This is a genomic window from Nitrospira sp., assembly GCA_029194675.1.
In the GTDB taxonomy this organism is placed as follows: Bacteria; Nitrospirota; Nitrospiria; order Nitrospirales; family Nitrospiraceae; genus Nitrospira_D.
In genome coordinates this window covers 1439723-1551955 of the sequence record JARFXP010000001.1, presented here as the reverse complement: position 1 = coordinate 1551955, position 112233 = coordinate 1439723, and the positions used below count along the sequence as shown (strand labels likewise).

At 55.7% G+C, this 112233-nt stretch carries 122 protein-coding genes and 1 pseudogene (2 of these 123 only partly in view); 68 read left to right on the top strand and 55 right to left on the bottom strand.

The window, feature by feature from the left end:
* The 3 genes from P0120_07510 to P0120_07500 all read right to left on the bottom strand — a co-directional run.
* Positions 1-379, bottom strand: partial view of a CYTH and CHAD domain-containing protein gene (locus P0120_07510; protein MDF0674176.1) — the 5' portion only. It extends 1109 nt beyond the left edge of the window; the window shows 379 of its 1488 coding nt (coding positions 1-379); the start codon lies at positions 377-379; its stop codon lies off the left edge, out of view.
* Positions 380-558: 179 nt separating this feature from the next.
* Positions 559-942, bottom strand: a complete 384-nt coding sequence (locus P0120_07505; GenBank protein ID MDF0674175.1) for a CBS domain-containing protein — start codon at positions 940-942, stop codon at positions 559-561.
* Between the two features lie 205 nt (positions 943-1147).
* Positions 1148-2251 (bottom strand): hypothetical protein, encoded by a 1104-nt coding sequence (locus tag P0120_07500; GenBank protein ID MDF0674174.1) that lies wholly within the window; start codon positions 2249-2251, stop codon positions 1148-1150.
* 367 nt (positions 2252-2618) lie between these two features.
* Between P0120_07500 and P0120_07495 the strand changes: the two genes are divergently transcribed.
* Positions 2619-3932, top strand: a complete 1314-nt coding sequence (locus P0120_07495) for an outer membrane beta-barrel protein (GenBank protein MDF0674173.1) — start codon at positions 2619-2621, stop codon at positions 3930-3932.
* A gap of 467 nt (positions 3933-4399) precedes the next feature.
* Here P0120_07495 and P0120_07490 read toward each other — a convergent pair whose 3' ends face one another.
* Together P0120_07490 and P0120_07485 are read right to left on the bottom strand one after the other, a co-directional pair.
* Positions 4400-4594: a hypothetical protein gene (locus P0120_07490; protein ID MDF0674172.1), complete on the bottom strand. Its 195-nt coding sequence runs from the start codon at positions 4592-4594 to the stop codon at positions 4400-4402.
* A gap of 17 nt (positions 4595-4611) precedes the next feature.
* Positions 4612-5109, bottom strand: coding sequence for a phosphate-starvation-inducible PsiE family protein (locus P0120_07485; GenBank protein ID MDF0674171.1), 498 nt, complete (start codon positions 5107-5109; stop codon positions 4612-4614).
* 130 nt (positions 5110-5239) lie between these two features.
* Here P0120_07485 and P0120_07480 point away from each other — a divergent pair, with 130 nt between their 5' ends.
* A complete protein-coding gene (locus P0120_07480; GenBank protein MDF0674170.1) occupies positions 5240-5596 on the top strand; it encodes a phosphoglycerate mutase family protein in 357 nt (118 codons plus the stop codon).
* 39 nt (positions 5597-5635) lie between these two features.
* On the opposite strand, the gene P0120_07475 is transcribed toward P0120_07480, so the two are convergent.
* Positions 5636-6277, bottom strand: coding sequence for a CYTH domain-containing protein (locus tag P0120_07475; protein ID MDF0674169.1), 642 nt, complete (start codon positions 6275-6277; stop codon positions 5636-5638).
* Positions 6278-6453: 176 nt separating this feature from the next.
* A complete protein-coding gene (locus P0120_07470; protein ID MDF0674168.1) occupies positions 6454-6837 on the bottom strand; it encodes a CBS domain-containing protein in 384 nt (127 codons plus the stop codon).
* Positions 6838-7057: 220 nt separating this feature from the next.
* On the opposite strand from P0120_07470, the gene P0120_07465 reads away from it, so the two are divergent.
* Positions 7058-7240 carry a hypothetical protein gene (locus P0120_07465; protein ID MDF0674167.1) on the top strand — a complete coding sequence of 61 codons (183 nt, stop codon included), beginning with the start codon at positions 7058-7060 and terminating at the stop codon, positions 7238-7240.
* A 1028-nt stretch (positions 7241-8268) separates the two neighbouring features.
* Here P0120_07465 and P0120_07460 read toward each other — a convergent pair.
* Complete coding sequence (locus P0120_07460; protein ID MDF0674166.1) at positions 8269-8964, bottom strand: hypothetical protein; 696 nt, start codon at positions 8962-8964, stop codon at positions 8269-8271.
* Positions 8965-9034: 70 nt separating this feature from the next.
* On the bottom strand, positions 9035-9502 hold the full coding sequence (locus tag P0120_07455) for a hypothetical protein (protein MDF0674165.1): 468 nt from the start codon (positions 9500-9502) through the stop codon (positions 9035-9037).
* A gap of 479 nt (positions 9503-9981) precedes the next feature.
* Here P0120_07455 and P0120_07450 point away from each other — a divergent pair, with 479 nt between their 5' ends.
* From P0120_07450 to P0120_07430, 5 genes are all read left to right on the top strand, one after another.
* On the top strand, positions 9982-11760 hold the full coding sequence (locus tag P0120_07450; protein MDF0674164.1) for a PhoX family phosphatase: 1779 nt from the start codon (positions 9982-9984) through the stop codon (positions 11758-11760).
* A 316-nt stretch (positions 11761-12076) separates the two neighbouring features.
* Complete coding sequence (locus P0120_07445) at positions 12077-13222, top strand: glycerophosphodiester phosphodiesterase (protein ID MDF0674163.1); 1146 nt, start codon at positions 12077-12079, stop codon at positions 13220-13222.
* 560 nt (positions 13223-13782) lie between these two features.
* Positions 13783-14079 carry a DUF5132 domain-containing protein gene (locus tag P0120_07440; GenBank protein MDF0674162.1) on the top strand — a complete coding sequence of 99 codons (297 nt, stop codon included), beginning with the start codon at positions 13783-13785 and terminating at the stop codon, positions 14077-14079.
* Between the two features lie 14 nt (positions 14080-14093).
* The gene (locus P0120_07435; protein ID MDF0674161.1) at positions 14094-14603 is read left to right on the top strand and encodes a hypothetical protein; all 510 of its coding nucleotides are present in this window, start codon (positions 14094-14096) and stop codon (positions 14601-14603) included.
* A 110-nt stretch (positions 14604-14713) separates the two neighbouring features.
* Complete coding sequence (locus tag P0120_07430) at positions 14714-17032, top strand: heavy metal translocating P-type ATPase (GenBank protein MDF0674160.1); 2319 nt, start codon at positions 14714-14716, stop codon at positions 17030-17032.
* Here the strand turns inward: P0120_07430 and P0120_07425 are convergent.
* Positions 17029-17367 (bottom strand): hypothetical protein, encoded by a 339-nt coding sequence (locus P0120_07425; GenBank protein ID MDF0674159.1) that lies wholly within the window; start codon positions 17365-17367, stop codon positions 17029-17031. The genes P0120_07430 and P0120_07425 overlap by 4 nt on opposite strands.
* Positions 17368-17590: 223 nt before the next feature.
* On the opposite strand from P0120_07425, the gene corA reads away from it, so the two are divergent.
* On the top strand, positions 17591-18556 hold the full coding sequence (gene corA, locus P0120_07420) for a magnesium/cobalt transporter CorA (GenBank protein ID MDF0674158.1): 966 nt from the start codon (positions 17591-17593) through the stop codon (positions 18554-18556).
* Positions 18557-20701 carry a polyphosphate kinase 1 gene (ppk1, locus tag P0120_07415; GenBank protein MDF0674157.1) on the top strand — a complete coding sequence of 715 codons (2145 nt, stop codon included), beginning with the start codon at positions 18557-18559 and terminating at the stop codon, positions 20699-20701.
* On the opposite strand, the gene P0120_07410 is transcribed toward ppk1, so the two are convergent.
* Positions 20676-21017, bottom strand: a complete 342-nt coding sequence (locus tag P0120_07410) for a hypothetical protein (protein ID MDF0674156.1) — start codon at positions 21015-21017, stop codon at positions 20676-20678. The two genes, ppk1 and P0120_07410, sit on opposite strands and share 26 nt — an antisense overlap.
* A 146-nt stretch (positions 21018-21163) precedes the next feature.
* On the opposite strand from P0120_07410, the gene P0120_07405 reads away from it, so the two are divergent.
* A complete protein-coding gene (locus P0120_07405) occupies positions 21164-21391 on the top strand; it encodes a hypothetical protein (protein ID MDF0674155.1) in 228 nt (75 codons plus the stop codon).
* A gap of 297 nt (positions 21392-21688) precedes the next feature.
* Here P0120_07405 and P0120_07400 read toward each other — a convergent pair whose 3' ends face one another.
* Complete coding sequence (locus P0120_07400) at positions 21689-22027, bottom strand: TraR/DksA C4-type zinc finger protein (protein ID MDF0674154.1); 339 nt, start codon at positions 22025-22027, stop codon at positions 21689-21691.
* 255 nt (positions 22028-22282) lie between these two features.
* Here P0120_07400 and P0120_07395 point away from each other — a divergent pair, with 255 nt between their 5' ends.
* The 3 genes from P0120_07395 (at position 22283) to P0120_07385 (ending at position 24248) form a co-directional block, all read left to right on the top strand.
* On the top strand, positions 22283-22585 hold the full coding sequence (locus P0120_07395; GenBank protein ID MDF0674153.1) for a metalloregulator ArsR/SmtB family transcription factor: 303 nt from the start codon (positions 22283-22285) through the stop codon (positions 22583-22585).
* Between the two features lie 104 nt (positions 22586-22689).
* On the top strand, positions 22690-23775 hold the full coding sequence (gene arsB / locus P0120_07390; protein MDF0674152.1) for an ACR3 family arsenite efflux transporter: 1086 nt from the start codon (positions 22690-22692) through the stop codon (positions 23773-23775).
* Positions 23772-24248 carry an arsenate reductase ArsC gene (locus tag P0120_07385; protein MDF0674151.1) on the top strand — a complete coding sequence of 159 codons (477 nt, stop codon included), beginning with the start codon at positions 23772-23774 and terminating at the stop codon, positions 24246-24248. The genes arsB and P0120_07385 overlap by 4 nt, the downstream gene beginning before the upstream one ends.
* 66 nt (positions 24249-24314) lie before the next feature.
* Here P0120_07385 and P0120_07380 read toward each other — a convergent pair whose 3' ends face one another.
* The 4 genes from P0120_07380 to P0120_07365 form a co-directional block, all read right to left on the bottom strand.
* A complete protein-coding gene (locus tag P0120_07380) occupies positions 24315-25025 on the bottom strand; it encodes a response regulator transcription factor (protein ID MDF0674150.1) in 711 nt (236 codons plus the stop codon).
* 122 nt (positions 25026-25147) lie between these two features.
* Positions 25148-26878, bottom strand: coding sequence for an ABC transporter ATP-binding protein (locus P0120_07375; protein ID MDF0674149.1), 1731 nt, complete (start codon positions 26876-26878; stop codon positions 25148-25150).
* Positions 26879-26967: 89 nt separating this feature from the next.
* On the bottom strand, positions 26968-27186 hold the full coding sequence (locus P0120_07370) for a hypothetical protein (GenBank protein MDF0674148.1): 219 nt from the start codon (positions 27184-27186) through the stop codon (positions 26968-26970).
* 30 nt (positions 27187-27216) lie between these two features.
* On the bottom strand, positions 27217-27312 hold the full coding sequence (locus P0120_07365) for an AURKAIP1/COX24 domain-containing protein (GenBank protein ID MDF0674147.1): 96 nt from the start codon (positions 27310-27312) through the stop codon (positions 27217-27219).
* A gap of 94 nt (positions 27313-27406) precedes the next feature.
* Here P0120_07365 and P0120_07360 point away from each other — a divergent pair, with 94 nt between their 5' ends.
* Both P0120_07360 and nadB read left to right on the top strand, forming a co-directional pair.
* Positions 27407-27922 carry a hypothetical protein gene (locus P0120_07360; protein MDF0674146.1) on the top strand — a complete coding sequence of 172 codons (516 nt, stop codon included), beginning with the start codon at positions 27407-27409 and terminating at the stop codon, positions 27920-27922.
* Positions 27923-27924: 2 nt separating this feature from the next.
* Positions 27925-29559, top strand: coding sequence for an L-aspartate oxidase (gene nadB, locus P0120_07355; GenBank protein ID MDF0674145.1), 1635 nt, complete (start codon positions 27925-27927; stop codon positions 29557-29559).
* Here nadB and P0120_07350 read toward each other — a convergent pair.
* The 3 genes from P0120_07350 to P0120_07340 form a co-directional block, all read right to left on the bottom strand.
* A complete protein-coding gene (locus P0120_07350) occupies positions 29492-30142 on the bottom strand; it encodes a transglycosylase SLT domain-containing protein (GenBank protein MDF0674144.1) in 651 nt (216 codons plus the stop codon). The two genes, nadB and P0120_07350, sit on opposite strands and share 68 nt — an antisense overlap.
* 146 nt (positions 30143-30288) lie before the next feature.
* Positions 30289-31131 (bottom strand): aminotransferase class IV, encoded by an 843-nt coding sequence (locus tag P0120_07345; protein ID MDF0674143.1) that lies wholly within the window; start codon positions 31129-31131, stop codon positions 30289-30291.
* Between the two features lie 48 nt (positions 31132-31179).
* Positions 31180-32658 carry an anthranilate synthase component I family protein gene (locus P0120_07340; protein ID MDF0674142.1) on the bottom strand — a complete coding sequence of 493 codons (1479 nt, stop codon included), beginning with the start codon at positions 32656-32658 and terminating at the stop codon, positions 31180-31182.
* Between the two features lie 206 nt (positions 32659-32864).
* On the opposite strand from P0120_07340, the gene P0120_07335 reads away from it, so the two are divergent.
* From P0120_07335 to atpF, 4 genes are all read left to right on the top strand, one after another.
* Positions 32865-33104, top strand: a complete 240-nt coding sequence (locus tag P0120_07335) for an AtpZ/AtpI family protein (GenBank protein ID MDF0674141.1) — start codon at positions 32865-32867, stop codon at positions 33102-33104.
* A gap of 8 nt (positions 33105-33112) precedes the next feature.
* On the top strand, positions 33113-33865 hold the full coding sequence (locus tag P0120_07330; protein ID MDF0674140.1) for a F0F1 ATP synthase subunit A: 753 nt from the start codon (positions 33113-33115) through the stop codon (positions 33863-33865).
* Positions 33866-33901: 36 nt separating this feature from the next.
* On the top strand, positions 33902-34132 hold the full coding sequence (gene atpE, locus P0120_07325) for an ATP synthase F0 subunit C (protein ID MDF0674139.1): 231 nt from the start codon (positions 33902-33904) through the stop codon (positions 34130-34132).
* Between the two features lie 77 nt (positions 34133-34209).
* Positions 34210-34716 (top strand): F0F1 ATP synthase subunit B, encoded by a 507-nt coding sequence (atpF, locus tag P0120_07320; protein MDF0674138.1) that lies wholly within the window; start codon positions 34210-34212, stop codon positions 34714-34716.
* 22 nt (positions 34717-34738) lie between these two features.
* On the opposite strand, the gene larE is transcribed toward atpF, so the two are convergent.
* From larE to rlmN, 4 genes are read right to left on the bottom strand one after another with little or no spacing between them, the layout of a single operon-like run.
* A complete protein-coding gene (gene larE, locus P0120_07315) occupies positions 34739-35548 on the bottom strand; it encodes an ATP-dependent sacrificial sulfur transferase LarE (protein MDF0674137.1) in 810 nt (269 codons plus the stop codon).
* 20 nt (positions 35549-35568) lie between these two features.
* A complete protein-coding gene (locus tag P0120_07310; GenBank protein MDF0674136.1) occupies positions 35569-36957 on the bottom strand; it encodes a pitrilysin family protein in 1389 nt (462 codons plus the stop codon).
* A gap of 4 nt (positions 36958-36961) precedes the next feature.
* Positions 36962-38362 carry a pitrilysin family protein gene (locus P0120_07305; protein ID MDF0674135.1) on the bottom strand — a complete coding sequence of 467 codons (1401 nt, stop codon included), beginning with the start codon at positions 38360-38362 and terminating at the stop codon, positions 36962-36964.
* 1 nt (position 38363) lies between these two features.
* Positions 38364-39551, bottom strand: a complete 1188-nt coding sequence (rlmN, locus tag P0120_07300; protein MDF0674134.1) for a 23S rRNA (adenine(2503)-C(2))-methyltransferase RlmN — start codon at positions 39549-39551, stop codon at positions 38364-38366.
* A 50-nt stretch (positions 39552-39601) separates the two neighbouring features.
* On the opposite strand from rlmN, the gene P0120_07295 reads away from it, so the two are divergent.
* The 9 genes from P0120_07295 (at position 39602) to P0120_07255 (ending at position 48955) form a co-directional block, all read left to right on the top strand.
* Positions 39602-41905, top strand: a complete 2304-nt coding sequence (locus P0120_07295) for a transglycosylase SLT domain-containing protein (GenBank protein MDF0674133.1) — start codon at positions 39602-39604, stop codon at positions 41903-41905.
* A gap of 65 nt (positions 41906-41970) precedes the next feature.
* Positions 41971-42225, top strand: coding sequence for a hypothetical protein (locus P0120_07290; protein MDF0674132.1), 255 nt, complete (start codon positions 41971-41973; stop codon positions 42223-42225).
* Positions 42218-42514, top strand: coding sequence for a cell division protein ZapA (locus tag P0120_07285; protein ID MDF0674131.1), 297 nt, complete (start codon positions 42218-42220; stop codon positions 42512-42514). Before P0120_07290 ends, P0120_07285 begins: the two co-directional genes overlap by 8 nt.
* A gap of 511 nt (positions 42515-43025) precedes the next feature.
* Positions 43026-44606, top strand: coding sequence for a ribonuclease Y (gene rny, locus P0120_07280; protein ID MDF0674130.1), 1581 nt, complete (start codon positions 43026-43028; stop codon positions 44604-44606).
* Complete coding sequence (locus P0120_07275) at positions 44603-45382, top strand: TIGR00282 family metallophosphoesterase (GenBank protein ID MDF0674129.1); 780 nt, start codon at positions 44603-44605, stop codon at positions 45380-45382. The genes rny and P0120_07275 overlap by 4 nt, the downstream gene beginning before the upstream one ends.
* Positions 45383-45450: 68 nt before the next feature.
* Positions 45451-46851, top strand: coding sequence for an exodeoxyribonuclease VII large subunit (xseA, locus tag P0120_07270; GenBank protein MDF0674128.1), 1401 nt, complete (start codon positions 45451-45453; stop codon positions 46849-46851).
* A gap of 58 nt (positions 46852-46909) precedes the next feature.
* Positions 46910-47167 carry an exodeoxyribonuclease VII small subunit gene (gene xseB, locus P0120_07265; protein MDF0674127.1) on the top strand — a complete coding sequence of 86 codons (258 nt, stop codon included), beginning with the start codon at positions 46910-46912 and terminating at the stop codon, positions 47165-47167.
* Positions 47168-47222: 55 nt separating this feature from the next.
* Positions 47223-47993, top strand: a complete 771-nt coding sequence (locus tag P0120_07260; GenBank protein ID MDF0674126.1) for a TlyA family RNA methyltransferase — start codon at positions 47223-47225, stop codon at positions 47991-47993.
* A gap of 38 nt (positions 47994-48031) precedes the next feature.
* Positions 48032-48955: an SDR family oxidoreductase gene (locus P0120_07255; GenBank protein MDF0674125.1), complete on the top strand. Its 924-nt coding sequence runs from the start codon at positions 48032-48034 to the stop codon at positions 48953-48955.
* A 90-nt stretch (positions 48956-49045) separates the two neighbouring features.
* Here the strand turns inward: P0120_07255 and P0120_07250 are convergent, their stop codons facing one another.
* The 6 genes from P0120_07250 to P0120_07225 all read right to left on the bottom strand — a co-directional run bounded on the left by P0120_07250 (position 49046) and on the right by P0120_07225 (position 53029).
* Positions 49046-49366: a rhodanese-like domain-containing protein gene (locus P0120_07250; protein MDF0674124.1), complete on the bottom strand. Its 321-nt coding sequence runs from the start codon at positions 49364-49366 to the stop codon at positions 49046-49048.
* A gap of 138 nt (positions 49367-49504) precedes the next feature.
* On the bottom strand, positions 49505-50473 hold the full coding sequence (locus P0120_07245; protein MDF0674123.1) for a site-specific DNA-methyltransferase: 969 nt from the start codon (positions 50471-50473) through the stop codon (positions 49505-49507).
* Positions 50474-50479: 6 nt separating this feature from the next.
* Positions 50480-51028 (bottom strand): hypothetical protein, encoded by a 549-nt coding sequence (locus P0120_07240; protein MDF0674122.1) that lies wholly within the window; start codon positions 51026-51028, stop codon positions 50480-50482.
* Complete coding sequence (locus P0120_07235; protein ID MDF0674121.1) at positions 51028-51249, bottom strand: helix-turn-helix transcriptional regulator; 222 nt, start codon at positions 51247-51249, stop codon at positions 51028-51030. Before P0120_07235 ends, P0120_07240 begins: the two co-directional genes overlap by 1 nt.
* Positions 51250-51590: 341 nt before the next feature.
* A complete protein-coding gene (gene aat, locus P0120_07230; GenBank protein ID MDF0674120.1) occupies positions 51591-52280 on the bottom strand; it encodes a leucyl/phenylalanyl-tRNA--protein transferase in 690 nt (229 codons plus the stop codon).
* Positions 52281-52771: 491 nt separating this feature from the next.
* On the bottom strand, positions 52772-53029 hold the full coding sequence (locus P0120_07225; GenBank protein MDF0674119.1) for a hypothetical protein: 258 nt from the start codon (positions 53027-53029) through the stop codon (positions 52772-52774).
* Between the two features lie 602 nt (positions 53030-53631).
* Here P0120_07225 and P0120_07220 point away from each other — a divergent pair.
* Positions 53632-54582, top strand: a complete 951-nt coding sequence (locus P0120_07220) for a hypothetical protein (GenBank protein ID MDF0674118.1) — start codon at positions 53632-53634, stop codon at positions 54580-54582.
* A gap of 324 nt (positions 54583-54906) precedes the next feature.
* A complete protein-coding gene (locus P0120_07215) occupies positions 54907-55611 on the top strand; it encodes a DsbA family protein (GenBank protein ID MDF0674117.1) in 705 nt (234 codons plus the stop codon).
* Positions 55612-55761: 150 nt separating this feature from the next.
* Here the strand turns inward: P0120_07215 and P0120_07210 are convergent, their stop codons facing one another.
* The 5 genes from P0120_07210 to tdh all read right to left on the bottom strand — a co-directional run bounded on the left by P0120_07210 (position 55762) and on the right by tdh (position 61249).
* A complete protein-coding gene (locus P0120_07210) occupies positions 55762-57468 on the bottom strand; it encodes a hypothetical protein (GenBank protein ID MDF0674116.1) in 1707 nt (568 codons plus the stop codon).
* Between the two features lie 338 nt (positions 57469-57806).
* A complete protein-coding gene (locus P0120_07205; protein MDF0674115.1) occupies positions 57807-58442 on the bottom strand; it encodes a sigma-70 family RNA polymerase sigma factor in 636 nt (211 codons plus the stop codon).
* A complete protein-coding gene (locus P0120_07200; protein ID MDF0674114.1) occupies positions 58393-58806 on the bottom strand; it encodes a hypothetical protein in 414 nt (137 codons plus the stop codon). Before P0120_07200 ends, P0120_07205 begins: the two co-directional genes overlap by 50 nt.
* 135 nt (positions 58807-58941) lie before the next feature.
* The gene (locus P0120_07195; protein MDF0674113.1) at positions 58942-60132 is read right to left on the bottom strand and encodes a glycine C-acetyltransferase; all 1191 of its coding nucleotides are present in this window, start codon (positions 60130-60132) and stop codon (positions 58942-58944) included.
* Positions 60133-60214: 82 nt separating this feature from the next.
* The gene (tdh, locus tag P0120_07190) at positions 60215-61249 is read right to left on the bottom strand and encodes an L-threonine 3-dehydrogenase (protein ID MDF0674112.1); all 1035 of its coding nucleotides are present in this window, start codon (positions 61247-61249) and stop codon (positions 60215-60217) included.
* A gap of 342 nt (positions 61250-61591) precedes the next feature.
* On the opposite strand from tdh, the gene P0120_07185 reads away from it, so the two are divergent.
* Together P0120_07185 and P0120_07180 are read left to right on the top strand one after the other, a co-directional pair.
* Positions 61592-62203, top strand: a complete 612-nt coding sequence (locus tag P0120_07185) for a YceI family protein (GenBank protein ID MDF0674111.1) — start codon at positions 61592-61594, stop codon at positions 62201-62203.
* Positions 62204-62273: 70 nt separating this feature from the next.
* Positions 62274-63263 carry a zinc-dependent alcohol dehydrogenase family protein gene (locus tag P0120_07180; GenBank protein MDF0674110.1) on the top strand — a complete coding sequence of 330 codons (990 nt, stop codon included), beginning with the start codon at positions 62274-62276 and terminating at the stop codon, positions 63261-63263.
* A gap of 170 nt (positions 63264-63433) precedes the next feature.
* Here the strand turns inward: P0120_07180 and P0120_07175 are convergent, their stop codons facing one another.
* Complete coding sequence (locus tag P0120_07175; protein MDF0674109.1) at positions 63434-63655, bottom strand: hypothetical protein; 222 nt, start codon at positions 63653-63655, stop codon at positions 63434-63436.
* A gap of 207 nt (positions 63656-63862) precedes the next feature.
* Between P0120_07175 and P0120_07170 the strand changes: the two genes are divergently transcribed.
* Positions 63863-64681, top strand: coding sequence for a hypothetical protein (locus P0120_07170; protein ID MDF0674108.1), 819 nt, complete (start codon positions 63863-63865; stop codon positions 64679-64681).
* 50 nt (positions 64682-64731) lie between these two features.
* On the opposite strand, the gene P0120_07165 is transcribed toward P0120_07170, so the two are convergent.
* On the bottom strand, positions 64732-66018 hold the full coding sequence (locus tag P0120_07165) for an NAD(P)/FAD-dependent oxidoreductase (protein ID MDF0674107.1): 1287 nt from the start codon (positions 66016-66018) through the stop codon (positions 64732-64734).
* Between the two features lie 307 nt (positions 66019-66325).
* Here P0120_07165 and P0120_07160 point away from each other — a divergent pair, with 307 nt between their 5' ends.
* A complete protein-coding gene (locus P0120_07160; protein ID MDF0674106.1) occupies positions 66326-66481 on the top strand; it encodes a hypothetical protein in 156 nt (51 codons plus the stop codon).
* A gap of 70 nt (positions 66482-66551) precedes the next feature.
* Here P0120_07160 and xth read toward each other — a convergent pair whose 3' ends face one another.
* Together xth and P0120_07150 are read right to left on the bottom strand one after the other, a co-directional pair.
* Complete coding sequence (gene xth / locus P0120_07155; protein ID MDF0674105.1) at positions 66552-67325, bottom strand: exodeoxyribonuclease III; 774 nt, start codon at positions 67323-67325, stop codon at positions 66552-66554.
* Between the two features lie 84 nt (positions 67326-67409).
* Positions 67410-68330, bottom strand: coding sequence for a LysR substrate-binding domain-containing protein (locus P0120_07150; GenBank protein MDF0674104.1), 921 nt, complete (start codon positions 68328-68330; stop codon positions 67410-67412).
* Between the two features lie 122 nt (positions 68331-68452).
* Between P0120_07150 and P0120_07145 the strand changes: the two genes are divergently transcribed.
* The 3 genes from P0120_07145 (at position 68453) to P0120_07135 (ending at position 71754) form a co-directional block, all read left to right on the top strand.
* A complete protein-coding gene (locus P0120_07145; protein ID MDF0674103.1) occupies positions 68453-68695 on the top strand; it encodes a hypothetical protein in 243 nt (80 codons plus the stop codon).
* A 201-nt stretch (positions 68696-68896) separates the two neighbouring features.
* Positions 68897-70354: a catalase gene (locus P0120_07140; GenBank protein ID MDF0674102.1), complete on the top strand. Its 1458-nt coding sequence runs from the start codon at positions 68897-68899 to the stop codon at positions 70352-70354.
* A 347-nt stretch (positions 70355-70701) separates the two neighbouring features.
* On the top strand, positions 70702-71754 hold the full coding sequence (locus P0120_07135; GenBank protein ID MDF0674101.1) for a cytochrome c peroxidase: 1053 nt from the start codon (positions 70702-70704) through the stop codon (positions 71752-71754).
* 93 nt (positions 71755-71847) lie between these two features.
* Here P0120_07135 and P0120_07130 read toward each other — a convergent pair whose 3' ends face one another.
* Positions 71848-72681, bottom strand: coding sequence for a mechanosensitive ion channel (locus P0120_07130; GenBank protein ID MDF0674100.1), 834 nt, complete (start codon positions 72679-72681; stop codon positions 71848-71850).
* A 9-nt stretch (positions 72682-72690) separates the two neighbouring features.
* Positions 72691-73137: a hypothetical protein gene (locus P0120_07125; protein ID MDF0674099.1), complete on the bottom strand. Its 447-nt coding sequence runs from the start codon at positions 73135-73137 to the stop codon at positions 72691-72693.
* Between the two features lie 166 nt (positions 73138-73303).
* On the opposite strand from P0120_07125, the gene P0120_07120 reads away from it, so the two are divergent.
* Complete coding sequence (locus P0120_07120) at positions 73304-74284, top strand: formylglycine-generating enzyme family protein (protein ID MDF0674098.1); 981 nt, start codon at positions 73304-73306, stop codon at positions 74282-74284.
* Between the two features lie 555 nt (positions 74285-74839).
* Here P0120_07120 and P0120_07115 read toward each other — a convergent pair.
* Entirely contained in the window at positions 74840-75529 is a 690-nt protein-coding gene (locus P0120_07115; protein MDF0674097.1) for a glycerophosphodiester phosphodiesterase family protein, read from the bottom strand.
* Between P0120_07115 and P0120_07110 the strand changes: the two genes are divergently transcribed.
* The 4 genes from P0120_07110 to P0120_07095 all read left to right on the top strand — a co-directional run bounded on the left by P0120_07110 (position 75528) and on the right by P0120_07095 (position 80947).
* On the top strand, positions 75528-76550 hold the full coding sequence (locus tag P0120_07110; GenBank protein MDF0674096.1) for a hypothetical protein: 1023 nt from the start codon (positions 75528-75530) through the stop codon (positions 76548-76550). The genes P0120_07115 and P0120_07110 overlap by 2 nt on opposite strands.
* 417 nt (positions 76551-76967) lie before the next feature.
* Positions 76968-77714, top strand: coding sequence for a hypothetical protein (locus P0120_07105; protein MDF0674095.1), 747 nt, complete (start codon positions 76968-76970; stop codon positions 77712-77714).
* A gap of 231 nt (positions 77715-77945) precedes the next feature.
* A complete protein-coding gene (locus P0120_07100) occupies positions 77946-79574 on the top strand; it encodes a toll/interleukin-1 receptor domain-containing protein (protein ID MDF0674094.1) in 1629 nt (542 codons plus the stop codon).
* 8 nt (positions 79575-79582) lie between these two features.
* Positions 79583-80947 (top strand): SUMF1/EgtB/PvdO family nonheme iron enzyme, encoded by a 1365-nt coding sequence (locus P0120_07095; GenBank protein ID MDF0674093.1) that lies wholly within the window; start codon positions 79583-79585, stop codon positions 80945-80947.
* Between the two features lie 190 nt (positions 80948-81137).
* Here the strand turns inward: P0120_07095 and P0120_07090 are convergent, their stop codons facing one another.
* Complete coding sequence (locus P0120_07090; GenBank protein ID MDF0674092.1) at positions 81138-81521, bottom strand: HEPN domain-containing protein; 384 nt, start codon at positions 81519-81521, stop codon at positions 81138-81140.
* Entirely contained in the window at positions 81505-81858 is a 354-nt protein-coding gene (locus P0120_07085; protein ID MDF0674091.1) for a nucleotidyltransferase domain-containing protein, read from the bottom strand. Before P0120_07085 ends, P0120_07090 begins: the two co-directional genes overlap by 17 nt.
* A gap of 48 nt (positions 81859-81906) precedes the next feature.
* Between P0120_07085 and P0120_07080 the strand changes: the two genes are divergently transcribed.
* From P0120_07080 to P0120_07065, 4 genes are all read left to right on the top strand, one after another.
* Positions 81907-82977, top strand: coding sequence for a serine protease (locus P0120_07080; GenBank protein ID MDF0674090.1), 1071 nt, complete (start codon positions 81907-81909; stop codon positions 82975-82977).
* Between the two features lie 4 nt (positions 82978-82981).
* On the top strand, positions 82982-84277 hold the full coding sequence (locus P0120_07075; protein ID MDF0674089.1) for an SUMF1/EgtB/PvdO family nonheme iron enzyme: 1296 nt from the start codon (positions 82982-82984) through the stop codon (positions 84275-84277).
* A 74-nt stretch (positions 84278-84351) separates the two neighbouring features.
* The gene (locus P0120_07070) at positions 84352-84702 is read left to right on the top strand and encodes a 4a-hydroxytetrahydrobiopterin dehydratase (protein ID MDF0674088.1); all 351 of its coding nucleotides are present in this window, start codon (positions 84352-84354) and stop codon (positions 84700-84702) included.
* A gap of 21 nt (positions 84703-84723) precedes the next feature.
* Positions 84724-85806, top strand: coding sequence for an SUMF1/EgtB/PvdO family nonheme iron enzyme (locus P0120_07065; protein ID MDF0674087.1), 1083 nt, complete (start codon positions 84724-84726; stop codon positions 85804-85806).
* Positions 85807-85997: 191 nt separating this feature from the next.
* On the opposite strand, the gene P0120_07060 is transcribed toward P0120_07065, so the two are convergent.
* Genes P0120_07060 through P0120_07050 form a run of 3 tightly spaced genes read right to left on the bottom strand, consistent with a single transcriptional unit; the run spans position 85998 to position 87570 of the window.
* Positions 85998-86330, bottom strand: a complete 333-nt coding sequence (locus P0120_07060) for an arsenosugar biosynthesis-associated peroxidase-like protein (protein ID MDF0674086.1) — start codon at positions 86328-86330, stop codon at positions 85998-86000.
* Positions 86331-86389: 59 nt separating this feature from the next.
* The gene (locus tag P0120_07055) at positions 86390-86671 is read right to left on the bottom strand and encodes a hypothetical protein (GenBank protein ID MDF0674085.1); all 282 of its coding nucleotides are present in this window, start codon (positions 86669-86671) and stop codon (positions 86390-86392) included.
* 59 nt (positions 86672-86730) lie between these two features.
* On the bottom strand, positions 86731-87570 hold the full coding sequence (locus P0120_07050; protein ID MDF0674084.1) for an inositol monophosphatase family protein: 840 nt from the start codon (positions 87568-87570) through the stop codon (positions 86731-86733).
* A gap of 172 nt (positions 87571-87742) precedes the next feature.
* Between P0120_07050 and P0120_07045 the strand changes: the two genes are divergently transcribed.
* The gene (locus P0120_07045; GenBank protein ID MDF0674083.1) at positions 87743-88258 is read left to right on the top strand and encodes a winged helix-turn-helix domain-containing protein; all 516 of its coding nucleotides are present in this window, start codon (positions 87743-87745) and stop codon (positions 88256-88258) included.
* A gap of 215 nt (positions 88259-88473) precedes the next feature.
* Here P0120_07045 and lpxC read toward each other — a convergent pair whose 3' ends face one another.
* Positions 88474-89403, bottom strand: a complete 930-nt coding sequence (gene lpxC, locus P0120_07040; GenBank protein MDF0674082.1) for a UDP-3-O-acyl-N-acetylglucosamine deacetylase — start codon at positions 89401-89403, stop codon at positions 88474-88476.
* Between the two features lie 420 nt (positions 89404-89823).
* Between lpxC and P0120_07035 the strand changes: the two genes are divergently transcribed.
* The 6 genes and pseudogenes from P0120_07035 (at position 89824) to P0120_07010 (ending at position 93444) form a co-directional block, all read left to right on the top strand.
* The gene (locus tag P0120_07035) at positions 89824-90453 is read left to right on the top strand and encodes a succinate dehydrogenase cytochrome b subunit (protein ID MDF0674081.1); all 630 of its coding nucleotides are present in this window, start codon (positions 89824-89826) and stop codon (positions 90451-90453) included.
* Positions 90450-90743 (top strand): hypothetical protein, encoded by a 294-nt coding sequence (locus tag P0120_07030; GenBank protein MDF0674080.1) that lies wholly within the window; start codon positions 90450-90452, stop codon positions 90741-90743. The genes P0120_07035 and P0120_07030 overlap by 4 nt, the downstream gene beginning before the upstream one ends.
* Positions 90744-90785: 42 nt before the next feature.
* Positions 90786-91958: pseudogene (gene sdhA / locus P0120_07025) on the top strand (succinate dehydrogenase (quinone) flavoprotein subunit).
* A gap of 15 nt (positions 91959-91973) precedes the next feature.
* On the top strand, positions 91974-92216 hold the full coding sequence (locus P0120_07020) for a 2Fe-2S iron-sulfur cluster-binding protein (protein ID MDF0674079.1): 243 nt from the start codon (positions 91974-91976) through the stop codon (positions 92214-92216).
* Positions 92213-92713 carry a 4Fe-4S dicluster domain-containing protein gene (locus P0120_07015; protein MDF0674078.1) on the top strand — a complete coding sequence of 167 codons (501 nt, stop codon included), beginning with the start codon at positions 92213-92215 and terminating at the stop codon, positions 92711-92713. The genes P0120_07020 and P0120_07015 overlap by 4 nt, the downstream gene beginning before the upstream one ends.
* 218 nt (positions 92714-92931) lie before the next feature.
* A complete protein-coding gene (locus P0120_07010; protein MDF0674077.1) occupies positions 92932-93444 on the top strand; it encodes a PilZ domain-containing protein in 513 nt (170 codons plus the stop codon).
* A 15-nt stretch (positions 93445-93459) separates the two neighbouring features.
* Here the strand turns inward: P0120_07010 and P0120_07005 are convergent, their stop codons facing one another.
* Complete coding sequence (locus P0120_07005; protein ID MDF0674076.1) at positions 93460-93765, bottom strand: hypothetical protein; 306 nt, start codon at positions 93763-93765, stop codon at positions 93460-93462.
* 100 nt (positions 93766-93865) lie between these two features.
* On the opposite strand from P0120_07005, the gene P0120_07000 reads away from it, so the two are divergent.
* The 4 genes from P0120_07000 to P0120_06985 all read left to right on the top strand — a co-directional run bounded on the left by P0120_07000 (position 93866) and on the right by P0120_06985 (position 96680).
* Positions 93866-94468, top strand: coding sequence for a LemA family protein (locus tag P0120_07000; GenBank protein MDF0674075.1), 603 nt, complete (start codon positions 93866-93868; stop codon positions 94466-94468).
* Positions 94469-94487: 19 nt separating this feature from the next.
* Complete coding sequence (locus tag P0120_06995; GenBank protein ID MDF0674074.1) at positions 94488-95372, top strand: TPM domain-containing protein; 885 nt, start codon at positions 94488-94490, stop codon at positions 95370-95372.
* Complete coding sequence (locus P0120_06990) at positions 95359-96021, top strand: hypothetical protein (GenBank protein MDF0674073.1); 663 nt, start codon at positions 95359-95361, stop codon at positions 96019-96021. Before P0120_06995 ends, P0120_06990 begins: the two co-directional genes overlap by 14 nt.
* A gap of 131 nt (positions 96022-96152) precedes the next feature.
* On the top strand, positions 96153-96680 hold the full coding sequence (locus tag P0120_06985) for a polymer-forming cytoskeletal protein (protein MDF0674072.1): 528 nt from the start codon (positions 96153-96155) through the stop codon (positions 96678-96680).
* Between the two features lie 193 nt (positions 96681-96873).
* Here P0120_06985 and P0120_06980 read toward each other — a convergent pair whose 3' ends face one another.
* Together P0120_06980 and P0120_06975 are read right to left on the bottom strand one after the other, a co-directional pair.
* Entirely contained in the window at positions 96874-97632 is a 759-nt protein-coding gene (locus P0120_06980) for a hypothetical protein (GenBank protein MDF0674071.1), read from the bottom strand.
* Positions 97633-97695: 63 nt separating this feature from the next.
* Positions 97696-97968: a hypothetical protein gene (locus P0120_06975; protein MDF0674070.1), complete on the bottom strand. Its 273-nt coding sequence runs from the start codon at positions 97966-97968 to the stop codon at positions 97696-97698.
* Positions 97969-98094: 126 nt separating this feature from the next.
* Here P0120_06975 and P0120_06970 point away from each other — a divergent pair, with 126 nt between their 5' ends.
* The 8 genes from P0120_06970 to P0120_06935 all read left to right on the top strand — a co-directional run bounded on the left by P0120_06970 (position 98095) and on the right by P0120_06935 (position 103429).
* Positions 98095-98331, top strand: coding sequence for a hypothetical protein (locus P0120_06970; protein ID MDF0674069.1), 237 nt, complete (start codon positions 98095-98097; stop codon positions 98329-98331).
* The gene (locus tag P0120_06965) at positions 98324-98686 is read left to right on the top strand and encodes a type II toxin-antitoxin system PemK/MazF family toxin (protein ID MDF0674068.1); all 363 of its coding nucleotides are present in this window, start codon (positions 98324-98326) and stop codon (positions 98684-98686) included. The genes P0120_06970 and P0120_06965 overlap by 8 nt, the downstream gene beginning before the upstream one ends.
* Positions 98687-98825: 139 nt before the next feature.
* Positions 98826-100439, top strand: a complete 1614-nt coding sequence (gene murJ, locus P0120_06960) for a murein biosynthesis integral membrane protein MurJ (protein MDF0674067.1) — start codon at positions 98826-98828, stop codon at positions 100437-100439.
* 13 nt (positions 100440-100452) lie between these two features.
* Positions 100453-100971, top strand: a complete 519-nt coding sequence (locus P0120_06955; protein ID MDF0674066.1) for a methylated-DNA--[protein]-cysteine S-methyltransferase — start codon at positions 100453-100455, stop codon at positions 100969-100971.
* 8 nt (positions 100972-100979) lie between these two features.
* Positions 100980-101429: a D-aminoacyl-tRNA deacylase gene (dtd, locus tag P0120_06950; GenBank protein ID MDF0674065.1), complete on the top strand. Its 450-nt coding sequence runs from the start codon at positions 100980-100982 to the stop codon at positions 101427-101429.
* A 118-nt stretch (positions 101430-101547) separates the two neighbouring features.
* A complete protein-coding gene (locus tag P0120_06945) occupies positions 101548-102114 on the top strand; it encodes a hypothetical protein (GenBank protein MDF0674064.1) in 567 nt (188 codons plus the stop codon).
* On the top strand, positions 102111-102995 hold the full coding sequence (locus tag P0120_06940; GenBank protein MDF0674063.1) for an isoaspartyl peptidase/L-asparaginase family protein: 885 nt from the start codon (positions 102111-102113) through the stop codon (positions 102993-102995). The genes P0120_06945 and P0120_06940 overlap by 4 nt, the downstream gene beginning before the upstream one ends.
* Positions 102992-103429 carry a VOC family protein gene (locus P0120_06935; GenBank protein ID MDF0674062.1) on the top strand — a complete coding sequence of 146 codons (438 nt, stop codon included), beginning with the start codon at positions 102992-102994 and terminating at the stop codon, positions 103427-103429. Before P0120_06940 ends, P0120_06935 begins: the two co-directional genes overlap by 4 nt.
* A 7-nt stretch (positions 103430-103436) precedes the next feature.
* On the opposite strand, the gene mtgA is transcribed toward P0120_06935, so the two are convergent.
* Positions 103437-104243, bottom strand: coding sequence for a monofunctional biosynthetic peptidoglycan transglycosylase (gene mtgA / locus P0120_06930; protein ID MDF0674061.1), 807 nt, complete (start codon positions 104241-104243; stop codon positions 103437-103439).
* Between the two features lie 16 nt (positions 104244-104259).
* On the opposite strand from mtgA, the gene yihA reads away from it, so the two are divergent.
* Positions 104260-104880 (top strand): ribosome biogenesis GTP-binding protein YihA/YsxC, encoded by a 621-nt coding sequence (yihA, locus tag P0120_06925; GenBank protein MDF0674060.1) that lies wholly within the window; start codon positions 104260-104262, stop codon positions 104878-104880.
* Positions 104881-104887: 7 nt separating this feature from the next.
* On the opposite strand, the gene P0120_06920 is transcribed toward yihA, so the two are convergent.
* The 4 genes from P0120_06920 to rfaE2 all read right to left on the bottom strand — a co-directional run bounded on the left by P0120_06920 (position 104888) and on the right by rfaE2 (position 110843).
* Entirely contained in the window at positions 104888-105892 is a 1005-nt protein-coding gene (locus P0120_06920; GenBank protein ID MDF0674059.1) for a peptidylprolyl isomerase, read from the bottom strand.
* A 72-nt stretch (positions 105893-105964) separates the two neighbouring features.
* On the bottom strand, positions 105965-106873 hold the full coding sequence (locus P0120_06915; protein ID MDF0674058.1) for a peptidylprolyl isomerase: 909 nt from the start codon (positions 106871-106873) through the stop codon (positions 105965-105967).
* Between the two features lie 13 nt (positions 106874-106886).
* Positions 106887-110150, bottom strand: coding sequence for a transcription-repair coupling factor (gene mfd / locus P0120_06910; protein ID MDF0674057.1), 3264 nt, complete (start codon positions 110148-110150; stop codon positions 106887-106889).
* A 210-nt stretch (positions 110151-110360) separates the two neighbouring features.
* Entirely contained in the window at positions 110361-110843 is a 483-nt protein-coding gene (gene rfaE2 / locus P0120_06905) for a D-glycero-beta-D-manno-heptose 1-phosphate adenylyltransferase (protein MDF0674056.1), read from the bottom strand.
* 213 nt (positions 110844-111056) lie between these two features.
* On the opposite strand from rfaE2, the gene P0120_06900 reads away from it, so the two are divergent.
* On the top strand, positions 111057-112233 hold the 5' end (the start) of the coding sequence (locus P0120_06900; GenBank protein ID MDF0674055.1) for a response regulator. It continues 1592 nt past the right edge of the window; the window shows 1177 of its 2769 coding nt (coding positions 1-1177); the start codon lies at positions 111057-111059; its stop codon lies beyond the right edge, outside the window.

Below are 112233 nucleotides of genomic sequence, written 5' to 3'. Positions count from 1 at the left end.
TCCACACGCGCATCGTCACGACTGGCATCAGTTTCCGATGTCCGAGATGGAGAATCAGTAAGTCGCGGAGCGAGGCCGGTGGATCGGCCTCGCCGTCGATCACTTCTATCTCCTGCCGATCATCGCCCAACGGAATTTTCAGCTGCCAAGACTTTTTCCCCCGTTCGATTCGGTGGCGAAGAGTAATCCACGCATGGGCCAAGTCGTAGGCGGCCGTGTCGTAATAGGTGGATATCAACTGCCGCCGGGGGAGCGGTGTGCCGGGAAGCCGAGGCATGCGAAAGCCGGGAGCAACGGCCAGCTTGAGTTCATGCTCGGTCTGCGACGAAATCGAACCTGAGCGGTAAAGAGGCGCGAGATGGGTGTCCGACCGAGTCATCGTGGAATCCTCATGGCAGAGCCGACCTACCCTATAAGTGTCAACGCAGCGGAGAGGGAAATGCAAGTCAGGGGGTGGGCAGGGAATAGGAGGGCAGTTCGCCCATGCAACTGGCGACATGGAGGCGAAGGTAAGGGCTGCCTAGCTCGTAGGCGGCGGGCTCAAGAAAGGCAGGGTCGTTAGAAGTCGTCGAGCGACACCGGTCGGAGAAAATCCCGAACCGACACGAGGCCGATGAGCGCACCTCCTTTGGTCACGCCGAGGTGGAGCGTGCGATGCTTGTCCATGAGATCGGCGGCTTCCGTCAACGGTCGTCGCTCTTCGATGCCGGGCACAGGACTGCTCATGATATCCTCCACCGGCACGAAGTAGGACGCTTTCTCGACTCCCACGAATTTTCTGACAACATCCGATTCCGTTACGATGCCGATGATCTGCGCTTGGCGGCTTACCAACACACTTTCGACGTTGCAGGCTTTCATTAGTTTCGCCGCTTCGACGACCGACGTGCCTGCATCTACCGTCACCGGTTCCTTCTTCATCAAGTTGCCGACTGTGACCATACTGCTCCTCCTTTTTGTTATTTGTGATTTGACATCAAGCCTATCGCGGATATATTGCGTCGGGGTTAGGATGGCGTTACAAACCGGTAAAATCCGAATGGAAGAAGACTATCTTACCCAGATTTGGGGAGCAAACAGGGAAATCGCTTTGTACCGGTTCCTCAATCGTGTACAAGATGCCGCGTGATGAGAGGACACGGAACGCTCAGTGACCGACCCCTATCGGGAGAAACGGAAGGGCGATGGAAAGCGTGATCAAAATGATGATAATCCACTCAAGCACCTCCATCCGTCTGGTGCCGGCTCGGTCCGACATCTTGCCGTAAATGCTTTCCAACGTCTGAAGTTTGCGCAGGATGCTCGCGTCCCAGGCCTCCAAGTGAAAGCGCTGCGAGACCAGCCGATAGACCCGCGCAAGATACTGGTCGCCCAGCAGCTTCAAGGTGTTGGTGACGCGTTCAAAAATCAACGCGCTGTCGACCTGAAGCTGCGCAATGTGCGTCATGTCCTTTTCATGAGAGCCCGGCAGAGACAGGAAGCGCGGTTTTCGAGACAAGGCTTCGTAGCCTTCGTCCAGTGCACGATCGAGTTGTTCGTCGAGTATTCGCATCTCCAGCAACTCGACGTTGGCGAATTCTAGCACCGCCCGGACGTCGTCCATCTCCTTGCCGAACAATACCGCTGAATGCCAGTCGATGATCGCAGCATCCTGTTGACCGAACGAGATCCGGCAGGAGACCGCGTCGGCCACTTCTTGCTCGGAAAACGGCGTTCGTTCTGCGCGCAAGAGATGAGCTAAGTCAGGTTCGTTGCTCGTCCACAACGGAGGCTTCTCCGGTACAGAGGACTCAATCAAGAAAATAATGTAATCTTCCACCTCCTGCGCAATGGACGGCCGCTCGACTGCGGGGCCCAACACTTGGAGCAGCTGTTCCACGCGAGCGCGCGATTCGGTCAGAAGTTGTTCATGCTCGTAGAGCGACTCGCTCAGATCCAGTAACCGATCGAACGGTCCGTCGATCGGGAAGCGATAGGTGATGGTCACAGCCCCGAAGTCATACACCATCGCTTCGACCGTCGGACTGGTCTGATACTGACTGACGTCGAACACGCTTCCTTCCTGAACGAGTCGCAGGGGAGCCGGTCGATACTCGAAATACTGAGGGGCTCTGGTCTTATGGCGCAGTCGCCCTCGCTCCGTCCCGGCGATAATCCGTCGCTCCGCATCAGTCAGGTTGATGGAGAGGCCGACATCGTAGGCGAAAAGGGCGAAACAGGTCCCTTTGGTGATGATCACATGTTCCGGCATGGCGATTCCGCGCACGCGATCATTTTAACAGTTTCACATCAGGGGAGATTGTCCGGAACACGTCTTAATTCTATGGCAGGCCGTATGATGGCCTGACATAGGGGGTTCGCTGGGGGACGCAACGCTTCTTGTGCCGTCCAGCATGTCGCGACCGAAGTTGTGAATCACTGCGGAACTCCTGAAAGGGCGTAGAATTTAAATTCGCATGATAAGGACTGCGGTACTATCACGTGATGGTGTTATACATGACATGCTCGGACCGACATGAAGTCCATCGTTGCCAAGGGCAGTCCTTGACGACATGGTTGATCATCTTGGCATGTCTGACGCGACGGACAGGTACCGGCTGAAACAGGCACGGTAGGTTATGCACGATACAATTCCTGACTCGGTTGTCTATTTTCGGTTGTCTATTTTACGTCGCTGTCCAGCTGTCATCCTCATAACCCTGCTCCTCATGTGGGGGATTGCGTTTGTTGAGGCGCGGGCCGATACACCAGACAGCAAGGGGGATGAAACGCTGGAACACGTCGCCCTCCGACACAAGGGCACGCCGAAAGGGGTAATGAAGCGCCTGCTCTCGGAAGACTGGGGGTTGCGGTTGTATGGATATCTCGAGGGCTCTTACACCCAAAATTTCAATAATCCGTCCAATAACATCAATGAGCTTCGTATCTTCGACGTAAATTCGAACCAGTTTCGGCCGAATCTCGCGCAGTTCGTGTTGGAGAAGGAAGCCAAAGCCGATGGAAATTGGAAAGATCGCGCTGGGTTTCGCGTGAAGTTCAATGCCGGCCGTGATTCTGATTTCATCGGTGGCGTCGGGCTCAGCACCTGGGCCGACTTCCAGGAATTCTATGTGCAGTATGTCGCGCCGGTTGGGAATGGACTCCACATACAACTCGGTCAGTTCAATACCTTGATCGGCTACGAAGTCGTGGAAAGCCCGCACAATCCCAATTATTCAAGATCGTGGCTCTTCGGCCTCGGGCAGCCGTTTACGACTCGAGGAGGGCGGGTGTCATATGACATTACGGAACGGGTCTCGCTGTCGGTCGGAGCGATCGGCTACATCAACTCGGCGCGAGCAGACAGTCAACATGACCCATTGGTGGAATCAGCGCTGACCATCACTCCGTCTGAACGGGTCAAACTCACCTTGTACGGCTTGGCCGGGCCTCGGCCTGGAGCGAGCGGGACGCCCGGCGGGGACCTCCTATTGGTCGGGGGGTTTGCCAGCTTCCACGCGACAGACCAGACTTCGCTCGTCCTTGAGTCTTACTATGCGAATCAGGCGAACAGCAGCAGGATCAGCCAGGCAGGCAATGCGCGGTGGAACGGAGTGGCGGGCTATGTGATCCATGATTTCACCAAACAATGGGGGGTACGGCTTCGCGGGGAACTGTTTGAGGATGCCGGCGGATTTGTAACCTGCGAAGGAACGACGGCTTACCAGCCGAGAGCCAACGTCTGCTTCGGGGCCACCTCGACGACACCCGCACCGCCCGTCGCGCAAACCCTGTGGGAAGTCACCTCGACATTACAATACAAACCGTTCAAATCCCTCATCACCCGGCTGGAATATCGGTACGACAAGTCCAACCAGAACGTGTTTCAAGTCGGCTCACGCGCGACCAGCTATCAATCGACGCTGTCCTTGGAGGCCATCTATCTGTTCTGAACAGACCGATATCGCTGAAGATTCTCCTCCGGCGTCGCCGCATCGGCCGGCGCCACAGGAATCAGCGAAGGGAAGCCGAATTGAGGTCGGGAGAGATCGTGAGTCTTTTCTCACGAGCTCTTCGGTCGGCCCAGCGGCCTGAGCGCGGGCTCTAAGCCTAACTGCCTGGCCGACCGTGCGATCCAGGTCACTAAATGACTCCCCACCCCTTTGTTGTCTCTAACCGTTGGGCCTTCCGCACGATCCATGTCACAGAATGACTCCCGATCCTTGTTCTGTCTTCCGGGTGGGCGTGAGGGGCTGAGCTCTCGATGCCCAACCCAGACCGGAAGAAAGAACTAGCCTCACGAATCAATGAGAGGAGGTCTACTTCGAGGCTCATGATACCTACCCCGGAGCGTCCTGTTTCGTCTTCCGCAGTTCCTCTCTGCTGAGGCATCTTCAAGGAGCGAGCGTGCCGCTGCGAATCATGAAAGCGCGCGTAATTCGTATTCAAAGCCACGTCGCTCCAAACAGATCAATGTTTGACGGCTGAGCTCATCCACGAGCGAGAACACCTGACTCCAGGTGAGCTCGGGAAAGCAGAGTAGGAGTTCATCAAGCAGAATACATTGCCTCTCTTGAACGATTGCCAGTAGTTTAGTCGCAAGTTGTTGAGTCATTGAGCACCTCTCAAGTGTTAGAGATCAAAGCGCATGGCATCATGAAGCCCTGTTCTTAGTGTCGGACTCCATCGAACAGCCATGACACGAACAACGCTGAGAACAAACAGAATCCCTAAGAGGGCCGTCAGTGCTTGCCAGTCTCCTCCTTTGAACCATTGGGAGATCACCTCGGTCAGCATGACGACCAGGATCGTATCTACGATGAATGTCACCTTGACGCGTCCCTCCCGGAAGTAGGTGACGGTGGTCTTGAAGACCTCGACGAGCGCCAGCAACATGAGCGTGTTGACGATGACCTGGCGCAGGACAACCTCGGCTGAATGATCGATGAGGAGTCGAATCTCCCAAAGCGTCTTCAGCGCGCCGCCGGTGAGGGCGGTGAGGATCATCAACATCACCAAACTGAGGACCCCTTTTATGGCTCTGGTCCAGACCTCTAAGAGATCGAGATGAGAGAGCCGACGCCATAGGATCGCACCGTCAAACAGACGAATCGTGTCCAGCGCTGACATGGCTTCCTTTCTTTCTGTTCCGGTCAAACATGAGGGTAACGGACTATCGTTCCGAAGCGATCACGAACAGGTAAAACTTGTGTTAACTGCATTGTCCCTCTGCGGTTGGCTCGTTTCGGCTATGTCGAGGATGGTTAAGGACTGTATTCTGGTTCGTCATGGCATCGCTGTGGAACCTGATGGATGGGAAGGGGCGGAGGAGAATCGCCCTCTCACGGAGAAAGGGAAAAGGCGTGCTCGACAGGCTGCCGAAGGGTTGGCCGCACTTGGCTGTGAGCCGACCCACCTGTTTACGAGCCCGTATGTGCGAGCCTACGATACGGCAAGGCTGTTACGGGCGGTCATCCGTCCGACTCTCAAAGTCGAGACGCGGGAAGAATTGGCTGTCGGAGCGAAGCCAGAACGACTCGTTACGCTTCTCCGCACGCTTTCGTCTAACGCAGTGGTAGTCTGTGTGGGCATGAACCTCAGCTTGGTGAAGTTGTGAGTCTGTTGCTCTGTGGAAAAGCCCTTCGTAACTTTTCACTCAAAACGGCTGGGGCTGCGCGGGGGGTATGGAAGCTGCGAGGGAGAGGGTACGAAAGAACTTTGGCTGTCCATCATGACCAGACGCACCGGCTTCGCGCATGTGCCGTTCGAGGGAACGAAGCGCGGCCTCATCGCCCTGCCGTTGTTCGATTTCCAACTCACGGAACCGCTGGATCACGGAGCCATTCTTCACCACGGTCACATTATCGAGGGTCACTTCAGCGACAGGATGACGATGTTGTTGTACCAGGATGCCCGACCGTCTGACTCGCAGGCTCACGACCGGCAACAGTTTCCGATGCCCTAAATGGAGCATCACCAGATGGCGGAGAGAAGCCGGTGGATCTCCCTGATCGTCAGGCACTTCCACTTCCTGCCGATCATTGCCCAAGAGAATTTTCAACTGCCAAGACTTTTTCCCCCGTTCGATTCGATGGCGAAGAGTAATCTTCGCATGGGCCAAGTCATAGGCAACGGTGTCGTAATAGGTGGAGATCAGCTGTCGTCGGGGGAGCGGCGTTCCGGGAAGTCGAGGGATGCGGAAATTAGGATCGACGGCTAGTTTCAGTTCGCGTTCTGGTTGTAATGAGATTGGGGAGGAGCGATCACCAGTAGCGAGATGTTTGTCCAATCGGATCATCGCGGAATCCTCATGGCAAAGCCGGCACCCTTCAGTGTTACGCAGAGGAGAGGGGAATGCAGCTCAGGGGGTGGTCAGAGAATACCAGGGAAGGTCGCCCATGCGACTGGCGACATGGAAGAGCAGGTAAGGGCTGCCTCGCCACGTAGGCAGCGGGCTCAAGAAAGGTAGGGTCGTTAAAACTCGTCGATGGAGACGGGTCGGAGAAAGTCCCGAACCGACACCAGGCCGATGAGCGCACCGCCTTTGGTCACGCCGAGGTGGCGTGTGCGATGTTTGTCCATGAGGTCGGCGGCTTCTGTCAATGGTCGTCGCTCTTCGATGCCGAGTACCGGACTGCTCATGATGTCCTCCACCGGCACGAAGTAGGATACTTTCTCGGCCCCCACGAACTTCTTGACGACGTCCGATTCCGTTAGGATGCCGATGATCCGCGCTTGGCGGGCCACCAGCACACTTTCGACGTTATAGGCTTTCATCAGTTTCGCCGCCTCGATGACAGAGGTGCCTACGTCCACCGTTACTGGTTCCTTCTGCATTAAGTTACCGACTGTGACCATGCTGATCCTCCTTTGTATTATTTTTGTATTAGCTCTAACCTATCACTGTGCTGTTGCGTCGGCGTTAGATGGGCATTACAGGCCGGTAAAATGCTGGGGAAAGAAGGAGAGGAGGCAGTTCACACGAGATTAACGATTCGGCAATGAGGCGGTGACGCACAAGGAGCATGATGGCCCTGGTGGCGGCACAGGTTTTCCTAAGTAAAGGAGGAGGGACATCATGATCGCCGAACTCCGCGCCGGCTTTCTGCTCTTTGTGTCACTGGCGTTCTTCTTACTCATTATTGCCATTTTCGTCCTCAGCATGGTCATGAAACCAGACCGGTGGAGTGAGCGCGCCCGTCTCGCGAGTGAGCGACGATCGACCGTGGACAATAGGTTATCGGCGTCGGTAGGACGCTAGGTTGATTGGTGTTGGTTGGTGGGTGATCACAGGTGGAATTGGCTGCGAAACAGAACGTGAAAATCTACGTCGATGCCAATTCAGAGCACAACATCGAGGCGAAAGCAGAGGTCGGGGTGACGGAGGTGAATCTTGTCTGATTGCTGAAGACGAATCATTTTTCCTGACGAGAGTCGGTGGGGCGAGCATGCCCCATTCCGACTCTCGTCTGACCGTTTCCGTTCACAATTGCGTCTCCTTTTCTCGCGAGAAGTTTCCCTTACTCGCGACCCGCATGAAACGCCTTAAACAGCACGCCCAAAAGGCTGCCCAGCACGAACGTTCCTACGATCACGACCGATGACGTCATCATAGATCCTCACCCCCTTTCCTGTTGGGATAGCTACATGGGAGTTCGTCGCAGTTCCGCCTCTGATGAACACGATGCAAGCCTATCGGATGGCTGTTTCACCCTCGTTACGATCGTGCCAATTCTGTGTGAAGAATGATGCGCTGGTCGTGAGGACAGGAGACTAGGTAGCAATTAACAGCTGTTAGACATCATTTCCTACAGGAATACAGCGTTCGGTTGGGCAGGTCGGAGTCATTAGAGCCCTGCTTTGCTGTATGGAGATGAGCCGTGAGTATAGCTGCCCCTCCAACCCGGCGGTTTGTCACTTGCGGGTTTAAGAGTTGGCCGCGAAAATCATTGATGCCGAGCAGCCGCATAACGGCGAACACAGCAAACCTTTTCAGGATGCCATCGAAACCCATAGGGAAACTCCTTTCGTCCCGAACGTGGTTGAGAGGCTACACGTCATGCTGTTCGACACGGCTTACCAGTCAAGTATCGAGGCAGTCGACGCTAGGGTCTTAAATCAAGTGTGTGACTGCTGTGTTACAAACTGGTCGCGGAGCAGTAAATTCTGGATTAAAACCTTAGGAAGGGCCTGCCGAGTAGTGCCAATGCTTGCGTGTTCAGGAGCTCCTACTTGGAAACCTGACAAATCAACTGCCTTGAGTATCTGGTGAAAAAGTAGGGACATCGATTACTCGAATTCCTCCCATCCACTCAAGCGGCTGCCGAAGACCAGTGTGCGCCTGGTGGTGGAAACGAGGATGAGGCCGTTTTCGTTATCCACACCCACGATTCGCTCATGTACATCCAATGGCTTCGAGGCGAATCCGCCGAGCAAGGGGGTGAACCCGATTAATCGCTCATTGGTGATGAAGACCACTCCATAGTCGTTGCTGTGGAAGCGAGTCACTTTTTCCCGCACACCTAACGCTTCTTCGAGCCACAGGCCATTAGCACCGCGAAATCCGTACAGATGCCGATCCGTCCTGATGAGGCTGAAGGTTGGGAGGATCTTCCGTTCGAGGACTTTTTCGTTCACATCCAGCTCTTTCTTAGCCCAGGTCAGGGCACGGCTTGAAAACCCTAAGAGCCGACGAGACGTCACGACAATGCCATTGATCCCGTTCGTGCCGGAACTGATCACAACTTCCTGAGCGCCGAGAGGGATTTCCCTCCGGCCGCTCAGCGGACTGGTCGCAACGGCCATACCTGATTCATGCCACACAGTCACTTCAGACTGGAGATCTGCTCGGGTCACGTCTTGCGACAGGATGCACGTCAGAGCAAAACTGATCACGAAGCACGAGCAGATCAGACGAGAAGCGCTGTTTGTCGCTCGCAGTGCCGACTGAGCAGATTGAAACTGTTGCTTGCGGACTTTCTGCACGATACCTTATCCCCGGATAGACGTGTTCAATCTGCGAACGACCGATTCTAGCCGAGAGAACAGGATCCACTTAGCGCACGCCGCTGATCGGGAAAAAAGGCAGGGCGATGGAAAGCGTGATTAAAATGATGATGATCCACTCAAGCACCTCCATCCGTCTGGTGCCGGCTCGATCAGACATCTTGCCATAGATACTGTCCAGCGTTTGCAATTTCCGCAGAATGCTGGCATCCCAGGCCTCTAAGTGGAAACGTTGCGAGACGAGCCGGTACACACGCGCAAGATACTGATCGCCCAGCAGCTTCAGGGTGTTGGTGACACGTTCAAAAATCAAAGCGCTGTCGACCTGAAGTTGGGCAATGTGAGTCATGTCTTTTTCATGAGAGCCGGGTAATGATAAGAGACGTGGGTCTCGGGACAACGCCTCGTACCCTTCATCCAGCGCCCGATCGAGTTGTTCGTCGAGCATCCGGGTTGATGGAGAGACCGACATTGTAGGCGAAAAGGGCGAAGCAGGTCCCTTTCGTGATGGTGACATGGTCCGGCATGGTAATTCCTCGCACGCCAACAGTTTCACCTCTTGCTCTCTGATAAGCATGCCTGATTGCCTGAGACGAATGCATTCTTTCTTATTGTGCCTGAATCGATAACTTTTTACGGGGTCGTTACCAGTTGTTGACCATTGTGTAATGGTCCGATGCGAGAGTCATCAGGGTCGCAGAACCGTCGAGGTCGTGATGCCAACGATACGTTCATCCGAACTCAGGTAGGAGGAAGTTCCATGTCGATCATCGATGACGAGGGCGTGAGTAATCCTTCCGGCAACGAACACTTCCAAGACATTGTGCAGGCTTGCTTGTCACGGCGCAGCTTCTTGACGGGCGGTTTTACGGCGGCAGCAGCCGTGTCGCTTGGAGGCGTCGAAGCGCTGTTGAAGGCCGTGCCCGCCGTGGCACAGGAGACGGAGGAAGCCGAAGACACAGATGCGGGGGTAGGAAGCCATGGGGCCGGCGTCCGGTGGTCGCGTTCGAAAGTGTGCCGGTTTCTTCTGCCGACGAGATTGTGGTGCCGAAAGGGTACACGGCGGAGGTCCTTATCGCCTGGGGCGATCCCGTCTCAAACGGCCCGGCCTTCAAGCAAGACGCAAGCAACACCGCCGATGATCAGGCACGTCAGTGGGGCATGCACAACGACGGGGTCGTCTATTTTCCGATCTCTGGATCACGACGTGGATTGATCGTCCAAAACAATGAATATACCGACGACGGTTTGCTGTTTCCGGACGGGGTGAACAATTGGACGCAGGAAAAAACCAACAAGTCGCTCAACGCTCATGGTGTATCGATTATTGAAGTGTCAAGGCGAACCGGCTTTTCCTTTGACGTACGGCGTCGCCGAGGCAAGTGGGATGTCGTGCGGCCTTCTCACTTTGCTCGCCGTATCACAGGCATGACCCCGATCGACATCGGAGGGCCGGCAGCGGGCGATCCGCGCTTGGTGACGAGTGAAGACCTGACCGGCAAACAAGTGTTGGGCACGCTGAACACCTGTGCCATGGGCTACACGCCCTGGGGAACCTATCTGGTCTGCGAAGAGAATTTCAATGGTTACTTCCGCAAAAACGGCCCGCAGACGAACCTTGAGAAGCGGTACGGCATCAGTGCCACCGGATTCGGCTATCTCTGGCATACGACCGATAAGCGGTTTCGGGTCGACGAGGAACCCAACGAGCCGAATCGGTTTGGTTGGGTGGTAGAGATCGACCCGTACCGACCGCATTCGACGCCGGTGAAGCGCACTGCGCTTGGCCGACTCAAGCATGAAGGGGCCTGCGTACAAGAGGCGCAGAACGGCAAAGTCGTCGTGTACATGGGCGACGATGAGCGCAACGAGTACATCTATCGCTACGTATCCAACCTTCCTTGGCAACAAGCGCTCCAGCAAGGTATCAATCCTCTTGACGACGGCATCCTGTACGTTGCGAAATTCCATGCGGACGGTACGGGAGAGTGGCTCCCGCTGACGTCGGACAATCCGCGCCTGGCCGGATGGACCCTGAACGATATTCTCATCAATACGCGTGGCGCTGCGGATGCTGCTGGAGCGACGATGATGGATCGCCCAGAGTGGATCGATACGTTCCCTCGAACTCTGACGGCGGTCGCGATTCTGACCAATAACAACCGGCGCGGCACGAATCCACCGTCGGTGAACAATCCTGATGGGACGACCGCGGCCGGCTCTGCCCGTCCTCCGGTGGATGCAGTCAATCTTCGCGTTGCGAATAACTATGGGCACATCATCCGTTGGTACTATCGTCAGGATTGGACCGAGCCGACCTTCGGCTGGGATATCTTCGCCCTCTGCGGCGATCCAGCGAACCCGGCTCACGGCTCCACGATCTTCGGCGATAAATACGGCTCGCCGGACGGTATTTATGTGGATCCCAGCGGCTTGCTCTGGATCCAGACCGATGTGTCGACCTCCACGATCAACGCGGGCGCCTATGTCGGTTTCGGCAACAATCAGATGCTGGCCGCGCATCCTGAAACCAGGGAGACCCGCCGCTTTCTGCTCGGACCGAGTCAGTGTGAAATTACCGGTGTTTTCATGACCCCGGACCGGCGCAACCTGTTTGTGGGAATTCAGCATCCGGGCGAGCGGCCGGATGACCAACCTGGCGATCCGCTGAATCCGAAACAGTTCAGCTCCTGGCCTGACGGTCCGAGTGGTGGTCGCCCTCGCTCGGCGTTGATCGTCATTACCAAAGATGACGGAGGGAAGATCGGCAGCTGAAAAGAACTGGAGATGTTGCGGGCCTTGCGCTGGCGCGGAAGCGCCTCGCCCCATAGTCTCTGGATGGGGTGGTGGAGGTCAGTCGCTCATGAGGGAAACAAGCGGGAGGGAGCACCCCCGCTCTTCAGGAGCACAACCACCATCCCGAATCTCATGGGTCAGGGCATGGACGACATTCATACCCTGACCATATTTTCTCAGGACGCTCGGACTGCTACTGATGTCGGCGCACCGAACATGTCCGGATCGGTCTCGGGCTTCGCTTTCGATAACCTGTCTCGGAATATCCGAACGTTTATTACCAAAGGAGGCCAACATGCTTCGTGTCGCAAGAAGCAAGATGCTACCCGCAGTGACATCGCTTGTCTGTCTGACGGCGGTGGGGGTGAGCGCCGATGAGGCAGAACGATGGGAACCGGCTTCATATGACCAGGACAGATACGACCAGGACAGGCCCATTGTGATCGCACACCGGGGGGCGAGCGGATATGTGCCCGAGCACACGCTGGCCGCCTTTGCGATGGCGATTCTTCAGGGAGCCGATTTTATTGAGCCGGATCTCGTCATCACGAAGGACGGCCATCTGATTGCTCGCCATGATAATGTCCTGGATCTGACGACAGACGTGTCGAGCAGGCCTGAGTTTGCCGGACGCAAGACCACCAAGACCGTCGATGGTGCCGCGGTCACAGGCTGGTTCAGCGAGGATTTCACGCTGGAGGAAATCAAGACGCTACGGGCCATCGAGCGTATCTCGGATGTCCGGCCCGTCAATACAAGGTTTGACGGTCAATTCGAGGTTCCGACGCTACAAGAAGTCATCGATCTCGCACAGGCCTATGAAAAGTTCCTCGGACACAGAATCGGGCTCTACCCCGAAACCAAACATCCGACATATTTCGACCGTCTGGGGCTCCCGCTTGAAGAACCCCTGGTGAACGTGCTGCACCGGAACGGTTACGAGGGGCGCAACGCTCGGGTCTTCATCCAGTCATTTGAGATCAATAATCTGCGCAAGCTGAAGAGCATGACGAGAATTCCTCTGGTTCAACTTCTCTGGATCGAGGGTAAGCCGTTTGATGTGGAAGCAGGAGGTGGTTCGCTCACCTATGAGCAAATGGCGACTCCGGCGGGATTGGCCCAGATCGTTTCGTACGCCAAGGGAGTTGGTCCTGAGAAGCGCTTCATCATCCCCCTCGACTCTGCAGGGAACCTAGACCCCTCCCGCGCCACACAGTTTGTCCAGGATGCCCATGCAGTGGGGCTCCAGGTGCATCCGTACACCTTTTGCTCCGAGAACGTCTTTCTGCCGACCAATTTCAGATCGTCCAGCGATCCCAACGCGCTGGGCGATGGCGTCGGGGAGATCAAGACTTTTTTGAGGACCGGGATCGATGGCTTCTTCACCGATCAGACCGATCGCGGCATCGTGGCCCGCGATGCCTTCTTGAAGATTCATTGACAGAGTGCACGAACTCTATTTCAGCGTTGGACGACGTGATGCGGGGTGGGCCTTTTTCAACTTGTATCCCAGACCCCACACGGTCTGGATGACCGGTACAGAATCGGGAGCCATCTTGAGGCGCTGTAGCTTTCTGCGGATGTGGGCAATATGCGCGTCAATGGTTCGCATGCTGACAGCGGTATCTGAACCCCAAACACTGTGTCGCAAATCTTGTCTCGTCAGCAAACGTCCCGGTTGAGACGCAAGCAGCGATAAGAACGCTAGTTCTGTTTTCGTGAGCGAGACTGCATTGTGTCGGTAGCGAAGCTCACGGCGCCGGCTGTTACATATGACTAAGCCGATCTTCAGCTGGGATTGCAAGCAGTCAGCACATCGCTGATGGACCTTGCGGAGATCAAGAGTTGGCGCATTCCTGGGACTGCTTCTTTGCAAATCTTCACACTTATTTAACTTGCCTACAGTCAATGGTTGGCGTAACAAGTGCGTGAACGATTGGTTAATTTCCTGTTAACACTTGGTCACCGACCGAGGAACCACAGACTCGAAAGGAGGCAGCCATGTCACTGTTCGAGGATATATTCAAAGGTTCATGGGGAACGGCATTGGTGGGAGTCGGGGTCGCGCTGGTTGCCCCAACGGTATTGCCGGCGGTCGGCGCGGCTCTTCGTCCATTAGCAAAGGGCGTCATCAGGGGTGGCGTACTGTTGTACGACACGGTCAAAGAAACTATTGCGGAGGCCGGCGAGCAGGTGACCGACATGGTGGAGGAAGTCCGGGCCGAAGTCGAGGAAGAGAGCGGAGACACGGAAGCGACGCCCAAACGGAGAGCCCGATCCCGGAAAGAATCGGAATAGAAGACTCTGAGGGGATGCCATTGAAGCTAAAAAACATTCGCCTTGTCCACTCCCTTCGAGGGAGGATTCGCTTCAAGCTGGACAACATCAAAGGAAATCGTAAGCGAGCGCGGGATATCGAGACGCGCCTCGCCGCTGTTCGCGGTATGCATCATGTCGAGGCCAGGTCGCTGACGGGAAGTGTCGTGGCGACGTTCGACCCGACGCTTCTGGAAGCGCTGGACATTCACTTCGCTGTCGCGAAGGCGTTGGGCATCTCTCCCTCCGATCTGAATCCGGAGTACCTGGCGAAATGGCAGGCGAACGAATCAAATGGGACACTCGTGCCGACTCAGAACCTCGGCGAGAATTGGCGCCTGTTGGTCCCGTTCGGGCTGTTCGCTCTCGGCGTCCGAGGTCTGTTGGCCGCCGAAACGTTGGTCGTCCCTCAGTGGTATGACTATCTCTGGTTTGCGTTCGGGACCTATCACGCGTTGAATCCGTCCGAGACATCTCCCTCCCGGGTAATCGAACAGGCCTCGTGAAGATGTCCGATGCGGATGGGGGAAGGGGGTCGTGTTGTCTTTTATAGAGTATAAATATTGAGCATAAATACTTACGTATATAATCTGACATTGGTGAGGAGGGGATGACCGTGAAGCAAACGGAAGCTGCCTTCCAACGAAGGCAGAACGCGAGAGGAGATTCTAAACGAGTGAACATCGTTCGGCTCTCCAGCGGCAATCATCAGCTCACCGCGACCGGCCGAAAGATTCAAAAACCCTCCAGGAGCCGAGGGCGTTTCGCGAGAAGCATCCGGAAGGCCTCGTCTCACCCCGATTGGGCCGTCACCGAGATTCTCCATTCGATGAAGGGACGCGTCAGACTCAAGGTCCCGGCTCTTAAGCGCCATCCTGCGCTGGCCCAGCCGTTGGAAACCTTTTTGTCCGCCTTGCCCGGAATTCTTGGCGTATGGGCCAATCAGAATTGCGCGAGTCTGACCATCACATTCGATCCGAAGGTCTGGTCGGCGGGGGCACTGAGCGTCCGGTTGAATCGACTCTCTTCCGATACGCTTCGTACCGTCTCCAAGGCCGCCGGTTCGGGCATGGATCGAGCCTCACAGCAATCAGGAGAAACCGGCTTCGAGCTGGTCTTGTCCACCGCAGGTCTTGCCTGCGTGGCTGCGGAGTTCCTCGCAGCTCCTCTCATTCCTTTTTTCTTATTGGGCAGCGCGCTGCCCATGTTCGCCCGCGCCTTCGATGCCTTTGGCCGTCGTGATGCCTTGACGGTCGATGTTCTGGATGCTTCGGCAATTACGCTGCTCGCCTGTCAGGGACAGTTACCGATGGCATTGTTCATGGTCTGGTTGGTCAATCTGGGAGATTACATTCGGGATGTCACGGTGATGCAGGCGCAGGATGCCGTCACAGAGGTGTTGGCCTATCGACGTACACCGGCGTGGGTCGTTCGTGAGGGTAAGACTGTGCAAATCGAAGTCGACAAGGTACAGATTGGAGAGACCGTGGTTGTGTACCCTGGGGAACGAATTCCCATTGACGGCACAGTACTGAAGGGCAGAGCCACGGTGGATCAGCAGGCCCTGACCGGTGAATCATTGCCGGTTGAAAAAACCGCCGGGCATGTCGCGCATGCAGCAACCGTGGTGCAGGAGGGGAAACTCTATGTGCGCGTCGAACGCGTCGGAAACGATACGGAGGCTGCGAGAATCGTGCGTATGGTGCAGGATGCTCCGGCGCATGAGACGCGTATCCAAAACTACGCCGAACGGTGGGCTAACGAACTCGTTCCGTACAGTTTTGCCTTCGCCGGGGCAAGCGGCGTCCTCTCGCAAAACCTCTCGTCCTGCGCATCGGTGCTCATCATCGACTATGGAACCGGTATCCGCATCGCCGCGCCGACTGCTGTCTTGGCCTCGATGACCAAAGCCGTCCGGCATGGAATCCTCATCAAAGGCGGCCGGTATATGGAACAGTTGGCAGGGGTCGACGCCATTGTCTTTGATAAAACGGGAACGTTGACTTCCGGCTCACCGCAGGTGACGGAGATCTATACCTACAACGGAATCAACAAAACGGATGTCCTGGGGTTTGCAGCAGCTTGCGAGCAACGGTTGACGCATCCGGTGGCGAAGGCCATCGTCCTGGCCGCCGAAAGTCAAGGCATTGCCATTCCCGAACGGAGCAACTCGCATTACACGATCGGGCTTGGCGTGGAAGCTGATGTCGGCGGGCAAGCGGTTCTTGTCGGGTGCGAGCGGTTCATGACGGCAAAGTCCATTCATGTCACAACAGAGGTTCAGCGACATTTGTACGAGCTCGGCCGAGAAGCCATGTCGCCGGTCTGTGTAGCGATAAATGGCGAACTGGTAGGAACCTTGGCCTACGCCGACCCGATACGCCCGGAATCGGCCGATGTCGTTGAGCAGCTCCGAGGAAAAGGAATTCGTCACATTGCGATGCTGACGGGCGACCATTCGCACGTGGCGAGCAGGGTGGCACAGGCGGTGGGCATTTCCGACCTCATCGCCGATGCCTTGCCGCGTGACAAGGTCACCTACGTCAAAGACTTGCAACAGCAGGGCTATCGAGTGGCCGTCATCGGCGATGGCATTAACGATTCTCCGGCCCTCGCCCATGCCGATGTGGGCATCGCCGTCAGCGGCGGCGCAGATGTGGCGGAAGCGACGGCCCATGTCGTACTGTTGAATGGCGGGCTCTGGAAGGTACCGCTGGCTTTGGACATCAGCAGAAAGGCGTTGGACTTGATCGAGCAAAACTGGAGAATCATATCGATACCGAATACGGTGGCATTGGGCTTGGCTGTCTTTGGTGCGATTGGTGCGGGAGCGGCCACCTTGCTAAGCAACGGGTCGGCTATTCTCGCGACAGCGAACGCGCTGAGGCCGCTGATGGCACGCGGACCTCTTGTCAAGAGTGGAGGAGAGAATTAAATGAGGGCAAGAATGGCGCGTTCGATCACCGCTTGGGCAAGCGGGCCTACCACGACTTCCGACCAGCGTGCGGAATGGCGACGCGAAGGCGCCTGCTTTTCATTCAGGCAACCCAGGTCTTTCAGTGTTCCGATGATATGGTAATGGTTGGTCAATTCCGGATCGAACAGCACCAAGACGTTGCCCGTCAGTTCATTGGTTGTGATATGTGAAACGCCCTTCAATTGAGAAACAGCGGATTCTACTTCCACTGCTTTCTCTGGAGATCCTTTGATTTCGGATGCCTTGATACGCAGGCGTCCTTCCAACATATGAACATAGCTGGTTCCCTGCATACATCCCCTCCTTGTTGATGGCTCTCTTAATTTAAACATTGAGATACCAAGAAGCCTTGCTGGTGAGCATACCGCTGGACAGTTACAATCCGGCAAAGCGTATGTTACTGCGGTGTAAACTTTTGCAGGCGGGCTCGATGATCATAGGCAGAGCACAGCCTGAATTCTATAATGATGCAAACGGTTCAACCCCGATGTCACATGGGATGATTGGGAGTGGCTTGTGCTCAGTGCGTTTGTATTGACCGACGGGAAGCTCATGCAGGTCCAGGTCGGCGTCGAAGAGGATCTGTCCTGCAAGGAGATCATCTGGATTGATCTGGCCTATCCGACGGAAGAAGAACGCGAGTTGGTGCAGTCGGTCTTTCGACTGGAGCTGCCGGAAGACGAGGAATTGCAGGACTTGCAGGCGAGTGCGCGGCACTACCAGGACGAACACGGGGTCCATATTCGCTCGACCTTCATCCAGAACAGCGATGAGACTCCTTCAAATGTTACGATGTCGTTCACGCTGCATGAAGGCCGACTCCTTACGGTGCATGACGATGATCTCGCCATCCTGCGTCTGTTCCGGATGAGAGCACGTGCGGGGCCTGGGATGGTGGGTGATGCGGTGGACATCCTCCTTGGCTGTTACGAGCTTGCCGTGGAGCAGGATGCCGATGTGTTGGAAGAGATGTACATAACCCTGGACCAAGTCGCTGCTCTCGTCCTGAACAGGGGCAAGGAGATCGCCGGTCATGTCATGCGCGACAACATAGAACGGATTGCCGCCCAAGAGGACCTCAATGGGAAAGTCCGCTTGGATTTGATGGACAACCGGCGTGCCCTGTCGTTCCTGTTGAGGAGCCGCGTTCTGTCACGCGAGCATACGCAAGAGGTCAAGGGTATCCTGCGTGATATTGAATCGTTGAACGGCCATACGGGCTTCATTGCCGATAAGATTAATTTTCTCATGGATGCCTTACTCGGAATGATTAACCTGGAACAAAACAAGGTGATCAAAATCTTTTCGATTGCGGCGGTCGTGTTTCTTCCCCCCACCCTTGTCGCCAGCATTTACGGCATGAATTTCGACATCATGCCGGAGCTTCGGTGGCCGTGGGGCTACCCGCTGGCGCTCCTGCTGATGATTGTGGCCGGCGCCGCTCCGTACCTGTATTTCAAACGGAAAGGATGGCTGGATTAAATGGCGTCGACGGAACCTTCGGCTGAGAATTCGCATCAGGTCACGGAACCACAGGCGGACCTCGAGAATCCCGGCCTGTTCTTGAACCGTGAGCTTAGTTGGCTGCAATTCAACCTGCGGGTCTTGGAGGAAGCGGAAGATGTGCGACGTCCGCTGCTGGAACGAGTGAAGTTTCTGGCGATCTTCGCCACCAACCTCGACGAATTCTTCATGATCAGGATCTCAGGCCTGCGACGCCAGGTTGCCGGCGGAGCGGGAGAAACCCCACCCGATGCCATGACGCCATCCGAACAAATGCTGGCGATATGCCGGGAGGTGACGATCCATCTCGAGCGGCATCGGACTTGTTGGCAGGAGGATCTGTTGCCAAAACTGCGTGAGGCCGGTATTTATGCGCTCTCGTATGGTGACCTCGAGCAGGCCGAACGGGACGCTCTTCGTCAGTACTTCGTGCGTGAAATTTTTCCAACGCTCACCCCGTTGGCCATTGATCCAACTCATCCCTTTCCGCATATTTCAAATCTGAGCTTCAACCTGGCCGTGGTGATCAAGGATCCTGAGCGGGGTGACTGCTTCGCGCGCGTCAAGTTGCCTGATTCCTTTCGGCGCTTGGTTCCGGTTCCCGCTCAAGAAGGATCCACCCCGCAGGAGAAAGACCTCGGAGGAATCGGGAAAGTTCAACGTTTTGCTTGGTTGGAAGAGATCGTGGCGGATAATCTGGATCTCCTGTTTCCCGGCTTGGAGATTGTATCGTCCTATCCGTTCCGTGTTACGCGGGACGCCGATGTGACGATCGAGGCCGATGAAGCACCCGATCTGATCACGGCGGTGGAAGAGCAGCTCGATTTGAGGGATTTTAATTCCGTGGTGCGTTTGGAACTGGATGCGACCACGCCGGACCATATTGTAGATATTCTGATCCGCAATCTACAGATCCCATCTTACCTCGTTTACACGGAACATGATCCGATCGGCATGGCGGGGCTTATGGAACTCACCGCACTCGAACGTCCCGATCTCAAAGACGCGCCTTTTCAGCCCGCCATGCCCGCGCTGCTGAGCAAACCGGGTGGTGTGTTGGATGCTATCAGGCAAGATGATCTCTTGCTGTACCATCCTTACGATAGTTTCACGCCGGTCGTCGAATTTGTGCGTGAAGCGGCCCACGATGCGAATGTCCTGGCAATCAAGCAGACGTTGTATCGCGTGAACCCGAAATCCCCCATTATCGATGCGTTGATGGAAGCTCGGGTCAATGGGAAGCAGGTGGCCGTGCTAGTAGAGCTCAAGGCTCGTTTCGATGAAGAAAATAACATCGAATGGGCCCGAAAGCTCGAAGATGAAGGAGTACATGTCGTCTACGGAGTGCGCGGCCTCAAGACCCATGCGAAGGTGTGTCTCGTCGTTCGGCGCGAACCGGAGGGGATCCGACGGTACGTCCATCTCGGAACCGGCAACTATAATGTGCTGTCGAGTCGAGTCTATACCGATCTGAGTTACTTCACATGCGATCCTACGATCGGCAGCGATGTGTCCGACTTGTTCAATGCGCTGACCGGCTACTCCCGGAAGGATGGCTACGCCAAATTGCTGGTCGCGCCGGCGGCATTGCGGCGGGAGCTGGTCGATCGGATCGATCGCGAGATTCACTGTCACCGGAAAAACGGCGATGGACATCTCGCATTCAAGATGAACGCATTGGTCGATAAGGCACTCATTCAGGCACTGTACCGTGCCGCACAGGCCGGTGTGAAGATTGAATTACAAGTACGCGGTATCTGTTGTTTACGGCCCGGTGTCCCCGGCGTGAGCGAGCGGATTACAGTGACGTCCGTGGTCGGACGATTTCTCGAACATGCCCGGATCTATTATTTTCATAATGGGGGACAGGATGAAGTGTTTCTTGGAAGCGCTGACCTCATGCCGCGCAATCTGGATCGCCGTGTGGAAATCCTCTTTCCGGTGGTTCACCCCCGCTGGCGGGAGGTCATCGTGCATGACATTCTCGCCGTCGCGCTTCGCGATAATGTCCAAGCCAGGCGGTTGCGTTCAGACGGGACCTACGAGCGTCTTATGCCATTGGTCGGGGAACCAAGCGTCAATTCGCAGGACTGGTTTCTCAATCGCTGGAAAGCCAGATCATGAGCTGAAGGTCCTTGATTGCTTGTTGTGGAATGTCCGGATGATCCTGATGAGAAGGGTGTGCGAGGATTGGTTGAAAATTGACGAAGTGGCCGCCTTTGTGGTGCTGTGCGGTGACGTGGATTAAACAACCAACACCAGCGAAAGAAGCCGATTCATGACAGAAAATAAGGTGCGAACGATCCATTGGAAGGCGGCGGACGCTGGTCTGTACCGCAAGATCCTGGACGGCCTGAGCAGCCGCCTGTATGAAGCCTGTGCGGAACCGGGTCCCGGCGGCGTTCGGGCTGAGTGCCTCCATCGCCGCGCGGCGCTTCATTCGGGCCAGCGCTCAGCAGTGAGGGAAACTGAGCGAACGCCGCTTAGAGGAGGACGAGGTGGTCATGCTCCCATTCGACGGCACGACCTTCGCTGAGGATAGCATGGTGCGCGCTGACGCTTGATCCGATCGGACCAAGATCCTGAATGAAGAACCCGAGACCCTTCAGGCTTCACAGGTCGGTCGCGGATCTGACCAGCCGGGCTGGCGAATCGCGGATTCGCTGCTGCGACGAGCCTTCGACGGGCGGGCTTGCCGCTCGCGACCTCGACGTACTGTTTCAAGTACGCCTCGGCCTCTCGGGGCTCCACGCGCCCGTCTCGCCTGGCGTCTTGGCGGTTTCGTCACGAATCGTCATGAATAATGTGGGCTAGGGCGTGCATACCGGCGGCGTTGGCGGTTCATCGTGATGACGCTATCGATCACGTCACCACAGTGAACGCAACGCATCGCTAATGCTCTGGTGCTTCCCTCAGCGATGATTTCGGATACTCTCATGCCGGTACAGCGCGTGCATTGCATGGCAGTCTCCTTAATCTAAGGTCTCAATTGGAATGTCGAGTAACTCGCGCTTGCCCCTTCTCCTGAAAGAAGGGACAAGCGTGGGGGAGCCAGGGGCTGAGCTGGGAGGGTAGCTCCCTCGGGACGTGGCGCGATCCGACATAATTGCGCTACCTTCTGCTCTCCATGGGTGCAAGACAAGAAACGCAAAAGAGCGCATCCGGTTGAATCGCCAGTCGAGCATAGGGAATCGCCTCGCGACATTGCCGACACCAGCCATAGCCCTTGGTCTGCACCAACCGCAAAGCGTGCTCGATCCGTTTGAGCCTTGCGATCATCCTTGTCCTTACCTGTATGGCTAGATCTTGATCGAAATCGCTCGATGCCTGATCTGCAGGATCAGCATAGAGTGCTCGCTCGGACGGCGGAGCAAGCGAGAGGTTCCAGTCGGTCAGCAGAGCGGTTCGTTGCCGACTGAGCTCCTTTCTCAATCGTAAGCGCTCGGTCATATGATGCACTCCCCGCGAGTGTGGTGGTCTGTTGTTCGGCTCACGAGGCTGATATTTTGCTTGTGCAGTGGTTGCCATACCACTGATCTCCTGCGATCAGTGATACAGCATGAATGGCAACAGGTGGTTACGGAGGGCTTACACCTGTGTAAAAATCTCGCCGCGATTTGCAGTTTGATGTAGGCAGCTTTGAGGTTGACTAATCAATAATACTTGATGTATAGAAGAACCATGACAGCAACCCGGACAAAAACCATGAAGAAGGCGGCCCGTCTCTTTCATGCGCTCTCGGATGAGACGCGCGTGGGAATCCTGGACCGACTTAGGGACGGGGAGCAATGTGTGTGCGATCTTACGGAAGCGTTCAACACAGGCCAATCACGGCTCTCTTTTCATCTTCGTGTCCTGAAGGACGCCGGCCTGGTCATCGATCGTCCGGAAGGTCGATGGATCTATTATTCGGTCAACCAGGATGCGATTCAGGAACTAGATGACTTCATCACCTGGCTCAAGGAATCTCGGCCGATGGCGTCAAAACCGGCCGTGCCCTGTGCGTGACGCTATTTTTTTGATTTGAATCATCAAGAAATGTTGATGGCATAGCACTACCGCTCCGTCATCATCATGTAGTCAATGGAAAGAAATTCAGGATGGACATAGCCATGACATCGGGTCCACCGACTCAGTCTCTCGAGAAGCGGCTGAATCTGTTCGAACGGTATCTCACCATATGGGTGGCGCTGTGCATGATCGCGGGGGTGCTGCTCGGTCGATCGGTTCCCGGTCTCATTCAATGGTTGCGCACGTGGGAATTCGGGGAGGGCAGCCATGTGAATGCCTCCATTGCCCTGCTCATCTGGCTCATGATCATCCCCATGATGATGAAAATCGACGTGGCCTCCGTCCGCCATGTGGGGAAGAGGCCGACGGGATTGCTAGTGACCCTCTTCGTAAATTGGATCGTCAAGCCGTTTTCAATGGCGTTCTTCGCATGGGTATTTTTTCGACTGGTGTTCTCCGCCTGGATAACTCCGAGCGAGGCGGATCAATACATTGCCGGAACCATTATTTTGGCTGCAGCGCCTTGTACTGCGATGGTGTTTGTCTGGAGCTATTTGACCGACGGCGATCCAGCGTACACGCTCGTCCAAGTCTCCGTGAACGATCTTATTATGCTGGTGCTCTTCGCCCCCATCGTCGGTTTCTTGGTCACCGGTGCTTCCGCTTTAACGGTTCCGCTCCCGGTCCTATTCTATTCAGTCTTGGCGTTTATCGTCATTCCGCTCATCATCGGCGTGGCATTGCGGCACTGGTTCATTTCGCAACAGGGTCAAGCATGGTTCGAGGACCGATTACTTCCGCGGTTCGCCCCAATCACCATCCTCGCGCTGCTTGCCATGGTGGTGTTGCTGTTCGCATTCCAAGCCGACAACATTACCGGCAAGACATGGCATGTGGCGCTCATAGCTGTCCCCATTCTCATCCAGGTCTACTTTAATGCCTCCGTGGCCTATACACTGATGAAGTGGCTCAATGTGCCTCACTCCGTGGCAGCGCCGGGGGCGCTGATTGGCGCGAGCAACTTCTTCGAATTGGCGGTCGCCACTGCAATCGCCTTGTTTGGGCCGGAGTCGGGCGCTGCGCTGGCAACCGTCGTGGGAGTGCTTGTGGAGGTGCCGGTCATGCTCTCCGTCTGTGCCTTCTGTAATCAGACGCGGACTTGGTTTCCAGCGGAGCAGTCGGCGTGAAACCAGCCGTCCTCTTCTTATGTACGGGCAACTCCTGCCGCAGTCAGATGGCGGAGGGATGGTTACGCCACTTGGCCGGAAGTCGGTTCGAGGCCGTGAGTGCGGGGACCAACCCGGTTGGGGTGAATCCGCGAGCCGTTGAAGTGATGGGGGAGGTGGGAATCGATCTCTCTCGTCACCGCTCAAAGCACGTTGCCGAGTTTCAAGGTCAACATCTCCACTATGTCATTACGGTCTGTGATCACGCCCACGCCTCATGTCCGGCGGATCCCAGAGGCGATGCCCAGTTGCATTGGAGTTTTGACGATCCCGCTGATGCACAAGGTTCCAATGCTGATCGCTTGCAAGTCTTTCGCCGAGTACGTGATGAGATTGCTGAGCGGATCCGAAGGTGGCTGAATACAACAGCACCATCATCGGAATCTGATTCAAAGTCTTTGCCCGAGGTTAAGGACCGGAGGAGACGGCGATAGAGTGGAGAGGATGAGCGAGGTTCGTTCCTTCGCAATGTTATTGATATTGCAAAAGTGCGGGGACAGTTAGGATACCCGAGGCTGGTCCAATAGTTTGTATCCAAGTGTCTTGACCGAGACGATCGAGTCATTGAGAAGCGGCACTTTCAGTTTCAATCGCCGAACATGGACATCGACGGTTCGCGTGGTCCCATAATAGTCGTAGCCCCAAACTTCATTGAGGAGCACCTCCCGCGTCAAGACCCGCCCGGGTTGACGGAGCAAACGCTCAAGCAGTCCGAACTCCTTCGCCGTGAGCAGCACCTCTTTACCTTTCACCGTCACTTCATGTCGCGTCAGGTCCATTTGGAGGGAACCGTACACTAAGGACATTGGTTTTTGATTGTTTGTCCGCTCTAGCCTACGGAAAAGGGATTTGATCCGAGCCATCAATGTCTTGGGGCTAAAGGGTTTGGTCACGTAATCATCGGCTCCGAGCTCAAGTCCGACGACGGTATCAGATTCTTCTTTCTTCGCCGTCAACATGATGATAGGCAGCAGCGCCGTTTCAGGCTTCTGGCGGAGGGCTTTACACACCTCCAATCCATCCATCTCAGGCAGCATGAGGTCAAGAATAACTAAATCAGGATGTTCAGATACCGCGAGGTTGAGTGCTTCAAGCCCGGTTTTGGCGATGTTCGGATGAAATCCTTCCTTCTCAAGATAATGCATGACCAACTGCGCGATGTCCTGTTCGTCTTCGACGATCAGAATTTTCTTGGGACGTTGCGAAATCATGAGATTTCCCTCCCGTCGTATGCATGGAGACCCGTAGAATCATACGCGCTTCGTGTTACAGGCCTGTTAAATGCCTTGGAATATCGGAAGGTGAGGTGGGCCTTGTCACTGAGTGACCGATCTTACGTGATCGGCTCATTCAAACGAATGGTATAGAGGTAGTGGTACAGCCCGTTGCGGGCCATCAATTGGGTGTGGGCGCCTTCTTCCACCAACTTCCCCTTGTCCAAGACCAGAATTCGGTCGGCACCTTGGATGGTCGACAGTCGGTGGGCGACGACGAAGGTCGTGCGACCTTCCATGAGGCGTTGAAGGGCTTCCTGAACCAGCCGTTCCGATTCGGTATCCAGCGATGAGGTCGCTTCGTCCAGCAACAAAATGCGAGGATTCTTCAAGATCGCCCGAGCGATCGCAATTCGTTGACGTTGTCCGCCTGAGAGGTTGACGCCCTTCTCGCCCACCAGAGTTTGATACCCGTCCGGCAAGCTCGTGATGAAGTCATGCGCATGGGCAGCTTGGCTCGCCTCCAATACTGCGGCTTCATTCGCTGCCATATTGCCGTAGCGAATGTTGTCGAGAATGGTGCCCCCAAATAGGATCGTTTCTTGTGGGACGAGAGCAATCTGTCGGTACCAACTCTCAACGGTCACATGGCGCAAGTCTTTGCCGTCGATCGTGATGCGCCCTTCCGTCGGATCGTAGAAGCGGTGAAGCAGGTTGATCACGGTGGTCTTGCCAGCGCCCGTCGGTCCGACTAACGCGACTAGTTCGCCCGGCTTGGCTTCGAACGACAGGTTGGACAATACTGGATGACGAGTATCGTAGCTGAAGTTGACGTTTTCCACCCGCACGTGGCCCTCGACGGTTTCCAGCGTCTGGGCGTCGGGTCGATCGCAAATGTCCGGCTGAGCATCCAGAATTTCGAAGACCCGTTGCGTCGCTCCTTGGGCTTCCTTGACCTGCGCAAACACTCGTGCTGCCGAGCTGAAGGGACCGATCAAGATGCCGGCGAACAAGACGAAGGCGAACAGATCTCCAGGTGTGACGACCCCATCGATGACCTGTCTGCCTCCGTACCACAGCACCGCCGTTGCCGATGAGAACGTCAGGAGGCTGATTACCGGAATGAAGACGGCCATGATGGCGGCTCGGCGGAGTGTGAGATGAAGCGTGTGATCGACCTGATCCGCGAAGCGATCCTTTTCCCGTTGCGTCTGGACGAAGGATTTGACGATGCGAATGCCGGAAATCACTTCTTCGACGAGGGTGCTGAGCACGGCTGTCTGGTCTTGAATCGAGGTGGAAAGGGATTTCAACCGGCGACCGAATACCTTGGCGACCAGGACCAGTAATGGGAGCAGGATGAGGATCAGGAGGCAGAGCCGCCAATTCATCATGAGCAGGAATGTGATGCCCCCGACGAATGTCACGAGTTGTTTGACGCCGTCGATGGGGGCTTCTGTCACGATGGATTGGATCACCGTCACATCGGTCATCAATCGGGAGAGCAGTTCTCCCGTACGGCGCCGAGCAAAAAAGCTGACCGTCAGCGTCTGCAGGTGGCTGAAGAGGTGCTTGCGAAAGTCGGCGACGACTTCTTGAGAGACCCATGCAGTCAGATAACTATGACCCATCGAGCAGAACCCCTGTAGGATCACCAGGACCAGGAACAGGCCGATCGACCGCGTCATCTTATCGGCATCGTGCTGAACGGTGATGATATCCCAGAGGGTGCCGGCCAACCGAACCAAAGCGAGATTAATGAGTGCAACCCCGCTCACCAAGAGCCCGGCCAGTATCAAACGCGCCACATAAGGGCGCACGAACGGGAGAAATCTTTTGAAGATCGACATCGTGGTCAGGCGGTGTGATCGGACAGGAGATCGTGTTCCGTTTTACGGCTACGGTGAAACAAGACGCTGACGGGGGTGAGATGAATCGACTAGAGTTGAGCGATCGACTCGATCAGATTCTTATTGACCGCCACGAAGTCCGACCGGTCTTTATCGTTGATCACGACGTCGGTCAGACTGATGAAGAGACGTGCTTCTTCGTTGATCGCATCGGAGACGCGATTCCGCATCGGAGGCACCAGAAAGTCTCCCACATAGGTACAATTGACCGTTCGTACGCGGATGCGGACTTTCTTCCCCTCGGCCACGGTTCCCTCCTCCCGCCACGCCGGCTGAGCTTAGCTTTTGCGGCGAAGAAATTTCTGACGCTGGCGCAACTTCTTGTACTTGTGCTTCCGCATCTTCTTTCGTCGCTTTTTCAGGACGCTTGACATGTTCTATATCTCCTAAGGAGGGCCGAGTCTAAGTGCTTTCCGCCGAAAATGCAAGCTCACGGCGTTCTTTTGCCCTGTGCTATACTGCACTCCCATGTTCGTCCGAAAATGTGACCCTTCACCGTCTACATTCATCTTGTGGCTCATACTACTCCCTCTTGTGTTGGGCGGATGTCCATCGAAGACCGTCCAATACCCAGCGGAACATGAGCGCCTCCTCCGCATCGATCAAGCGTTGGAATCCTTACGGCGCGCCTATCAACAAAAGGATCGAGCCGGTTTTCAAGCCATGCTGTTGCCGCTGAATCAACTGGATGAACTGAAACGGCAGGTCGACATGGATTTCGAAACCTTTTCCACTATCACCCTGGAATTCAAGATTGAACGGGTGGTGATCGAGAAAGACGATATCGATGTCTTCATCCACTGGCAAGGGACGTGGAAAAGAGATGCCAGTGACATGGGTATCCGGCAACGAGGGTACGCACGATTACAATGGGCTGGTACGCACACGATTCTCTTGCGCAGCGCGCAGGGAGATTTGCCCTTCGGAATGAAGACGAAACAGATGTTGTCGGAACCTCTCTCGCCGCCGACTCAACCACAATAACGATGTCGCGGAGTACGTTGGGAGCAGATTTTCTCGTCATCGGCAGCGGAGTCGCCGGACTTCGCGCCGCCCTGGACCTCTGCCGAGTAGGGCGGGTGATCGTTCTCACCAAGGGACATCCCTTACAGAGCAATTCCATCTTTGCACAAGGCGGGGTGGCCGTGGCCTTGAGTGAGGAGGATGATGTCGCCATCCATTTGACGGATACTGTGAAGGCAGGACACGGCCTGTGTCGTCGTGAGGCCGTGCGGGTGTTGGTTGAGGAAGGACCGGATCGGATTCAAGAGCTCATCCGCTGGGGCGCGAAATTCGACAAAGCCGGTGGAAAGTTTGCTTTTGCACGCGAAGCGGCTCATAGCCGCAGCAGAATCCTCCGTGCGAGAGGCGATGCGACAGGAAACGAGATGGTGCGGGTATTGATGGCGCAGGCCGCGCGGCAAAAGCGGATCGTCCGGCTGGATTACCACTTCACCGTCGATCTTGTGGTTGAGGAAGGCCGCTGTTGCGGAGCGGTCGTGCTTGATGAACATTCAGAGGAACGCCTCATCATTCCTGCAAAAGCCGTGGTCCTGTCGACGGGGGGTGCGGGACAGATTTTTGCGCGTACCACAAATCCACCCAATGCGACCGGCGACGGCATGGCGATGGCATTTCGTGCAGGAGCGGAACTCCAGGACATGGAATTCGTCCAGTTTCACCCGACATCGCTGTACCTGCCGTCGAGTCCGCCTTTCTTGTTGTCGGAAGCCATGCGAGGCGAGGGCGGTCAGCTGCGCAACAATAGAGGAGAGCCGTTTATGCAGCGGTATCACCCGCTCGGCGTCTTGGCTCCGCGGGATATCGTCGCGCGGGCGATCTGGGCAGAAATGGCGGCCACGCGGGCGCGGCATGTCTACCTTGATGTGACTCACTTGGGATCGAGTTTTGTCAAACGACGATTTCCGACGATCTATGCGACCTGTCTACGTCATGATATCGATATCACGGAAGAATGGATCCCGGTCTCTCCGAGCGCCCATTACATGATGGGGGGAGTTGCGACCGATATCAATGGAGCCACGACATTGCCGGGTCTTTTTGCGGCGGGCGAGGTGGCTTGTAGCGGTGTGCACGGCGCCAACCGACTGGCCAGCAATTCATTGCTGGAGGGATTGGTATTCGGAATGCGGGCCGGCGTTGCCGCTGTAGGCTGGGCCTCTCGCAGTTCGATGCCCGATTTGACTCACCACGTGGAGCGCTTGAAGCGCGTTCGATTGGAACGATTGGAAGATGCCGAAAAGGTACGGAGCTCCCTTCGACGGACCATGTGGGGGCAAGTGGGGCTCGTCCGTTCTCGGGAATCGCTCGTTCGCGCCACGGCCCAGCTTGCCCGCTGGGAACGGATGGTATCCAGGTCCTTTGCGGGGAGAGCCGACCTGGAGGTCAAGAACATGGTTCAAGTGGCCCATTGCGTGGCGGAAGCTGCGCTCTGGAGAGAAAACAGTGTCGGCGCCCATTACCGGTCCGATTTCCCAGGATCCAAACGGCCGGGCTGGAAACAGCATAGTCAAGCGTATTCGGGGGTCCGAGCTACTGGCCGGACTGAATCGAGGATACAGGGGCGGGTCGTGGTATTGCGTGCTCCGAAGACGGGATGACGTGCCCGGTCGCGGCAAGGTCACGGGCGAGGAAGAGCCGATAATACCGCAAGACCTTGCGGACGTATTGGCGGGTTTCGTCGATCGGCGGAAGAGTTCGGTAACGATCGACGACATGCTCGCCAGCGTTATAGGCGGCGAGCGCGAGCGGAAGGTTGCCGCGAAATCGGTCGAGCAATTGGCGTAGGTATTTCGTCCCTCCTCCGATATTGTCTTCTGGATCGTAGAGGTCCCGGACATCCAGCCTCACGGCCGTTTGCGGCATCAATTGCATCAATCCGACGGCTCCAGCTCGTGATACCGCGCGAGGGTCGAAATCCGATTCGGCCTTAATGATGGCGCGGATAAGGGCAGGGTGCAGTTGATGCTGCCGTGAGAATCGACTAATCATCGGCTTCAACTCTTCTTCCGAAAGAACAGGATGCAGACGATTCGGGTGGAGGTCGATCCGGTGGTATCGGGCATCAGAGGGAACGTTGGTGAGCGATATCGTTCCTTTGGCATCGACATATTGATAAAGCTCTGCCTGACTATCACTTGGAACAGTTAACAGGACGCCGCTCAATGCGGCGAGGACGGCCATGCCAGGCCGGCTGATTGAGGAGCGATGTGTTTTATTCGGATTCAGCATGGTCAAACGATAGCAGTCTGTCACTGTCTGTCAAGGAAAGGCAGGTCCGGTGCCTTGGAGATCTGAAGAATTCCGAGAAAAAACGGGAAGATGAGGTTTTATCGACGGGGAGGACCGTCCGAGAATCGGCCTCGCACCGCCACGAACTGTTTTCTTAGCCTCTGGGTGAGCGGACCCGGTTTCCCGCCGCCGACAGGCCTACGGTCGACGGAAGTCACGGGCATGATTTCCATGCTGGTGTTGGTCAGAAAGCATTCATCGGCCCGGTACAACTGGTCGACGGTATAGCGACCTTCTTCGACGTGGATGTTGAGTTCCTCGGCCATCCGAAGCACGACCATTCGAGTGATGCCGTCGAGTAAGCCGCATTCCAGAGCAGGCGTTTTCAGCTTGCCGTCCATCACAAGAAACACATTGCTGACGGTGCATTCGGTCAGATGCTGTTCCCAATTGAGTAGGATGCTGTCGAGTGCGCCTGCTGCGATCGCTTCGCGTTTGGCTTGTATATTGTTCAGGAAGTTCGTGGTCTTGATCTGTGGCGACAAGGCACTCGGCAGATTTCGCTTCGTGGAAGCAACGATCACGTCGACGCCCGCTTCATAGAGCTGAGGCGACGGAGGCACGAGCGGCTTGGCCATCACGACGACGGTCGGCGATGAACAGAGTGCCGGGTCCAGTCCGATGTCTCCGGCTCCTCGGGTAACCGTGATCCTCAGATAGGCGTCCTGCCGATCAGTCCCGACCTCGTTGCGGGCCATGGCTTCATGCAGAATGCCTGGCCAATTTTCCAGTGGAATCGGGATCGTCAGACCGATCGTCTCGGCGGACCGGAGCAATCGAGACAGATGTTCATCCAGCATGAAGATGTGGGAGCCGTACGAACGAATCGTTTCATAGACCCCATCGCCGTAGAGAAATCCATGGTCGAAGACGGAGACCACGGCCTCCTCGTCTGTGACGAACTTGTTATTCAGGTATATCCACATCGGCTATAACAAGGCGCTGAAGAAAGCCTGGGCCTTATGGATCGTTTCCTCATATTCGCGCGTCGGTTCCGAATCTGCCACAATTCCCGCCCCGACTTGGAGGTAGCCCACGGCATGCCTCATAACCAGCGTGCGTATCAGGATATTGAAGTCGAGATCTCCGCTCCAGCTGACATAACCCATCGAGCCGGTGTACGGGCCTCGCCGCACGGGCTCCAACTTCTCGATGATCTCCATGCAGCGGATCTTTGGAACGCCGGTAACCGTTCCGCCCGGGAACATGGCTTTCAGCAGGTCGAAACCCGTCGCATGATCCCTGAGGGTGCCGGCCACATGCGAGACCAGGTGGTTGACATGAGAATATTGCTCGACCGTCATCAATTCATTCACATGGACGGTTCCGAAACGACAGACTCGACCGAGGTCGTTCCGCTCAAGATCGACCAACATGACATGTTCCGCACGCTCCTTTTCGTTCGCAAGTAATTCCTCGATCAGCCGTCGATCGTCGTAGACGGTTCTCCCGCGGGGTCTGGTGCCCGCGATCGGCCTCGTATCGGCTCGACGTCCTTCCAGCCGAACGAGCCGTTCAGGTGAGGAACTGATGAGACGAACTGCATCCAACCGTAGTAATCCTGAGAAGGGTGAAGGGTTCAATGTGCGCAACCGACCATAGACAGCCAGATCGGCTTCTAGGTCCTCAAGAGAGGAGAATGCTTCACCGGTCACATTGAAACGGTGGGAGAGGTTCACCTGATAGACATCACCGGCTGCGATGTATTCCTGGCAACGGCTTACGTTCTGACTATAGGCCGCCTGCTCCTGCTCCGGTGTAAACGTGAGGCGACCGAGATTGCGCCAGTTCGCATCGGCCCTGTCGGGCCTGGTCAATCGGGCTTCGAATTCTGCCAGGCGATCCCTCCCCTCGCGAAACAGCTTTTCCCGGGGCTCACCCAAAAATCGTTCGAGCGGTGGACAGAACATGAGCACCAGACGGTTCAACTCATGGTCGATTGCCGCAATCAGATCGAAAAACGCGAACTCCAGATCAGGACCGACAAGGTCATCGAGAGCCAAGGACGGCAGCCTCTCGAATTGGCGCGCGAGATCATAGCTCAAGTAGCCGATCACACCGCCGAAAAATGGCGGGACATCGGGAGGACGGGCGATCCGCTGACGGTTCAGGAGGTGGGCCAATTCTTGAAACGGAGATGCGTGTGAGTCTATGCGGCCTTGAATCGATCGGCGCACAAACGTATGCCCTTTCCCGTGCAATGTTTGATAGGGATCGACGCCGAAGTACGAATACCGTCCCATGGCGCCCTCACCGTTACCGCTCTCAAAGAGAAACGAGGGGTGTCGAGCTGAGGCGATCTTCGCGTACAATTTAAACGGACTTGCCGAGGGAGAGGGGCCGGTCAGGATGAGAGGTGAAGGAGAACCGTGCAAAAATGGAATCGACGAGGGTAAGGTTCTCGGCATAGTAGGCTCGTTTCCAACACGAAAGAGAGATCACCGCCTATGCAGGAAGCCACTGCCGTGGAGCCGTGGGGCTTCACTATACCGCAGCGATTTCTGCGCGCATAGGCCTCCAACGGCTTGACATTCAAAGCACGGGTTTGCTTAAATTGCGCACCCCATGAGGGGTAGAGTTCTGCTCACGTGCTCTCGCCGTCCGTGGGTTTGGGATGCCCCCTCAACAAGATCCCTTATACGCGGGGCTCGGTCAGGCCGTTCGAATCGGAACGGAACTGCTGGCTGCGTTGATCGTCGGAGGTGGGCTTGGGTGGGTCGTCGATACGTATCTCTTAGGGACAACCCCGTGGGGGCTCGTCATTGGGTTGGTTTTCGGTGCGGCAGCCGGAATGAGGAACGCCTATCGATCCGCACAGCGATGGCAAGGCCCGTCGAACAACGCACATAAGTAGGAATAGTCATGGAAGAAAGTCCGCTTCATCAATTCGAACTTCATCACTGGATTCCACTCTCGATCGGCGGTGTGGACATTTCCATCAATAAAGCTGTGATCTTTATGTGGATTGTCATCGCCGTAGCGGCGGTCCTCATGATCATGGCAGGATCGTCTCGCAAACTGGTGCCCGGCAAGTTGCAGAGCCTGGCGGAGATGATGGTGGAGTTCATTCGGAACATGATCCTGGATACGATGGGGAAGGATGGGATGCGATTTTTCCCGTTTGTCGCCACGCTCTTCTTATTTATTCTTTTTTCCAATTATATCGGGTTGATTCCCGGCACCTATACGGTGACGAGCCAAATTGTTGTGACCTCCGTCTTCTCCTGCATTGTGTACGGGTTGAGTTTGGTTTTAGGATTCTGGTTGCATGGTGCAAAGTTTCTAGGGATCCTTATCCCGCCTGGAACTCCTGGATGGCTGGTGCCGTTGATGATCCCGATCGAGATCATCAGTCAGTTGGCGCGGCCTGTTTCACTGGCTGTTCGGCTCTTTGCGAATATGACGGCGGGCCATGTGATGCTCGCGGTTCTATTCAGCCTCACGATCAGCGGCGGATTGTTGATCGGGTGGTTGCCCTTAGCGATTTCGCTTCTCGTGTATGGGTTGGAATTCGTTCTCATCGCAGGCATTCAAGCCTATATTTTTACCATCTTGACCTGTGTCTACTTGGGGGACGCGTTTCATTTGCATGGCCATGATGAGCACGCGCATTAGCGCGTGCCTGTTTAGACAAGAGAGGAGTAGGACATAATGGATTCAGCAGCAGCAGGGTTGATCGGTATGGGATGTGCCGCGGCAGGGTTTGCCGGGGCCGGTGTGGGGATCGGCTACATCTTCGGGAAGATGATTGAAGTGGTGGCGCGCCAGCCTGAAGCAGAAGCTCGCGTCACGAAGTATATGTGGATCGGGTTCGCGCTGGTAGAAGCCATTGCGCTGTATGGCCTGGTCATCGCCTTCATCATCATGGGCTTCCGCAAATAACAGTGCTGAGCGGTGAGTGCTGAGAGAGGCACTCGGTGCTCAGGACTCAGTACACAGAACTTAACTTAGGTCAAATCATGCCACAGTTTGAATCTGACTTTTTTTCTTCGTTGATTTTCTGGGAGATCGTTTCATTTGGGATTCTCTTGTTCCTGCTCTATAAGTATGCATTTCCCGGCATCTTGAGTGTTTTGGAAGAGCGAGAAAAGAAGATTAAAGACAGCCTCGATCAGGCTGAGCAGCACCGGTTCGAGGCCGAGCGACGGCTCAGAGAATATGAGGCCAAGCTTCACGCGGCGGGGAAGGAAGCTGAGGCTATTCTCGCCGCGGCAAAGGAACGTGCTCAACGGTTGCTCGATGAAAACGAACAACGGTTGACCGCGGAGGCGGAACGTATCAAGGGCGATGCGACGCGCGAGATCGAGCAAGAGCGTCGTAAAGCGCTACAAGATATTCGAACCCAGACGACTGAACTTGCGCTTATGGTGGCGGAAAAAGTGGTTCAGCGGAGTCTGACGGAGGCTGATCAGAAAAAGTTTGCAGACGAGGCGCTCGAAGCTCTTTCGAAGTCACAGCCACGCTGAGGTGCCGTGAGCTGCGGTGGAGTCAGCTCAGGGTGACTCCACCCGGCCGATATCCTTCCAAATCAACCGTCACGAATTTAAACCCCAGCGCTTTCAGTCTTGAGCTGATCTCTACACACCGATCTGCTTTCATGAGCCGAGGAAGTTCGTCCTGTGCCAATTCAATCCGGGCAATCTCACCGTGATTTCGCACCCGAAAATGACGGAATCCCTCATGATGCAGGATAGCCTCGGCTTTTTCAACACGGTGTAAGTTTTCCAGCGTGATCATGTTCCCACGTGGAATCCGTGACGAGAGACAAGCCGCAGCCGGCTTATCCCAATTCGAAAGTCCCAGATCCTTGGCAAGGATACGGATGTCGGCCTTCGATAGTTGGGCCTCCACGAGCGGGCTGCGTACACCCCATTCCCGCGCGGCTTTGATGCCGGGGCGATCCTCTCCCAGGTCGTCCAGATTGGTTCCGTCCACGACGTACGCGACAGCCTTTGATTGCCGCACATTTCCAAGAAGTTGGTACAGGTCGGTCTTACAGTGAAAACAACGATTCGCGTCATTCCTCACAAAGTCATCAATGGCCAGCTGATCCGTCTGAACGGTTTCATGGCGGGCGCCGATCTCCTGAGCGACCAGTTCGGCAGCTTCCAACTCAAGAGATGGAAACGTCGGTGAGACGGCCGTGATGCCGACCGCCTGCTCGTGGAGTTGGTCGTGCGCGACTTTAAGCACGAACGTGCTGTCGATTCCGCCGGAATAGGCCACCACGACCGAGCCCATCTCCGTCAGGAGCGTTCGGAGACGATCGAGCTTCTGTTGGAGAAGGGACGGTTGCATAAGGTGCGCTGTCTGCGAGTCTAGTGGCGAACTTTTGCCTTCGCGATATTACCGACCACGACGAGCGCGTAGTGTTGAGGATCCAGGTACTGTTTCGCCACGCGCTGCACATCCTCTTTAGTTACTCGTTCGATCCATTTTGGGTACTGACTAAAATAGTCGAACCCCAGTCCAAAAAACTCCACTTGGGCCAGGACTTTCGCCAGCTTCGCCGTGGAATCCAGTCGTAAGGGGAAGCTGCCCATCAGAAATGCTTTGGCATCCGCCAACTCCTGATCGCTGACCGGGGCCTCTCGGATCGTTCTCATCTCAGCCAAAACGCCGTTGATGGCCTGGTTAGTGGTTTCGGTACGGGTCTGGAGGTTGATCCAGAAAGAGCCCGGCATCAATCGGGCATCGTAATGACTGGTAATGCCATAGGCAAGCCCCTGCTTGTCTCGAATGGTATCCATGAGTCGGGACGAGAACCCTCCGGCCCCTAACACATGATTCATGACGGTGACGGCATAAAAGTCCGGGTTGGTCCGACTGATTCCAGGGTGACCTATCACAATAGTCGATTGGGTGAGATCCTTTTCGATGAGCTGCACGACTTTCTTGTCGATAACAGAGGGCTTCTTGACCGTTCTGGGTGGCACCATCCCTTTCTTCCAGGACCCGAAATGTGCCTGAACGAGCGTCGTCGCTTGTTCTACCGTGACGTCACCGACGATGGTGAGGATGACCTGATTGGGAAGATACTCTTTGGCGTAGAAGGTCTGCACATCCGCCAAGGTGATCTTGCCCAACGTGTCCTCCGTCCCGTTCACCGGCCAACGATAGGGATGATTCTGAAAGACCAACTGATTGAAGGCCTTCATGGCGACATGGCCAGGATCGTCATTATCACTGGTGATTTCTCCAAGGATCTGCACTCGGACTCGTTCGAACTCTTGTTTGGGGAAAGCGGGGCGCTGAAGAATATCGGCGAGGAGAGTGAACCCGAGGTCGATGTCTTTCTTCAGTATGCGCGCCGACGCAGTCGTGAAATCTTCGTCCGCCTGGACTCCCAACGAACCTCCGACAAAGTCGATCTGTTCGGCCAGCTGTTTGGAGGATCTGCTTGTGGTGCCTTCATCGAGGAGGCCGGCGACTAAATTCGCCACACCGGCCTTTTCCGGAGGATCCTGCGCTGAGCCGACCTTGATGAGGGCATGGATTTCAATGATGGGGAGGAAATGTTGTTCCAGCACGAGAACGGTCATCCCATTCGGGGTGGTGAATCTTGCGGGCAAAATGTCAGCGGCATCGGCCGGCCTCACGACGCACAGCCCGCACAGGACCAGCCCCACCATGCCGGTTACCGACCACCGGCGAACGGATCGAGGCGCGGGAGAATGGCGTCCTTGGTCTCTCGGCTCGGTGACCATGATGCTATGACTTCCCGTCATGCCCGGCCGTGGGTGCCGAATCCGGGGAGGGAGAGGGCAAAGGAAGGAGGATTCCGACGGTCCGATTGTCCGAGGTGAGATATTGCTTCGCAACGCGCTGGATATCCTTCGTCGTAACCGCACGGATGCGTTCCACGAATTGATCGATGCGCCGCCAGCCGGCGCCGACGGATTCCGCCTGCCCCATCAACATGGCATGGCGAAAATTCGAATCTTGCTCGAAGACCCGCGCCGCCTCCACCTGGTTCTTAGCCCGCTGAAGCTCAAGCTCGGACGGCGGCTCATTCTGGAGCCGCACGATCTCTCGCTGGATGGCTTCTTCGACCCCTTCGACCTTCGCACTGGGATTCACCAATGAGTAGAAATAAAACAGACCGGGATCTGTCTGCAACAGGCTATACTCGGCGCCGACGGCTAACGAATTCTTCTGGTCATAGACCAAACTCTGGTAGAGACGGGAGCTTTTTCCATGAGACAGGATCGATTCGAGGATGTCGAGCGCATACGAGTCCTCGTTGGAATAGTTGGGTACGCGAAACCCCATCATGACAAACGGTACCTGCGCTTCGCGCTTCAGGAGAAAACGGCGTTCGCCTCGCTGTTCCGGTTCCGGCGGCAGGGCTTGCTTGGGTGAGGGACCTCTGGGGATCGGCTCAAACAGGCGTTTGATCGTCGGAAGGAGAGCCTCGGCCTTGATATCACCCACGATCACTAGTGTCGCGTTGTTGGGAGAGTAAAAGGTGTCGTAGTGGCGTTGCAAGTCTTCGAGGGACATCGCATCGAGATCGGCGAACCATCCGATGACGGGCCAATGGTAGGGATGGCTGAAGAAGGCCTGGGCAAACAGCGCTTCAACCAGTGCACCCTGCGGGTCATCCTCGGATCTGAGACGACGTTCTTCTTTCACGACGTCGCGCTCGGTCTGAAATTCGTTGTGATCGAGAATCAGGCCCTGCATCCGATCGGCTTCCAGTTCGAGAACCAATCCGACACGATCTGCCGCCACATTCTCAAAATAGGCGGTAAAGTCTTGTCCGGTAAATGCGTTGTCGATTCCGCCGTTCTTTCTGACGATTCGTGAAAACGAGCCTTTCGGATATCGTGCCGTGCCCTTGAACATCATGTGCTCGAGCATGTGTGAAAGTCCGGCGCGTCCCATGACCTCGTTTCGCGAACCGACTTTGTACCACACCTGCACCGTGGCTACCGGAGCCTTGGGAACCTCGACCAGCAGCACTTTCATGCCGTTTGAGAGGACGTATTCGCTCGGCTCTGCTCCCAGCAAGACCGAGACGGAGCCAACGACGAGAAGCGTCGTCAAGATGTGGATGTGCCAATGATACCGAATAGTCCGCATGATCATGATGAAGGTCGAACTCATCATGCTAGCAACGAGTTTCGATAGGTGTCAAGGTAAGGGAAGGTCGGTTGCTGGAAAGTTCTCCAAGTTGTCCGCAGGCGCCGAGAACGTCCCGTCCTCGGCTCTTTCGAACAAACGCATCGAGGTCGGCGTCGCGGAGGATGGATTGAAACCGAAGAATCGCCTGTTCGGACGGGCGATGAAAAGGGCTGCCCGGAAATTCATTGAACGGAATCAAATTGACCTTGCATCGCATGCCTCTCACCAGTTGCACCAGTCGGCGTGCATCAGCCGTATGATCGTTTATACCGGCGAGCAAAACATATTCGAAGGTCAGCTGTTGGTGAGAGGCGAGCGGATAGCGGCGACAGGCTGCCAGGAGTGATCTCAATGAAGCGATTTCGCTGGCGGCGGGCATCAGCGCCCGACGCTGTTCTTCGGTGGTGGCATTGAGCGAGATGGCGAGGTTCACGCCGAGCGTTGCGACGTCCGTAAGGCGGGACGCCAACCCCGCCGTCGACACCGTCACGCGTCTACGCGACCACCCAAGACCCCAGGCTTTGCTGGTCAAGGCGGTCACGGCGGCCTTGAGACCGTCCAAATTGGCCAGCGGTTCTCCCATCCCCATGAACACCAGGTTCGTAATGTGTTCATCGGACCTCAGCAAATCTTGCGCAGTGAGGATCTGATCGATGATTTCGTGAAGCTTGAGGTTGCGTTTAAGCCCCATTCGCCCTGTCAGGCAGAAACCGCAATCCAACATGCAACCGACCTGAGTTGACACACAGAGCGTCAGCCGCTCCTCATCCGGGATCAGCACGGCTTCGATCGACATGCCGTCGTTGAGGGTCACCAGCAATTTGCGTGTTCCGTCCCGGGACGTCAGGACCTTGACATGGGACGAACGTCCGATCGTGGCCAATTGAGACAGCCTCATGCGATCGTGCATAGGGAGATCGGTCATATCGGTGATGGTTCGTAAGCGTCGTTGATAGATCCAGCGCAAAATTTGCTTTGCGCGATAGTCCGGCCAGCGCTGCGCACGGACAAACTTCACCATCTGTGGTTCGGTGAGACTCAGGAGCGTTGTCGCGGTAGCGGGAGGGGTCATTGACAAGCCCGCAGTATCATAGTTCAAACTCTGGAGCCTATCATAGCTGAAGTCATACCGCATATGGCCATACCCATCATCGGGTCCTGAAACTTCTTCCATTGCGGGCCGCTCCGTATATAATGAACACGGGCGGGCGTCGGCAGGCTGTCATGAAAACCTGTAACAAGCGTCGTTCCATCGGTGGTTGCGCGCGGGCGGTTGCGTCCGGCCTGGTGCTCGTGCTCGGGTGTTTTCTTTCCAGCGACGGATATACGGCGCAAGTTGAGACGTCCGAACAATCGACGGCCAATGGCTGTACGACTGCGGAGGATTGTTTCGCGGCGGCGGCCTGGCCGAAGGAGCGCTTGGGTCACGCTTTGACGAAAGATCAAGTGGTGGCGCTCAAGCTGGAACGTCTCCGAAAGGTCATGGAGGGATTTCCCGCCACGCAGTGGGCCAAACGTGCCGGGCTGCTGTCCGGGGTGATCTTGATCGATCGAAATCCCGCAGGCGCTCTGCCATACCTTCGGGCAGCCCAGCGGGACTTTCTCGTACTCGATGATTATATTCGCTCCTGGATCGGAGAGGCTTTGCTGCGCTTAGGGGATGCCAAGGAGGCGGCCGGCATGTTTGAAGGAGTGTCGCAAGCGGTCCCCGATTCCAATCTTCTCAATCAGGTGGCGCTCCGTGCCGGAGAAGCGTGGTATCAGGCGTCCAGCTGTCCCGAGGCGGTGTCCTGGTTGGTCAAAGCCGTCAATGTCAATGATAAGGACGTGCAGATCTCTCAGGCTTGGTTGCGGTTGGCGTCTTGTTATCTTCGAGAGAATCAATTGCCGGAAGGACGAGAGACGCTGAAGCAGCTTTGGACGAAGTTTCCGCAGACAAAGGAAGCCAAGGAAGCCGAGACTCTGCTCAGGAGCAATATCGGTGGTGTGCTGTGGACTGTGGTGCCCGACATGCATTATGAGCGTGCCCAGGCTTTCTTAGGGCAATCGCTCCACGCGGAGGCAATCGAGGAGTTGAAAAAGTTCTTGACGCAAGACCCGTCTTCTCCGCACCGCGGGGATGCCAAACTCAAACTAGGAATCGCCCAAGTCCGGTTGAAGCTGTACGATCAGGCTCGCGAAACCTTTCATGCCCTGACTGCTGAACAAGGACCTCGGGCGGATGAAGCGACTGTATGGCTCGCGAGGGTCTATCTCAGACAGGGACTCGGGGAAAAGTTATTGGATCTCTGCCGAACGCTCTCGAAACGAACGATGACTCCGGAACAGAAAGGGCAGATCAATGCATTTGTCGGGACCTGGTTGGAAGATGAGGCGCGGTTCGATGAAGCGATCGCAAGGTATCGACAGGTGTCCAAGTTCGGAGAGCCGGCTTCTCAACGAGCGGAAGCATATTGGCGGGAAGGGTGGGTGCTTTACCGAACGGCTCGTTATCGGGAGGCAATCACCGTGTGGCAGCAGATCGTCGATCAGAAGGACAGCGACTTTGAACCCCAGGCGCTCTACTGGATTGCCCGTTCCTACGGCCAAGTTGAGGATGTGAAGTCAAAAGAGGCGTTTGTACTGCTCTGTCAGCGCTTTCCCTACACCTACTACTGTCAGTTGGCGCGCGAACACACAGACCTATCGGTTTCCGGGCAGACGAAACGGGAAGGTCCCGTCATCGCTGCCTCGTCCGCTCAACCTGCTCCCGAGGTACCTCCGACATCGGTTCAGGACGATCAGACAAGTCGTCGCATGCAGATCGAGCTACAGCCGGCGTACCGACGGGCGGTGGAACTCAAGACACTCGGTCTGGATCACGATGCCGCCAGAGAGCTCGGCGCGTTGACAGATCGGTATAGTCGCGATCCCGAGGTGTTGGCGGCGTTATCGATGATGCTGAACGAGGTCGGTGCCTATCATCATGCCCTGCGCCTGGTGCGATCCCGATTCCGTGAGAAGTTGGAGCGAACCGGTGGAACGGTCGCAGATGGACTTTGGAATGTGGCCTATCCAACCGGATTGATTCCCACGATTAGAATGTCGGGAGCCGACGGGGTTGATCCGTTTCTTGTTGCAGCGATCATTCGGGAAGAAAGTCAATATGATTGGAGGGCCGTCTCGCGTGTCGGGGCAATCGGATTGATGCAGGTGATGCCCGCCACCGCCAACGCCGTGGCTCAACAGCACCGACTTCCGAGCCTATCCCGGGAAGATTTGTTCGATCAAGAGATCAATATCCGGATCGGGACTCGGTATGTAGCGCAACTGTTTACGCAGTTTGCCGGGAATGTGGTGCAGACGATCGCGGCGTACAATGCCGGTCCGATCGTCGTGGGAACCTGGACGGCGACCTATCGGGGGCTGAGTGAAGATGAATTCGTCGAGTTGATCCAGTATCAGGAGACTAGGCAATACGTCAAACGTGTACTGCGTAGCTACAAAGAATACCTGCGTCTGGCGGGGGCTCCCAAGGCCTTTTCTTGACAAGATCTTGTGAAGTTTTTATAGTGCGCCACAATCCGTAGGGGCAATACGAAGAGGGGTTGATTATGGCGTTGGATCGACTTGATGCACTGGAAACCCGAATTCGTGACTTGGTGAAGCTCGTTCAAGAGCTCAAACGAGGGAATGCGCTCTTGGAGGAGGAGCTCAAGGCAGCTCGCCAGCGGTTGGCTGCACAGGATGATATGAACCGCCAATGGGAAAAGGAACGGATGGACATCAAGGCGCGAATCGAGAAAGTCATGAATGAGATGGAGCTGCTGGAATGTGTAGAAGACTCTAAGGAGGTGGCCATTGACTAAGACCATTGATGTAGAAATTTATGGCCAACGATATGCGATCACAGGAGATGGCGATGATGCCTATATCCGACAGCTGGCCCATTTCGTCGACGATCATATGAAACATCTGGCGGAAGGGATGAAGACGACGACTCCATCGAAGTTGGCGGTGCTGACGGCGATCAATCTTGCCCATCAGCTGTTTGAGTCTGAGAAAAAGAGGGTCCAAGGGGAGGCCGATGTCGAACGGCGGATGGTCACGTTGATGCAATCTATCGATGAGCAGATGCCGACCTCGCTCTTTCGATAAGATGACTCACCTTGCTTTCAAAGAGTCCCTTTGTTATCATGTAGATATGTGAGTGTGGCGATGGGTTGGAAAGGATAAACTCATAAGATCGTTGACGTGTTGGAAACGAAACAATGTGAGAACAAGAGAGAACGGTTGGCTCATGGGGTACGAAGAGTTGGTTCGGTGGATACTCATAGTGCGGGTCGTGCTCAGTCAAGGGATTCTATGTGTCAGGCGACGACCTGGTGCGTCGTGTGAGGATGTCCGGCAACTGCCATCCGGACGTAATGAGTATTTACCACCCATACCTGTTTCGATAACCGATCCCCTCCAGCGACTGGCAGGTGGAAACCGACAGTCGTGGAGAGCAGCGTACCCTGACGATCTCTTGTGTTTCCGAGCAACACGATTCGCGGTCTCCTGAGCCCCTCCATCTTCACCCCACATCGTGTTCGTGCCCACTAAAACTTGATTTGTGACTAGGCGCCAGGAGCGGCTTGAGCTGGCGTGGAGCCTTTAAGAGAAGGGGGTGACTCCCATTTCAACCTCAATTGTCATGTACATCATGTTGTCGGGGATTTTCGGTGCTGTTGTTGGTGGAGGGCTATTTGCGCTCCTGCGTCGCCGCATGACGGGTGCCAAGCAGGCTGAGGCGGAAGACTTGGCCAAGCAGGTTGTGCAGAACGCACAACGGGAGGCAGAGAATGTTCTCAAGGAAGCCAGGTTTGAAGCCAAGAATCTCGTGTTTCAAGCGAAGTCCGAATTCGAGCAAGAGCAGAAAACCAAGCTTGGCGAGCTTTCAGCGATCGAAAAACGTCTCATCCAGCGGGAAGGAGGGCTCGACGGCAAACTCGCCGCCATAGAGAAGCGCGAGGGTGAGTCCCGGAAGCGAGAGGTGGATTTCGCGAAACGAGAAGAGGGTCTTACGGCCAAGGAGTCTGCCTGTGCCAAGGCCGAACGCGAACATCGCGAGGCGCTGGAGCGGGTAGCCGGGATGACGGCCGATGAAGCGAAGAAACAATTGATCCTCGAAATGGAATCGCAGGCGCGGCTCGATGCCGTCGGCATTGCCAAGCGAACGATCGAAGAGGCCCGTGAGACTGCGGAAAGGGAAGCTCGAGAGATCATTACCACCTCGATTCAACGCGTCGTTCGTGATTATGTATCGGAATCCACGATCTCGGTGGTTCCCATTCCAAACGATGCCATGAAAGGCCGAATCATCGGCAGGGAAGGGCGGAATATCCGTGCGCTTGAAGCGGCGACGGGCATTGATCTGATCATCGATGAAACCCCGGAAGCAGTGATTATCTCAGGATTTGATCCGCTGCGGCGCGAGATCGCCAAAGTGTCGCTGGAACGCCTGATGCAGGATGGACGTATTCATCCCACGCGAATCGAGGAAATCGTCGAAAAGGTGAAGGTCGACATCGATAAGCTGATGTATGAGGAGGCCGAGAAGATCATCTTTGAACTGGGCCTTTCAGATTTTCACCCGGAGTTGATCAAAGTGTTGGGGCGCCTCAAGTATCGAACGAGCTACGGACAAAATAACCTCTATCATGCCCGCGAAGCGTCGTATATTTGCGGCATCATGGCGTCGGAGTTGGGTCTCGATGTCAGATTGGCTCGGCGAGGCGCCTTGCTGCACGACATCGGCAAGGCGGTCAGCCATGAAGAAGAGGGGCCGCATGCCATGCTGGGAGCCGAAATCGCCAAGAAATACGGCGAATCTCCAAAGATTGTCAACGCGATCGCCGCGCATCACGAGCAGGTGGAACCGATCTGTCCGGAGAGTGTCTTGGTGGCGGCAGCTGAGGCGCTGTCGGCGGCACGGCCCGGTGCGCGGCGGGAAGCTCTGGAGTCTTACGTGAAGCGGTTGGAAAAGCTGGAATCGCTGGCGACCGGACACAAGGGAGTGCAGAAAGCGTATGCGATCCAAGCCGGGCGTGAAATTCGTGTCATCGTGAGACAAGAGGACATCACAGATGCCGAGTCGTTCCAGCTTTCCCGTGAACTTGCCAAGAAGATCGAACAGGAGTTGACCTATCCGGGACAGATCAAGGTCACGGTCATTCGAGAAAGCCGATACGTGGAATACGCCAAGTGAAGGTCCTATGTATCGGGGACATCATGGGGGAGCCTGGCCGCCGGGCTGTCGCTCGAACGGTGCCTCGGCTGATCGGACAGCATCGGATCGATGCGGTCATCGCCAATGGGGAAAATCTGGCCGGAGGATTCGGGGTCACACCGGAGTTGGCGGAGGAGCTGTTCGACGCGGGCATATCGGTCATCACCACCGGCAATCACGCCTGGGATAAGAAGGAGGCGGTCGGTTACTTTTCTCGGGAGCCCCGCTTGTTGCGTCCGGCGAATTATCCGGTGGGAGTCCCGGGAAACGGAAGTGTCGTTATTGAAACCGCAGGCGGCGAACGGCTGGCTATATTACAGCTGATGGGTCGGGTGTATATGCCGACGATCGATTGCCCGTTTCAGACGGCAAAACGCGAGTTGTCACGCTTGAAACGGGAGACCTCCGCGATCGTGGTCGATATGCATGCGGAAGCCACATCTGAAAAAATGGCTATGGGTCATTTCCTTGATGGAGAGGTGGTCGCTGTCGTCGGGACGCATACACATGTGCAGACGGCCGATGAACAAATCCTGCCGAAGGGCACTGCGTACATCACGGATATCGGCATGACGGGACCGTTCCATTCGGTGATCGGAGTCAAAAAAGAGCTGGCGATAGAGAAATTCTTGACCGGCATGCCCAGACGGTTTGAAGTCGCCTCGGGGGCCTCGGTGTTTTGTGCGGTGTTGCTCGACCTTGATCCGCGCTTGGGCAAGGCGGTTGCGTTCGAACGGATCCGCCTCATGGATTAGGCGGAACATCGTATGAGGTTCCAGGTGCCCACAATATCATCGGCGCGGTCCTTGACTGCCGCACGGGCTTGATCAGGAGAGGACTCACGAATATCCACGCCCATCCGTCCTTTATTCCTCTCGACTCGACATCGAGGCAGATTCTCACCGTCTCAGAACTGACAACCACGGTTCGGGCCTCCCTCGAAACTCACTTTGCCGAAGTGTGGCTCGAGGGGGAAATTTCGAACCTGCGCGCACCAGCTTCCGGCCATCTCTACTGTACACTCAAAGACCAGACGAGCCAGATTCGGGCGGTAATCTTCCGTTCAGCGGCTGTCCGTTTGAGGTTTGGACTGGAGGAGGGGTTGCATGTCGTTGTGCGAGGGCGACTCTCCGTGTATGAGCCACGCGGAGAATACCAGATCATTCTCGATCATCTCGAACCCAAAGGGCGAGGCGCTCTTCAGTTGGCGCTTGACCAGCTGAAGCGTCGTTTGGAGGTCGAGGGGCTCTTCGATAGAGCGAGCAAACAACCATTGCCGGCGTTTCCTCGGACCGTCGGAATCGTGACCTCGCCGACCGGGGCGGCGGTTCGAGATCTGATCACCGTCTTGCACCGTCGCTGTCCCATCTTGAGCATCATCATCGCGCCTGTCCCGGTGCAGGGGCCTGGATCGGCTGAGCAGATCACAGCCGCGATTCAGGCATTGAACAAACTCGGCGTGGTCGATGTCATGATCATCGGCCGTGGCGGTGGTTCATTGGAGGATCTGTGGAGCTTCAACGACGAAGCCGTCGTACGAGCCATCGTCGCGTCACGGGTCCCCATCGTATCAGCCGTTGGACATGAGACCGATGTGACACTGGCCGACTTTGCAGCAGATGTACGGGCCCCGACGCCGTCCGCTGCCGCCGAAATGGTTGCCCCAGTGTTGACGGGGATCGTTGAGCGGCTGAGCCTGCTCACCGCCCGCTGTCGGCAAGTCGTAAGCTCGCAATGCCTGGAGCAGCATCAGCGACTTGATCTTCTGCTTGCTCGTATGGACAACATCCGGTTTAAGATCCTCAAAGAAGCTCAGCGGGTGGATGGCGCTGTGGCAGGCATGCGAGAAGCAGTCCGCGCCCAGGTGAGACAAGCGATGGTGAATGTGCAAGGATGGACGCAAGCGTTGGTGTCGAAGAGTCCGGCCCTTCAAGTGCATCGAGATCTGGTGATTGTTCCACAGTTGCGGTCGCGCTTGCTCGCTGCCATGAGCCATGGTCTCAAGCGGAAGGCCGAGCAAACCCATGCCTATCTCGGCCGATTTAACGGACTGAGCCCGCTCGCTGTTCTGGGTCGAGGATATGGAATCCTCGAGACCATGCCTGGACGCCGGATCATTCGTGATGCCGGACAGGTCTTCGTCGGTGAAGAGATTCTGGCACGTCTCGCCAGGGGCCAACTCCGATGCACTGTTGAAGAAGTCAGGTTGGATCCATTGGTTTAAAAGCCGACTGAGACTTCGTTATAATGGACTGCGCGTTGGTTTAATGAAGGAGATTGTCGTGGCTGGGGTGAAGTTTGAACAAGCGATGGCCAGACTGGAAGCCATCGTGGGGGAGTTAGAGAAGGGAGATCTGCCGCTCGATGAATCGTTGAAGATTTTCGAGGAAGGTATTCGGTTGTCGAAGAATTGCCTAAAAGTATTGGAAGAGGCTGAACGAAAAGTCGAAGTTCTCGTTCAGGATACGAATGGGAAAAAACAGCTACGCGCCTTCACCTCCGATGACATTGCCGTACCAGGCTCCGCCGAGGATTCATAATAGGTCGTTCTTCTGATCCTCGCTCTCTTCTCAATGTTTCCTCATTTTAATGGTCATGGGTACGAAAGTACGACGCGAGAAGGATCGTTGTGACCAGGTGTTGACGGCTCAGGGATTGGTGCAGAGTCGAGATGCCGCAGCCCGGATGATTCTCGCGGGTGAGGTTAAAAGCAACGGGGCGGTCGTCGACAAACCGTCCAGGCTGATTCCCATTGATGCGGTCATCGAGATCATCGGAGAACGCAAGCCGTTCGTCAGCCGAGGCGGCGAAAAACTGGAGGCGGCCCTGGGCTCCGGCTCGATCGACCCTCAAGGACTGATCTGTCTCGATGTCGGGTGTTCAACTGGAGGGTTCACCGACTGTCTGCTCCAAAGGGGGGCTGCGAGAGTCTACGCGGTTGACGTGGGGTATGGTCAGTTCGATTGGCGGCTCCGGCAAGATCCACGCGTCGTACTGATCGAGCGGACCAACATTCGCTATATGCTTCCTTCTGCCATCCCGGAACCGATCGATCTGGTCGTCATCGATGTCTCCTTTATTTCCTTAACAAAGGTTCTTCCGCCTATCACGCAGTTTCTCAGACCTCAGGCGAACATCATCGCCTTGGTCAAGCCTCAGTTTGAAGTGGGTAAAGGCCAAGTCGGTCGGGGCGGCGTCGTGCGCGATGACGCACAGCGAGAGGAGGCCGCCCAGAGAGTGTTACGGTTTGCGGGGGAGATGGGATTGCAGACCGTGAGGACCGTCGCGTCGCCTGTCAAAGGGAAAAAGGGCAATCAGGAAATATTAGCAATCTTTGAGTACGACACCTCATTTCATGGTATGTAAGGAGACTCATAAGTGCTGGCAGTCAATCAGGAGGGCCAATGAAAGTACTCGTGACGGGCGGCGCAGGGTTCATCGGGTCTCATGTGGTGGACCGACTCGTTGAAGAGGGCCATCAAGTCGTCGTCGTCGACAATCTGGCCACTGGAAAGCGGAAGAACGTCAACCGTGCGGCGAGTCTCTACAAAACCGACATTACCAGCTGGCGTCTTGAACGGGTCTTTCGCAATGAACGGCCCAACATCGTCCTCCACCTTGCGGCTCAGATCAGTGTTCGCCGTTCGGTAGAGGACCCGGTGTTCGATGCGCAGGTCAACGTCCTTGGAACCATGAACGTGTTGCAACAAGCGGTTCGGTATGGTTGCCGAAAGGTCGTGTTCTCCTCGTCCGGTGGAGCGATCTATGGTGAACAGGAGACCTTTCCCGCCGCTGAATCTCACGTCACGAACCCACTGTCACCCTATGGCATCAGTAAGCTGTGCGGTGAACATTATTTGTCCTACTTCCAGCGGACAAGCGGGATTCCGGTAGTCTGTCTACGGTACGCCAACGTGTATGGACCGAGACAGGACCCCGAGGGAGAAGCAGGCGTCGTCGCCATCTTCATCCAAAAGATGTTGAACGGTGAACAGCCCATTATTAATGGAAATGGGCGACAAAGCCGTGATTTCGTGTTCGTCGATGATGTGGCTGAAGCCAACCTGGCCGCCATGGGGCAGAATGCGCACGGAGTTTATAACGTGGGAACGGGTATCGAAACATCCGTCAATGAGTTGTTCCGGATGATTGCCGGTCTGACCGCTGCGAGTGCCAAGGAAGTGCATGGTCCGGCCAAATCCGGCGAGCAGATTCGCAGTGTGGTCGATCCGTCGAGGATCAAACAAGAACTTGGGTGGGAGGTTAAGGTGGACCTTGCGGAGGGGTTAAAGCAGACCATCGAATTCTTCCAGGGAAAGAGCAGATAGCTGGGCCCATCAGGCCGATCTCTACTTGCACCACAGACGAGGCCGTCAGCATTCAACCGACAGCTCTTCCCGCGTCGGTATATGATCGGATCAGTATCGGGGAACTGCTCCATCAACCTGGACAGACCAGGCATCGATCCCGCCGATCAGGTTCTTCACGTTAGAAAATCCCTGCTGTAGCAGGAACCCTGTCGCATCTCCGCTTCGCATCCCATGATGGCAATAGGCGATAATCTCGGTAGTCCTGTCCAACTTGGAGAGGGAGTTAGGCAGCGTGCCGAGCGGAATGAGGATAGAGTTGTCCAGCTTGGCGAGTTGGTTTTCCCAAGGCTCGCGCACATCCAGAAGCACCAACTTATCCCCTTTATCGATTCGAGCCTTAAGCTCTGTCGGCGTAATGGTAAAGCTCATGTCATGTCCTCCTCATAGCCAGGATGAAATCATAAGCGACCGAGGAAAAGGCTGTCAATGCGCGGCTATCTCAATACAGCAATAACAGTGTTTGCTAAAGATTCATTTCGGAAGATTAGTACCTTGGATTTGGTTGGATCAGTACCCTGGTAAGGTAAAGGCCTCGTCAGTGGCTTGTGGACTAACATTGTCCTGTGTCGGGAAAAGTGCAATCTGATCTGACCCAAGTTGTTCAAAGCGCGCTTGACTTGCCTCGAGATAGTCTTGGCGACTTTCAATAGCTATCCATTTTCGCTCCTCTCGCTCCGCTGCCTCGCCGGTTGTATTGCTCCCCGCAAAAGGATCCAGCACTAAGTCTCCCGGGTCCGTTAGAAGCCGAATAAAAAAAGTCGGGAGCTGTACAGGGAATCGAGCAGGATGAGGTTGATAGCCGAGTCTTTTGCAGGCCTCAAGGTAAACACCATTGGCGTCATTGTTCCCAAGCATGAGAAAATTTGGCGGGATTGAGCCTTCACGCTCAGTAAATTTAGCTGTAATGTTATGACCCGAAGGCCGTTTCTTTGCTTTATACCCTTTCCTAATTAGCCGGAGCATGTCCGGGCTATACTCCTGAAGGACACGCTGGTTATTTGCCTTAGGCCATGCCGTTTTGCTCAACCACCACAAACACTCCACAGAGTCCTTCACTCTTAGCTTTCGCACGTTAACCCACTCTGCAGGAGCAGGAAGTTTTGCAGGATTATACCAGTACATTTCTTGCGCCAAATGAAAGCCCAACTTGTGAACCAATGCTAAAAGAACCTCGAAATGATACAACGATCTTGTTGGTTTGCCCGGTGTCCAGCTTCCTCCAATATTAAGGACAAAACTTCCATCGTCTTTCAGGACTCGGTGAATCTCTGCGGCGAAAGGTAAGAACCAGGAAACATAGTCTTGCTGTGCAACGTTGCCGTACTCTTTCTTGAAATGCAGTGCGTAAGGAGGAGATGTCATGACTAGGTTGACTGTAGACTCTTCAAGCTCTTTCATAGCAAGAAGAGAATCTGCCACGATGGCGCTGCCAAAATTAGTAGTGTAAAGAGGACGACGCATAGCTTCTACAATCACGCTAAATCATTTTGTGTACTCAGTGATACTTGCCAAGACAGATACGAGATTTGTGGACCACGGTGTTGTGACCGCCTTCGGTACCGGCTGCATGATTTGTAAGAATTGTGGTTCATGTTCACGCCGAGCCAATGCTGCAGTTGATGCAAAAAGATACGTCCATTCATGTGTCTGATTGAACAAACAGGTCGCTAATACATCAAACTCGTCTACTTTATATCCTCGTGCTGGTCCACCACCAATCGCATTTCGAGTCTTTTGAATCTCGACTTTGTAACCTGGCGGATCTCGGAAAAGCCCTTTGCTTCTGACATTCTTACATTCGATTCTGAGTTGCCTGCTTTTGAACGTAACAATGAAATCAGGCTGACCATCTTTGTCCTGCCAGAGACAGTCTTCAATGGTTCCGTCCTTCACGAGGTTTTCGAGCACTTTGTTCAAGAAATACTCAGCGAGCTTTCCTTTAACGTCAACCTGCGCCCGGAATCCTCGTTGAATCGCAGACATAATGTCCCAGGCGGAAGCGTTGAATTGATCCTCTAGAGGATGACGCATCAGCGTCTATCCTCTGATGGAAAGAACGCACTGATTTGGACGCCAAGCGCATGGGCAAGATCAGCGATAACTTGAAGAGTGACATTTCGTTCACCACGCTCGATCCCGCCAATGTAGGTCCAGTGACGGCTTGCTCTTTGCGCAAGCTCCTCCTGGCTCCAGCCGCGCTTAATGCGCAGCTTCCTGACCTGAAGTCCAAACCTTTCCTGTGGACTTGCCATGGCAGTATGGATGCCATGGCACAGACTTTCAGTCTAGAGACTATGAGTATTACTAGTCAAGAGATCAGTCTGCAAAGAAGCGACCTCGATTAACCTCGTCTTCGCTCACGCAATAGCTCGCGTGTCACTGATGTTGGCACTTCAACATGCCACAGCGCCTACGAATAGACTGCTTCGTGATCGGCCGAAAGAGAATGCCATCGCCGCGCTCGATGAAGCATACCTTCGTGCCTGACCTGATGCCAAGCCTTCGACGGAGCCGAGCTGGAATCACAATCCGACCTCTCGTCGCTACATACGCAACGTCCATAATTCCTCAGTGGTGAAAATGCTTCCAATGGTCATGGCTCGTCAAATTGCCATCGTCCCCGTCGGTTGGGAAGGGTGAGCGCCTGGTTGAGATGTTTGATAAAGTCCGACCGTGGAACTTCCTCCGCGCCGAACCGCATGACATGGGGCGAAGATTGTTGGCAATCGATGAGGCTAAAGTTCCAGGCCTGAAGCTGACGCACGAGCCGGACGAGCCCTACCTTCGAAGCATCATCGACTCTGGTAAACATCGACTCGGCAAAGAAGGCGCCTCCGATCGCCACGCCGTAAAGCCCGCCAACCAGGCGACCATCCTGCCATGTCTCGACGGAATGGGCATAGCGAAGTTCGTGCAAGCGTGTGTAGGCATCCAGCATGTCACCCGTGATCCACGTTCCTCCCTCCGGATACTGCGGGCGCGGCCCCGCGCACTGTTCTATGACATTTCGAAAGCTGGTATCGAGCGTGACGATGAACAGATCTGAGCAAAGCCTTCGCTTGAGGCTGCGCGAAACATGGAGCTTGTTGGGAAACAATACGGCGCGAGGATCTGGCGACCACCAGAGGATCGACTGATCGTCGTTGTACCAGGGAAAGATGCCCTTTCGGTATGCTGCGAGCAACCGCTCCGGGCTCAGATCTCCGCCTACGGCAAGCAGGCCTTCCGGAGATGCTCGATCAACCGAGGGGAAACGATGATCGTCCCGATTCAGGCGAAACATCACCACGTACGATACGTGAGGCGGGGCAAAAAGACTATACCGTGGGAAAGAGGTGTAGCAGGTTAGGCTCAACTTGGTATTTGGTGTCTGCTATCGACCCAAGCCAGTCGATCATCGAATTGAAAAGCGGCCACTCAGTGCCTACGTGTTGCGGTAGGTGAGGTTCTCCGTTCGCTGGACTGCGTTGACCAGGCGACGGCACACAGAGGGTTGTCCTTAGCGAGGAGGCCCGTGAGTGCGAGGAAATCCGTGATATGGTTGTGAGCCTTCAACAGACCAGCCTGGAAGCGGCGCACCACGTCCTCGCCAGCAAGAGGACGGGGTAGTCGAGCTGCATGGTCGAGTTGTTTAGCCATCAGCTCCCGCCTCACCTCAAGAGTCGTAGTAGGCCTCCGGAAAGTTGGGCTTCAGCCGGATCGCCTTAGTGTAACAGCCTATCGCTTCTTCCGGATCGACCGCATTAAACCCTTGTTCAAACCAACCTTGAGCGATTAACTCCTTTCGTCATATCGTAGGCACGGTGGCAGCTGCGGTCTGCTGGTTTTCGTGGCCTGTTGCACGAATACGGAGACCGGGTGCAGCAGGGCACCGAGCGGCACCTTCAGGAACTTCTTATGCAACCTGGTCATGATCGCTCCAAGATATTCCTCTGGAACGGTCGTGCCGCGGTAGCGCGTCAACGCGGCTAACTGGCCAGTCAACTTCGATGCGATCGTGGTACTTCTCTCTCCTGTCCGATTGCTTAACAAGTGCGTGTCCGAACACAAAATACTCGGAGATGATTGTGTGCCATAACATCTCGTAGCCTTCATTGCCATTAACAGACGGTCTGAAAACCTTCCAGGCCCGCCACCCTGGTCCACCGCTTACTAAACATAACGATATAAATAACGCTGCATAATAGACCATGGAACGCAGCATTCATGCGGTGTTTAGGTGCAAATGCGGCAATATTTTGCACGTCGTGTTTAGCAAGCGGCCACAGCACTTCGCACTGCAGATGTTGTCAAAGATCTGAGGTTGGAGCAGGAGAAACTACATGACATGAGCAACCCCTCGGACTCTCTGCACATCGGGACGTAAGTATCTAACTTGATACAGTCACACGCACAGATAGATACAGAAGGTCGGGTTCTTGGAGGCCATCATTCAGACAAGATGAGATGAAACCAAGAGTTTGCACCAAAAGATTTAATGGTCTGGGAATTGCGTCTAGAGGGATCGAAGATAAGGCGCTAATTAATGGTGACGAAATTCAAAAGGAATCTTGAACGTCATTAGAATGGTGCCGCTTCTGTTCGGCACCTGGCAAAAACCAATAACAGGACAGGGAATACAAGGAGGTCGTGGCATGAGGAATTTCATTTTTATATTAGTACTGTTGAGCGTGCTGGCAACGACGGCACATGCAAAACAATTTGAAGTGGAAAACTGTGATTCCTCTGCTATGGGGGATATCAATTGGGCAGTTGACTTCATAGATAAAAACATCGACGAAATGCTTTCGCAGGCTTCGTTTATACCCAGCAAGTACGGAGATGATATCAGAAAAAAATGGCCAACTTCGACACTCAAGTGCTCGACAAAGAAAAAATGTGACGGGGACGTTCTTGGTTACCATCGAGGGGGAAACAAAATAAACCTGTGTTGGGATGAGATACGGGACCAGTCAACGACTCGTTGTGATTTGGTTGGGATTATCATGCATGAAAAGGCACATGCGGCTAATGTTCCGATCGAAAAAAAGCATAACGACGCAAATGAGTATGCGTATGTGCGAACAATAGATCTCGTCTATCGCTTTGATGATGTGGTGGAAAGGGTTTGTTTAGCGCCTTCAGCAACGTCAGCAACCGGGGCTTCGATTGTCGAGTCTGGAGGAACCTCAAGGCTTGCGTTGGGGGAGCATTGTTCAACCAATACACAATGTGACTCAAACAATTGCGGAGCCGGAGGAGTCTGTGTTTGTAATGATAACAATGATTGCGGTTCAGACTCGCGTTGCAAGAAGCGAATCGGAAAAAATTACTGTGTGCCTACAGGGGGAGACTTTGGGGATTATTGCGAGAAGAATTCAGACTGTAGCATGGGAAAGTGTGAAAAGAAAAGTTGCGTCTGTGACAAGGATAAGGATTGCACAACGCTATTAGGTGACACCAATTTTCGTTGCGCAAAGCCAGGGCTCGGCTTCGGCAAGAACTTTTGCCAGGCCACATCTGTGGCAAACGGTGGAGCTTGCCAACGAGACTCCGATTGCGACAGCGATAAATGCAAGAAAGATAAGTGTGAAGCCAAGAAATAGTAGTCCATTGCTTTGAGGGAGATCGGTTCTGTCATTAACGGAAAAGGAGGTTTCATGACACACCCGAGGAATTTTGAATTGTGTCCCTCGATCTATTCAGCAGGTAGTGCTCCGGATGCAGATTATGACGAAGAGCCTCACTTGTTGGGGAACAGCATCAGTGGCTCGGCATCTCATGAATCATCTCATCACATTTCTCTGATGCCGACATGGAGCGATCAACCCGAGCGAACCAATGAAGAGGCCTTGATGCATAGGCGGAATGCGCCTTCGACGCCAGCAATCCTGAAGCTAACTCTGGCAATCGTGTTCTCATGTGCCAGCATGTTCTCCTCACTGGCCTTCGGACAATCCACGAACCAAACGGCAGATCCAGCATGGCGGCAATCGGTCGAACAGGTGATCGAGTCATATATTCGGTCACATCCCGAGATGATTGAGCAAGCGCAGCAGGCGCTGGAGGCAAAGCGGCAAGAGGAAGAGAAAGTGCGAGTGAAAGAGGCCATTGCCACGCATCGGCGTGAGTTACTGCACGATCCTGCGTCGCCAGTAAGCGGCAATCCTGCCGGTGAAGTGACGGTGGTCGAGTTCTTCGATTATCGCTGTGGGTTCTGTCAGCGAGCCGCAGGATCGGTCACACAGTTGCAGAAAGACAACGCGCGCGTACGCATCGTGTATAAGGACTTCCCTATCTTGGGTTCAGACTCTGTGCAAGCGGCAAAGGCGGCATTGGCGTCCCGATCGCAAGGCCGACATCAAGCATTTCATGAAGCGCTTCTCGCTGCGAAGGGCAATCTGACGAAAGCGGAGATACTACAGATCGCCAACGTCGTAGGCTTGGATACCAAAAAGCTCGTGGCCGACATGGATAACCCAGAATGGCTTGCAATCATCGAGCGCAACCGGGCACTTGCAAGCGATTTGGGTATCACTGGTACCCCAGCGTTCGTGGTGGGCAACGAGTTGGTCCCTGGCGCCATGGATCTGGCAGCGCTCAACGAACTCGTCGAACGAGCGCGTATACGATAATCAGGCTGTGCGCAGATGATCAATGCTAAGGCACTGGGCGTTCTTAAAATTGAAGCTAAGCGGGCCTATATGCAGGAATAGGAAAAGTCCCCGAACCATTTCGCGACGCGGCACAAAAAGATCATGCCGGGATGAGCCTGAGCCCGATCATCATCCTCTCGGTTGCTGCGCTGAAGCCAGGATGGGCTGGAACATCGGATCGGCGTCGAGTACCGCCTTCAGTAAGTCGCTGTGGAGGAAATAACGCCAGACCCCGTCATCTTTGCCTGGTATTTCGTCAAACCAGCGTTTGGCCTCGGTCAGATGTCGGAGCATCTTGTTTTTATCCCCGTAGTCGGGCATGAAAATCATGCTGTAGGCCATCGTGTATTCGGCGAGAAACTTGTCGATCGGCAGCTCGGCAATGGCCGATGAGGCATGAGCGTCTTCGTATGCTCGGACACTGTCCGGGTCGTGCAAGACCCGATTCCACGCCACCTTGTTGATACGCGACCAAGCCAGCTGCAACAACGCCTCGGCTTTGGCTGTGTTTCGATCAGCTGGGAGGTCCTTGACCAACGCCTCGAATGTCGCAATCATTGAACGTTGATCGTTGTTCCAGCGATAGGCCATGCCGAGCCGGAAGCGGTTATCCAATTGCTCAGGACGGGTTTTCGCGAGGGTTTCCAGTGCCGGCAACAGTCGGTACAGAAAATCGGCCGGTGTCGGTTGCGAGAAGCCACCCATCTCCATCGTGTTCGCAAGGTCAAGACGACCGGCGGCTGCATACGTGTTCCAATAAAACTCGTTGACGGTCAGAGACAGTGCCGGATCTTTAACAGTGAGGTGATGACCTTTGGCGGCCTCCCGAAGCAATACGGCATAGAGATTTCTCGTCAGGACCGTTAGGGCATCAACCTGATTCGGATCGATGATCAAGATGCGATTGAGCATGGCAAGTTGATCGCGCAATTCGGGAAAATCGGCAGCGCGAGCTGCTGCAGCCGTCAACGTGCCGGGCTGATCATCCGGACCCCACCAGACAATCGAGTCAGGAAGTGCTCGGCTCGTTTCGGTTGTGAACGGAACTTTGTCCGCTACCATTTCCAGCGTTTCAGGCTCGGTTTTCACGGGCAGATGAAGGACGGCCGAGTCTCCATGAAAGCCGTATTTTTTGAGCCCGGTGAAGACCACCCATTGAGTGGTGATGGATTTTATGGCCCGCCGCTCTCGTTTGATCGTATTCGTCCAGTGGACGGTGCCTGGCCCGTACGTGACCGGTGATGAGAGTGGGTCGTGATAGTGGACAGTCAGGTCGACCAGCGTGGTCGGGACGCTGAGCACTTTCCCGTTCGGCTTTAGTCGGAATGATCCGTTTGGAATCGAGCGGCTGTTTGTCACTGTGAGATGAAGGCCGGTTCCGGGTGGCGAGACGCCGAGGGCCTCCATCACAAAGGCAGAGGCTTGAGTCCGGGCGAGCTCGTCTCCATAAAATACCAGGGAACCGGTGCTGGGCCAGAGGATGTTCATCCCAATATCCGATCGCTTCAAGACCTGGGCATGGCCGGGAGTCAGTTCCTGCCAACACCCCTCGTACGAGACGTCAGTTGTCCGAGGATTCGGACGGCTGGCCGACGGCCCCGTCAGGAGATTGTATTGGCACGCGAAGTCCAGCTGTCCAGTGGTGATCTTGTCGCCTTTAGCCATGGCTTTGGCATATTGAAGTGCTGTGTCGATGGCGACCTTATGGGTGGCCTTGTTCCCCGTCCCCTTCTGAGGAGACTTGGACACCGCAGTCGCAAGTTCAGCCAAGGTCATCTCAAAGGGCGTCAACAGTCCCGAGAGGAGTAGAATTCCAAGCAATAGATTCCTATTCATGATGAAAAAGACTCACGGTGTTGTGGGTTATCCAGATTAGGCGGATCTCAAGATTTTCTCACGCATCAAGGCACGGTCGGCTGCCGATAAAGTCGGCGCGGGGCTGTGGCGACAGAGCGATACGGTTTGGCGCAACGACGTCACGAAGGTTTCACAATTTGGACAAGCGCCCAGATGTCGACGAATTTCTTGGCAAATACTCGCCGAAAGTTCGTCATCGATATAGGCGGACAACCGGCGAAGGATACGCAGGCACCGGCTTTTCCCATGAGTATGTCGGTGCTGAGTCATTGAAGAATGCCGTTGGCGCTTGGAAGCGCTACGTTTTACCATGCGGATCAGTCTCTCCGCCACCCAAGCGAGTCGTGGTCGCCGGGCGCTTCGCTGAGGCCTCGTGCACTGAGCTGACGGCGCACGAACAGTCGAGCCCGGTGCAAGCGTGATTTCACCGCTCGTTCGTTCAAACCCATGACGGATCCGACCTCCTTGGCGCTTAACCCTTCCATGTCACGAAGCACCAAGACCATTTTGTACTTCTTCGGCAACTGGTTGATCGCGCCATCGAGCGCTTGCCGCAATTGTTTATTTTGGAGCGCTTCCTCCGGGCTAAGTCCGTCGATCGGAATCTGTAAGCGGAATTCACCGTCCGACGTGGGAATGAATTCATCGAGCGACAGCTCTCGCTCCGGTGCTCCTTTCCGTCTGCGCCGCATGCGGAGGCACGCCCGCGAGGCGATGGTATAGAGCCACGTTGAAATCTGAGCATCACCACGAAATCTGCCGAGGCCCCGATAGGCATTCAAAAAGGTCTCCTGTACCAAATCTTTTGCCGACTCCGGTTCGCCGCACAGACGATGGGCGAAGCGATACATGAGGTCTACGTGATCCTTGTACAGCGTATCAAAATTCTTAGCGGATTGGGGATCACTCGATGACGAGGCCGGCGAGCGGCGAGTGGTAGGTGAGCCGTCCATATGTAGGGCAGTCTACGAGGGGATTAAAAAGAGAGTCAAGATGAAGGCGGGAGGATGTCAAGCCCAAATAGAAATGTCCGCTTCCTCCCAAAGTAGAAATGTCCGGTTTATGGTCCGGCTTCGGCACGATCGGGCGCCGAGGTCGCTGTCCCGCCTTGACCGTCACGACGGGGACTGCGGGCCGCGCCGCGATCGCGTGGAAGCCGAGCGCCCGCCCCTGGTCCCCCTCCTGCTCGACCCGCCGCAGGAGGCGCCGCACCTGCCGCGCCGTCAGTCCCAACAACGCCCCCGCTTTGACCTGCGGGATCTGCTTCCCCAACACCTGGCGGATCACATGGACCCGCCGCAGTTCCTTCCCACTCATGAGTACCCTGTCCTCTCCGACCATCCCGTCCCCCTTGTGAGAGCGGCCCGTCTAGCAACGAAGAGGACATTTCTATCTTGGCCAAGCGGACATTATCCTGTTGGGGTTACATTCTGAGGGATACCTTGAGGCCGACTATTGGATCACATCGAGAGACCGGCCCACCTTCGCGAAAGCCGCCACGGCTCGTTGCAGCTGAGCGATTGTATGGGTAGCCGACATTTGAGTCCGGATCCTTGCCTGTTCTTGCGGCACTACCGGATAGCTAAACCCGACGACGTAGACTCCTTCTTTCAATAATGCCTCCGCCATGGAGGTCGCAAGGGCGGCGTCACCCAACATCACGGGAATGATGGGATGTTCGCCAGGGATAAGTCGGAAGCCAAGCTTGGTCAGCTCAGCCCGGAAGAAGGTCGCATTGGCCTGAAGCTGTTTCCTGAGATGATCGCCCTGCCTCACGAGATCGAACGCGCACAAGGCACCGGCCGCGATGGGAGGAGGAAGCGAGTTCGAGAACAGGTAGGGCCGCGATCGTTGACGCAGCAGCTCGATCACTTCGGCCTTGCCGGATGTAAACCCGCCGGTCGCGCCACCAAGCGTTTTCCCCAAGGTACTCGTCACGAGCTCGATTCGGTCGGCGACCCCGAAATGAGCCGGCGTCCCCTTGCCATGAGGACCCAGAACTCCTGTCGCGTGGCTGTCATCAACCACCACCGCCGCATCATACCGTTCCGCCAGCTCGACGATCCGATCCAGTTTAGCCGGATCACCATCCATCGAGAACACTCCATCGGTTGCAATCAGACGCAGACGGCATCCACCTGCTGCCTGAAGTTGCGCTTCGAGGTCTGCCATGTCGGAATGGGCGTATCGGAATCGCTTGGCTTTGCAGAGTCTGATGCCGTCGATCAGGCTGGCATGGTTCAAGGCGTCGCTGATGACGGCATCATGCTCATCCAACAACACCTCGAAGAGCCCCCCATTCGCATCGAAGCAGGAACTGTAGAGGATAGTCTCATCGGTGCCGAGAAACTCGCTGACGGCCTGCTCCAGCTGTTTGTGCAGATCCTGCGTACCGCAAATAAACCGCACGGAGGCCATGCCATATCCATGTGTTTCCAATCCCTTTGTGGCGGCCTGCACGATGGCCGGGTGATTCGCCAGCCCTAGATAATTGTTTGCGCAGAGATTGAGAACCTGACCTTGCGCGACTCGGATGTCGGAGCCCTGCGGACCCAGCAATTGACGTTCGGCCTTGTACAGACCGTGGGATCTGATGTCGGCGAGCTGAGCTTCAAGGGCTTTCTTGAAGGACGAGTAGGCCATCTTTTGAAGTTTGTTGATCTGTCGATCTGATGAATTTTCGAGAACTTTAACAGATCATCAGTTCAACAAATCAACAGGTGTTTTACGGGAGTAGGACAACTTTGCCGCACTGACCCGACTGGATCAACTCAAAGCCCGTCACAAACTCGCGCAGTGGGAATGAATGTGTGATCACCGGTCGAATATCGAGACCTGCCTTGAAGAGACCAGCCAATCGGTACCAAGTCCCAAACAAGCGTCGCCCGGTGATCCCATAGACACGGATGCCCTTAAAAATAACTTCGTTCGGCAGATCAAAGCAAACGGGACCGGTCGGAATACCGAACAGGGTGACTCGTCCGCCGTTCTTCACCGCGCGAAAGGCTTGATGCATGGCCGTGGGGTCTCCCGACATCTCCAGCGCTGCATCGACTCCTTCACCAGCGGTCATCTCGAGGATGGCCGCCGCCACTTGCTCCGGTGACTCGGCTCTCACGTTGAGCACGTGATCCGCTCCAACCTGCTTCGCCAAGCCAAGCCGGTAGTCGCTGACATCGGACGCGATAATGGTCGCGGCCCCGGCTGTTCGTGCGACAGCGGCGGCAAATAGACCGGTCGGGCCACAGCCCGTGATCAACACGGTATGTCCGGTCAGGTCTTCAGCGAGAGCAGCATCAACGGCGTTACCAAGCGGCTCCTGGACACAGGCTAACTCGGGGGGGATTTCCGGAGCTGTGTGCCACAAGACACCTTCTGGCAGCGCGACATACTGAGCGTAAGAGCCGTCCCGATCGATCCCCAGGATCTTGTAATTCTTGCATACATGCGCCTGCCCGGTGCGACACTGAAAGCAGGCTCCACAGGTCAGGTGTGATTCGGCGGCGACATAGTCACCGATCTTGACCAGAGATACTTCACGACCGACCTCTACGACGTGGCCACACAATTCATGGCCGATGATGCGTGGGGGATGAATCCGTCGTTGTGCCCATTCGTCCCAACGATAGATATGGACGTCGGTTCCACATAACGAGGTCGCAGCCACCTTCACCACAGCGTCGTGCGGCCCGGCGGTTGGGTCCGCCCAATCGGTGAGGGTTAAACCAGGTCCAGCGGTAGTCTTGACGAGTGCTTGCATGAACCTATTCTATACCACCTCAGTTATTTGACACCCATTTTCGGTGGAGCCCCCACGGCTATAAAGCTGTGGTCTCCCATGGTTCTTCGACGACACCTCGCCGAAGTGTGTCCTCCTACGCAAAGGCTTCGGGACGCCGCCCAAAGGCTCCGACCGACGGGTCGGAGGACAACCGCTGCGCATTCCTCCACGGTTTCACAACCCTGGCTTCCTGCGTAGGCGGGTAAAAGAAACGGGTTGCACGGGCTTCCTGGCGATGGGTAGGATGGCGGGACTCATCGTGATGATGGGGCTAAGTATCGGTTCATACAGGTTGGCATGGAGATGCCGAAAGGTGATGTTATGAAAATCTGGACTAACTGGATGCAGGGAATCGTCATCACGGGTCTGTTGGGATTCTTCCCACTGGGCGTCTGGGCGGAAACGGCTCGTTGGGACATTGATCCCGATCATTCGGTCATTGAATTTCGCGTGACTCACATGGTGGTGTCCAAAACGTCGGGGCGCTTCCTGTCCTATCGTGGATTTGTTGATCTGGATTCCGACGTGAAATCCTTGAAGACGATTGAAGCCACGATCAATGCTGAATCGATCAACACGAACCAAGAGAAACGTGACGCGCATCTGCGCAACCCCGACTTCTTGGACGTCAAACAGTTCCCGACGATCACGTACAAGATGAAAACCTACCAGAAAGAAGGAGATACCTATAAGGTTCTCGGCAACCTGACTCTGCGCGGCGTGACCAAAGAGGTCATGCTCACCGGCACGTTCAATGGCGCCACCAAGGATCCCTGGGGCAATACCAGAGCCGGATTTACCGCCGACGGAACATTGAATCGCAAGGATTTCGGTATGATTTGGAACAAGACGCTCGATAATGGTGGGTTAGTCGTCGGAGACGAAGTCCAGATCCGCCTGGACATCGAATGCATCAAAGCGAAAAACCCGTAGAGTCGGAGCGTCAAACTCTCTCACCCCTCAAATTTTCCGACTTTCAGACAATAGACACACGATGAAAGCGATGGTGCTCAATCACACGAGCGATATCTTCAGCAACCCTTTGCAGCTCCAAGATCGGCCGATTCCCATCCCCAAGAAGGATCAGGTCCTTGTCAAGATTCACGTCTGTGGCGTCTGTCGCACGGATCTCCATGTGGTGGAAGGAGAACTTCCGGACGTCGCATGGCCGTTGATCCCCGGCCACCAAGCAGTCGGCACGGTGATGCAAGTCGGCTCCAAGGCCTCAGTAGTCAACGAAGGAGCCCGCGTCGGGATCGCCTGGCTTCAGGGGACATGCGGACAGTGCGAATTCTGTACAAATGGGCGAGAAAATCTTTGCGTACAAGCGAAGTTCACCGGCTATCAGGTTGACGGCGGTTATGCGGAATACGCTGTCGTCCCCGCACGGTTCGCCTACCCAATCCCACCGATCTTTTCTGACGAAGAAGCCGCTCCTCTGTTATGTGCCGGCATCATCGGCTATCGAGCGTTACGGCTCAGCGGCATCAAGTCGGGCCAGCGCCTCGGGCTCTATGGCTTCGGCGCATCGGCGCACATTGCCATCCAGATCGCACGCCATTGGGGTTGTCAGGTCTATGTGAGTTCACTCAAGCGGGAGCATCAGGAATTGGCAAAACAACTGGGAGCAGTCTGGGTCGGTGGAGCGACTGAGATGCCACCGGATAAGCTGCACGGATCGATCATCTTTGCACCGGCCGGTGAACTGGTGCCTCTTGCATTGCGAGCGCTCGACCGAGGCGGCACATTGGCATTGGCCGGCATCCACATGTCACCCATTCCTTCGCTGGACTACGATCGTGATGTGTTCGGAGAGCGGGTGATCCGCAGTGTGACCGCCAATACGAGGCAGGACGGAGTCGATTTGTTGCGCGAAGCAGCAGCTATTCCTATCAAACCACATACGGTCCGTTTTCCGCTTGAACAGGCCAACCGTGCATTACAAGAATTGAAAGCTGGAAGCTTCCAAGGAGCGGCGGTCCTCACGATCTGATCCTGGCAGGCTGTCATTCCTGATTCACTGCTCCCCTCACTCGCAGCTGACCCGCGTCCTCGCCAATTCCAGCGGAGTGCCGATTACTTGTTCGAGATCAGTCCGTATCGGAGAGCAGATGTTATCGAGCCGTACGCATGAGTACAGAGAGGGTAGGGACGGTACCATGGCTAGTCCTTCTGGATAGCAGTAAGGAGTCCCGCAGCGCCGAGCAGCCCGCCCAGGACGATCAGAAACGACGAGGTGTCAGGCAGGCCGGCTTCCTGCGGAGGCGGCCAATCGACGAAAAGGCCCATCGCAATAAGGACGGCACCGAGCACTTGCATAACTTTCCAGCGGATCGAAATCCGCCGATCTGTCTCGTGAGTTGCTTCTGACTTCTTTTCCGACATAGATTCCTAGCGAGTCCAACAACCTAAGCATGGCGGCTTGAAGGGACGACGGTCAAGAATGCGGTCATTCGTTGCGGCGAGGCTCCTGCGGCAGATGGCCCAGCGTTGCATGTGTGGCTCTGCGCCACTCCCAAGCGTCTCGCCTTGCCGTTTGATCCTTGGTTTTTCTAGAATGAATCTGCGCTACGATGAGTCGGCGAGGGTTCTGTGAATATTCTGAAGCGAGTGTGGGCCTGGTTCTGGCAGCAAAGCCTGCTCAGCAAGGTTGCTCTCGTTGGGCTGTTTGCAGCTTTTGTCCCATTTGTCCTCCCGACGATCGTGGCCTGGTTCAGGCCGACCATGATTCACGTCGGGGTGGCCTTCTACACGTATGAACGGGGAATCCAGCCACAGGGAATGAATACGCTCTATTTCTTCGAAAGGCGCAATCTGGTATCCAATTGCAGCATCCGTCGTGAGGAGCAATCTGTTCCGAGTGGTCGCGCGATGGCGCCCGATCCGCAAGCCTGGGTGCTCATTAAGCTGTTGCTCGAAAACGTATCCGATCGCGACATCGCGAATCTTCGGGTTGGTGTGAGATCACCCGCTATAAATCAGGCGACGCAGCTGTTGACCGCTCCAACCTTGGTCGCTACGGGCAACAAGGAGGCCCCACCTGATGTCAAGCCCTTGTATATCATCTCGATCGCGACTGTTCCTGCTTCGAGCTCGGTGGTGGTCAGTCTAAAGACTCCCATCGACGATTATCTGCGCGAGTTCATCTATGTCAAGCGACGCCCCGTCACCATTCAAGTCCCCTATGTCTCGGCGGATCAATTCAGACAGTACCCCCCGATCGTCTCACGCACGAACGCGATCAAGATGTTGAATCGTGAAGGGGTGTTGCGTACGGACGACGAGGCCTTCACAGCTGAAAAACTCCAGGTGACGATGTTGCCACCCAATGAGTCGAAGGAGCACGAAGTGTCGTATCAAGTCCTTTCTCGGGCCAAAGCCTGCTCGGAAGCAGAAGCCGGTGTATGGTGATCTTCGACTCGGGAGTCGGAGTCGAAGGCGGGAACGAGCCACCCCCTCGATTATGCGCTGTGAAGAGGAACCTTCGCGGCCGGTAGACTCCTCGCAGCCGACTGACCGGCCAGCCAGCCCGTCGTCCAAGCCCACTGAAAATTGAACCCTCCGATGCGGCCGTCGCAATCGAGCAGCTCCCCGATCAGATAGAGCCCTGAAATCAGCTTCGACTCCATGGTGCGATAGTTGATTTCTTCCAACGGCACGCCGCCCGCCGTGACTTCCGCAAAATTCCATCCACGGTCCCGCTCAATCGGAAAACGAAACCTTGCCAGGCTGCTCAGTACCCGCTCTCGGTCGCGGCGCACGACCTGAGCCACGAGTTCCTGCGGGTCGCATGAACAATGGCGGCAGAGAGATTCGGCAAGTCCATCCGGGACCAGCATCGACAGTATTCGTGTCAGTGAGCGCTTGGGATGTTCAGCCGCTCGGGCTACAAACCACTCCTTCAGTTCTTCTGCTGTCCTGCTTGGAACAAAGTTGCCGTAAAGATCAACGTGTGCGCCTCGGTTCGTCGCCAAGGTCCAGAAACGGCTGGCGTCCATGACCACGGGGCCGCTGATCCCGAAATGGGTCCAGAGTAGACTACCGGTCCGTCGATCGACTGCTCGGCCATCCACCACGCTGGTCAGCTCCACGTCATGCGATAGGCCTGAGAGCGTTGCGTGAAACATGGAACGATCGAGCACCAAAGGGACGAGAGCCGGCACCGTCGGCGTCACGCGATGGCCGAGGCCACGAACCAGTCGATATCCAAATCCATCGCTGCCGGTTCTCGGTAACGACCGGCCGCCTGTGGCGAGCACGACTCGGGATGCCTGCGTCCGTCCGTGACTGTGCTGCACCAGAAATCCTGCACTTGACGTTGAGATCTCGGTCACACGATGGTTCGGACGGATGATGACGCCCGCATCCTGAGCACGATCAACCAATGCGGTGAGGACGGTCCGCGCGTCGTCGGTGGTGGGAAACAGCTTGCCCGTCGGTTCGCGCTTTAAGTCGACACCGAGCGAAGCGAACCACGCGATTGTCCGTTCGAGTGAAAACCCCGCAAGAATATTTCGGATGACGTTTCGATTGCCGAAGAAATCTTTTGGAGTGATCACCTCGTGCGTGACGTTGCAACGCCCGCCGCCCGAAACCAGAATTTTGGCTCCTATCTGCTTGGCCCCATCCAGCAAGAGCACCCGTCCAGAATTTCCGTCTCTTGCGAGGGTCTCCGCCACAACGATCGCACCAGTCAGTCCTGCCGCGCCGGCTCCCACGACTGCCACGTTCACAACATCGTCGGTCATCGCATCATCAGGCACATTCCTGGACCCTGTGGAGCGATTTCCCCAACCCAACGGTTTGTTGAGAGAGTCTTCTCGACCGTTACCTCCCGAGTGCTCTTTTCGTCAAAATAAGCATCGCACGACTCCATTGTCAGCAGACGCGGCATAGTCTTATGCCGGACGAGGATGTCATGTTCGTGGGGCGACAAAATAGTCGTTTCAATAGGCTATTCGGGAAAACATTAGATAGTTTTAACTGACTGTTAACAGGGGGTTAATGTTCGGATGTTAGAAGATTGTCATCATCTATATCAGCAAAGGGGAGACCATGACCTGTGGAAAATGCAAAGGGTTGATGATCCGCGAGCGTCAACCGGCGGTGTCGTCCAGTTCGATCATTCTCCGTTGTCTCAATTGCGGCCTGATCATTGATCCCTTGATTCAGCTGAATCGCAACAACCAGATGCGAGCCAAGGCCGCCTAGGAGACGGACTTTGGCTGGATCGGAGGCCGTGGAACCTATGGTGCTGTCGGATTGGGCGTCGCGTGCGCAGTCAGATCGAAAACTCGGCCCATAGAAAGGTATGGTCTGAAGGCTCTTTCGCTCGCCGCGGCTCGACGTCCACATCCGCTTTTACACACTTTGCCGCCAGCGGTGCCGTCGCCATCATATGATCGATACGCCATCCTTTGTTCGCTTCCAGCGAGCTCGGTGCGCGGTAGTCCCAGAATGTATATTGTTGACGTGTCGGGTAAAGCTTCACAAAGACATCCTGAAATCCCCAGGCGACCGTCTGTTCATAGGCTTTGCGGGCGGCCTCATGATAGCAGACATGGTTCAGATGTTTCTCCGGACTGTGGACGTCCATGGGGCGTGGAGCGACGTTCATATCTCCGCACCAGATAGCCGGGGCTTGCGGTGAAAGATGGGCATTGAAGTAGTTGCGTAGTCGTTCGTACCAGGCAAGCTTGTACGCATATTTCGGCGAATCGATTTCGAACCCCTGCGGCACGTAGGTGTTGATGATGGGAATACCATCGATGATGACCCTCAGCAAGCGAGAGTCTTCGGGGTCTCCTCCATCGTCGAATCCGTAGACAACTGCTTCCGGCTTCTTTCGGCTGAGGATCGCCACCCCGTTATAGGATTTCATCCCTCGAAAGGTTGTCTCATACCCGCTGGGTGCCAGCGCGAGCAGTGGAAACTCGCTGTCCTGGACCTTGGTTTCTTGGAGGCACAGGACATCGGGCTGATGCCGATCGAGCCACTCGAGCACGATCGGCAAACGTTTGCGCAATGAATTGACGTTGTACGTCGCGACTTTCATCCCACGCGCGCTCCGATGAGTCGGCGCATCCTAACAAAAGCCGTCAAGGGCAACAAGCGGCTGGGAAGGATTGGGTCATGTCCGTCACTCCGTCACCATCTTGAGACCCGGCACCTTCAACGCCTGGACTGCTTCTCGGATCACGTCGACGACTTGAGGCCTGGTGAACCCACGCCGCCAGGCGAGACCGATTCGACGACCGGGCATCGGGTCTGCCAGCTTGATCGCGATCAAACGTTTGTTCTGATATTTCGGCGTGAGGGCGCTGCAGGGCATCACGGTGATGCCGAACCCCGAGACCACCATCTGCCGGATTGTTTCCAGGGAGTTTCCCTGCCAGCCCTCGGTATCCGACCGGCTGAGTTCCGGGCAGGCATCCAAAACTTGTTGCCGGAAACAGTGCCCCGCATGAGGAAGAAGGACCTTCTCGGATCCAAGCTGGCGAGAATCGATCAGTTTCCTTTTTTGCCAAGGATGACCGATAGGGACCAAGGCTCGAAACGGTTCATCGTACAGCACGGTCGTCAGTATCGCCGGCTCGTCGAAGGGAAGAGCGATCATAATCACGTCAAGTTTTCCGCTTTTCAACATTCCGACCAAATTCTGAGTGAGATTTTCTTCCAATTCCAGGGGCATCTTTGGCGCACGCGCATTCAGGAGCGGGACCAAATCTGGAAGGATGTACGGTCCCACGGTTGCGATCACGCCAAACCGCAGCAGCCCAGTCAATTGATCTTTGCCTTGAGCCGCGAGAATTTTGATTTGCTCCACTTCTTCCAACACCCGTTGGGCTTGATGGACGATCTGCTCTCCAAGCGCTGTCAGTTCGATCCGGGCTTGTCGCCGCTCAAAAATCGTCGTACCCAATTCTTCTTCCAACTTCTTGATCGCCAGACTCAACGCCGGCTGAGTGACAAAAACGCGCTCGGCGGCCCGCCCGAAATGGCGCTCCTGAGCTACGGCGACTACGTACTGCAATTCCGTCAGAGTCATCGATTGGTTCATCAATAAGGTTTTCTTATAACGAGCTTATATATTACCAATTAGACTTATCGTCAAGGTCCGGTTATCTTGCGTTCAAGAACGCGACAGAAACTGAACACACGTCAAACTATAAGGAGGGGACCATGAGAGTGAAGAGCATGCTAACAGTCGGATTCTTGTCGATGATGGCCGCAACCGGTATTGTGAATGTGTCTGATGACGTCGCTGCAGGTGTGCACAGAGTGGACGTCATTGAGTCCCCACAAGAGACGATCACGCAGGAGGACAGCGTGAAGGCAGGAAGCGAGCAGAGGAGGGTGGACGTCATCGAGCGCATAGGGTCTGGAGGGCCTGTATATCCCTACACCAAGCCGATGAGTCACTGATGCCTCGGCGAGACATCGGACTGAGGAGGGTAACTATCCCTCTTCAGTCCGTCAAGAACAGTGTGAGAGCGTTGTGAAGAAGTGGGCGAAAGAGAGGAACACCATTGAATCGTAAACACGAGTCTTGATATTCAGGCAGGAGTGCGTGACTAGACGCGAAAGCGTGTCCGAAAGACCATATCTGAGAAGGAGGGTGACATCATGAGTGATGAGAAAAAGCTGACCACGAACGCCGGCTGCCCGGTTACCGATAATCAAAACGTAATGACCGCCGGGCCACGGGGTCCGCAATTGCTGCAGGATGTATGGTTCCTGGAGAAGCTGGCGCATTTCGACCGCGAAGTGATCCCCGAGCGCCGCATGCATGCCAAGGGGTCCGGCGCATACGGCACGTTTACGGTCACGCACGATATCACGAAGTACACACGCGCGAAGATCTTCGGTCAGGTGGGCAAGAAGACCGAGCTGTTCGCTCGTTTCACCACGGTCGCCGGTGAGCGCGGCGCAGCCGATGCCGAACGAGACATTCGCGGCTTCGCCGTGAAGTTCTACACCGAGGAAGGCAATTGGGATTTGGTCGGCAACAACACGCCGGTGTTCTTTCTCCGTGATCCGCTGAAATTCCCGGATCTCAACCACGCGGTCAAGAGAGATCCACGTACGAACCTGCGCAGCGCGAAAAACAACTGGGACTTTTGGACTTCGCTGCCCGAGGCGCTGCACCAAGTTACGATCGTCATGAGCGACCGCGGGATTCCGGCGACTTACCGCCACATGCACGGGTTCGGCAGTCACACATTCAGCTTCATCAACGCGAAGCGCGAGCGCCACTGGGTCAAGTTCCACTTTAAGTGCCGGCAGGGCATCAAGAATCTGACCGATGCTGAAGCTGAGGCGGTGATCGGCAAGGATCGCGAGAGCCACCAGCGAGACCTCTACGAGAGCATTGAGAAGGGTGCCTTTCCCAAGTGGACCCTCAAGGTGCAAATCATGCCGGAGAAAGACGCCGCGAAAGTTCCCTACCATCCGTTCGATCTGACTAAGGTTTGGCCACACAAGGACTATCCTTTGATCGAGGTCGGCGTGATGGAACTCAACCGTAACCCGGAGAACTTCTTCGCCGAGGTCGAACAATCAGCGTTCAACCCGGCGAATGTCGTGCCAGGCATCGGCTTTTCACCGGACAAAATGCTGCAGGGGCGCCTGTTCAGTTATGGCGACGCTCAACGCTATCGTCTCGGCGTCAATCACCACCTCATACCGGTAAACGCTCCACGCTGCCCGGCGCACAGCTACCACCGCGACGGTGCCATGCGTGTAGACGGCAACCATGGAAGCACGCTCGGCTACGAGCCCAACAGCTCCGGCGAATGGAAGGAGCAACCGGATTTCCGCGAGCCGCCCCTGTCGCTCGAAGGCGCTGCCGACCACTGGAACCACCGAGAAGACCAGGACTATTACTCGCAACCCGGCGCGCTGTTCCGTTTAATGACGACGGCACAACAGAAACTGTTGTTCGAAAACACGGCCCGTTCAATCGGTGCGGCGCCGCGGGAAATCCAAATTCGACACATCCGCAACTGCCTGAGAGCCGATCCGGCCTACGGCAGGGGCATCGCCGATGCTTTGGGTATTGCGCTGACCGATGTGTCGGCCTAGGAGGGCATGACTAATTCGTTGGGGATCGATGCGAGCGAGTAAGTGTGAATGTCATCGAGAGCATGGGGTCTGGAGGATCTGGATATCCTTGCATGTCCTGTGGATCAGGGCGTGATAACCTCATCTCGACAATTGAGTCCATAGCATGAGTCATGATATGACAAGCCCGGACGTGGGCCGGACCGGTAGATGCTCCGCAGCCTGCTGGAATAATCTGAGAGAGCTGGTGGTTTCCGCGCACGGTCGATCCACTTGAGAAGGATCCAGAGGTCATGAACGATGAAGCGGCGAGTTCGCAGAGGGAATCAAAAGGCACAGATATAGCCTGTAGAAGGGAGGAGATGAAGATGAAGAGGCGGAAGCTGATGAATTCGATGCCTGCGCGTGCGTGTATGGCGTTGGGACTGCTGTTGGGATTCTCTTTCGGCGCGGCACAAGCGGAGGAGTACAAGCTCAAGATTCCTTTCGGGCTCGAAGAGACCGCTGTGGTCATTCCAGCCGATAATCCCTTGACGAAGGAGAAGGTCGAGTTAGGCCGGGTGCTGTTTTTTGACAAGCGGTTGTCGCAGGACAACACCATCGCCTGCGCGAATTGTCATATCGCGAAATTCGCGTTCACGGACGGCAGGCCGGTCTCCACCGGCATCCGAGGCCAGAAGGGCGGTCGCAGCGCGCCAGTATCGTTCAACCGGCTGTTCAGCAGCGCACAATTTTGGGACGGCCGGGCCGCGACATTGGAAGCTCAATCGGTCGGTCCGTTCACGAATCCGATCGAGCACGGCTTTGCCAACTATGATGTGATGAATGCGAAGATGATGAAAATTCCAGGCTACCGGAAGCTCTTCAAGCAAGTCTTCGGCGATGACACCATCACGACGGAGAGGGTGGGCCTGGCCATTGCCAGCTTCCAGCGCACCGTTCTATCCGGCAACAGCCCGGCGGACCGGTTCGATCAGGGAGGGGAAACAGGGGCCATTCCGGAAGCCGCTCAGAGGGGCCTTCTCCTGTTCCGTGATAAGGCACGTTGCACCAAGTGCCATTCCGGGTTCAATTTCACCGACGAAAAGTTTCACAACCTCGGCATCGGCTGGGACGACAATAAAGTAGATCTTGGCCGTTACATGGTCACTCAGAACCCTGAGGAACTCGGTGCATTTAAGACCCCGACCTTGCGGGAGATCGCTCGAAGCGCTCCATACATGCACGACGGGCGATTCAAGACTCTTGAAGCAGTCGTCGATTTCTACAACAAGGGTGGTGTCAAGAATCCCCACCAGGACAATCTCATTATTCCGCTGGAGCTGACGGATCAGGAAAAGCATGACCTGGTGGAGTTTCTCCATACGCTCAACGGCGAAGGGTGGCAACATGTCTCCGCGCCGAAGTCGTTTCCGAAGTAAGACACTAATTTGATCGCACAAGGTCATCAGAGGGCTTCCTTCGTCAACGAAGGGAGCCCTCGGCCTTTGTCGGGTTGAAACTCTATGAGCTGGTCAGTTGACTGTGGTCGATCCGATGAGATACCGACGCAGGATTGCTTGCTCGATACGGGAACGTCCCCGATCTGGAGCCGGGAATCGGAGCACCAGATGGATCTTTCCGGATTCGGGCAGTTGGATCGTGATGCGTGGTTCCGGAGAAGGCGCTTCCAGTAAATTGGTCTTCTCGAGCAGCTTCATCTGCCGCACAGCTTCTTCCATGAACGGCGCGCATTCGGTTTTCGCCGCCTCCAGCAGATTCCGCTCCTCTCGTTGCCAATGCTCGTCATTCTTGATGGGCACCACGACTGTGTAGAGCCCGTATTCCTGCTCAGGGTTTTCTTTGATCAATGGGTTCGTGAACAACAGGCTGTTGGGAAAAACCGTCACACGGCCGGTATAGAGATGAGCGGATTGGCCGGGACCGATCTCCAATAGCTTCGTCGCAAAGACATCGTGATCCAGCACGATTCCACGATGGCCTGCGATTTGGATTCGATCACCGACGGCATAGACTTTACCACCCACTCGAAGCGCCGCGCCGCTCCAGCAGAGGAGCAGCTCTTTCGTCGCCAAGACGAACGCCGCCGCCAATGCGACGAGCGAAACGGCAAAGACTTGCAGTTCGTGAGCCCAGATGATCGCGAGACCGATGAGAAATGCGAAGACGACCGAGTTCCGGGTCGTGACGACCCAGCGGCGTTTCGATTCCATCGAGAGCGTCGGATTGTGAGCGATCCAACGCACGATCAACGACCTGACGACGACCAACGTCAGCAAGAGGATCAACGACTTCAATCCGTCCAACGCGACGGAACTGTCGATTCCAAACCACTCGATTTGGGACACGATCATTCTCTAGTTGACGGTCAGTGTATCGCGGGTACCAGGAACGCATTCCTCACGTTTCCAGGTCTTGAGGATTTTGTCCTCGGAGAACGTCAATGTGTACCGATAGCAATACAACGTACGTTTGGCGCTCTCTCCTCCCTTGCCCATCAAGCTGGTGACCGAGTTGGAAGCGTCGGCGATGACCGAGGTATTCCACGGGGTGAGGTCCTGGTCGCCGAGCGCGAACCGATAGGTCCAGAGACTATCCCCGCCGAGAGCCGGGGTCTTCGCCGTGTGTGGGGGACCCAGTCGCTCCCGAATATCCTCCTGTGTCAGCCGACCAACCCCTTCCTTGAAATAGGTATCTCGCCAGGGAGCGCCACAGCCGGAAAAGCCGATGGCCAGAGCGGCAAGAAGGGCACCGGCAACAAGAGGAAGGCGCTTATGGATGGAGGAAAAAATCGAGACCGACATCCTGACGACTACGCTACACCGGACGACCGGTAAGTGCAACTCTAGACACAATCACCCGCCATCATGTTCGACGGACTGCCGTCGTCGAGCCGCAGCGGGGTTGGGTCGAGGTGGGCTGGATTTGGCCATACGTTTTCGGTACCTTATTATCGGGCGAGGCCAAGGTATGGATGTCCGACGAATTTTTACTGTATGTATTGCTGGTGTCGTGACCCTCTCTCTACAGGCAGGGTCTGCAGCGGCGACCGAAAACCGGACAGCTAAGCCCGAGTCCGTTCCACCAACCTCGCTAAGATCCGATCCTCTTCCCGTGCCGGCGAAACCGCCTGGTTCCAACGGCGATCACAAGGCTGGAGAGAGGAGCAAGTCACCGACCAACGGTGGCGCTGCGTATCAGCTGACTGTGCTGACTGCGGCCTCTCCGGAAGTCATGGGGAAAGATGGTGCGCCGATGGTGCTGGTGCCGGCCGGTGAGTTTGTGATGGGAAGCGATAAGGGTGATGAAGACGAAGCCCCTGTGCACCGCGTGTATCTCAATGCGTTCTACATGGACAAATTCGAAGTGACGAACCGGCGATTCGCCAAGTACGTGGAGGCCATCCAGAGCGAACCTCCTTGGGGATTCACGGACAAGGAAACGCCCCTGATCCATGCCGAACATCCTGTCCGCTGGGTGAACTGGATGGATGCGATGGGGTACTGCCTCTGGATAGGCAAGCGGCTTCCCACAGAAGCCGAATGGGAAAAGGCTGCGCGTGGAACTGACGAACGGGTCTATCCATGGGGCAATGATCCACCGACTCCGGTGCATGCGGTCTATGGGTTAAAGGAAGGCGGCGCGGAGACCGTGTCGGTCATCGGCGATCACCACATGGGACAAAGTCCGTACGGTGTGCAGGATCTGGCGGGGAATCTCTACGAATGGGTGATGGACTGGTACGCCGAGGACTTTTATTCCAGCTTTATCAACGGCCCGGCCATCAATCCGCGTGGTCCCGGAGAGGGGACGGTAAAGGTTCAGCGGGGTGGATCGTACCTCAATACCCCGTATCGGCTGCGGTCGTCGTTTCGCACGAAGAGTGATCCGACCGAGCAGGATCCGAATGTGGGCTTCCGCTGTGCCCAGGATGTTCAGAAGCAGCCGTAGCATGCTGGTCGGCTTCTGCTATGCCTTATGCATCGGTTCCCAGAGACGCAACGTGACTCTTGACAAGATCTCCTAATGGGCGTAGTGAGAGGCTTGCGGCCCATCTATCAATCGAAGGTCGAGAGATCGGGTAGTACGCGCGGCTGCCATCCAGGTCTCTCGGTGACTTCATCGCGAGAGGAGGGTGGAGATGAACGACACGACGCCACCTGGCCCTTTAGGCCCACCGGTGCAAGGGTGGGTTTCTTGTCGGTCATGCTGACCAGTTCTCCGCCGGCTGTGCCGGATCGGCACATAGAGCCCTCATCAGGGTGAAAGCCATTCATGAGTGGAGAGATCTTTGGTAGCATGAGGAACACAGGCACCCGGGATTGACGAGGTCTCCCCCGACTGGGAACCTTGGATCACCAGCAGTATCGTGTGGGTCTTGAGGGCCGCGACAACAGAGCTCAACATAATATTTTCGGCGTCCTAAGCGCCAAATCGCGGGCGACCTCCCACCGTAGTGCAAGGTCGCCCGCGCTGTTTCTGAACCATCCCTTCTTCGTGCGCTGATCAAATGCGATCCGGGAAGTTCGAAATAATCCCATCCACACCGAGCGTTTTCATCTCCTTGATCTCGGCAGGATTGTTAACGGTATAGACGAACACGGTCAGCTCCGCCTTGTGGAGTGCCTTCACCCGACGTTTTGTAGCGGTATTGAAACGGAGGCCCACGTGCGTGGCTTGCAGTTTGAGGGCTGCGGCGACAGGGACCTTGGAAAACCACTTGAAGAGGGCCAACGTGTCGGCGTGCGGATCAATTCTTCGTATATGCTGAAGTTCTTCGTGCAGAAACGAGGCATAGATAACCGACCGGTCCAGGCCGCCAGCGCCGACAATCGTGCAGACATCATGGGCTAACCCTTTGGTCTTCAGCTCCAGAATCAATCCAATTCGTCCCTTGGCGGCCCTGAGAGCCTCCTCCAGCGTCGGAACCCTCTGACCGTCACCGGCATCCAGCTTTCGAATATCTGAAAGAGTCAAGTCAGAAACAAGCCCGTGACCGTTCGTTGTGCGGTCTACCCGCTCGTCATGCAGGAGGACCAGTTCATCGTCGGAAGTTCGTTGGATATCCACTTCCGTGAAGGCGCATCGGAGTTCGATCGCGCGCTCGATGGAGGCCAGGGTATTTTCCGGTGCGTACCCGCAGGCGCCGCGATGGCCGATGCGAAGCATCCGTTGGTTGGGACTTTCCTTTTCCATGGCTCTGTCCTACCATATCGCGGTGGCCCAACAGAAAGCGAAAAAACCGCCGCTACCCAAAGGAGCGAGGCGGCGTCGGAAACCAGTCGGAGCCTCCGCCGGCCTCGCTGCGGATGAGTTGCAGGCTGCCGCACCGCCGGGTGTCGTGGCCGAGTTACATCAGGCGATCGAACAGGATCGCGGGAAAGTCCTCTCGATCTATCGCGAACCCTACGGCGGACATTGGTTGGTCCTAGCCGCTTTGCCGATCGAGCTGGTGGAGCCGACACCCTATCAACGCAATATCTCTGATACGCATGTCCGGAAGTTGGAAGCGGTCATCGGGAAAATCGGTCGCTTTCTCGATCCCATCATCACCGTGCGAATCGCAAAACCCGACCATGCGGCGAAGTACTGGACGCCGAACGGCAACCATCGCCTGTCCGCCATGCGGACCCTGGGGGCGAAGAGCATTATCGCGATCGTGGTTCCAGAAGCTGCTGCCGCTTATCAGATTCTCGCGCTGAATACGGAGAAGGCACACAATCTTCGTGAAAAGGCGTTGGAAGTGATCCGGATGTACCGGGAGTTGGCACAACTCGATCATGCAATGGAAGACACGTACGCGCTGGAGTTCGAGGAACCGGCGCTGATCACGCTGGGCCTCTGTTACGAGGAGCGACCGAGATTCAGCGGCGGAGCCTACCATCCGGTGCTGAGGCGGGTGGATGAATTTCTGAAGGAACCGATGCAGGGAGCGTTGACCATTCGTCAGCAGCGCGCCAAGACCGTCCTGGCTCTGGATGATCTCATCGTTAAACAAGTCGAAGCGCTCAAAGCCAAGGGGCTGACCAGTCCCTATCTCAAAAACTTCGTCGTCGCCCGCGTGAATCCCATTCGCTTTCGTCCCAAAGATGCGCCGCCCTTGTCGTTCGATGAAGCCCTCGATCGCATGACGCAGGCCGCGCAGAAGTTCAATCCGGACAAGATCAAGATGGACGATCTTGCGAAGTCAGGTGGCCCGCCGGATGAGAGCGAGTAGGACGACCGATCAAAAACCCTTGTTCCCACAGCATATAACCAGATTGACAGAAAGGTCTGCCGCGCTATAGTTTATAACAATTATCCCCCCTATGCCTTCGGGCCAGGGTACGAGGCCAGTTTCCGAAAGGAGCTGGCCTCAGTGTTTTTACCCTCTTTTTAACCAAATCCAACTATTTTCTTGTCGGCTCCAGAGGGTGGAGCGCTGTCAATCTCGTCCATCATACATACATACATACATACATACATAGCGCAGCCGGTGTCTGCCACAAAGGTCCAGGTACAGATTTCGTCTCCTCCAATACGCTCGGTTCAGGGCTTGCCTCCTCGCTAGACTCACTTACGTAGCTGGATTATACTGCCGGCGAATTTGAAATCGTCACACAATCGATTCGCAACCATTCCCTTTGGTGCCGACATGGGTCGCACACTCACGCGAAATTTCCTCCTCCTTGTGTGGCTCATTTTGCCCCTGCCTCTTTGGGCCGATCCGAATCTGGATTACCAAAATCGTGGCGATCGCTTCGAAGGAGTCAAACCGAAACCGGTCTCCGGTTACGATATTGAAGTCATCTCCGTCCTGGCCGACTATCAGGAACCCGCTACGCAACTGCCCGATCAACTCCGGGTTTGGTTTTACCTCCAGAGCCAGACTCCCGTTCATCTCACCGTTCGAGAGCAGGATTACCGGCTGTACTATTGGCTCGACAAGGTGAAACCGGCGAAGGGCTGGCAAGCCAAGTCCGTAAACGAATACACCTGGCCGACAGGCGCCGTGCTACGACAGTTGGATCAGAAACTCAACCCATATGAGTTGGGGGTGCTGATTCGCCTGGGAAAAGAAACACCGGCCGAAAACGAAGAGATCGCGCCGGCGATCCTTTATCACGCCCGGCCTCCCGACAAGATCAACGGCTACCTGTTCACCATGAAAACCAACGGGGATGCGCGGCTTTCCTGCAAGGTCTTTCGAGGCAAAGAATCGAGCGAACTCATGACGCAAGTGTTCCGCCGAATTCCGGGGGGCCGGCCGTTCACCGTGCGATGGGAGGCGGGGAGTGCGCAAGAAGGACAGTATGCCCTGGTCTGCAACGGCTATTTTCTCGATACCAACCAGCCTCTCCATCAGACTGTGCTGTTCTTTCACCGCCCGACAGCACGGTAGCGGAAGATCCAGGCATAGCAGGCTGTTGAAAAACTATTTTCGCATTTCCGGCAAAGGCGTTGTCGAACGATCACAGATGCCATCTCAATATCCCACAGGATGTTCAAAAAGGCATTCCGGCAAGGCCGCAGCGAGCGAAGAGGCGAGGCGTACGCTTCGGTACGTTGAGCCCTCTGAGCGATGCGAGAACAAAGCTGGATGACTTTTTCAACATCCTGTTAGGTGCCGGCCATGAGCGACATCTTCATCAGCTATTCCAGCAAAGACCGTCCTTGGGTTGAACGTTTCGCGAAGACATTAGAGACGCACGGCTGGTCGGTCTGGTGGGACCGCAACATTCCCACCGGCGGGTCGTTCAATGCAGTAATAAGACAGGAACTTTCAGCGGCCAAATGCGCAATTGTCGTGTGGTCTGAACAATCCGTCGAATCCGAGTGGGTCCAAGCTGAAGCCGCCGAAGCCAAGAAGCAAGACAAGTATCTCCCCATCAAGATCAATGAGAGTGATATTCCACTTGGCTTTACCCAACGGACCTTTCAATCCCTGGTGGATTGGGAGGCAGGCGTCGATCATGCAGGTTTCTCCCAGTTGCTCAAGGACATCGAACGGCTCGCCAAGCGTCCGCCGAAGCGAGTTGAGTTCGGCCCCATCCCTTGGTGGAAACGAGTTCATCCCATTTGGCTCGTCACTGCCCCAGTCCTCATGGGGTCCGTTGTGGTGGTCGGCCTCATGCTGTGGTCGATTCCGGCACGGGTCCAGGTGGAGCTGACCACCGAGCGTGTGGAATTCGTGCTCGGTGCCAAGCAATCGCAGGATGCCTTCACGCTGAGTGGGATGGTTGCGGACTCAGTCGGGATCGAGAACTTCGAGGCGATCACGTTTGCGCCTTCCACAATTGAAGTGGCGGACCCGTCGCTCTATCAATTGAAAGAGGATAGATATCCGGACAAGGCATGGCGAAAGCTGGCCCTGGCCGAATCCGAACTCACCGTGGTTGCGAATCATCTGAAACACCGTTCAAAAGTTGTTCTGGAAGGTGATGGGGAGCCGATCAAGCTGGATTCTATCGTGGCGAAGCCAGGAGCGCGCGTCTCACTCGAAACGCGAGAGAAGGAAAAGAGACAGAAAAAAGAGGAGAGAGACAAAAAGGATACGAAGGTGAAGACTGAGAAGAGAGAGGGTGTCACGATCAAAGTCGCTGGGCAGAACGAGTCCATCCTGCGTCCAGGCCGACAGTTCACCTTCATCGCAGATCATGTGGAGATACACGGACTTAAAGGCTTGCCCTTTAATCAAGATGATGAGTTGACCTATCGTATCACGTTGCTGGACCAGCCATCTCGCGTCATGGTCAAGGCAAGGTCAGATGAACTGGTCTTATTACCGACATTCGCGTTAGGGCAATCGGCGCACCAGGTGTTTGGAGGTGTCCCTGTTACCACGGTCGATTTCACCCGACAGGCCAGCGAGGCCGACGGTGGTAGGCAAACTCTCGTCAAAGGTGGCGCGCGGATCAGCGCGTTGACCAGCGATGGGACAATTACATTTCCAGGTTACGAACATCTCCTTGGTACGGTCTCGATTAAGCAGGACGAAGCCGTTGGATTGGAGCATCTCGACGGATTCACGATTCAGGAGCTCAGCCTGACGGCTAATCGGACCGGCATACACCTCAGGGGTGAAGGCATGGCCAAGGACATCCGCACGAAGTCCGGCCAGATCCCGACCCAGAGTCGTGGCCTGACCGCGTTGGATGCCTTGTGGCACAATGCACGACTCGAGATGTTTGCAGCAATTGTCTCAGCAATCTTTATGTATGGTCTCGGAGCATATCGGCTGTTGAAGGAGTTCAAGCGATGAGGACGCCGATGAATAGGAAAGTACTCATCTCGCTTCTTGCCGGTTTCCTGCTTCTCCATTTCTTACCGGTTGCCATGCCCAGTTACGCGAAGAGTATTGAAGATCTCAAGAAGGGTGTGGTGAGAATTACGGCAAAAGAGCAAGGCAAGACGACGGTAGGTGCCGGGTTCATCGTAAACCTCGGAAATGAACAGGCATATATTCTAACGGCTGCCCATGTGGTAGGGCTCGATCCGCACCCCCAAGTGGAATTCTTCACGAATCGAAACGTTCCTGTGCGAGCAACAGTGATAGACAAGGAAGGAGAGGAGGCAACCAGTCTAGCTGTGCTGGTGGTTCAGGGAAAGGAGCACCTGCCATCGGGTCTCAATCAGCTCGCAATTGACTACGGGACTCCTTTATCAGGAGGTGAAGACATCGTCACCATTGGATTCCCGGCTGGCGCAGGACCTTGGACCATCCTCAAAGGGGCCATCGGTTCGCGGAAAGGGAGTAATCTCGTGATTGATATCAATATCGATGAAGGCAGTTCAGGGGGACCGCTGATTCTAAACGGTTCTATAGTTGGGCTCATGGCGGAGTCAACTCGGTATGGTTTCGCTGTGCCAGCTGAAGTTTTCAGAAAGTATCTCGTTAAAGTAGGACTCAAAAATAAGGATGAGATCGCCGGCAAGGATGGTGCGCCGATGGTGCTGGTTCCAGCGGGGGAATTCTGGATGGGTACACCGGATGGCGAAGGCAATAAAGACGAACATCCTCGGCACCGCGTTCATGTTGATGCCTTCTATATCGACCAATACGAGGTGACGACCGCTCGCTACGCCAGATTCTTCCAAGAGACGAACCAAGATGCGCCAAAGTATTGGTCCGACCGAGTGCCCAAGCAACATGCGCACAAGCCTGTCGTTGGGGTTCACTGGGGTGATGCCACAGATTACTGCGCCTGGGCAGGAAAACGCTTACCCACGGAAGCCGAATGGGAGAAGGCCTCGCGAGGAACCGACGAGCGTCGGTATCCCTGGGGGAATGAGCCACCGAGTGAGCAACGAGCGAACTTTCATAAGACCGAGTTTCAGAACTATGGGGTGCTCACCGACGTGGGGTCGTTCGAAGAAGGGAAGAGTTCCTCCAGTGTCTACGATATGGCCGGGAACGTGGGGGAATGGGTCGCAGATGGGTATGACGAGAATTATTACAGCAAGAGTCCAGTGCGCAATCCAAAGGGGCCTCCAACCGAAGTTTTTGGAGTGGTCCGCGGTGGGTCCTGGGGCAATAGACCGTACGGTATCCGGTCTGCGTTCCGGAATAGGAACCTATCCACGAATCGGAACGACGATGTGGGGTTCCGTTGTGCCCAGGACGTTCCGAAGTAACCTTTTCGCTTTGACCCTGTTTCCTTTTCTCCGGGTTTTGGCACGTTGCTTTTTGCCACGAGGCCTCTGGGATCTTGCGTGGTGTTTCTTGCGTTCCGTTGGTATTCCGTTCATGGTTCGACGAGCTCACGACGAACGGATTTTGGGAGTGTAGCACTCGCTCAGGGAGAAGGAGTTCTTACACGTAAGGTCAGTCGATCTGCTGCTCCGCCCAGCGCCGAATCGCTTCAACTCCTGAACGAAGCTGGGTACGGTTCACGGGTTCGAGATCGAGGAGGTCATACCGAAACGTCACGGCAAACGGATTGAGCTGATCGAGCATCTCGACATGAGGGGGCGTGAGTTGCAGGCGGTCCTGTAAGAGATCGACGAGTTCCACCAAATCGTGGGTCTTTCTGAAAGGGATCGCTTTTCCGGCAAGAACGGCTTTGAGACATTTTTCAATCGCCTGTTGCGCGTGAAATCCGATGGCTTCGTCATCGCTATCGGGAAGTTCGGAAAGCTGGCGGCACGTTTTCATGTCGCGATCGGCGAGAGCAAGAAAACGAAGGGCCAGATCACGCGGTCGCTTCATGCAACGCTTTGCCTTCTTTCAGCGCCCAGTACAGAATATGGCCCGGCAAATGGCCCCACTCTTTCAGCTCGGCTTCGGATGCGACGATGACATCCACTGGAATTCGCAATGGCCGCAGGATGTTGCGCAATCGGACCATTTCGGAACGCCTATTTGGGAGGGCTGACTCCACCACAAGGAAATCGACATCTGAATCGTGCCCCGCGTCACCGCGTGCGTGGGAACCGAACAGAATGATTTTCACCGGCCGGGCCGCCTGTGTGAGAATGCGGACTGCTTGGTCAATTTGTTGCTGCGACACCATGGCTTCCTCCAAATACGGGACCAAGGGTAACATGAAAATGGCCACCTGTCATATCGTGATAGTAAGGCGGAAACCCTGCCCGTGAACGTTCTTAGGAAAAAGCAGTCCTCAATCTTTCTTGATCCACCGTGGCTGTGGATTGCCCTCTTCTTGCTTCTGTTGCTGCTGCCCCTGGCAATCCTATCCCCCGGTTCGCTCCAGGCCCAGGACATTGCACAGGTCAAGAAAGGCGTGGTGAAAATCACGGCGCAAGTGGAAGGCAAGAATCGAGTCGGCTCCGGAGTCGTCGTGAAGCTGGATGAAGACCATGTCTATATCGTGACGGCTTCACATGTCATCGAAGGCGACCAACACCCGAATGTGTTTTTCTACGCCGCCCCGCACCGCTCGTACCGCGCTCGCGTGCTTGGGCTAGAAGGAGGAAACCCGTCTGGACTGGCTGCCCTCTTGGTCGAAGGAAAGGTTCCCTCCGATCTCGCGGCTCTGCATCTCGACCAAACGGCGACTCTCAGCGGCGGCGAACCCATCACCTTGATCGGCTTCCCGCGCGCGGAAGGGTCCATGTGGACGGTGACGACGGGAACCCTTTCCGGCCGACGGGGCACCGCGCTCTCCTTTTCCGGCACGGCTGATGACGGCAATTCAGGCGGGCCGGTCTTGTTCCAGAACAAAGTGGTGGGCATTGTGACGGAGGTGGGCGCCAAATTTAACACCGCCGTACCAGCCCTGGTGGCACGCTTTGCCTTGGATGGGTGGGGCGTGCGGCTCACGGAGGAAGCGAGGCAGCCGCCGACACGATCAAGTGAAGAACAACCGGCGCCGGTCGTGGACCAGCCGATGGCGAGAAGTCTGGTGTCTGGAACGTATCAGGGCCTTACGATGACCCTCTTGGGAGGCACATCCGTCATTCAGACGACCTATCAACAAACCGGCGACCAGGTCAACGGCACCTATGCCGACAATCAGGGCGATGCCGGCGTGATGCAAGGCCAGGTGCAAGGGAATATCTTCGCCGGACGCCTGGCGTCGCAGGTCTACCAGGGCATGGCTTGCGATTTTACCTCGGAGGTCGCCGCTGGCGGGAAAACCATCCAGGGTACGGTGACTTGCAACAATGGCAACGCCGGGTCTTTTGCGCTGGAACGACAGTAGCAGGATGTTGAAAAAGTCCGCCAGCGGCGTTCTTGTCGCAAGAGTTGTCTTCCTCACGACAGCTTTCTGTCTGTTCTCCACTTTATTCGTTCCGCATGATCTCTGGGCGCAAGGTAGTGAACACCTCAAACGTGGCGTGGTGAAGATCACCGCACAGGGCGAGGGGCAACAGCCCAAGGTTGGGACAGGGGTTGTTGTACGAGTGGATAAGGATGTTACCTACATCGTCACAGCGGCACACGTGATTGAGGGAGACCCCAAGCCCATCGTGACGTTTTTCCATAACCCTCAGCAACCGCTCGTGGCCCAGGTCGTCGGGATTCAAGGTGGAGATCAGCACGGGCTTGCGGCGTTGCGAGTGGTCGGGCCGATTCCCGATGGCGTGCTGGCCTTACCGCTCGACATAACTACGAAGATGGTCGGTGGCGAGGCGCTCACATTTATCGGCTTTCCCCGAACGTTACCGCCTTGGACTGTCTCGACGGGGACTCTGAGTGGGATGAACGGGCCGACCCTCGCGTTTCAGGCTTTGGTTGAGGAAGGCCACTCCGGTGGCCCGCTCTTGCTGAACGGGCAGGTGATCGGCGTCGTGAGCGATACCAGAGGTCGGCAGGGGTATGCCGTGCCTGCGTCGATTCTTGCTGTTGCTCTCCGTGGATGGCGGATTGAGGCGCGTGCGAGCGAATCGATGGTGGCGCAAGAAATAATCGGGGCAGATGGCGTCCCAATGGTGCTGATTCGGTCTGGGCGCATCCCGACCAAGATTGTAGGCGTGTATGGCGGGGGAACTGTGGAAGAAGTTCAAGGCCCTGCGCGATCCGTGTACCTTCGGGACAATCTCTATGTCGAGGCAACGTTAGTCAGCAATGCGCGCTATCTCCGGTTCGTAGAGACCACAGGTGTGATTCCCCTTGCTGGGCTGGAGGAGCACGCGGCATCGCTCAAACCCGAGGAGCCGGTGGAAGATGTCTCGTGGCACGACGCGGTCGCGTTTTGCCAATGGGCCGACAAGCGGCTACCGACCGAGGACGAGTGGGAAAAGGCGGCGCGTGACACGCAGGGCCGAATCCTCAACGATCGGGTATACGAATGGACGGCCAATACGTATCAAGAATCCAGATTCAGCTCCGGTGAACCGCAGGACCCGACGCGCAAGGTCGTACGAGGCAGCCTTCGGGCACTCAATATTCAGAAAGTCTTCGGAGACGTTGACTATCAGGTGCGCATGTACGCAAGCGCGGACGAGGGAGCGCCCGGCAGAGGCTTTCGCTGTGTACAAGATCTCGCGAAGGAACGATAAGCTTTCTCCACCTTGCCCTTCCTCTCAAGGCCCCTTTAGAATATCTTTTTGACTTCGGAGACAAGGAGGTCGTTATGGGTCTTGCCGATAATAAATGTATTCCCTGTCGTGGCGGGGTGCCGCCGCTATCGAATGATCGAACTCAGGCTTTCTTGAAGGAACTTGGCGCAGGCTGGTCTCTAAACGGGCAAGGACACCTTGAGCGGTTGTATACGTTCAAGGATTTCGCGCAGGCCCTGGCCTTCGTGAACAAGGTTGGCGCGGTGGCAGAGGCAGAGGGCCATCATCCTGATCTCTATCTGGCCTGGGGAAAAACCAAGGTAGAGATCTGGACACATAAGATCAATGGCCTGACCGAGAGCGACTTCTACCTGGCGGCCAAAGCCGATCGGGAATTCGAACCGTTCCGATCCGCTGCCGGTTAGCCGGCAACATAACTTCCTGCCATGAACGAACGAGGGGGCATCAGGAATGCTGAGGGTCAACAACCTTCTTTCGTGAACGGCCAGCCACCCCCCACAGGCGCCAGTACTGATACGCAGCAGTCGCTGGATAACGTAGGCGAGCCGGAAGTGCCCTTCTCTCCTGAGAACACAACAGAAGGTCCAGAAGCCGATCCACGGTCGGAATCAGATGAGGACCAGCCTGGTGCATCGACTAGGGCGGCACAATCAAAGCAGTCACCACCCTACCTCATTATCGGAGCGGGCTTGCTTGTGGTCGTGGGAGCGTTTGTGGGGCAATGGATCTTGTCACCTGTCTCTTCCCCTATTATCCCGAGGAATTCATCAACCCAGAGCGAGGGGATTACGCCGGACCTTGCGCCCGCGCCGATGGTCCTGGTGCCGTCTGGGGAGTTCATGATGGGGGCGCGCCAGGATGACCAGATGGCAGCCAAGGATGAGCGGATGGCCCATACGGTGCATCTGGATGCCTTCTATATCGACCAATATGAGGTCACCACCGCCCGCTACGCCAGATTCCTTCAGGAGACCAAACGACCAGCGCCAAAGTACTGGTCGGACCAGATTCCACAGAGGTATGGAAACAAGCCTGTGATTGGGGTGGACTGGAATGATGCAACTGCCTACTGTGTCTGGGCTGGGAGACGTCTACCCACCGAAGCTGAGTGGGAGAAGGCTGCACGAGGGACGGACCAACGTCTGTATCCATGGGGGAATACGGAACCCAGTCAACAACGGGCAAATTTCGACCACTGTTGTGATTTTAACATCTATGAGGTACTGACCGACGTCGGGTCGTTTGAAGGAGGGAAAAGTCCCTACGATGTCTACGATATGGCCGGTAGCGTGTGGGAATGGGTGGCGGACTGGTACGACGAAAGTTACTACAGCAAGAGCCCGGAGAGCAATCCGACAGGCCCTTCGAGTGGTGAAAAACGCGTGCTCCGCGGTGGGGCCTGGGACTCTACTCCGGTCTACGTTCGCTCCGGGGACCGGCTCAAGCTCTCCCCCACGTTTCGGCACGACAATATCGGGTTTCGCTGTGCCCAGGACGCTCCGAAGTAGCCTTTACACGTGAGCTTTTTCCCTTTTCGCCTGGTCTTGGTGTAGTTCAGGCCGCGAGATCAACGAAACCCGATGTTGCGTCCCCTAATCCCCTGCATTACTCCGTTCGCCCTGAGTCAATCAAGGGCTTACCATGAACGGATTTGGGGAACGCCTCACGATCTCACCACGAACGAACTTCGGATGTTCGCCTACATTGATAGCTTCTCTGCCACGTTTCGCATCTGCACGCCATGGATGAGTGAGGCTCCGCCGCGGATGGCACAGGCGACATGGACCGCTTCGGTCATCTCTTCGACATTCGATCCTTTTTCCAGAGACGCCTGGGTGTAGGCATCGATGCAGTAGGGGCATTGCACGGTATGAGCGACGGCGAGCGCAATGAGCGCCTTCTCTCGCTCGGTCAACGCTCCTTCCGCGAAGACCGCATTGTAATATGCCGCAAACTTTTCCCACAGTGCCTTGTTGCCTTTCCCGATATCGGAAAATTTTTCGAGATCATGCGTGTGATAATACGAGTCCATCGGAACCTCCCCTATCGATTCAATGATGTTGAGAAAAAAAGGATAGAGCGGTGGAGCAATCAGGCATTGCCGAGAGGCATGGGGTCGGCTTCAGCCAGGGCTTTGGAAAAGCGATCACCGACGATGTCGGTGGCTTTCGCCATGAGGTCCATCACTTCTTGCCATTCATTGGGCAGCAAGTCTTGCTTCAACTGTGGATGGATCGCCCATTGGGCCTCGACCTGTGTTCCTTTGCGGCTGACCAGCACGCGGAGCAGTTCCACGTCCCAGGTCGGATCGGGAGTGTTGTCGCCGGAAGCAGTCTTGTCTGCTTGTTCAGAAGGAGGGACCGTGCGTGCCATAGGCAACCCTCAGGGCAAATCGTTCATGCAGCATACTGTATTCGGAGCCATCGTATATATCAAGGGTTCTCTTGGTTGAGGACTGCGAGCATTGCCTCGTGAATCTGTCCGTTGGTTGCCACGAGTTCCTGACCATAAATTGAAAGGTCTTTTCCGCTGAAATTGCTCAGCCGTCCGCCGGCCTCCCGCACGATCACCGACCCAGCCGCCATATCCCATGGATTGAGCCGGACTTCCCAGAACCCATCGAAGCGTCCTGCCGCCACATAACAGAGGTCCAATGCTGCGGATCCCGTTCGCCTGAGTCCCTGCGCCTTGAGGGCAAAACTGGAAAAATGATCGAGGTTATTGCGCGGTGTTTCTCTGATGTCGTAAGCAAAGCCCGTCACCAATAGGCTGCGGTCGAGGGTCATCGTGCGTGACACATGGATGGGGCGACCGTTCAACCGCGCACCTCGATGCTCAATGGCCGTGAACAGTTCATTCCGTGAGGGATCGAAGATCGCGCCAAGCACACAGCGCCCCTCGTACTCGAGGCCGATGGAAACGCAGTAGGCTGGATAGCCATGCGCAAAATTGGTTGTCCCATCCAGCGGATCGATGATCCACAAATAGGGCGACTGTGTCTCCTCAAGACGACCCTGCTCTTCGGCCAAGAACCGATGGGCAGGGAAAAGGGCCTTGAGGCGGTCGATGACGCACTGCTCGGCAGCATGGTCTGCGTCAGTGACTAGATTGATCGGGTTCTTATACTCGATGTGAAAACCGGCTGCGGCATATTCAAGCAGCAGGGCTCCAGCTTCTTGGCTGGCGGCGACCGCTGCTTCGAGGAGAGTCTCATACGAGATTGGTTCGTGAGGAATCGGCACCGTCTGAATGTAGCATGACCGACAGGTCAAATTGAGAAAATCATGAGTCTTGTACCGGTACAAGGCTTATCAACATGGCCTAGAAAAGGATTACTTGCCTGCAACATGTCAAATACCAGACCAAATGTATGATTAGAATAATATATCTTGACAGAGTCTATAAGCAATGCTATAAAGCAAGCATGCTTTATGTGAGGGCATTGTGGAGGAATTAACAGACATTCTCGTTGGTCTGGAGCAACGGATTAACGCGTATAAGAGTCGGTTCCATGAACTAGAGAAGAAGCGTCGCCGACTCGATGACGAAATCGCCACCATTAAGAAATATCTGGAGCTTGCTGAAACCCTCTATCGTGTCGAAGCCGACAAGGCCAAGCTGGCCAGTCTCTCCAACCAGATCATTACAACGGATGATCCCAAGGGGATCCGGCCTGCGCCGGTTATGGACGTTACCGATCAATCGCGGGAGATTCTTCTTGGACGGAGTAAGTATGTGGGGAAAAGCGTCCCTCAAGCAGCCTATGAAATTCTCCGAGAATCGAATCGTGCGATGCACGCAAAAGAGCTGGTGCAGCGTTTGATCGAAGGCGGGTTGCAGATCAAAGGGAAAACGCCGCTCACGTCGATCGCGACGTCGCTCAAGCGTGACAAGCGGTTCAGAAAGGTCGGTCCAAATACGTTCGAAGCCTTGGACGATATGCTGATTCAAGCCGTGTAGCGGTGAGTCAACGGGCTTAACTCGACAGTGCGAAGGGGGGTGAGAATCTTGGCAACGAAAAAGGCAGCGAAGAAGAAGAAGAAGTAATCCCCGCTATGATTGATACGCCGGGGGTAAGGCCACTTACCCCCGGCGTACCATACTGCGATGTTCTGGAATTAGAAGACCGTCCCACCTAGAACGACCACAGCAGGAGACAGAGAACCCGTTATAAACTAAGAGGCCTGAAGCGCAACGGCCGGCTGAAGATGAAGCGCGTGCGTGACCGACCGCTTGCTTTCTCCTGAAGAGTCCGCATTCAAAATCACCCACTTCTCCGGCTGCGTCAGGATTTGTTGAACCAACCGAGTGTGGAGTGCATGCCCTGACCGGTCTGCGACAATGTGGCCGATGAAGGGCATTCCCATAAGGGAAAAGTCACCGATCAGATCAAGAATCTTGTGACGGACAAACTCGTCATCGAATCGGAGACCGGAATCATTGATGACCCCATCACTCGACAGCACAACCGTGTTGTCGAGTGTTCCTCCTTTGCCGAGCCCTCGAGCCCATAATGCTTGGACTTCGTACAGAAACCCAAATGTCCTGGCCTCGGCAATCTCATTCTCAAACGCGCTGGCGGAGCAATCATACGCATAGGTCTGTGTCTTGATCAGAGGATGCTCATAATGGATGGAGTAGGTGATTTTCGAGGTGGAGGACGGTTCGATCCGAACACACTTCGCTCCTTCGCGCACTTCAATCGGGGCCATGATTTTAAGAAATGGCTGCTTCCGCTCTTGGGAGACGATACCGACGGATTGAATCATTCGGACAAACGGTGCGGCGCTTCCATCCATGACCGGAACTTCGCTTGCCGTTACATCGATGAAAGCATTATCGATATGAAGGCCGGACAGCGCCGATAGCAGATGCTCGATGGTCTGAACCTGGAAGCCATTGCCGCTGAGGGCCGTGCATAATTCGGTCGGGAGGCGATGTTCAATAGAGGCGGAAAGATACGTATCAACGTCCGTTTTGCGATTGACGAAAACCACACCGGTGTCAGGAGGAGCCGGCCGCAGCGTAATCGATGCCGACTGACCGGAATGGAGTCCCACGCCAGAACAGGTTACCGCAGATGCCAAAGTTTGTTGATTGCGCACAAACCCTCCCTCATATATCCGATCAAATGCTTAAACACAGCCAGCCGCATTTTATCAAAGCAATCAGTGTGCCTAAACGTGACAATCGTAACTATTTGATATTGCTATTAAATACAATGAATAGGTAAAAATATACCTGTATCCTAAAAAGCACAACTGTGTTCTTCAAGAAAAGGCTCAGCAAGATGAATGTAGGTTCTCGTGACTTGAGTTGCACCAGAGTCAGGGACGTGACACCGGGTACCGGGCGAACGGTGTCAACACCGTGGGAAAATAGTGGAAGCGATCGGCCCCGACCCAAGCCATCGCAGCCTTGTGATCTTATACGTAAGCATAATATTAAGTACAAATAACTATTTTAACAGGATGTTGCCCATCGGGTAAACGGGTGGGCGGAACTGTGTCACGGCGTTCGACCTGATGGCTCTGAGCGGGCTGGGGCTCGTGATCTATGTTATTTTTCACATGTCGGGAAATCTTCAGGTATTCGAAGGACCCCTTGCGCTCAATGCCTATGCGGCGCTTCTCCGAGACATGCCGATCCTCCTCTGGACAGCCCGGATCGGGTTACTGAGCCTTGCGGTTCTCCATATCGTACTGGCGATCCGGTTGACCTTGCGAAATCGTCGTGCTCGCCCGGTCGCGTATGCGGTCCGCGAGTATCGCCAAGCCTCTTTTGCGTCCCGCACAATGGCCGCCTCCGGCATTGTGCTCTTGCTCTTCATCATCTTCCACCTGTTGCATCTGACGGCCGACGTCATCGATCCCTCTTCTGCCGATCGCCTCGACGCCGAAGGACATCGTGATGTTTATGGGAAGATCGTCCATGCCTTTCAGAATCCATCCATCGTGGCGCTCTACTGGGCGGGTCAGCTGGGGCTGGGCTTGCATCTGAACCATGCCGTCACCAGCAGTTTACAGACATTGGGGCTGGAACATGCCGCATTCAACCGACTCTTCAAGGCCGCTGGTCCCACGGTTGCGCTGTTGGTCGTTCTCGGCAACGTCGCCATCATTCTAGCCATCTTCTTGGGGATCGTACGCGGATGATGAAACTTGATCCGAAAATTCCTCCCGGCTCACTGGAAACCAAATGGGACCGGCGACGGTTCAGCGAAAAATTGGTGAGTCCGAATAACAAAGGGAAAATCACGGTCATCGCCGTCGCCGGCCTTGCGAGAGCCAGCGCGGCTTCGACATTGGGGCAACTCGGTTATCAGGTCGAGTGTTTTTGTTTTCACGATAGTCGCGCCGCGCCCACAGTATTGCGGCACAGGGGGGATCAACGCGGCAAAAAATTACCAAGACGACGGAGACAGTGTAGGCCGACTGTTTTATGACATGATCAAAGGTGGAGACTTCCGTTCTCGCGAGGCCAATGTGTATCGGCTCGCTCAGGTCAGGGGGCTGCATTCGCGAATCCTTGCTTTACGCAGATCCACCCCACGGCGATTCCCCCGGGGGACGCTCATCAGGCCAAGTTGACCCTGATGTCCGAATCGCTTCGGAACGACGGGCGGCTGTGGGTACCGAAGATGTCGGCGGATCACCGCTCTCCGGGTGACATTCCGGCTGCAGAACGCGACTACTTTCTAGAGCGCCGATACCCACGTTTCGGCAATCTCGCACCACGAGATATCGCATCCCGCGCCGTGAAGGCCGTGTGCGACGAAGGCCGTGGCGTCGGGCCAGGCGGTTATGGCGTGTACCTGGATTTTGCCGATGTGATTGAACAGCAGGGGATCGAGGTGGTTCGCGAACGTTACGGAAATCTCTTCGACATCTATCAGCGGATCACGGGGGAAGATGCCTACCACGCACCCATGCGAATTTACCCGGCGCCGCACTATACGATGGGAGGGCTCTGGGTGGATTACAATCTCATGAGTGCCATCTCGGGACTCTTCGTCGTCGGCGAAGCGAATTTCGTGGATCACGGGGCCAACCGGCTCGGAGCCAGCTCTCTCATGCAAGGGCTTGCCGATGGCTATTTCATCCTGCCTTATACGATCGGTCATTATTTGGCGAGGGCGAAGCTCTCGTTGATTGGGCAAGATCACAAGGAATCTCGCGCGGCACTTCAGCGCGTGACGAATCGGATCAGTCGCCTGCTGAATGTCAGGGGAAGTCAAACGGCTGCATCATTCCACCGTGAAGTCGGCAAACTGTTGTGGGATCACTGCGGCATGTCTCGCAATGAAGAAGGGCTCAAATTGGCACTGACGTCGATTCCTGCACTACGGGAAGAATTTTGGCGGGATGTGATGGTTCCGGGATCAGGAGAGGCCTTCAACCAAGAGTTGGAGTATGCGGGGCGAGTGGCGGACTATCTCAAATTCGCCGAGCTGCTTTGTCACGATGCATTGCATCGGGAAGAGGCATGCGGAGCGCACTTCCGAGAGGAGTATCAGACGGACGATGGCGAGCCGCAACGTGACGACAGCCGCTTCTCGCACGTGGCAGCATGGGAGTACCGAGAGAGCACATCGCCCGTCCTCCACAAGGAGTCCCTGGCTTTCGAGTTTGTACATCCGACAACGAGAAGTTATCAGTGATCAGCAATCCACATCATGAAATTCACGTTGAACATTTGGCGGCAGAAGGGGCCGGACGAGCGGGGCTGGTTTGTGACGTATGAGGCTTGCGACGTGAGCTCCGGCATGTCGTTCTTGGAAATGCTCGACAGCGTGAATCAGGGATTGATTGCCAAGGGTGAAGAGCCGGTGGCCTTCGAGCAGGATTGCCGCGAAGGTATTTGTGGAAGTTGCTCGCTGGTGATCAATGGCATCCGCATGGCCCGGACCGCGGCATGACCACCTGTCAGTTGTACATGCGGCGGTTGCCCGACGGAGCCGTCATCACCATCGAGCCGTGGCGCGCACGAGCGTTTCCCATCATTAAGGATCTGGTGGTGGATCGCCGAGCGTTGGATCGAATCATGCAAGCCGGGGGGTACATCTCCGTCCATACCGGTGGAGCGGTGGATGCCGCGTCTTGCATCGGTTGTGGAGCCTGTGTGGCAGCTTGCAAGAATGCCTCGCCCGCGTTGTTTGTGGGGGCCAAGGTGTCTCATTTGGCGCTCTTGCCGCAAGGGAAGCCCGAGCGTACCCATCGGGTGAAAGCGATGTTGGAAGCCGTAGATCGTGAAGGATTCGGGGCTTGCAGCAATCAAAATGAGTGTGAAGCCGTCTGTCCGAAACGCATCAGCGTCCGTTTCATCGCCACTCTCAATCGCGAATATCTCCGAGCCGGAGTCGTCGAATCGGGTCTTCCCGCTGAGCCGGAATCTCCTCATGCAGAGTCCACTTAGCGGACAGGGTGACGGCGCGGTCTTCTCTCCTTTTGATTCGTAACCAAGCGCGATGCCGAGCGTCAGCCCCCGACCTCTCCCTGGTGTAAAAGGTTGGTGGAGGCTGATCTGCGCCGGATGGCAATCATCTTGACTGTGGGGGAAAGGCCTTTATAGTGCGGTCATAGATTGGTTGTGAGGCTGGATATGGGGGAGATTCACGTCGAATGAGCCGCCAGGTGGCTTGTCCGCGGTGTCACAAGCACGGTGCATTGCAGGCATGGCCGCAGACTCCACGTGAACTGGTTGCGGCGCTGATTCGGATTGTTCCGTTCCAGTGCCGACATTGTTGCCATCGTTTCCTCGCGCGTCGCGTGAGCGCGGCGGGATCCTCTCACCCAATCGAGCGCCGGGAACACCTCCGTATCCCTGTTCGTCTGTGCCTGTCGTTCTCCGGGGGAAAAGTGAGGGGCGAGGGCACGGTGCTGGACCTCTCGTTGGGCGGGTGCATCATCAAGAGCGAGACTCAGGTGCGTGTTGACGATATTTTTTACCTGGAGATCGTTATCGCCGAAGATGAAGCTCCCGTCGAAGTAGCAGCCATGGTGCGGTCAGTGAGTGCGCGAGGTATCGCCTTTAAGTTTCTCCGCAAGGCCCAAGAGAACAAACGCCTTCTGACTTTCATCCAATCCCATTCGGGATCCACCTCCAGCGTCCTCTCCAAGGCCGCCGAGCCGACAGTCACCGGCTAGTCATGATCTCTCAGCCTAGGTAGGTGTCTCCCAGGCAGACGGAAGCGGATGTTCAGTGATCAAACGGTCATGTTCGGTGACATCGAACGGCTCGATCGTCAGATCGTTGCGATCCATCGGTTCCCTGCAGGCGGAAGAGGAGAGCACATCGATCAACGCTTGTGCCTTGTCTCTTGTCGAAAACCGACAGAGCCCATGTTCGGGCATGCCTGACGACGGGTGCCAGAACGCGAGATCGATCGCACTGCCTTGATAGATGCCGAGTGTGCGGTGTCGTACTTGAAACCCACCAGGTTTATGAATCGACTGCTCCCGTGGCATAGGCCCTCTTGACCGACATATCTTAATGATTATGCCCATGGTAGCATGATCGTGAGATCTTGGGACACTGCGTTCTGCTCGACTGCTGAAGGAGGAACTGATGGGGCGTACTTGGCGGCAAAAGACGGTGATCACCATAGCGATGACCGGTGTATTGTCTGTGTCCGGTTGTGGTTACAACGATCTTCAAGGCTTGGACGAAGATACGAAGGCTGCGTGGAGCGAAGTGATCAATCAATACCAGCGCCGTGCCGATCTCATTCCGAACCTTGTTGCGACGGTCAAGGGGTACGCAGCTCACGAAAAAGAGACCCTTGAAGGTGTTGTGAACGCCAGAGCCAAGGCGACGGGGATGCAGATGACGCCTGAGGTACTCAAAGATGCAGCCGCATTCGAGACATTTCAAAAGGCCCAAGCCGGTCTGACATCGGCGCTAGGCCGGCTGATCGCCATTGCCGAAAATTACCCCAACCTGAAAGCCGATCAAAATTTCAGGGACCTCCAAAGCCAGCTGGAGGGGACAGAGAACCGGATCACCGTAGCGCGTAAACGGTATATCGACCGAGTGGCGGAATATAACAAGATGGTCCGATTTTTCCCGACCAACCTCACAGCGAAGCTGCTGCTGCACCTGGAAGAGCGCCCCAACTTTACGGTCGCCGATGAGAAAGCCGTGGCGAAGCCACCCGAAGTGAAGTTCTGAATCGAGGTTGAGGTGAAGGTTGGAAGTATTCGGAATAAGCCGCCTCGCGTTCTGCTGCTGTCTGGCAGCCGCAACCCTCTTCCTCACCACATCTGCCGCGGCACTTGATGTTCCGCCGTTGATAGGGCAGATCGTCGATCTCGCCCATGTCTTGCCGAATTCCACGGCTGAGTCGCTGACGGCGCAACTGGCGGCGCACGAAACTCAGTCGAGCAATCAGGTGGCTGTCCTGATAGTTCCCTCCCTCGAAGGCGAACCCCTCGAAGAATTCTCTCATCGTGTTGCGACGACCTGGAAACTCGGTCAAAAAGGTACTGACAATGGCATTCTGTTGCTTGTGGCGATTAAGGAGCGAAAAGTTCGCATCGAAGTCGGATACGGATTAGAAGGAGTCCTGACCGACATTCGCTCGGCTCAAATCATCAGGAATGAAATTGTTCCTCGGTTTCGTGCCGGTGATATGCCCGGTGGGGTGACTGGAGGCATCAACGCAATCGTAAAAACCATTGAAGGAACCTATCAGGCGTCCGAGAAGGCAGTGCCTCAGGAGGAAAGCGATATTATTGGGCAGGTCGTAGTCGCCGTCATTGTCGGACTACTCGTTGGACTCCTGTTCATGAACCTCCATCGATTCATCGGGCCGGTCGCTGGGGCAGGGATCACCACCCTGCTGGCACCCTGGGTAGCCCCGGCACTCGTGGCAAGCGGTATCACCTTGCTTCTCCTGCTGGCGATTAGCGCCTCTGGTACCGGGGGAAGGAGAAGTCGGTCCAGCGGTATGGATGATTGGCTTTGGTACAGTAGCCGCGGCGGAGGGTGGGGCGGAGGTTCATTTGGTGGTGGAGCTGGGTTCAGTGGTGGCGGAGGCGATTTCGGAGGAGGTGGGGCCAGTGGAAACTGGTAAAGGGCTGCGACTCACAGCCGAGGAACGGGAGCGAATCAGGCTGGCTGTGCATGCCGCGGAACAACGCACGAATGCGGAGATCGTCCCAATGATCGTCAGCCGATCCGGTCTCTATCGCGATGCGCAACATCGCGCCGGATTAGCCCTCGCGCTGTCGATACTTACGATCTTCCTGACCACTGAACTTCTGTGGCTGCCATGGGGCTGGCATGCCTCCAATGCGGCTTGGCTGGTACTGGCGACAATCCTGGCTTATGGTGGAGGAGTCTGGCTTGGCACCTTTGTCCCTATTATTCGCCTGCTCACATCGACCGATCGGATGCAGGGCAAGGTGAAGCTCAAGGCTGAACGTGCTTTCACACAGCATGCCGTCTCCCAGACTCGTGAGCGTACCGGTGTGCTGATCATGGTGTCCCTCTTAGAGCATCAGATCTACGTGCTTCCGGATCAATGTTTGTTTCGACGGGTCTCGATAGAACGGTGGTCCCAGGTCGCCCAAGCTGCTTTCGACCGATTGAAAACGGGTGATATCGTCGGCGGGTTGTGCCAGAGCATCGATACGTGCGGCATGCTCCTTGCGGAGGTTTGTCCTGGTCGTCCTGGCGACAATCCCGATGAATTGCCGAATGTCCTGGTACAGGAACCCTGAGGAATCCCCTTCATATCTTGAGCGCTCAATAAAATATCGTTTCCGACCGATAGATAAGAGGTCGGGCGGGACTGATCGGCAGGGTCGATCTTTGTATGGCGAGATAATACGGACAAGGAGGGAGCGTCATTATGTGGAAGCAGGAAGATGGGGAAGGAGGAGAGGGAGAACGGGGAGAAGGAGAACAGACGGCAGGAGAACGGGCACGGGAGCGATGGGTGGAGGACAGGCGCAGTCCATCAAAGAACGGCTCGACCCTTCCGGACGAGGTCGCCTTCGTCGGCAAAGATGTCGAGTTCAAGGGGATCATCACCTATTCCGGCACAGTACGGATTGATGGATCCCTGGACGGCGAAATCTATACCGATGGCGGCCTACTCGTCGGCCCTGATGCGGTGCTCAAGGCCAAGGTCTCTGCTGGAACTGTGGTATGCCACGGAACGATCACAGGCGATATCCTAGCAAAGAACCAAATTATCCTCCGTGCTCCGGCCGTTGTTCAAGGCAGCCTGACCACACCGGTGCTTTCGATGGAAGAAGGAGTGGTGTTCAATGGGACGTTGGAGATGAAGCCTCAGGCCAAAGTTGAGGTATTACGTGACGTGGGACCGAACGTCGGAACCATGACCAACCGGCCGCCTGTTCGACTTGCGGCGTGATCGATCGAACAACGGGTCTCCTGGCGCGAAACTCCAACACGCGCTAGGGGCCTGGCTCCACAAGAAGTCAACTTGCTTTCTTTACCTCTCTTTTAATCGCTCGGCAATCCACATTGTGATGAGGGACTGCCTCGTCACGTCAAGGCGCCGAGCTCGCACATCCAATGATTCGGAGGATAGAAATACCCTAGGCTCATTGCCGACGATTGGATGATAATCCTGCCAGTAAGGAAACTTCCGCCATCGTCCGAATCTTTGCGACCAGATCGTCAATGCGGCCACGTGTAATGCCGTCGTCATCCAGAAGTGCCTGTTCCAAGCGATATTTCCGCCATGCGATGAGGACCAGCTTGTCGATATCGAACTGAGAATACAGCGCTGCATCCACAAGACCCGGATCGGCGCTAGATTGGCTCACGACAATCGCGACGCCCATGTAGTTCATGGTTTCGAAGTAGGATAGGGTCTCTATTGACCGTTCACGAGAAATAGCTCGGTAAGATTTCATGAGATCGAACAGCTCAGGGTTGTCGTCTTTAAGTGATTCCGTCGTTGCGCTCGGCCCCAAAATCCACTTGGCCAATTTATTACCTACTGAGTCACCAGGAATCGACATTGGAGATCCAAGGGAATTTGCCAGCGCCATGCCAAGCATCCCCGTTCCACTTATTGCGCCCTGGGCTAACGTTTCCGCCAGGTTTGCAAGTGACGATCCACTATGGGGAGTACCGAGGAAGACCACCGCTTTGGTCTGGCTCAAGATCCTGCTCTTGTCACCTCGGCTTATCCACTCGCGTTCCAGCATCGCCTTGACCATTAGGCCACCCAGGCTGTGGGCCACAAATACAATCGGGCGATCTCCAAGACGATCATCCCCTTCGAGGAGACCTTGGCACAGGAATTCTGCTCGTTGTTTCAAACTCAACTGAATATCAGTTTGTTCGCCACGCAATGCCTCCTCGACCTTTGGCAGGAATCGGTTGAGAAACCTCCGAGCAAACTTTGGCAAGTTATTTTACCTAAGATGAACGTTGTAACCAAGGACCCACACTCGTGCTGCACATACTTTAGTGTTCAAGTCATTCCAAAGCTCGAGTGGCCAATAGAACTCCTCCTTGTTATCCTTGCCTTCCCAAGTCCAGGTGCCGTTCACGCTTCCCAACCATCCGTGCACAAAAACGACATCGATCTCGTCAGACTCAGCTCCACTGTTTGGATCTCCAATCAGCAAAAGCTTTGGTTCGTCTGATTCCAATTCGAACATCTCGATGTTCTGCTGTGGTTCCATTGCCTTTGTCCTCCGTTAAAGTATGGATGAATAGCATTACCTTTGTAACACCTATGCGTTTGCGTTGGTGTGCTGTATTGAGATATCATGTACGCATATCACAATAAGATATGCACGGAGGAACCGATGGGAGCCATCTTGCTAAAACTACCGGAAGACGTTTTGGAGGCCAGTCGTCGTTGCGCGGATACCCTTCATCTATCCCGAGCCGCCTATATCCGCCGAGCGATCGAGCGCATGAATCGACAGACGCAGACAATACTCCGGGCGCGACGTTTGGCCGAAGCCTCAAAGAAAGTGCGCAAGGAAAGCCTCCGCGTCAATCGCGAGTTTGCCGCCGTCGAACAGACCCCCGATGCTTAACCGAGGAGAAGTGTGGCTGGCTGATCTTGATCCGAAACGTGGGACTGAGCCGGGCAAGACACGACCGGTTCTGATCGTCCAGGCCCAAGCATTGCTTGACGCGCAACATCCCTCCACACTCGTCGTTCCGTTGACGACTGTGCTGATTGAGGGTGCTGAACCTTTGCGTATTCGTGTCCCCGCCGCCGGACGTCTTCGCCGCACCTCCGATTTACTGATCGATCAACTACGCGCAATCGACAATCGCCGCTTGGTCGAAGGCCCTTTGACCAAACTCTCAGCCACACTCATGGTACGGATTCACGAGGTCCTTATCGAAGTCCTTGACCTCGATCAGGATCGCAATGGAATTTGATATGGGCGTCTATTTCGAGGGTTCCGGTCAAGAGAAGCCGAAGCCCGTTACGACAAATGCCTTTTGTGCCTAGCAGAGTAGCGCAATGAAATCGCCGCATCGATAGACGGCCTGCGATCGTTCCGCTAGAATCCGGTCCATGTCAGAGCCCACCGTCTCGGCCGGTGCTCCAACCAAGCTGCAGGACGAGAATCAATCAGTCGTCAAAGCGGCTGGGGTGATCGGCGTCGCCACGTTTTCCAGTCGTATCCTCGGCTTCATCCGCGACATGGTGTTGGCCAGATTGTTCGGCGCGACACCGGCGGCGGACGCCTTTTTCATCGCGTTCCGCATCCCCAGCCTCCTCCGCGAGCTGTTTGCCGAGGGGTCGATGTCGTCGGCCTTCATTCCCGTGTACACGGAATATCGGACGACGCGGAGCAACCAGGATGCCTGGGAACTGGCCAGTGCGGTCTTCACGACGCTCTTGACCATCGTCACGCTGGTGACGATGGTCGGGATTTTGGCCGCTCCCTGGCTCGTCCAGTTGCTCGCGCCAGGATTTCAGGACAATCCCGAAAAACTCGCGCTCACGACGCTGCTCGCCCGCGTCATGTTTCCCTACCTTCTGTTCATCAGCTTGGCGGCGTTAGCCATGGGCATTCTGAACTCGGTACGAGCTTTTGCAGCACCGGCCTTCTCGCCGCTTTTCCTGAATGTCTTCATCATCGTCGGCGCCGTGTGGCTGGCTCCGCTTCTGCAAGAACCGATCATTGGGGTGGCGATCGGCGTGGTGGCGGGAGGCGCGGCCCAGTTCGCCATGCAGCTTCCCAGCCTGAAACTGCGGGGATTGCTGTTCGGCTTCCGATTCGAGCCTGGCCATCCGGGCCTGCGGCGGATCGGCATGCTGATGGTACCCACGCTGCTCGGCCTGTCCGTGACTCAGATCAATCTGACGGTAAGCACGGTGTTGGCGTCGTTCTTCGCCGGCGGACCGACCTATCTGTTTTACGGCATGCGGCTGATCCAATTTCCACTGGGCATCTTCGGGGTCGCGTTGGCGACGGCGATTCTGCCGACGTTATCGTCACAAGCGGCCAGAGGCGCGTTGGAGGAACTGCGCACCACGCTCGGGTTCGGTCTGCGAATGATCCTCTTCATCATCGTGCCGGCGATGGTGGGGTTAATCTTGTTACGCACTCCGATCGTGCATCTCTTTTTCGAGCATGGCACATTCACTGCTCAAGATACTGCTGAAACGGCGCTGGCGGTCCTCTGCTACGCCGTCGGCTTGTGGGCATTCGGAGGGGTTCGTATCATCGTCACGGCGTTCTATTCACTGCAAGATACCAAGACGCCAGCCATCTCGGCGGCGGTCGCGTTGGGTGCGAATATCCTCTTCTCGCTGGCGTTGATGTCTTTTCTGGGTACGGCGGGGTTGGCACTCGCCACGGCACTGGCGTCCATGGTAAACGGAATCATTCTGGTGGCGGTATTGAACCGTAGACTAGGCGGAGTTGACTGGAGAGCGGTGGGACGGTCTTCCCTTCGAGTCCTGGTCGCATGTATTCCGCTGGTGATCGCATGCTGGTGGACATCTGGGGCACAGGTATGGAGGCATCCTGCCGAATGGGTCACGAAATCCGCGATGCTTGTCGCCGCTATCGGGTTGAGTGTCGGTGGATATCTCGCGGTCCATACGTTGTTTCGATCCGAGGAACTCGGCGTGGTGTGGGGGATGGTGCGTAGAAAGTTGAATCGATTGACGGGATAATAAGGAGCGAGCTATGCAGCGAGCAATGATCTTTCATTCGCCATGGGGTTGGATGGGAATCGTGGAGTCCCGGAAAGGGATTCAAGCGATTGTATTGCCGAAACGCTCGAAGCGGGCTGTCGAGTTTGATCTCAGAGCACAGTCGGATGAACCGTTGCAACAAGGAGAGTCCGCGCGACTGGAAACGGCGCGCCACCAGCTTCTCGCTTATCTTTCCGGGAAACGGAATACCTTTGATGTGCCGCTCGATTTCTCGGAAGGAACATCGTTCCAACGACAAGTATGGCGGACGTTACTGCGGGTGCCTTACGGCAAACTCCGTTCATATCAATGGATTGCCTCACGGGTCGGAGGCAGGCACTACGCCCGAGCGGTCGGCAACGCGGTTGGTGCGAATCCAATTCCGATCGTCATCCCCTGTCACCGGATCGTGGCTCACGACGCATCGCTCGGTGGGTTCTCCGGTGGGCTGTCCATGAAACGAAAATTGCTGGCTCTTGAAGGGACATTGTCTCAATTGCAGCGAGGATGACCAAAGCGATGAGAGTGGTCCTTCAGCGCGTCACTCGTGCTTCCGTCGAGGTTGATGGTAAAGTCGTAGGCCGGATCCACCATGGTTTGATGGTCTTGTTGGGCGTTGCGAAAGGAGATAATGAGTCGGATACAGTATATGTGGTCGAGAAGATTCGGAGCCTCCGGATCTTCGCCGATGAACAAGGGAAAATGAATCGATCGCTGACGGATGTAGGTGGCGCTGTCCTGTTGGTCTCTCAATTCACTCTGTTAGGCAGGACTGACAACGGACGTCGCCCCAGCTTTGATGACGCTGCTCCTCCTGACCTAGCCAAGCGCCTCTATGAACAGGTGGCGGCTGATCTGCAGGCAGGCGGAACGTCGGTTGAAACCGGTATCTTTGCTGCGCATATGCAACTGACCTTGGTGAACGACGGGCCGGTAACGTTCGTGGTAGACAGCAGGGAAGGGCGCTAGTTTGGACTCAAGGTCGGCTGTCGGAGGTCCGATAGGATCAACAAGAATGGAAACCGGTTCGTAGGTGAGATCTGGTATACTGAGCTCAAGCCTCATCGGGCCTTCGCAGGAGGTGGAGATGGGCACTCAAGTTCCACCACGACACCCGCTCCGGCAACTCTTCGGCGCATTAACCGAAAAGAGCTTCACGGAACACCTTGGATGGCCTGACGCCAAGGTCACATCGTACGTCTCCAATCTCTTGGTCGATTTCACTCATACGGATCAGCTCTATAAGATCAGAAATCGGCAGAACCAGCCGGTCGATAACGTCGTCGATTTGCTTTTTGAATCGGAAGTGATGCTCGAAGCCCAGTCGCTGGACCGTGAACGGGATGTCCATCGTCACATTGGGGATTTCACTCTGTTCATGGCCGGACTCTTTCCAGAGTATCTTCGTCGGCTCAAGACGGCCGGCCCGATTTATCACAAGGACTTCCTTGTGGACTATGTGAAAACGGGCAAACGGTCCTACGGGATCGTGGCGCAAATAGGCCGCGATGATGCCGAAACCAATTTGCCCTTGTTTCAAAAATTATCCGAGAACTTCGAACTCTGCGTGACAGGTCTTGGATTTGTGCGGTCCGATCTGGAACGCATGCAAAATCCTGTCTATCAGAAGACCCGGGATCTGCTCTTGAATTGAAAACTGTCCGTCCCATCATTCTCGCGCACGGGGGCGCAGGCTCTCGCGCAATGACCTCACCACAAGCCGCCTGCCTGCATGCCGCCTTGCAAGTCGGCTATCATCTCCTGGATCGCGGCAGCTCGTCGCTTATTGCCGTTGAACACACCATTCGTGTCCTGGAGGGCAGCGGCCTCTTCAATGCCGGGAAAGGATCGCGACTCCAGTTAGATGGCGTGCAGCGGATGGATGCATCCATCATGGAAGGGGATAGCCTGCAAGCCGGGGCGGTGGCTTCTATCGAAGGAATTGTACATCCGATCACTGCAGCGCGCCTCGTGATGGAAGAAACAGATCATGTGTTGCTCGTGGGGCCTTTGGCGACGAAGTTCGCCAGGTATTACAGGATGGAGCACCACCGGCTTGGGACAATACCTCGACAGTTGTCCTATGGGGCGATGCTTAAGCGGAAGAGATCGGCGCGGGATCGGCATGGGACAGTTGGAGCCGTCGCTCTCGATCGAACCGGGACGGTCGCAGCCGGTGCCTCGACCGGTGGGATCGATCGCATGTTGCCTGGGCGAGTCGGGGACACGCCGATCATCGGCTGTGGGGTGTATGCGGATAATGAGACAGGCGCAGTGTCGATGACGGGATGGGGCGAGGGGATTATACGGATTGCCGTGGCAAAGGAAATCTGCGATCGTTTAGCTTGCGGAACGACACCGGCAACCGTTGTGCGAGCGGTTCTGAAGCGGTTGGTCACAAGAGTACAGGGGGCTGCCGGGGCGTTAGTTCTTGCTCCGAATGGTCGATTTGTCATTGAGCATGTCACACCACATATGACTGCAGGATGGTGGGACGGTAAGCAAGAACCGACAGTGAGGGACAGATTTCGATGAATAATAGTATCTTTCACCTCGCCTTTCCGATTCACGACGTGGAAGCCACGCTTCGGTTCTACGTAGATGGTCTCGGCTGTACTATCGGACGTCGCACAAAGCAGGCGGTCACGCTTGGTCTGGCTGGTCATCAGCTCGTTGCGCATGTCGTGCCGAATCAACCCTCGAAGCAGCAGGGAATCTATCCCCGTCATTTCGGACTGGTATTTCTCTCGCACGAGGAGTGGCAAACGCTGGCAGATCGAGCCAAGGCGAAAGGCCTTTCCTTCTATCAGCAGCCACGCGTGCGTTTTCCAGGCACACGCATCGAACACCGTACCTTCTTTCTAGAAGACCTGTCCCACAACTTGCTTGAATTCAAACACTACACCCACGAATCGGCCATCTTCGGAGAAGCAGATCACGGCCAGGTTGGCGACGCCGAGGAAATCTAGTCGAGCCTTATTGAAGGCGTTTGTGGGATGACACGGCGACCTTCTCCATCCAACCAAGGATACGTTGGTGCCGGCGGGTGAGGAAAGCAGTTTTCCGGATAGGATCGTAACGTTGGGGACTGGGTAGAATAGCGGCCAGCCAGGCAGATTCGTCCGCGGTCAGGTCAGAGGCAGATTTCCCAAAGTGATGACGAGCTGCGGCTTCCGCCCCATACACGCCGCGCCCCCATTCTGCGACATTGAGGTACAGTTCGAGGATACGTGTCTTGGTCAGCCGGTGTTCAAGCGAGCGGGTGATCAAGGCTTCACGGACCTTGCGGAACAGCGAACGTTCTGATGACAGATACAGATTCTTCGCCAGCTGCTGCGTGATAGTGCTCCCGCCTCGTTTTAGTTCCCCCGCTTCCAGATTGTACAGCGCGGCGTCGCGGATGCCTTCCCAATCGAATCCTTCATGGACAAAGAACGAAGCGTCCTCTGCTGCGATCACGGCACGTTGCAATTCCGGTGCGATTCGGCTCAAAGGTGTCCAGATCCATTGTCGCTTGTCGGTGCGTCCCTGCTCGGCCGCTCTTGCCAGCCGATGGTCCATGAGCGCCGTCGATGTCGGGTTGGTCCTTACAAGGAGGTCTGTGTCGGGAAGAGTGCTGAGCCAGCTCAGCGCAAGGATGCCTAACGGAAGTAGAATGAGCAGGGTGCTCCAGAGAAGAACAGGGGTCGCTCTGCGTCGGCCGGTTGACTTGGGCGAGGGAGGATCGTATGTGTAGTGGCGCAGAAAGGTCGGACTGTGATGTGCCTTCCGTCTTGCATCCATCGATCGGCCTGATGGCATGAAAATCTTCGGAGCTGAGTTTATCAAAAGTTGCGTCACTCCAGAACAATTTCCGTCCGGCCAGCTTCGAGAAATTGCCTTTGTGGGACGCTCCAACGTGGGCAAATCATCGTTGATCAATTCGTTGCTGAATCGGCGAGACCTGGCAAAAGTCAGCCGGACGCCTGGAAAGACGAGAGCCGTGAACGTGTTTCTGGTCTCGACTTCCGACCCAGGTCTTTCACAATTCCACCTCGTGGATCTACCCGGCTACGGATTCGCCAAAGTGTCGAGATCCGTCCGCACCCAGTGGGGACCGTTGATCGAAGACTATCTCGTCGGTCGAGCCTTGCTGTGCGGAGTCGTGTTATTGGTAGACAGTCGGATCGTGACCGACCAGGATTGTCAGACCATTGCGTGGCTCCGTTCAATCCGTCGGAATCCCCTGGTTGTGGCGACCAAGGTCGACAAAGTGAAGGCGAGCGAACGGGTGCGTACTCTGAGGCAGACACATCGGGCCTTAGGACTCGCCGACGGCGAACTGTTGATTCCCTATTCGTCGGAGACCGGGGACGGACGGGACCGGGTGTGGGGAGTTCTACGCGAGGTGGTCGGAAGACGTCCCGCAGACATTTCTTGATCGCTACTCATGGTGTCGACCGCACAGACTGTGGCTGCTCTTTTTCGGCAGCTTGATCGAACTTAATCTCGATGTAGGCTTTGTTCTTGAGATCAATGAGCCAGGATTGATACATGGCATCGCTCTTCTGCTGATAGACCAGTTCCTGAATCTCCCGACGTGCGTCCTCGTATCGACGAAACTGTTTCGGTTTTCTGTCATCCATGCGGATAATCTGGATTCCCTCAGGGCTTTCGATGATTTCGGAGATTCCTCCCAGCACGAGGTGGGCGACTGCTTGTTCGATGACGGGTAGGAGTTCCCCCTGTCGGACCCATCCGAGTCGTCCGCCTTGCAAGGCATTGGCGCCGTCGGAATGCTGCATGGCAACATCCTCAAATTTCTCTCCTCGCTTCAAGTCGTCCATGGCTCGGCGCGCTTTGGTCAAGGCCTCGGCCAATCCGTCGGAGGAACGCGGATGAATGATGATCTGGCTCAGTTGGTACTCTTCTGGAACGGCGAATCGGTCACGATGCTCTTGGTAGAACCGCTTGATCTCGGAGTCACCGACGCTAATGTTGCCGCGAATATGCATGTCCACGACTCTCATGAGGAGGAGCTGATCGCGCACGTTCTGCACATGATTCGCATTGGTGATGTTGAAGGGACTGCCTTGCCGCTGCATCTGTTCAAGGGCTTGTTTCACTTCCAGGTCTGAGACCTCAACTTTTTTGGCCTTGGCTTCCTGCAGTTGCAACCGCCGCTCGATGAGCTTGGTCAAGGCCATGTACTCCGCTGTTTTCAACCGCAGGGGGAGGTCGTTCCCACGGTGCTCGCGGGAAAGCCGTTCTTGCTCCATTTCAAACTCGCGCTTCACATCAGACAACATGATCAATTCGGAATTGACGATGGCGACGATGCGATCCTGCAGATGAGCAGCTGAAAAGGCTGGAGGCCAGGACCAGATTACCAGCAAGACTAACGGCAACTTGAATCGGACCAGCCTGTCCGATCGGAGCGAAACGCGTTTCATGATCCTTCCACCTGATAGCGCTAGAATCGACAATTCTACACGAAATCGATACGTCTGTGGAATCGAGCCAGGCTAGCGTTTACCGGTGTCCTCGGTGATATGGCGAGAGGCCCCGGCGAAGCGAATCACGGCATTTGCCCGAATATCGGCGATGACCTCGTCGAATCGTTTGCGGCGCTTATCGGACAGTAATTCTTGTCGGAGCCGTTCGTGCGTCGCCAAATCAACTTGGAGAATGGCTTCATCAAGCGGGCTCAGCATGATCAAGTAATAGCCGTTGTCGGTCTTAATCGGTGCACTGACCATCCCAATCTTGAGGGTGTGGATGATGGCATCGACTTCGGGGGGGACCAGTCCTTTTCGGTAGGGTCCGAGCTCACCGCCCTTGGATTTCGTTTTTTCATCGATTGAGTAGCGCTGCGCAAACTTGGCAAAACTCCCGCCTCGATGCATCTGCGCTTCAAGGTCTCTGGCGGCATACACATTGGAGAGGAGCATTACCGAGACATTGGCTTTCAAGGGATCCAATAGTTGGTTGGCGTGCTTTTCGTAGTAGGCATCGAGTTCTGCCTGGGTGACCTCGACCTTGGATTGGAGCTTGTCTTTCAACAGTTCGTCGAGGATCAGCTGCTCTTTATACCGCTGGGTCTTGTCCCGAATCGTATCGTCCTGATCAAGGCCCTGGCGACGGGCCTCCTGCATCAGCAACTCTCGGGTGATGAGTTCGTCCAGGAATCGTCGCTTCCCACCCTCCTTCTCATAGCGGGAGCGTGTGGCCTTGGAGAGCTCATCCCAGCGAAGGTCGAATTCGGTTTGAGTAATGGCTCGACCATTCACCAAGGCGACGACCGGTTCTTCCTGTCGCTCGGTGCATCCCGAAACCACCGGCCCCAAACCGACCAACATGCCGACAAGCAGCCCAGGTAGACAATATGTTCTGTGGAAGATCAGAAACCGGAAGGGCATCATAAGCCGTGGCACAGGTGGATCGCGATTAAGAGGTAGTCGTTCCCTCCTGGATGGTCTTGGTATCACAGAGATCGAGGCTTTGCAAGATTGCGTTGAGTTCTGAAAAAAGCGCCGACCAATCGCTATCACGCATTTGGACCTCGAATGAGACCGGGCTCAGGAACCGTAGCCGCTTCTTGAGCTGGTCCATCAATCGGTGGATGGAGGTCTCAGGGATGATCGACTTCTGGTGGAACACCACCTTGGCCGTCTGACCGTGTACCTCGATCGAGGCCAGACGCAGTCGTTTGGCGTGAGTCCGGAGTTGCATCACTTCAAGCAGTCGTTCGACAGGCTCCGGAGGATGACCGTAACGGTCCTGAATCTCCCCATGCAACAGGGCCAGCTCGCCGATTTGGCCACAAGCCGTCAGTCGTTTATAGAGGGACAGACGGTGGTGGGGATCGGCCACATACTGCTCAGGAATAAACGCCGAAACGGGGAGTTGCAAGGTCGGGTCCGGATCATCCTCCATCACATGTCCCTTCAACCGCTGGATAGCCTGCTCCACCATTTGCATGTAGAGATCCAAGCCGATCGCGGCGATATGGCCCGACTGTTGTTTGCCCAAAAGATTTCCTGCTCCTCGAATCTCAAGGTCTGCCGCAGCGATACGGAAGCCCGATCCGAGCTCCGTGAATTGCTGAATCGCGATCAATCGTTTCTGAGCATCGCCGGTGAGCGTGCCTTCATCGGGGATGAGGAAGTAGGCGTAGGCCTGCTCTCCGCCGCGTCCGACCCGTCCACGCAACTGGTAGAGTTGCGCGAGGCCGAAGAGATCCGCTCGATTGACGATGATGGTGTTGGCGTTGGGAACGTCGAGTCCGGACTGAATGATGGCTGAGGCGATTAAGACGTCCGCCTCGCGTTTCACGAATTTCAGCATCACGGCTTCCAGCGGTCTGGCATCCATCTGGCCGTGCGCCATGACCATACGCGCTTCGGGAACCAACTGGTGCAGCCATGCTCCGATCCGCTCCATGGTTTCGACACGATTGTGAACAAAATAGACTTGTCCCCCACGCCCGAGTTCACGCAGGATGGCGTCTCGTACGGCCTTGTCACTGAACCGGATGACCTCCGTCTTGATCGCCAAGCGTCCAGCCGGCGGGGTATCGATGATGGAGAGATCGCGGACGCTCGACATGGCCATCTGAAGGGTACGTGGAATGGGGGTGGCGGTAAGCGTCACCACATCGACCTGCGTGCGAAGTTGCTTGAGCCGCTCCTTATGTTTGACGCCGAACCATTGCTCCTCGTCGATGATGACGAGGCCGAGATGGCGGAACATCACATCCTGCTGCAAGAGCCGGTGAGTGCCGATTACGATATCGACAATTCCTGTCGCGACATCTTTGAGGATGGTTCTCGTTTCTTTGGTCGATTGAAATCGTGAGAGCAGCGCCACCCGCATGGGAAACGGGGCGAATCGTTCGGCGAAGTTCTCATAATGCTGGTGGGCCAGCAGGGTGGTCGGTACCAGTACCGCAACTTGTCGATCATGCTCGACGGCTTTGAAAGCGGCGCGCATGGCGACCTCCGTCTTCCCGTATCCCACGTCGCCGCAGACGAGTCGGTCCATGGGCTTGGTGGATTCCATGTCCTTACCGATATCTTCGATGGCTTTGAGCTGATCCGGTGTTTCCTCGTATTCGAAGGCCGCTTCGAATTCGTGATAGAGAGTCGTGGTCGCGCCGTACGCATTTCGTTTCACCAGCTCACGGTTTGCGTAGAGGTCGATCAATTCTTGGGCCATCTCTTCGATGTCCTTCTTCACGCGCGCGGTGGTCCTGGCCCAACTGGTGCCGCCCAGGCGATCGAGCCGAGGGACATGGCTTTCGGCTCCGCTGTATCGCTGGACCTGGTTCAACCGATCGAGAGGAACATAAAGAGTATCTCCGCCGGAGAACTCGAGAATCAGGAAGTCGCTCTCGAAATCTTGAACCGAGAGGCGCTTGAGCCCTCGATATTTGGCGATGCCGTGTTGCACATGCACGACGTAGGCGCCAACGCTCAGGTCCTCCAAGGAGGAGAGGAAGGTCGCCGTTCTGCTTTTCGGCTGTGGTTTGTGGCGCGCTCCCTTCGCGAATAGCTCTTCTTCCGTCAGGAGCGCGACTCGAAGCTCTGCGGAGAGAAATCCAGCCGAAAGGTCGCCGTGCAGGACATAGAACGGCAGCTTGCCGGTCCTGTGGCCGGACCAGGCTGTCGGATTCCATGGGTCGGCGGGCAAATCGTGCTCTCGGAACAGCGCGAGCAAGCGGTCGACCTGCCCGCGGCTTCGCGCCACCAAGACGACCCGATGGTCGTTCCGGAGTCCATCTAACAGGGTCAGTGTTTGGCTGAAGGCGGTACCCCTGATACCGAGTCCGATACTCCCCGGTGCTTGGGTAGAAAACGAAAAAGTCTCCTTCCACGTTGAGTCCGGCGCCGCCAGCGGCTCAAGAGCCACCATGGGCCACGTCGCGATCCGCTGTTGGAGGCCTTGCCAGGTCAGAAAGAGTCGCTCGGGGGAGGGATACGGCTGCGTGGCATCACGGTCCACATGACGGAGATATCCGTCGTCGATCCTCTCCCAGGCCGCCTCGCAGGCTTTTTTTAGTGCATCCGGTTGATCGAGGGCGAGGAAAGGGATTGCTGTAAGATAGTCGAAGAGCGTGTCCATTGAATCGTAGAGGTCAGGGCTTCGCCATTCAGCATCCGCTTGTATCGGCACGATCGCATCCGGGGTGTGTGGAGGCCGAACGAACTCTCGTGCAGGCAAGACCAAGCCGTCGTTCAATTTCTTAATCGACGTTTGGGTCGCCGGGTCAAACAACCGAATCGATTCAACTTGATCACCCAGGAATTCCACACGAACCGGGTTGGCATAAGCAGTCGAGAAGATATCCACGATGCCGCCGCGGATGCTGAATTCACCGGGAATTTCCACGACGGACACTCGTCGGTATCCCAGGCGAAGGAGGTTGGTGATGAGCGAGTCCCGTTCGAAGGCCTCCGTCGTCTTGAATTGAATGATCGCCTGCGCGAATGTCGAGCGTGGGATCACAAGATGCATGGCAGCGGCGACGGAGGTGACGAGAATGGTGGGCGGGTTGACCAACAGGCGATGGAGCGTGGTCATCCGGTGTGCAATTAACCCGACATGCGGCGCCGTCGCTTCATAGGGAAGCGTTTCCCATTCCGGGAACCAGGCGAGGTCCTCGACCGGATGACCCATGAGTTCGTGGAAGAAGCACAAGTCATTGAACATTCTTTCGGCGGACTCGTCGTTCGAAGTCACAACAACCCATGGATGAGCGCGGTCTGGAGTGCAATGGCCTGTGTCGCTCAGCAGGGTCAGGGCGCAGGCAGCAGTCGAGCCATGGGACCCAAGCAGGCAGATACGAGCTTGTTCTTGCTTAAGTGCCGAACGAAACGGAGCAAGCCAGGATGGAGTTTGGGGATTGGTTTCAGACACGCATTACTTCGCGGTTGATCGGATACGTTGAAGCAGTCCAGTGGTCGACATGCCGGGAACCAGCGGGATCGTCTTGACGACACCTCCACGAGCTTCGACAATGTCGCGGCCGACGATCCGGTCGATCACCCAATCCCCACCCTTGACCAGGACGTCCGGTTGCACGGCGCTGATGAGCTGAAGAGGGTCCGATTCGTCGAAAATGACCACAAAGTCCACACAGCCTAAGGCTCCCAGCACCTCCGCCCGTTGTGCCTGAGGCACAATCGGTCGGTCGGGCGCCTTGTCCAGCGTACGGACCGAGGCGTCACTATTGACACCAACAACCAGAATGTCGCCGAGGGCCCTGGCTGCCTGCAGATAGCGGGTATGTCCGATATGCATCAGGTCGAAACAGCCGTTTGTGAACACGATTCGCTTCCCCTTTGCCCGTTCATCGGCAAGTGAGGAAACTAGTTGCTCGCGGGGCAACACCTTTGTCGCCATGGCTCATCATACCGTGCATGCCGTGCTGTCGGCTACATGGAAAGAGCGCCGAACTGGACGGTGCCCGTCATCTCTTCCTGACGCTATTCCGTGAAACAAACAGTGTTACCTGTTGTTGCTCTCAAGTCATCAGCTCATGGACCGATAGAGCACATAACGGACTCGAAGGCCCGAGAAGGGATCTGGCCTATCGTATGCTCGAGGACGTGGACGATGATTGGGGATGGGATGGGCATATTCTGGTTCATTGCAGCGGCCAATGTTCTGCTGGTCGCTCCCTTGGTTTTCTTCCTTGTACAGGCATCCCGACGAGCACGAACCGAAAGGATCCTCGCCGAGGCCGAGAGAGTCCGATTCCAGGAAAATGAGCAGAGGCTTCGGAGTCTTTTGGATCGTCGGCAAGCGCTCCAGCATGCTGTGGCCAAAGTGCTCGCAGGTGCCTCCACGGTCGAGCAAGCGGTCCCAGACCTCCTCCAGGCGGTTGTCGTGAATCTCGATTGGCATGTCGGTTTGTTCTGGAGGGTCCAGGACGACCGCCGGACCATCATCTGTACGCAGGGCTGGTCGGTCGGTACAACGGCGGCGCACGAGTTGCTGAGAAGCAGTCGGCAGGATTCCCACACTGTCGGGTCCGATCTGGCGGGGCATTGTTGGGCTCGCGGCGAGCCGCTGTGGGTGGAGGATGCGGCAAGAACCCCCATGTGTACACGTGGGCCTGTCGAAGCGACGGGAATGCTGCACGCAGCCTGCGCCTTTCCGATTTGGTTGAGGGCGAGCGTCTACGGTGTCATGGAGCTCTTCAGCGGCGAACCTCAGGCCGAGGATGAGGATTTACTGAGAGCCTTGGGCACAGTCGGAAGACAGATCGGGCTGTTCGTCGAACGAACTGAAGTGGAAGCGGCGTTACATGAGAACGAAGCACGCATCAGCATGATCATTGACACAGCCCTCGACGCTGTGATGACGATGGATCATACAGGTCGAATTACCGAGTGGAATGCTCAGGCGGAACAGGTGTTTGGCTGGTCTGCGCATGAGGTGATCGGGCGCGATGCAGCCGACACCATCTTTCCGCCGCCCCATCGGCTCAACTATCGCGAGTATGTTCAGCGACTCCTTGAACGCCGGGACGCGCCGCTTTCGAACAGGCTGGTCGAAATGATCGGCCTCAAGCGCGACGGCAGTGAATTCCGCATTGAAGTCGCCATGACGTCGTTAGTCGTCGAGGGGTCCGTCATCTTCAGCGCATTTATCCGAGACATTACGAGCCGGAAAGAAGCGGAGCAGGCGCTGAAAGATTATGCCCAGCAATTGGAACATATCAATCAGCAGCTGGATGCCGCATTAAAGGAAGCCAAAGCCGCCACCGAGGCCAAGTCGTCGTTCCTCT

Bases quoted from the DNA above. Each gene is read 5' to 3' on its own strand.
- P0120_07295 (MDF0674133.1), top strand. From the start codon at position 39,602: ATGAAAACCTGTAACAAGCGTCGTTCCATCGGTGGTTGCGCGCGGGCG.
- P0120_07125 (MDF0674099.1), bottom strand. From the start codon at position 73,137: ATGTCGGTCTCGATTTTTTCCTCCATCCATAAGCGCCTTCCTCTTGTT.
- P0120_06970 (MDF0674069.1), top strand. From the start codon at position 98,095: ATGGGAGCCATCTTGCTAAAACTACCGGAAGACGTTTTGGAGGCCAGT.
- P0120_07215 (MDF0674117.1), top strand. From the start codon at position 54,907: ATGTTCTCCTCACTGGCCTTCGGACAATCCACGAACCAAACGGCAGAT.
- P0120_06945 (MDF0674064.1), top strand. From the start codon at position 101,548: ATGGGCACTCAAGTTCCACCACGACACCCGCTCCGGCAACTCTTCGGC.
- nadB (MDF0674145.1), top strand. From the start codon at position 27,925: ATGTCGCGGAGTACGTTGGGAGCAGATTTTCTCGTCATCGGCAGCGGA.
- P0120_07475 (MDF0674169.1), bottom strand. From the start codon at position 6,277: ATGATCCGATTGGACAAACATCTCGCTACTGGTGATCGCTCCTCCCCA.
- P0120_07350 (MDF0674144.1), bottom strand. From the start codon at position 30,142: ATGGCCGTCCTCGCCGCATTGAGCGGCGTCCTGTTAACTGTTCCAAGT.
- P0120_07150 (MDF0674104.1), bottom strand. From the start codon at position 68,330: ATGAACCAATCGATGACTCTGACGGAATTGCAGTACGTAGTCGCCGTA.
- yihA (MDF0674060.1), top strand. From the start codon at position 104,260: ATGAAAATCTTCGGAGCTGAGTTTATCAAAAGTTGCGTCACTCCAGAA.
- P0120_07380 (MDF0674150.1), bottom strand. From the start codon at position 25,025: ATGATTTCGCAACGTCCCAAGAAAATTCTGATCGTCGAAGACGAACAG.
- mtgA (MDF0674061.1), bottom strand. From the start codon at position 104,243: ATGGATGCAAGACGGAAGGCACATCACAGTCCGACCTTTCTGCGCCAC.
- P0120_07400 (MDF0674154.1), bottom strand. From the start codon at position 22,027: ATGACCGAGCGCTTACGATTGAGAAAGGAGCTCAGTCGGCAACGAACC.
- P0120_07220 (MDF0674118.1), top strand. From the start codon at position 53,632: ATGAGGAATTTCATTTTTATATTAGTACTGTTGAGCGTGCTGGCAACG.
- P0120_07255 (MDF0674125.1), top strand. From the start codon at position 48,032: ATGAAAGTACTCGTGACGGGCGGCGCAGGGTTCATCGGGTCTCATGTG.
- P0120_07435 (MDF0674161.1), top strand. From the start codon at position 14,094: ATGCCATTGAAGCTAAAAAACATTCGCCTTGTCCACTCCCTTCGAGGG.
- P0120_07090 (MDF0674092.1), bottom strand. From the start codon at position 81,521: ATGAAGCGACCGCGTGATCTGGCCCTTCGTTTTCTTGCTCTCGCCGAT.
- P0120_07030 (MDF0674080.1), top strand. From the start codon at position 90,450: ATGATGAAACTTGATCCGAAAATTCCTCCCGGCTCACTGGAAACCAAA.
- P0120_07195 (MDF0674113.1), bottom strand. From the start codon at position 60,132: ATGGCCTACTCGTCCTTCAAGAAAGCCCTTGAAGCTCAGCTCGCCGAC.
- P0120_06975 (MDF0674070.1), bottom strand. From the start codon at position 97,968: ATGGAACCACAGCAGAACATCGAGATGTTCGAATTGGAATCAGACGAA.
- P0120_06955 (MDF0674066.1), top strand. From the start codon at position 100,453: ATGCAGCGAGCAATGATCTTTCATTCGCCATGGGGTTGGATGGGAATC.
- P0120_07505 (MDF0674175.1), bottom strand. From the start codon at position 942: ATGGTCACAGTCGGCAACTTGATGAAGAAGGAACCGGTGACGGTAGAT.
- dtd (MDF0674065.1), top strand. From the start codon at position 100,980: ATGAGAGTGGTCCTTCAGCGCGTCACTCGTGCTTCCGTCGAGGTTGAT.
- P0120_07240 (MDF0674122.1), bottom strand. From the start codon at position 51,028: ATGCGTCATCCTCTAGAGGATCAATTCAACGCTTCCGCCTGGGACATT.
- P0120_07335 (MDF0674141.1), top strand. From the start codon at position 32,865: ATGCCCCCTCAACAAGATCCCTTATACGCGGGGCTCGGTCAGGCCGTT.
- arsB (MDF0674152.1), top strand. From the start codon at position 22,690: ATGACATCGGGTCCACCGACTCAGTCTCTCGAGAAGCGGCTGAATCTG.
- P0120_07165 (MDF0674107.1), bottom strand. From the start codon at position 66,018: ATGACCGACGATGTTGTGAACGTGGCAGTCGTGGGAGCCGGCGCGGCA.
- P0120_07070 (MDF0674088.1), top strand. From the start codon at position 84,352: ATGGGTCTTGCCGATAATAAATGTATTCCCTGTCGTGGCGGGGTGCCG.
- murJ (MDF0674067.1), top strand. From the start codon at position 98,826: ATGTCAGAGCCCACCGTCTCGGCCGGTGCTCCAACCAAGCTGCAGGAC.
- larE (MDF0674137.1), bottom strand. From the start codon at position 35,548: ATGCAACCGTCCCTTCTCCAACAGAAGCTCGATCGTCTCCGAACGCTC.
- P0120_07160 (MDF0674106.1), top strand. From the start codon at position 66,326: ATGACCTGTGGAAAATGCAAAGGGTTGATGATCCGCGAGCGTCAACCG.
- P0120_07035 (MDF0674081.1), top strand. From the start codon at position 89,824: ATGGCTCTGAGCGGGCTGGGGCTCGTGATCTATGTTATTTTTCACATG.
- P0120_07375 (MDF0674149.1), bottom strand. From the start codon at position 26,878: ATGTCGATCTTCAAAAGATTTCTCCCGTTCGTGCGCCCTTATGTGGCG.
- P0120_07260 (MDF0674126.1), top strand. From the start codon at position 47,223: ATGGGTACGAAAGTACGACGCGAGAAGGATCGTTGTGACCAGGTGTTG.
- P0120_07310 (MDF0674136.1), bottom strand. From the start codon at position 36,957: ATGGTCACCGAGCCGAGAGACCAAGGACGCCATTCTCCCGCGCCTCGA.
- P0120_07465 (MDF0674167.1), top strand. From the start codon at position 7,058: ATGATCGCCGAACTCCGCGCCGGCTTTCTGCTCTTTGTGTCACTGGCG.
- P0120_07395 (MDF0674153.1), top strand. From the start codon at position 22,283: ATGAAGAAGGCGGCCCGTCTCTTTCATGCGCTCTCGGATGAGACGCGC.
- P0120_07480 (MDF0674170.1), top strand. From the start codon at position 5,240: ATGGTTAAGGACTGTATTCTGGTTCGTCATGGCATCGCTGTGGAACCT.
- P0120_07055 (MDF0674085.1), bottom strand. From the start codon at position 86,671: ATGGCACGCACGGTCCCTCCTTCTGAACAAGCAGACAAGACTGCTTCC.
- P0120_07000 (MDF0674075.1), top strand. From the start codon at position 93,866: ATGGGGCGTACTTGGCGGCAAAAGACGGTGATCACCATAGCGATGACC.
- aat (MDF0674120.1), bottom strand. From the start codon at position 52,280: ATGTTTCGCCTGAATCGGGACGATCATCGTTTCCCCTCGGTTGATCGA.
- P0120_07020 (MDF0674079.1), top strand. From the start codon at position 91,974: ATGAAATTCACGTTGAACATTTGGCGGCAGAAGGGGCCGGACGAGCGG.
- P0120_07205 (MDF0674115.1), bottom strand. From the start codon at position 58,442: ATGGACGGCTCACCTACCACTCGCCGCTCGCCGGCCTCGTCATCGAGT.
- P0120_07500 (MDF0674174.1), bottom strand. From the start codon at position 2,251: ATGCCGGAACATGTGATCATCACCAAAGGGACCTGTTTCGCCCTTTTC.
- P0120_07135 (MDF0674101.1), top strand. From the start codon at position 70,702: ATGAAGAGGCGGAAGCTGATGAATTCGATGCCTGCGCGTGCGTGTATG.
- P0120_07470 (MDF0674168.1), bottom strand. From the start codon at position 6,837: ATGGTCACAGTCGGTAACTTAATGCAGAAGGAACCAGTAACGGTGGAC.
- P0120_07235 (MDF0674121.1), bottom strand. From the start codon at position 51,249: ATGGCAAGTCCACAGGAAAGGTTTGGACTTCAGGTCAGGAAGCTGCGC.
- mfd (MDF0674057.1), bottom strand. From the start codon at position 110,150: ATGTTCAATGACTTGTGCTTCTTCCACGAACTCATGGGTCATCCGGTC.
- P0120_07365 (MDF0674147.1), bottom strand. From the start codon at position 27,312: ATGTCAAGCGTCCTGAAAAAGCGACGAAAGAAGATGCGGAAGCACAAG.
- P0120_06965 (MDF0674068.1), top strand. From the start codon at position 98,324: ATGCTTAACCGAGGAGAAGTGTGGCTGGCTGATCTTGATCCGAAACGT.
- ppk1 (MDF0674157.1), top strand. From the start codon at position 18,557: ATGGCGTCGACGGAACCTTCGGCTGAGAATTCGCATCAGGTCACGGAA.
- P0120_07360 (MDF0674146.1), top strand. From the start codon at position 27,407: ATGTTCGTCCGAAAATGTGACCCTTCACCGTCTACATTCATCTTGTGG.
- P0120_07115 (MDF0674097.1), bottom strand. From the start codon at position 75,529: ATGGAAAAGGAAAGTCCCAACCAACGGATGCTTCGCATCGGCCATCGC.
- P0120_07425 (MDF0674159.1), bottom strand. From the start codon at position 17,367: ATGCAGGGAACCAGCTATGTTCATATGTTGGAAGGACGCCTGCGTATC.
- P0120_06920 (MDF0674059.1), bottom strand. From the start codon at position 105,892: ATGAAACGCGTTTCGCTCCGATCGGACAGGCTGGTCCGATTCAAGTTG.
- rfaE2 (MDF0674056.1), bottom strand. From the start codon at position 110,843: ATGGCGACAAAGGTGTTGCCCCGCGAGCAACTAGTTTCCTCACTTGCC.
- P0120_07180 (MDF0674110.1), top strand. From the start codon at position 62,274: ATGGTGCTCAATCACACGAGCGATATCTTCAGCAACCCTTTGCAGCTC.
- P0120_07290 (MDF0674132.1), top strand. From the start codon at position 41,971: ATGGCGTTGGATCGACTTGATGCACTGGAAACCCGAATTCGTGACTTG.
- P0120_07490 (MDF0674172.1), bottom strand. From the start codon at position 4,594: ATGACTCAACAACTTGCGACTAAACTACTGGCAATCGTTCAAGAGAGG.
- P0120_06935 (MDF0674062.1), top strand. From the start codon at position 102,992: ATGAATAATAGTATCTTTCACCTCGCCTTTCCGATTCACGACGTGGAA.
- P0120_07340 (MDF0674142.1), bottom strand. From the start codon at position 32,658: ATGCCGAGAACCTTACCCTCGTCGATTCCATTTTTGCACGGTTCTCCT.
- P0120_07110 (MDF0674096.1), top strand. From the start codon at position 75,528: ATGGCTCTGTCCTACCATATCGCGGTGGCCCAACAGAAAGCGAAAAAA.
- P0120_07095 (MDF0674093.1), top strand. From the start codon at position 79,583: ATGAATAGGAAAGTACTCATCTCGCTTCTTGCCGGTTTCCTGCTTCTC.
- tdh (MDF0674112.1), bottom strand. From the start codon at position 61,249: ATGCAAGCACTCGTCAAGACTACCGCTGGACCTGGTTTAACCCTCACC.
- P0120_06985 (MDF0674072.1), top strand. From the start codon at position 96,153: ATGTGGAAGCAGGAAGATGGGGAAGGAGGAGAGGGAGAACGGGGAGAA.
- P0120_07005 (MDF0674076.1), bottom strand. From the start codon at position 93,765: ATGCCACGGGAGCAGTCGATTCATAAACCTGGTGGGTTTCAAGTACGA.
- P0120_07200 (MDF0674114.1), bottom strand. From the start codon at position 58,806: ATGAGTGGGAAGGAACTGCGGCGGGTCCATGTGATCCGCCAGGTGTTG.
- P0120_07015 (MDF0674078.1), top strand. From the start codon at position 92,213: ATGACCACCTGTCAGTTGTACATGCGGCGGTTGCCCGACGGAGCCGTC.
- atpF (MDF0674138.1), top strand. From the start codon at position 34,210: ATGCCACAGTTTGAATCTGACTTTTTTTCTTCGTTGATTTTCTGGGAG.
- P0120_07075 (MDF0674089.1), top strand. From the start codon at position 82,982: ATGTTGAAAAAGTCCGCCAGCGGCGTTCTTGTCGCAAGAGTTGTCTTC.
- rlmN (MDF0674134.1), bottom strand. From the start codon at position 39,551: ATGGAAGAAGTTTCAGGACCCGATGATGGGTATGGCCATATGCGGTAT.
- P0120_07250 (MDF0674124.1), bottom strand. From the start codon at position 49,366: ATGAGCTTTACCATTACGCCGACAGAGCTTAAGGCTCGAATCGATAAA.
- P0120_07140 (MDF0674102.1), top strand. From the start codon at position 68,897: ATGAGTGATGAGAAAAAGCTGACCACGAACGCCGGCTGCCCGGTTACC.
- P0120_07185 (MDF0674111.1), top strand. From the start codon at position 61,592: ATGAAAATCTGGACTAACTGGATGCAGGGAATCGTCATCACGGGTCTG.
- P0120_07445 (MDF0674163.1), top strand. From the start codon at position 12,077: ATGCTTCGTGTCGCAAGAAGCAAGATGCTACCCGCAGTGACATCGCTT.
- P0120_07105 (MDF0674095.1), top strand. From the start codon at position 76,968: ATGGGTCGCACACTCACGCGAAATTTCCTCCTCCTTGTGTGGCTCATT.
- P0120_07305 (MDF0674135.1), bottom strand. From the start codon at position 38,362: ATGATGAGTTCGACCTTCATCATGATCATGCGGACTATTCGGTATCAT.
- P0120_07440 (MDF0674162.1), top strand. From the start codon at position 13,783: ATGTCACTGTTCGAGGATATATTCAAAGGTTCATGGGGAACGGCATTG.
- P0120_07100 (MDF0674094.1), top strand. From the start codon at position 77,946: ATGAGCGACATCTTCATCAGCTATTCCAGCAAAGACCGTCCTTGGGTT.
- xth (MDF0674105.1), bottom strand. From the start codon at position 67,325: ATGAAAGTCGCGACGTACAACGTCAATTCATTGCGCAAACGTTTGCCG.
- P0120_07410 (MDF0674156.1), bottom strand. From the start codon at position 21,017: ATGAAGCGCCGCGCGGCGATGGAGGCACTCAGCCCGAACGCCGCCGGG.
- P0120_07065 (MDF0674087.1), top strand. From the start codon at position 84,724: ATGAACGAACGAGGGGGCATCAGGAATGCTGAGGGTCAACAACCTTCT.
- P0120_07145 (MDF0674103.1), top strand. From the start codon at position 68,453: ATGAGAGTGAAGAGCATGCTAACAGTCGGATTCTTGTCGATGATGGCC.
- atpE (MDF0674139.1), top strand. From the start codon at position 33,902: ATGGATTCAGCAGCAGCAGGGTTGATCGGTATGGGATGTGCCGCGGCA.
- P0120_07085 (MDF0674091.1), bottom strand. From the start codon at position 81,858: ATGTTACCCTTGGTCCCGTATTTGGAGGAAGCCATGGTGTCGCAGCAA.
- P0120_07330 (MDF0674140.1), top strand. From the start codon at position 33,113: ATGGAAGAAAGTCCGCTTCATCAATTCGAACTTCATCACTGGATTCCA.
- P0120_07175 (MDF0674109.1), bottom strand. From the start codon at position 63,655: ATGTCGGAAAAGAAGTCAGAAGCAACTCACGAGACAGATCGGCGGATT.
- P0120_07485 (MDF0674171.1), bottom strand. From the start codon at position 5,109: ATGTCAGCGCTGGACACGATTCGTCTGTTTGACGGTGCGATCCTATGG.
- P0120_07120 (MDF0674098.1), top strand. From the start codon at position 73,304: ATGGATGTCCGACGAATTTTTACTGTATGTATTGCTGGTGTCGTGACC.
- P0120_07060 (MDF0674086.1), bottom strand. From the start codon at position 86,330: ATGGACTCGTATTATCACACGCATGATCTCGAAAAATTTTCCGATATC.
- P0120_07495 (MDF0674173.1), top strand. From the start codon at position 2,619: ATGCACGATACAATTCCTGACTCGGTTGTCTATTTTCGGTTGTCTATT.
- P0120_07455 (MDF0674165.1), bottom strand. From the start codon at position 9,502: ATGTCACCATCACGAAAGGGACCTGCTTCGCCCTTTTCGCCTACAATG.
- P0120_07210 (MDF0674116.1), bottom strand. From the start codon at position 57,468: ATGAATAGGAATCTATTGCTTGGAATTCTACTCCTCTCGGGACTGTTG.
- P0120_07405 (MDF0674155.1), top strand. From the start codon at position 21,164: ATGAAGAACCCGAGACCCTTCAGGCTTCACAGGTCGGTCGCGGATCTG.